At 69.0% G+C, this 106996-nt stretch carries 99 protein-coding genes and 2 pseudogenes (1 of these 101 cut by a window edge); 51 read left to right on the top strand and 50 right to left on the bottom strand.

What is annotated here, in order from left to right:
* The coding region (locus NA3_RS17135) for an NUDIX hydrolase (protein ID WP_157126568.1) at nucleotides 1-334 on the bottom strand (334 nt) is incomplete at its 3' end.
* Between the two features lie 63 nt (nucleotides 335-397).
* Nucleotides 398-1342 (bottom strand): NmrA family NAD(P)-binding protein, encoded by a 945-nt coding sequence (locus NA3_RS17130; RefSeq protein WP_062964578.1) that lies wholly within the window; start codon nucleotides 1340-1342, stop codon nucleotides 398-400.
* Between the two features lie 92 nt (nucleotides 1343-1434).
* On the opposite strand from NA3_RS17130, the gene NA3_RS17125 reads away from it, so the two are divergent.
* Complete coding sequence (locus NA3_RS17125; protein WP_062964577.1) at nucleotides 1435-2040, top strand: TetR/AcrR family transcriptional regulator; 606 nt, start codon at nucleotides 1435-1437, stop codon at nucleotides 2038-2040.
* On the top strand, nucleotides 2037-2936 hold the full coding sequence (locus tag NA3_RS17120) for a LysR family transcriptional regulator (RefSeq protein ID WP_062964576.1): 900 nt from the start codon (nucleotides 2037-2039) through the stop codon (nucleotides 2934-2936). Before NA3_RS17125 ends, NA3_RS17120 begins: the two co-directional genes overlap by 4 nt.
* A 3-nt stretch (nucleotides 2937-2939) precedes the next feature.
* On the opposite strand, the gene NA3_RS17115 is transcribed toward NA3_RS17120, so the two are convergent.
* Nucleotides 2940-3710 carry an oxidoreductase gene (locus tag NA3_RS17115; RefSeq protein ID WP_062964575.1) on the bottom strand — a complete coding sequence of 257 codons (771 nt, stop codon included), beginning with the start codon at nucleotides 3708-3710 and terminating at the stop codon, nucleotides 2940-2942.
* 392 nt (nucleotides 3711-4102) lie between these two features.
* Here NA3_RS17115 and NA3_RS17110 point away from each other — a divergent pair, with 392 nt between their 5' ends.
* Nucleotides 4103-4375: a hypothetical protein gene (locus NA3_RS17110; RefSeq protein WP_062964661.1), complete on the top strand. Its 273-nt coding sequence runs from the start codon at nucleotides 4103-4105 to the stop codon at nucleotides 4373-4375.
* A gap of 15 nt (nucleotides 4376-4390) precedes the next feature.
* On the opposite strand, the pseudogene NA3_RS39480 reads toward NA3_RS17110, so the two are convergent.
* Together NA3_RS39480 and NA3_RS17105 are read right to left on the bottom strand one after the other, a co-directional pair.
* A pseudogene (locus NA3_RS39480) lies at nucleotides 4391-4537 on the bottom strand (ferredoxin); the annotation flags it as partial.
* The gene (locus tag NA3_RS17105) at nucleotides 4538-4813 is read right to left on the bottom strand and encodes a hypothetical protein (protein ID WP_128145290.1); all 276 of its coding nucleotides are present in this window, start codon (nucleotides 4811-4813) and stop codon (nucleotides 4538-4540) included.
* Nucleotides 4814-5060: 247 nt separating this feature from the next.
* On the opposite strand from NA3_RS17105, the gene NA3_RS17100 reads away from it, so the two are divergent.
* Complete coding sequence (locus NA3_RS17100) at nucleotides 5061-5801, top strand: PP2C family protein-serine/threonine phosphatase (protein ID WP_062964573.1); 741 nt, start codon at nucleotides 5061-5063, stop codon at nucleotides 5799-5801.
* Here the strand turns inward: NA3_RS17100 and NA3_RS17095 are convergent.
* On the bottom strand, nucleotides 5792-6886 hold the full coding sequence (locus tag NA3_RS17095) for a lycopene cyclase family protein (RefSeq protein ID WP_062964572.1): 1095 nt from the start codon (nucleotides 6884-6886) through the stop codon (nucleotides 5792-5794). The genes NA3_RS17100 and NA3_RS17095 overlap by 10 nt on opposite strands.
* A 149-nt stretch (nucleotides 6887-7035) precedes the next feature.
* On the opposite strand from NA3_RS17095, the gene NA3_RS17090 reads away from it, so the two are divergent.
* Nucleotides 7036-7896 carry a hypothetical protein gene (locus tag NA3_RS17090; RefSeq protein WP_128145289.1) on the top strand — a complete coding sequence of 287 codons (861 nt, stop codon included), beginning with the start codon at nucleotides 7036-7038 and terminating at the stop codon, nucleotides 7894-7896.
* Between the two features lie 21 nt (nucleotides 7897-7917).
* On the opposite strand, the gene NA3_RS17085 is transcribed toward NA3_RS17090, so the two are convergent.
* The 3 genes from NA3_RS17085 to NA3_RS17075 all read right to left on the bottom strand — a co-directional run bounded on the left by NA3_RS17085 (nucleotide 7918) and on the right by NA3_RS17075 (nucleotide 11121).
* A complete protein-coding gene (locus tag NA3_RS17085; RefSeq protein WP_062964570.1) occupies nucleotides 7918-8682 on the bottom strand; it encodes an SDR family oxidoreductase in 765 nt (254 codons plus the stop codon).
* A gap of 11 nt (nucleotides 8683-8693) precedes the next feature.
* A complete protein-coding gene (locus NA3_RS17080) occupies nucleotides 8694-10124 on the bottom strand; it encodes a DUF1003 domain-containing protein (RefSeq protein ID WP_062964569.1) in 1431 nt (476 codons plus the stop codon).
* A gap of 103 nt (nucleotides 10125-10227) precedes the next feature.
* Nucleotides 10228-11121 (bottom strand): alpha/beta fold hydrolase, encoded by an 894-nt coding sequence (locus tag NA3_RS17075; RefSeq protein WP_062964568.1) that lies wholly within the window; start codon nucleotides 11119-11121, stop codon nucleotides 10228-10230.
* A gap of 69 nt (nucleotides 11122-11190) precedes the next feature.
* Between NA3_RS17075 and NA3_RS17070 the strand changes: the two genes are divergently transcribed.
* From NA3_RS17070 to NA3_RS17040, 7 genes are all read left to right on the top strand, one after another.
* Nucleotides 11191-13116, top strand: coding sequence for an AfsR/SARP family transcriptional regulator (locus NA3_RS17070; protein WP_063917557.1), 1926 nt, complete (start codon nucleotides 11191-11193; stop codon nucleotides 13114-13116).
* 30 nt (nucleotides 13117-13146) lie between these two features.
* Nucleotides 13147-13374 (top strand): hypothetical protein, encoded by a 228-nt coding sequence (locus NA3_RS17065; RefSeq protein WP_062964566.1) that lies wholly within the window; start codon nucleotides 13147-13149, stop codon nucleotides 13372-13374.
* A gap of 302 nt (nucleotides 13375-13676) precedes the next feature.
* On the top strand, nucleotides 13677-14579 hold the full coding sequence (locus NA3_RS17060; protein WP_062964660.1) for an SDR family NAD(P)-dependent oxidoreductase: 903 nt from the start codon (nucleotides 13677-13679) through the stop codon (nucleotides 14577-14579).
* 1 nt (nucleotide 14580) lies between these two features.
* Nucleotides 14581-15501, top strand: a complete 921-nt coding sequence (locus tag NA3_RS17055) for a ferritin family protein (protein ID WP_062964565.1) — start codon at nucleotides 14581-14583, stop codon at nucleotides 15499-15501.
* A complete protein-coding gene (locus NA3_RS17050) occupies nucleotides 15498-17024 on the top strand; it encodes a flavin-containing monooxygenase (RefSeq protein ID WP_062964564.1) in 1527 nt (508 codons plus the stop codon). Before NA3_RS17055 ends, NA3_RS17050 begins: the two co-directional genes overlap by 4 nt.
* A gap of 96 nt (nucleotides 17025-17120) precedes the next feature.
* Nucleotides 17121-17879 (top strand): MerR family transcriptional regulator, encoded by a 759-nt coding sequence (locus NA3_RS17045; RefSeq protein WP_062964659.1) that lies wholly within the window; start codon nucleotides 17121-17123, stop codon nucleotides 17877-17879.
* A 180-nt stretch (nucleotides 17880-18059) separates the two neighbouring features.
* Nucleotides 18060-18716: a TetR/AcrR family transcriptional regulator gene (locus tag NA3_RS17040; protein WP_062964563.1), complete on the top strand. Its 657-nt coding sequence runs from the start codon at nucleotides 18060-18062 to the stop codon at nucleotides 18714-18716.
* Here the strand turns inward: NA3_RS17040 and NA3_RS17035 are convergent.
* Nucleotides 18709-20307 carry a GMC oxidoreductase gene (locus tag NA3_RS17035; RefSeq protein ID WP_062964562.1) on the bottom strand — a complete coding sequence of 533 codons (1599 nt, stop codon included), beginning with the start codon at nucleotides 20305-20307 and terminating at the stop codon, nucleotides 18709-18711. The genes NA3_RS17040 and NA3_RS17035 overlap by 8 nt on opposite strands.
* 286 nt (nucleotides 20308-20593) lie before the next feature.
* Between NA3_RS17035 and NA3_RS17030 the strand changes: the two genes are divergently transcribed.
* Entirely contained in the window at nucleotides 20594-21163 is a 570-nt protein-coding gene (locus NA3_RS17030; protein ID WP_062964561.1) for a TetR family transcriptional regulator, read from the top strand.
* 63 nt (nucleotides 21164-21226) lie between these two features.
* Here NA3_RS17030 and NA3_RS17025 read toward each other — a convergent pair whose 3' ends face one another.
* From NA3_RS17025 to NA3_RS17005, 6 genes and pseudogenes are all read right to left on the bottom strand, one after another.
* Complete coding sequence (locus NA3_RS17025) at nucleotides 21227-21667, bottom strand: hypothetical protein (RefSeq protein ID WP_062964560.1); 441 nt, start codon at nucleotides 21665-21667, stop codon at nucleotides 21227-21229.
* A 101-nt stretch (nucleotides 21668-21768) separates the two neighbouring features.
* Nucleotides 21769-21897, bottom strand: a pseudogene (locus NA3_RS39475) (SDR family mycofactocin-dependent oxidoreductase); the annotation flags it as partial.
* 52 nt (nucleotides 21898-21949) lie between these two features.
* The gene (locus NA3_RS17020) at nucleotides 21950-22153 is read right to left on the bottom strand and encodes a hypothetical protein (RefSeq protein ID WP_128145285.1); all 204 of its coding nucleotides are present in this window, start codon (nucleotides 22151-22153) and stop codon (nucleotides 21950-21952) included.
* A gap of 17 nt (nucleotides 22154-22170) precedes the next feature.
* Nucleotides 22171-23184 (bottom strand): TIGR03617 family F420-dependent LLM class oxidoreductase, encoded by a 1014-nt coding sequence (locus tag NA3_RS17015; RefSeq protein WP_062964558.1) that lies wholly within the window; start codon nucleotides 23182-23184, stop codon nucleotides 22171-22173.
* A 49-nt stretch (nucleotides 23185-23233) separates the two neighbouring features.
* On the bottom strand, nucleotides 23234-24154 hold the full coding sequence (locus NA3_RS17010) for an SDR family NAD(P)-dependent oxidoreductase (protein WP_062964557.1): 921 nt from the start codon (nucleotides 24152-24154) through the stop codon (nucleotides 23234-23236).
* 69 nt (nucleotides 24155-24223) lie between these two features.
* Nucleotides 24224-25447 (bottom strand): cytochrome P450 family protein, encoded by a 1224-nt coding sequence (locus NA3_RS17005; RefSeq protein ID WP_233427300.1) that lies wholly within the window; start codon nucleotides 25445-25447, stop codon nucleotides 24224-24226.
* A 281-nt stretch (nucleotides 25448-25728) separates the two neighbouring features.
* Between NA3_RS17005 and NA3_RS36955 the strand changes: the two genes are divergently transcribed.
* Nucleotides 25729-25878 (top strand): hypothetical protein, encoded by a 150-nt coding sequence (locus NA3_RS36955; RefSeq protein WP_157126567.1) that lies wholly within the window; start codon nucleotides 25729-25731, stop codon nucleotides 25876-25878.
* Nucleotide 25879: 1 nt separating this feature from the next.
* Here the strand turns inward: NA3_RS36955 and NA3_RS17000 are convergent, their stop codons facing one another.
* Entirely contained in the window at nucleotides 25880-27682 is a 1803-nt protein-coding gene (locus tag NA3_RS17000; protein ID WP_062964556.1) for a thiamine pyrophosphate-requiring protein, read from the bottom strand.
* A 114-nt stretch (nucleotides 27683-27796) separates the two neighbouring features.
* Entirely contained in the window at nucleotides 27797-28777 is a 981-nt protein-coding gene (locus NA3_RS16995) for an SDR family oxidoreductase (RefSeq protein ID WP_227995173.1), read from the bottom strand.
* Nucleotides 28778-29006: 229 nt separating this feature from the next.
* Here NA3_RS16995 and NA3_RS16990 point away from each other — a divergent pair, with 229 nt between their 5' ends.
* The 6 genes from NA3_RS16990 (at nucleotide 29007) to NA3_RS16965 (ending at nucleotide 37646) form a co-directional block, all read left to right on the top strand.
* Nucleotides 29007-31925, top strand: coding sequence for an FAD-binding and (Fe-S)-binding domain-containing protein (locus NA3_RS16990; RefSeq protein WP_084491632.1), 2919 nt, complete (start codon nucleotides 29007-29009; stop codon nucleotides 31923-31925).
* Nucleotides 31922-33028 (top strand): enolase C-terminal domain-like protein, encoded by a 1107-nt coding sequence (locus NA3_RS16985; RefSeq protein WP_062964554.1) that lies wholly within the window; start codon nucleotides 31922-31924, stop codon nucleotides 33026-33028. Before NA3_RS16990 ends, NA3_RS16985 begins: the two co-directional genes overlap by 4 nt.
* A gap of 54 nt (nucleotides 33029-33082) precedes the next feature.
* Nucleotides 33083-34036, top strand: a complete 954-nt coding sequence (locus NA3_RS16980; RefSeq protein WP_062964553.1) for a TIGR03557 family F420-dependent LLM class oxidoreductase — start codon at nucleotides 33083-33085, stop codon at nucleotides 34034-34036.
* A 41-nt stretch (nucleotides 34037-34077) separates the two neighbouring features.
* Nucleotides 34078-35541, top strand: coding sequence for an aminotransferase class I/II-fold pyridoxal phosphate-dependent enzyme (locus NA3_RS16975; protein WP_062964552.1), 1464 nt, complete (start codon nucleotides 34078-34080; stop codon nucleotides 35539-35541).
* A 90-nt stretch (nucleotides 35542-35631) separates the two neighbouring features.
* A complete protein-coding gene (locus tag NA3_RS16970) occupies nucleotides 35632-37263 on the top strand; it encodes an ABC-F family ATP-binding cassette domain-containing protein (protein ID WP_062964551.1) in 1632 nt (543 codons plus the stop codon).
* Nucleotides 37264-37403: 140 nt separating this feature from the next.
* Nucleotides 37404-37646: a helix-turn-helix domain-containing protein gene (locus tag NA3_RS16965; RefSeq protein ID WP_051042699.1), complete on the top strand. Its 243-nt coding sequence runs from the start codon at nucleotides 37404-37406 to the stop codon at nucleotides 37644-37646.
* A 72-nt stretch (nucleotides 37647-37718) separates the two neighbouring features.
* On the opposite strand, the gene NA3_RS16960 is transcribed toward NA3_RS16965, so the two are convergent.
* Nucleotides 37719-38219 (bottom strand): cupin domain-containing protein, encoded by a 501-nt coding sequence (locus NA3_RS16960; protein WP_062964550.1) that lies wholly within the window; start codon nucleotides 38217-38219, stop codon nucleotides 37719-37721.
* A gap of 69 nt (nucleotides 38220-38288) precedes the next feature.
* On the opposite strand from NA3_RS16960, the gene NA3_RS16955 reads away from it, so the two are divergent.
* The gene (locus NA3_RS16955) at nucleotides 38289-38792 is read left to right on the top strand and encodes a MarR family winged helix-turn-helix transcriptional regulator (RefSeq protein WP_174561082.1); all 504 of its coding nucleotides are present in this window, start codon (nucleotides 38289-38291) and stop codon (nucleotides 38790-38792) included.
* 7 nt (nucleotides 38793-38799) lie between these two features.
* Here the strand turns inward: NA3_RS16955 and NA3_RS16950 are convergent, their stop codons facing one another.
* From NA3_RS16950 to acnA, 6 genes are all read right to left on the bottom strand, one after another.
* The gene (locus NA3_RS16950) at nucleotides 38800-39759 is read right to left on the bottom strand and encodes an MvdC/MvdD family ATP grasp protein (protein ID WP_062964548.1); all 960 of its coding nucleotides are present in this window, start codon (nucleotides 39757-39759) and stop codon (nucleotides 38800-38802) included.
* A gap of 10 nt (nucleotides 39760-39769) precedes the next feature.
* Nucleotides 39770-40243 carry a hypothetical protein gene (locus tag NA3_RS16945; RefSeq protein ID WP_227995175.1) on the bottom strand — a complete coding sequence of 158 codons (474 nt, stop codon included), beginning with the start codon at nucleotides 40241-40243 and terminating at the stop codon, nucleotides 39770-39772.
* Nucleotides 40244-40418: 175 nt separating this feature from the next.
* Nucleotides 40419-40835 carry an acyl-CoA thioesterase gene (locus NA3_RS16940; protein WP_062964547.1) on the bottom strand — a complete coding sequence of 139 codons (417 nt, stop codon included), beginning with the start codon at nucleotides 40833-40835 and terminating at the stop codon, nucleotides 40419-40421.
* A gap of 73 nt (nucleotides 40836-40908) precedes the next feature.
* On the bottom strand, nucleotides 40909-43059 hold the full coding sequence (locus NA3_RS16935) for a prolyl oligopeptidase family serine peptidase (protein ID WP_227995176.1): 2151 nt from the start codon (nucleotides 43057-43059) through the stop codon (nucleotides 40909-40911).
* Nucleotides 43060-43112: 53 nt separating this feature from the next.
* Complete coding sequence (locus NA3_RS16930) at nucleotides 43113-43679, bottom strand: TetR/AcrR family transcriptional regulator (protein WP_062964546.1); 567 nt, start codon at nucleotides 43677-43679, stop codon at nucleotides 43113-43115.
* Between the two features lie 172 nt (nucleotides 43680-43851).
* Entirely contained in the window at nucleotides 43852-46647 is a 2796-nt protein-coding gene (gene acnA / locus NA3_RS16925) for an aconitate hydratase AcnA (protein WP_062964545.1), read from the bottom strand.
* Nucleotides 46648-46921: 274 nt separating this feature from the next.
* Between acnA and NA3_RS16920 the strand changes: the two genes are divergently transcribed.
* The 10 genes from NA3_RS16920 (at nucleotide 46922) to NA3_RS16870 (ending at nucleotide 58326) form a co-directional block, all read left to right on the top strand.
* Complete coding sequence (locus NA3_RS16920; RefSeq protein ID WP_227995177.1) at nucleotides 46922-47548, top strand: Rv1476 family membrane protein; 627 nt, start codon at nucleotides 46922-46924, stop codon at nucleotides 47546-47548.
* A gap of 408 nt (nucleotides 47549-47956) precedes the next feature.
* The gene (locus tag NA3_RS16910; RefSeq protein ID WP_062964544.1) at nucleotides 47957-49375 is read left to right on the top strand and encodes an NlpC/P60 family protein; all 1419 of its coding nucleotides are present in this window, start codon (nucleotides 47957-47959) and stop codon (nucleotides 49373-49375) included.
* A gap of 96 nt (nucleotides 49376-49471) precedes the next feature.
* Nucleotides 49472-50548 carry a phospho-N-acetylmuramoyl-pentapeptide-transferase gene (gene mraY, locus NA3_RS16905; protein WP_062964543.1) on the top strand — a complete coding sequence of 359 codons (1077 nt, stop codon included), beginning with the start codon at nucleotides 49472-49474 and terminating at the stop codon, nucleotides 50546-50548.
* Nucleotides 50549-50738: 190 nt separating this feature from the next.
* The gene (moxR1, locus tag NA3_RS16900) at nucleotides 50739-51908 is read left to right on the top strand and encodes a chaperone MoxR1 (protein WP_372464226.1); all 1170 of its coding nucleotides are present in this window, start codon (nucleotides 50739-50741) and stop codon (nucleotides 51906-51908) included.
* A 26-nt stretch (nucleotides 51909-51934) separates the two neighbouring features.
* Nucleotides 51935-52912 carry a DUF58 domain-containing protein gene (locus NA3_RS16895; RefSeq protein ID WP_062964542.1) on the top strand — a complete coding sequence of 326 codons (978 nt, stop codon included), beginning with the start codon at nucleotides 51935-51937 and terminating at the stop codon, nucleotides 52910-52912.
* On the top strand, nucleotides 52909-53913 hold the full coding sequence (locus NA3_RS16890) for a VWA domain-containing protein (protein ID WP_062964541.1): 1005 nt from the start codon (nucleotides 52909-52911) through the stop codon (nucleotides 53911-53913). The genes NA3_RS16895 and NA3_RS16890 overlap by 4 nt, the downstream gene beginning before the upstream one ends.
* A 56-nt stretch (nucleotides 53914-53969) precedes the next feature.
* Nucleotides 53970-54689 carry a 3-oxoacyl-ACP reductase FabG1 gene (gene fabG1, locus NA3_RS16885; protein ID WP_062964540.1) on the top strand — a complete coding sequence of 240 codons (720 nt, stop codon included), beginning with the start codon at nucleotides 53970-53972 and terminating at the stop codon, nucleotides 54687-54689.
* A gap of 60 nt (nucleotides 54690-54749) precedes the next feature.
* A complete protein-coding gene (gene inhA / locus NA3_RS16880) occupies nucleotides 54750-55586 on the top strand; it encodes an NADH-dependent enoyl-ACP reductase InhA (RefSeq protein ID WP_062964539.1) in 837 nt (278 codons plus the stop codon).
* Between the two features lie 20 nt (nucleotides 55587-55606).
* Nucleotides 55607-56656, top strand: a complete 1050-nt coding sequence (locus tag NA3_RS16875) for a ferrochelatase (protein WP_062964538.1) — start codon at nucleotides 55607-55609, stop codon at nucleotides 56654-56656.
* A gap of 56 nt (nucleotides 56657-56712) precedes the next feature.
* Nucleotides 56713-58326, top strand: a complete 1614-nt coding sequence (locus tag NA3_RS16870) for an FMN-binding glutamate synthase family protein (RefSeq protein ID WP_062964537.1) — start codon at nucleotides 56713-56715, stop codon at nucleotides 58324-58326.
* Here the strand turns inward: NA3_RS16870 and NA3_RS16865 are convergent, their stop codons facing one another.
* The gene (locus NA3_RS16865) at nucleotides 58327-59100 is read right to left on the bottom strand and encodes a S1 family peptidase (protein ID WP_227995179.1); all 774 of its coding nucleotides are present in this window, start codon (nucleotides 59098-59100) and stop codon (nucleotides 58327-58329) included.
* Nucleotides 59101-59127: 27 nt separating this feature from the next.
* Here NA3_RS16865 and NA3_RS16860 point away from each other — a divergent pair, with 27 nt between their 5' ends.
* Nucleotides 59128-59619, top strand: coding sequence for a pyridoxamine 5'-phosphate oxidase family protein (locus NA3_RS16860; protein ID WP_062964536.1), 492 nt, complete (start codon nucleotides 59128-59130; stop codon nucleotides 59617-59619).
* A 74-nt stretch (nucleotides 59620-59693) separates the two neighbouring features.
* Nucleotides 59694-60563, top strand: coding sequence for a hypothetical protein (locus NA3_RS16855; RefSeq protein WP_062964535.1), 870 nt, complete (start codon nucleotides 59694-59696; stop codon nucleotides 60561-60563).
* Here NA3_RS16855 and NA3_RS16850 read toward each other — a convergent pair.
* The 3 genes from NA3_RS16850 to NA3_RS16840 form a co-directional block, all read right to left on the bottom strand.
* On the bottom strand, nucleotides 60560-61369 hold the full coding sequence (locus NA3_RS16850) for an Rv1486c family protein (RefSeq protein WP_062964534.1): 810 nt from the start codon (nucleotides 61367-61369) through the stop codon (nucleotides 60560-60562). The genes NA3_RS16855 and NA3_RS16850 overlap by 4 nt on opposite strands.
* A gap of 83 nt (nucleotides 61370-61452) precedes the next feature.
* The gene (locus tag NA3_RS16845) at nucleotides 61453-63807 is read right to left on the bottom strand and encodes an arylsulfatase (protein ID WP_062964533.1); all 2355 of its coding nucleotides are present in this window, start codon (nucleotides 63805-63807) and stop codon (nucleotides 61453-61455) included.
* 307 nt (nucleotides 63808-64114) lie between these two features.
* Nucleotides 64115-65332 (bottom strand): pyridoxal phosphate-dependent aminotransferase, encoded by a 1218-nt coding sequence (locus NA3_RS16840; protein ID WP_372464227.1) that lies wholly within the window; start codon nucleotides 65330-65332, stop codon nucleotides 64115-64117.
* A gap of 86 nt (nucleotides 65333-65418) precedes the next feature.
* Between NA3_RS16840 and NA3_RS16835 the strand changes: the two genes are divergently transcribed.
* The gene (locus NA3_RS16835; protein WP_062964532.1) at nucleotides 65419-66021 is read left to right on the top strand and encodes a winged helix-turn-helix transcriptional regulator; all 603 of its coding nucleotides are present in this window, start codon (nucleotides 65419-65421) and stop codon (nucleotides 66019-66021) included.
* 14 nt (nucleotides 66022-66035) lie between these two features.
* Here the strand turns inward: NA3_RS16835 and fadD8 are convergent, their stop codons facing one another.
* Both fadD8 and NA3_RS16825 read right to left on the bottom strand, forming a co-directional pair.
* Nucleotides 66036-67655: a fatty-acid--CoA ligase FadD8 gene (gene fadD8, locus NA3_RS16830; RefSeq protein ID WP_062964531.1), complete on the bottom strand. Its 1620-nt coding sequence runs from the start codon at nucleotides 67653-67655 to the stop codon at nucleotides 66036-66038.
* Between the two features lie 32 nt (nucleotides 67656-67687).
* On the bottom strand, nucleotides 67688-68428 hold the full coding sequence (locus NA3_RS16825) for a glucose 1-dehydrogenase (protein ID WP_062964530.1): 741 nt from the start codon (nucleotides 68426-68428) through the stop codon (nucleotides 67688-67690).
* A 206-nt stretch (nucleotides 68429-68634) separates the two neighbouring features.
* Between NA3_RS16825 and NA3_RS16820 the strand changes: the two genes are divergently transcribed.
* Together NA3_RS16820 and NA3_RS16815 are read left to right on the top strand one after the other, a co-directional pair.
* On the top strand, nucleotides 68635-69705 hold the full coding sequence (locus NA3_RS16820) for an NAD(P)H-dependent amine dehydrogenase family protein (protein WP_062964529.1): 1071 nt from the start codon (nucleotides 68635-68637) through the stop codon (nucleotides 69703-69705).
* Nucleotides 69702-70769, top strand: coding sequence for an NAD-dependent epimerase/dehydratase family protein (locus tag NA3_RS16815; protein ID WP_062964528.1), 1068 nt, complete (start codon nucleotides 69702-69704; stop codon nucleotides 70767-70769). The genes NA3_RS16820 and NA3_RS16815 overlap by 4 nt, the downstream gene beginning before the upstream one ends.
* 70 nt (nucleotides 70770-70839) lie before the next feature.
* Here NA3_RS16815 and NA3_RS16810 read toward each other — a convergent pair whose 3' ends face one another.
* The gene (locus tag NA3_RS16810; RefSeq protein WP_062964527.1) at nucleotides 70840-71070 is read right to left on the bottom strand and encodes a hypothetical protein; all 231 of its coding nucleotides are present in this window, start codon (nucleotides 71068-71070) and stop codon (nucleotides 70840-70842) included.
* A 161-nt stretch (nucleotides 71071-71231) separates the two neighbouring features.
* Between NA3_RS16810 and NA3_RS16805 the strand changes: the two genes are divergently transcribed.
* Nucleotides 71232-71513, top strand: a complete 282-nt coding sequence (locus NA3_RS16805; RefSeq protein WP_062964526.1) for a DUF3263 domain-containing protein — start codon at nucleotides 71232-71234, stop codon at nucleotides 71511-71513.
* 14 nt (nucleotides 71514-71527) lie between these two features.
* On the opposite strand, the gene NA3_RS16800 is transcribed toward NA3_RS16805, so the two are convergent.
* The 4 genes from NA3_RS16800 to NA3_RS16785 form a co-directional block, all read right to left on the bottom strand.
* Nucleotides 71528-71956: a hypothetical protein gene (locus NA3_RS16800; protein WP_174561081.1), complete on the bottom strand. Its 429-nt coding sequence runs from the start codon at nucleotides 71954-71956 to the stop codon at nucleotides 71528-71530.
* A gap of 122 nt (nucleotides 71957-72078) precedes the next feature.
* Nucleotides 72079-73476, bottom strand: a complete 1398-nt coding sequence (locus NA3_RS16795; protein WP_062964524.1) for a glycoside hydrolase family 27 protein — start codon at nucleotides 73474-73476, stop codon at nucleotides 72079-72081.
* A complete protein-coding gene (locus NA3_RS16790) occupies nucleotides 73473-74375 on the bottom strand; it encodes a dienelactone hydrolase family protein (RefSeq protein WP_062964523.1) in 903 nt (300 codons plus the stop codon). The genes NA3_RS16795 and NA3_RS16790 overlap by 4 nt, the downstream gene beginning before the upstream one ends.
* Nucleotides 74376-74433: 58 nt before the next feature.
* Nucleotides 74434-75255, bottom strand: a complete 822-nt coding sequence (locus tag NA3_RS16785; RefSeq protein ID WP_062964522.1) for a DUF3097 domain-containing protein — start codon at nucleotides 75253-75255, stop codon at nucleotides 74434-74436.
* A gap of 177 nt (nucleotides 75256-75432) precedes the next feature.
* Between NA3_RS16785 and NA3_RS16780 the strand changes: the two genes are divergently transcribed.
* From NA3_RS16780 to NA3_RS16755, 6 genes are all read left to right on the top strand, one after another.
* Nucleotides 75433-75864 carry an NfeD family protein gene (locus NA3_RS16780; RefSeq protein WP_036502267.1) on the top strand — a complete coding sequence of 144 codons (432 nt, stop codon included), beginning with the start codon at nucleotides 75433-75435 and terminating at the stop codon, nucleotides 75862-75864.
* Nucleotides 75864-77108 carry an SPFH domain-containing protein gene (locus NA3_RS16775; RefSeq protein WP_062964521.1) on the top strand — a complete coding sequence of 415 codons (1245 nt, stop codon included), beginning with the start codon at nucleotides 75864-75866 and terminating at the stop codon, nucleotides 77106-77108. The genes NA3_RS16780 and NA3_RS16775 overlap by 1 nt, the downstream gene beginning before the upstream one ends.
* A 100-nt stretch (nucleotides 77109-77208) precedes the next feature.
* Entirely contained in the window at nucleotides 77209-78504 is a 1296-nt protein-coding gene (locus NA3_RS16770) for an ABC transporter substrate-binding protein (protein ID WP_062964650.1), read from the top strand.
* On the top strand, nucleotides 78501-80435 hold the full coding sequence (locus tag NA3_RS16765) for a hypothetical protein (RefSeq protein WP_062964520.1): 1935 nt from the start codon (nucleotides 78501-78503) through the stop codon (nucleotides 80433-80435). Before NA3_RS16770 ends, NA3_RS16765 begins: the two co-directional genes overlap by 4 nt.
* Nucleotides 80432-82150, top strand: coding sequence for a hypothetical protein (locus NA3_RS16760; RefSeq protein ID WP_062964519.1), 1719 nt, complete (start codon nucleotides 80432-80434; stop codon nucleotides 82148-82150). Before NA3_RS16765 ends, NA3_RS16760 begins: the two co-directional genes overlap by 4 nt.
* A 397-nt stretch (nucleotides 82151-82547) precedes the next feature.
* The gene (locus NA3_RS16755; RefSeq protein WP_030514506.1) at nucleotides 82548-82883 is read left to right on the top strand and encodes a transglycosylase family protein; all 336 of its coding nucleotides are present in this window, start codon (nucleotides 82548-82550) and stop codon (nucleotides 82881-82883) included.
* Between the two features lie 96 nt (nucleotides 82884-82979).
* On the opposite strand, the gene NA3_RS16750 is transcribed toward NA3_RS16755, so the two are convergent.
* The 6 genes from NA3_RS16750 to NA3_RS16725 form a co-directional block, all read right to left on the bottom strand.
* Nucleotides 82980-84323 (bottom strand): LLM class flavin-dependent oxidoreductase, encoded by a 1344-nt coding sequence (locus NA3_RS16750; RefSeq protein WP_062964518.1) that lies wholly within the window; start codon nucleotides 84321-84323, stop codon nucleotides 82980-82982.
* Nucleotides 84324-84353: 30 nt separating this feature from the next.
* On the bottom strand, nucleotides 84354-85250 hold the full coding sequence (locus tag NA3_RS16745; protein ID WP_062964517.1) for an ABC transporter permease: 897 nt from the start codon (nucleotides 85248-85250) through the stop codon (nucleotides 84354-84356).
* A 4-nt stretch (nucleotides 85251-85254) separates the two neighbouring features.
* The gene (locus tag NA3_RS16740; protein WP_062964516.1) at nucleotides 85255-86088 is read right to left on the bottom strand and encodes an ABC transporter ATP-binding protein; all 834 of its coding nucleotides are present in this window, start codon (nucleotides 86086-86088) and stop codon (nucleotides 85255-85257) included.
* On the bottom strand, nucleotides 86085-87164 hold the full coding sequence (locus NA3_RS16735) for an ABC transporter substrate-binding protein (protein ID WP_128145282.1): 1080 nt from the start codon (nucleotides 87162-87164) through the stop codon (nucleotides 86085-86087). Before NA3_RS16735 ends, NA3_RS16740 begins: the two co-directional genes overlap by 4 nt.
* 356 nt (nucleotides 87165-87520) lie before the next feature.
* Nucleotides 87521-88282 carry an IclR family transcriptional regulator gene (locus NA3_RS16730; protein ID WP_062964514.1) on the bottom strand — a complete coding sequence of 254 codons (762 nt, stop codon included), beginning with the start codon at nucleotides 88280-88282 and terminating at the stop codon, nucleotides 87521-87523.
* A gap of 121 nt (nucleotides 88283-88403) precedes the next feature.
* On the bottom strand, nucleotides 88404-89060 hold the full coding sequence (locus NA3_RS16725; protein ID WP_062964649.1) for a TVP38/TMEM64 family protein: 657 nt from the start codon (nucleotides 89058-89060) through the stop codon (nucleotides 88404-88406).
* Between the two features lie 299 nt (nucleotides 89061-89359).
* Here NA3_RS16725 and NA3_RS16720 point away from each other — a divergent pair, with 299 nt between their 5' ends.
* Genes NA3_RS16720 through meaB form a run of 3 tightly spaced genes read left to right on the top strand, consistent with a single transcriptional unit; the run spans nucleotide 89360 to nucleotide 94622 of the window.
* The gene (locus NA3_RS16720; protein ID WP_062964513.1) at nucleotides 89360-91219 is read left to right on the top strand and encodes a methylmalonyl-CoA mutase family protein; all 1860 of its coding nucleotides are present in this window, start codon (nucleotides 89360-89362) and stop codon (nucleotides 91217-91219) included.
* Nucleotides 91219-93480 carry a methylmalonyl-CoA mutase gene (scpA, locus tag NA3_RS16715; RefSeq protein WP_062964512.1) on the top strand — a complete coding sequence of 754 codons (2262 nt, stop codon included), beginning with the start codon at nucleotides 91219-91221 and terminating at the stop codon, nucleotides 93478-93480. Before NA3_RS16720 ends, scpA begins: the two co-directional genes overlap by 1 nt.
* On the top strand, nucleotides 93477-94622 hold the full coding sequence (gene meaB, locus NA3_RS16710) for a methylmalonyl Co-A mutase-associated GTPase MeaB (protein ID WP_084491605.1): 1146 nt from the start codon (nucleotides 93477-93479) through the stop codon (nucleotides 94620-94622). The genes scpA and meaB overlap by 4 nt, the downstream gene beginning before the upstream one ends.
* A gap of 39 nt (nucleotides 94623-94661) precedes the next feature.
* Here the strand turns inward: meaB and NA3_RS16705 are convergent, their stop codons facing one another.
* Nucleotides 94662-95498 carry an amidohydrolase family protein gene (locus tag NA3_RS16705; RefSeq protein ID WP_062964646.1) on the bottom strand — a complete coding sequence of 279 codons (837 nt, stop codon included), beginning with the start codon at nucleotides 95496-95498 and terminating at the stop codon, nucleotides 94662-94664.
* 47 nt (nucleotides 95499-95545) lie between these two features.
* A complete protein-coding gene (locus NA3_RS16700; RefSeq protein WP_062964647.1) occupies nucleotides 95546-96583 on the bottom strand; it encodes a nucleoside hydrolase in 1038 nt (345 codons plus the stop codon).
* A 160-nt stretch (nucleotides 96584-96743) separates the two neighbouring features.
* Here NA3_RS16700 and NA3_RS16695 point away from each other — a divergent pair, with 160 nt between their 5' ends.
* Entirely contained in the window at nucleotides 96744-97154 is a 411-nt protein-coding gene (locus NA3_RS16695; RefSeq protein ID WP_062964511.1) for a type I phosphoribosyltransferase, read from the top strand.
* Nucleotides 97155-97161: 7 nt separating this feature from the next.
* On the opposite strand, the gene NA3_RS16690 is transcribed toward NA3_RS16695, so the two are convergent.
* On the bottom strand, nucleotides 97162-98406 hold the full coding sequence (locus tag NA3_RS16690) for an FAD-dependent monooxygenase (protein WP_062964510.1): 1245 nt from the start codon (nucleotides 98404-98406) through the stop codon (nucleotides 97162-97164).
* Between the two features lie 102 nt (nucleotides 98407-98508).
* Here NA3_RS16690 and NA3_RS16685 point away from each other — a divergent pair, with 102 nt between their 5' ends.
* Nucleotides 98509-99081 (top strand): TetR/AcrR family transcriptional regulator, encoded by a 573-nt coding sequence (locus NA3_RS16685; protein ID WP_062964509.1) that lies wholly within the window; start codon nucleotides 98509-98511, stop codon nucleotides 99079-99081.
* A gap of 14 nt (nucleotides 99082-99095) precedes the next feature.
* On the opposite strand, the gene NA3_RS16680 is transcribed toward NA3_RS16685, so the two are convergent.
* From NA3_RS16680 to NA3_RS16670, 3 genes are all read right to left on the bottom strand, one after another.
* Nucleotides 99096-99473 carry a DUF2784 domain-containing protein gene (locus NA3_RS16680; RefSeq protein ID WP_174561086.1) on the bottom strand — a complete coding sequence of 126 codons (378 nt, stop codon included), beginning with the start codon at nucleotides 99471-99473 and terminating at the stop codon, nucleotides 99096-99098.
* A gap of 479 nt (nucleotides 99474-99952) precedes the next feature.
* The gene (locus tag NA3_RS16675; RefSeq protein ID WP_062964507.1) at nucleotides 99953-101434 is read right to left on the bottom strand and encodes an SDR family NAD(P)-dependent oxidoreductase; all 1482 of its coding nucleotides are present in this window, start codon (nucleotides 101432-101434) and stop codon (nucleotides 99953-99955) included.
* A gap of 82 nt (nucleotides 101435-101516) precedes the next feature.
* Nucleotides 101517-102374, bottom strand: a complete 858-nt coding sequence (locus NA3_RS16670; protein ID WP_062964506.1) for an alpha/beta fold hydrolase — start codon at nucleotides 102372-102374, stop codon at nucleotides 101517-101519.
* 211 nt (nucleotides 102375-102585) lie between these two features.
* Between NA3_RS16670 and NA3_RS16665 the strand changes: the two genes are divergently transcribed.
* From NA3_RS16665 to NA3_RS16655, 3 genes are all read left to right on the top strand, one after another.
* A complete protein-coding gene (locus tag NA3_RS16665; RefSeq protein ID WP_062964505.1) occupies nucleotides 102586-103308 on the top strand; it encodes a TetR/AcrR family transcriptional regulator in 723 nt (240 codons plus the stop codon).
* Nucleotides 103309-103400: 92 nt separating this feature from the next.
* Nucleotides 103401-104546: an acyl-CoA dehydrogenase family protein gene (locus tag NA3_RS16660; RefSeq protein WP_062964504.1), complete on the top strand. Its 1146-nt coding sequence runs from the start codon at nucleotides 103401-103403 to the stop codon at nucleotides 104544-104546.
* On the top strand, nucleotides 104530-105186 hold the full coding sequence (locus NA3_RS16655; RefSeq protein ID WP_062964503.1) for a TetR/AcrR family transcriptional regulator: 657 nt from the start codon (nucleotides 104530-104532) through the stop codon (nucleotides 105184-105186). The genes NA3_RS16660 and NA3_RS16655 overlap by 17 nt, the downstream gene beginning before the upstream one ends.
* Nucleotides 105187-105211: 25 nt before the next feature.
* Here NA3_RS16655 and NA3_RS16650 read toward each other — a convergent pair whose 3' ends face one another.
* Together NA3_RS16650 and NA3_RS16645 are read right to left on the bottom strand one after the other, a co-directional pair.
* Nucleotides 105212-106252, bottom strand: coding sequence for a DNA polymerase domain-containing protein (locus NA3_RS16650; RefSeq protein WP_062964502.1), 1041 nt, complete (start codon nucleotides 106250-106252; stop codon nucleotides 105212-105214).
* Nucleotides 106249-106996, bottom strand: partial view of an ATP-dependent DNA ligase gene (locus NA3_RS16645; RefSeq protein WP_218021834.1) — the 3' portion only. The gene runs 347 nt beyond the window's last position; only the last 748 of its 1095 coding nucleotides appear in the window; its start codon lies beyond the right edge, outside the window; the stop codon is at nucleotides 106249-106251. The genes NA3_RS16650 and NA3_RS16645 overlap by 4 nt, the downstream gene beginning before the upstream one ends.

Genomic DNA, 106996 nt, shown 5'->3' with positions numbered 1-106996 from the left:
GGGTGATCGCGAAGCCGGAGGCCGCCGGGAAGTCGTCGAGCCTGCCGAGGACATCGGTGGGCGAGGCGACCAGGCCGATCTCCTCGTGCAGTTCCCGTAACCCTGCCGCGACAGCGGTCTCGTCGCCGTCGACCCGCCCGCCCGGCAACGCCCACTGCCCCGCGTTGCGGCCGCGATAGGCCCGCTTGATCACGACCACACACGGGTGTCCCTCGTGCTCCAGCACGCACAGCGCGACGCTCGCGCGTCGCATTCCGGGCACGTCCGCGACCGTTCGAAACTCGAACTCGCGCAAGCGCGCCGCGGCGAGTTCCCGGAAATCCTGCACACTCATACCTCGATGGTGTCAGTACCGGCCCCGGCGTGCACCGAGCGCACGGCAACCGATGCCCGCCTGCTACCCGCTCGCCGACGCGGTGTGCAGGTGCGTGCGCGCCCACTGCTCGAAGCTGGTGAGGGAAATGCCGAGGGCTCTGGCGTAGTCGGGGCGACCGGGCTGGCCGGCCACGTTCAGCCATTCGAGCGCGGCGCCCATGGGCGGCATACCGGCAGCCACAGCCTGTGTGACGGTCATGTTCGGAGCCTCCACGGGAACGCCGAGCGCGCGGGACAGGGTGGCTGCGATCTCGATCATCGACAGGTAGTCGCTCGCCAGCTCGAGTTCGACGCGGTCGAATCGTCCGGGGTCGGTGATCGCCGCGGCGGCCGCGCGGCCGATGTCGGCGACCGCGACCAGGGACAGCCGGGTCTGCGGCGCCAGGACGCTCACCAGCCCGCCCTCGACTCCGCGGGGAAACATGTACCGCATGGACGGCAGGAAGTTCTCCATGAAGGTGCCGGGTTTCAACAAGGTCCAGCGCGGGAACCCGGCTGCGCGCAACGCATCCTGGACCGCGGCCTTGGCTGTCAGAGAGTTTTCGACGGCCCACCGGCCGGGAGCCCAGCCGGGAACTTCGGTGTGCTGACCGGCGCCGCTCACCGAGGTGTGCACGAACTGGGAGACCCCCGCGACCCGTGCGCCCTCGATCAGATGGACGCCTTGGGTGACCTCGCCGTCGAAGTCGAAGCCGGCCTCGGTGATGGCGGGCATCTGCACGGAGAACACCGCGCGGGCGCCCTCGGCCGCGCGAATCACCGATTCCCGGTCGCGTAGATCGCCGGTCACCAGTTCGGCTCCGAGTGATTCGATCTCCTTGGCGCGCACGGTGTTTCGGTCGCGCACCAGAGCGCGGACGGGTACGCCCGCCGCGAGCAGTGCGCGGGCGGTGGCGCCGCCCTGCCTTCCGGTGGCGCCGGTGACCAGGACGGGGGCCGAAGCTGTGGACTTCGAAGCTGCGGACATGGTGCACCCTTCGCTAAACGGCGGGGCCCGCCGTTTCTGTTTTCGGCTACGATATGGCGGGGCCCGCCGTTTAGCAACCGGGAGGTGACGCGATGCCCGAGCGCCGACGCGCTGATGCTCGCCGCAACTACGCACGGGTGCTCGCGGTCGCCGAGAAGGAAGTCGCGGCGCACGGAGCCGGGGCATCGCTCGAACAGATCGCGCGCGTGGCGGGAGTCGGTTCGGCGACGGTGCGGCGGCACTTTCCCACCCGCCGCGCGCTGCTGGAAGCGGTGTCGCGCACCAGGATCGACGCGCTGTGCGCCCGCGCGCACGAACTCGCCGACGCCGAGGACAGCCGCGGCGCCTTGCTGGACTGGTTGCGCGATGTCGTCGCCTACTGTGTCGGTGCCCGCGGGCTGGCGGCCGCGTTGTCCTACGACAGCGCCGGATCCGATCCGGTGCACGACAACAGCTGTGCGGCGGCGCTGGAAGAAGCGGGCGAGCCGCTGCTGCGCCGCGCCGCCCGGGAAGGCGTGGTCGCGACCGCGTTCACGGTGGGGGACCTGATCACCCTGATCGTGGGGATCGCCCTGGCGACCGAACACGGCGCCGACCCCGCCGCACAGGCGGACCGGTTGTTCGGGCTGGTCGTCGCGGGCCTGAGCCCGCAGCAGGCGACCGCCGACGTCTTCTCGGTGGAGGCGGACGAACGATGAGCCTGCGGCAATTCGAGTACGCCCTCGCCGTCGCCGAGGAGGGATCGGTCACGGCCGCCGCCGAGCGCCTGCACGTCGCCCAGCCGTCGATGTCGCAGCAGATCCGCGCCCTGGAGCGCGAGCTCGGCGTGACGCTGTTCGACCGCACGCCGACCGGGCTGGTGCCCACGGTGGTCGGCCGCGCCTTCCTGCGGGATGCCGAGCTGGCGGTGAACGCGGCACGGCGGGCGCGAGCAACCGCACGCGCCGGCGGCGATGATCTGGTCGGTGAACTCGTGGTGGCAGCGCAGATGGGGCTGGGCACACGACAGCTGCCGAACGCGCTGGGCGTCCTGCGCCGCCGGTTCCCGCGGATGGCGGTGACCGTGTTCGAGGAGCCGAATCCCGCCGAGCTCGAGCGGCTCGCGCGCCGGGGTGTGCTGGACCTCGCGCTGATGGCAGGGCCGTGCGGTGAGGGCCGGTACATCGGTCACCACCTCGGCGACGAGGGGTTTTTCGTGGTTCTCGCGGAGGGACACCCGCTTCTCACCGCGGATCGGATCGAGTTGCGTGATCTGGAGCGCGAACCGTGGGTGCGGTTCGATCAGGACGGCGCGCTCGACGGTCTGCTCCGAAATGTGTTGCAAGACAACGGTATCACGCCCGCCACCGTCGCCCGGGTATCGCAGACGGCGACCGCGGTGCGCTGGGCCGCCCAGGGGCTCGGGGTCACGCTCGTGCCGGCCTCGGCGGTGCCGCACGACTATTGCCATCTCGCACGCCCGGTGTCGCCGGGCGTCTATCAGCCCGTCGTCGCCGCGGTCCGGCCCGGCGCGGGCCCCGCGGAGACGGCTCTGCTGGAACTGCTGCGCCGCGAGACCTGGTGCCGGACCGCTCATGCCGCGCCGGCGGCGTGACGGTCACCGCTTCGGGAATTCGCCGCCGTCGACGACGAGCCCGGTGCCGGTCAGCCAGCCGGCCCGATCGGATACCAGGAACAATACCGCCTCGGCGATATCGTCCGGCCGGCCGTCGCGCCCCAGCGGAACGGTCGCAGTGGCGCCGTCTGCGCCGGTGCTCAGCTGCGCCCACTGATCGCGCGTCGCCTCGCCGCCGGGAGTCGCGGTCCGGCCGGGAGATACGGTGTTGACCCGGATTCCGAACGGGGCCAGCTCGGCGGCCAGCCCGCGACTGTAATTCTCCAGTGCCGCCTTGGCGGCGGTGTAGTGCAGGAACGGGGCGAACGCGACAGGCACCGCCGCCGACGAGATGTGCACGATGGCGCCCGCGCCGCGTTCCCGCATCCCGGGTGTCAGCAGCGCGTCCAGCCGCACCGCGGCGAGCAGATTCAGCTCCAGCGCGTCCTGCCACTCCTCGTCGGGAATGGCCGAACTACTCGCGAACGGGCGTGCGCCACCGGCGTTGTGCACGACGATGTCGACGCCGCCGAGAGTCTGCTGCGCGGCCCCGGCGAGCGCCTCGGCTCCCGCCCGGGTGCGCACGTCGGCCGGTACGAACCCGGCGCCCTCGGGTGCCGTGCCCGTGGCCGACCTGGCGGTCGTGAGCACCTCGGCACCGGCGGCCAGCAGTCCACGCACGACGGCCGCGCCGATGCCGCGCGTGCCACCGGTCACCAGTGCGCGTTTACCCGCGAGGTCGCTCGTGCGGGATCCGTCCTCGATCGTGGTCATACCACCGATCCTCTCGAATTCGTGATGTGTGGTGCACCGCGAAACACGCTGTGCGACAGGCACTTCGGAAAGTCGCGAGGCGTGTCTCGCCGGGTCGTTTCACGGTAGGCCCGGGGGTCTGCGAGAGGCAAAGACGGAATCCGAGCAGGCGGCATAGGGAACTCCTATACCGTCCCCGGCGTCCGGAAAGCCGCTGCGTACCAGGGATCGCCGCCGGCCGGCCCGGGAACCGTTCCTCGCCGAGCCGGCCCGCCCGGTACGTCGGGCATGGTTTGCCGGATGCGGCGGTGGTCAACACTATGTTTCGGCTCGTCGGACCGGTTCCGGCGGGCCGTCATTGCTGTTTGCCGTCGGAAATCGACCTGCGCCACACCGGCGCAGAAGGAGGATACGTGCGCATCATCACCACCGGTCTCACCGCCGCGGCGTTGACCGTCGCCGCAGTGGCGGGGGCCGGCGTCGCTGCGGCCGATGACGATTCGGGGCTCAACCCGCCCAAGGAGATCATCACCGTGGATATCAACCTCCTCGGATGTTCGATCGGCGCCGGACTCGGCGCGCAGCTCGTTCCCACGCTGAGCGCCGGCGGGTTCGGTGGTCCGGTGGGCATCGACGGGGGATTGGCCTCGCGGTTGCGGAGCGCCGGCTGCCTGCCCTGGCGCTGAGGGCGCGAATTATTCGGTAGCGCTGTCGATTTCGGTGATGGCGTGTACCGGGCAGTCCAGCAGTGCCCGGTACGCGCCGTCGCGATCCGGGGCGGGACGACACCGTCACCCTCCATACGCGCATAGCCCCCAGTCGTCGAGGGAGAAGTACGTCGGCGCGTGTTACGGCGCCCATCTCGGGCTCACCATCAACGTGGTGAGGAATTGCGCGCCGCCGATAATCGCGGTCGTCGTCGGCACCGTCCCGCAGGCCGAGGCGAACTCCTCGAGGTGGGCGCGGCGGTGTTTGGGACCGGTACTCCGCTGGATGCGCGAGATTCGCGCGCTCACCGCGCGGGTGGCGGGCACGGCCGAGAGATGGCCGCGACCGACCGCACGGCGCAGGTCACGGCCGGGCGAAGCGCCGGCGTCGCAGCGGTCACGGACGCGCTCGCCCATCCGATCGAGGGCGGGCAATCGGGGCATTTCGGGCGCTGATCGTGGCCGATGCGCGCCCCGGAGGTGCGCCGGACGGCGGCCTGTAATGAACTCGTGCCCGTTTTCACAGGTTGAGCACGGTCCCGGCTGACATAGTCTGAGCAGGCGAGTTCTGTTCGGGGCAGTTTCGGCGCCGGTCGCGGTCCACGCGATCGCCGGTGAGAACGAACGGAACCGCAGTCGGCAGGGGCAGTCGAGGAGGTCGGCCGTGCACACAGCGGTGACGACGGCAATCACACGGCGTGAGTTGATGCGGCTCACGGGAATCACAGCGCATTCGGTCAGCCGCCGCGGCGGCCGGTCGCTCAATGCCGACGCGGTGTCGGGCTATATCGACTCCGCGGTCGGACGCAGCGCCTTCGCCGTGGCCGACGGCATCGGCGATCATCTGCTGGCCGCGCGGGCGGCGCGCACCGTGGCGCAGGTCGCGGCGCGGGTCGCCGTCGGTGGTAGTGCGGCCGCCGGAATCCTTGCCGCCCAACAGCAATTGCTGCGCGAATTCCCCGAGCCCTCCGCCGACAGCGTGGTGGTCGTGGCCGTATGCCCGACACCGGACCGCATCGACGGACCCTGTGATATCGCCTGGGTCGGCGACTGCCGGGCCTACCACTGGAACGGGCGAGTGCTGCATCAGATCACCAGCGACCACACCGTCGCGGAGATGATGAACGCGCGCGGTGTCGCCGTCGCGCCCCGGATGCACCATATGGTGACCACCTCCGCGCGGACCGTGCGGCCGGACGCGGTGGGTCACGGCATCACCGGCACGGGCACCGGCCGCTGGCTGCTGAGCACGGACGGGGTGCACAAGACCCTGCCGATGACCGAGATCAAGCAGATCCTCGCCGACGCCGACTCCGCGTCGAGCGCCGCGGACGCCCTGGTCGAGGCGGCGATCACGGCGGGCGCCACCGACAACACCACCGCCCTGGTCTTCGATCACGGCTGACCGGCGGGCACCGCCTCGCGCCCGGCGCCCGGCGCAGCGGCCGCGGCAAGAATCCGGCGTAGCGGCCACGGGAGTTCGCGAAACAGCGCGATCATGGCGGCGGTGGTGCCGCGCAGATCGGTGCGGCCGGACAGATAAGCACGCTGCAGGGCCGGAGGCAAGGCGAAGAAGGCGTCGAAGAACACCGGCAACTCGTGCGGCGGCAACGCGAGCAGCGCCCGCAGACCGGCCCTGCGCAGGGCATACACCAGGCGCGCCGAGACCGGCCAGAGGCTCTGCCCGGTGGCGACGGCGTCGGCCGCGGCGAGTGTGGCGCCGACGCTGTATCCCGTCGCCGGATGCAGCAGTCCGCCCGCCGCGCCGAATGCGCCGTCGCGCGCCCGGCCGCCCTCGACCGGGAAGCGCACCCGTTCGACCGGTGCGTCCGTCCCGAATTCGATTCCCCGGCAGCGCAATCGGTGTTCCAGGCGACGCCGCAGCTCGTCGAGGCCGATCGCCGGCCGCCCGGCCAGGCAGGTCTCCTCGAACAGCACCCGGCCACCGCCCAGCGGGATCGTGTACAGAAAGGAGGCCGGTTCGCCGGCGTCGGCGCCGTTGTCCCGGGACCAGTCCATGAAGTAGGCCGGTTCGCGATCACGGTGCAGCACAACGCCATAGGCGGTCTGCTCGGCTCGGCGCACGTCACGGGCCAGGCCGCGGGCGTCGACCACGCGGTGCGCGGGCAGTGTCCGGCCCGAGGTCAGCCGCACCTGCTCGCCTCGCCCGATCTCCAGCACCCGATCGGCGACTACCCGCACCCCGGACAGGTCCAGAGCGTCCTGCAGCGCGGCGGTGCCGAAAACCTGGTAGGCGCGGGCGATCTCGACTTCGCGCGTACCGCGGGCGAGCGGGCGCTCGATCGTCGCGGCCACGACCCGGTCCGGCAGCCAGTCCGGTACTTCGTCGGCCCAGGTGGCGTAGGTCGCGGGCCAGCGGCGCCACGGATGCGGATCGATCGCGGTCACGGCGAGTCCGTGGACGGCCGCGCGATGCGCCAGCGCCCGCCCGGCCGGACCGAGCCCGCAGACGATGAGATCGGCACTCATGCCGCCATTGCAGCAGATCGGCCGGGCGCGGTGTGCCCGCCCGTCGCATCACGGCGGGTGTGTCGGGTCCGGTAGGGTCGACCCACGATGCCCGGGGGGAGACCACGACCGCGGAGGGCGCTGCCCCGGGACGCGGAAGGTGGCAGCAGATGACGTATCCCCCCGGATCCGGGCCGTACGGCTACGGCCCGCAACAACCCCACGACGCGGGGTGGGGGCGCGACCCGAACCAGCCCGGTTCGGGCTGGGACGCGGCACCGGGCGGGTGGGAGACGCCGGCGTGGGATCAGCAGATGCCCGCGCCGAACTGGGGACAGCCCGCTCCCGGCGGCTATCCGACTCCGCCGCCGCCCAAGAACAACAGCGGACTCATCGTCGGCATCGTCTTCGGCGTGATCGCGCTGCTGGTGATCGCGGGCGGCATCGTCGTGGTCGCGACCCGCGATTCCGGCGGTGACGACCGGGCCGCCGGAACCAGTACGCCCGCGCTCGTCCCCGCCACCACCGACGCCCGGACCACCACCGCGGCCCCGACCACCAGCGCGAGTCCCGGCACCTCCGGCCACCTGAGCTATCGGGAATACGGGCACGACTGGAACTTCAAGGCCGGCGATGTGGAATTGCACGCCGACTGGGTCGAGGGCCGCGACCATCCCAGCTGCGCCGATATCGAGGTCGGCGGCAAACTCACGTCGCTGGGCTGCCAGTATGCGGCGGAGATGGTGTACAAGGCCGAGGGCGGTTCCCTGATGCTGACTCAATTCGTCGTCGGCATGTCGAGCAGCCAGAAGGCCGCGGCCGCACCGGACGCGTACACCGACGACGATCTGAAGCTGCGGCCCGGCACCTACATCTCGAACTTCGCGACCGGCAAGTGGAAGGACGACGCCGAGAAGGAGTTCCTGGTCATCACCTTCGCCACCGCCACCAGCTCGGTGGACGAGGGCACCGTGAAGAAGTACCTGAAGTACCGGCACGAGGACATCCTCGGCGCCCTCGCCTTCCGCTGACGGGATGTGCGGTCGCCCGGTTCAGATACCGCCGGTCGCGAGCAGGCCGCCGTCGACCCGCACCACCTCGCCGGTGATCCACGCGGCCTGATCGGAGACCAGGAACCCGACCAGTGCGGCCACGTCCTCGGGCGTGCCCAGGCGCCGCAGCGGATAGGTCGCGGCCACGGCCTCCTCGTTGTCGGTGACCAGCGCGTCGGCGAATTTCGTCTTGACCACGCCCGGTGCGACGGCGTTGACCCGGATCGACGGACCCAGCTGCCAGGCCAGTTCCTCGGTGAGCCGGATGAGGGCCGCCTTGGACGCGCCGTAGGCGGCGATCACACCCGTCGAGCGGATACCGGCCACACTCGCCAGGTTCACCACCGCGCCGCCGTGCTCACCCATCCACGCCCGATAGGCCTGCTGCACATAGCCCAGCGCCGCGACCACGTTGACGTCGAAGATCTTGCGCACCGCCCCGAGATCGGCCTCCATCAGCGACCCGTAGACGGGGTTGATGCCGGTGTTGTTGATCAGGATGTCCAAGGATCCGAATTCGGCGACGGCGGTGTCCACCTGCTCGGCGCGCGCCGCCTCGTCACCCGAATTGCCCGCCAGCGCGACGACGGTGCCCGAATGGCCCAGCGCCCGCAACCGGTCGGCCGCCTCGGCCAGCGGTTCCGGTTTGCGGGCGGTGATCAGCACGTTCGCCCCGCGCCGCAGCAGTTCCGCCGCCACCGCGTATCCGATACCGCGACTCGCCCCGCTGACCAGCGCACCCTTGCCCAACAGATCCTCACTCATGGGTCGCGACCTTACGTCAGGCGGGCGCGGGCACCGCCGCGGACCCGGGGCGGGGTGCTGCGCAGCACCTGGAAGCCGGCGCTGGAGACCATCACCGGGATGCGCCGGGCGGCCTGCAGGTAGCGGATGCGCGCGGACCGGGGCAGGTCCGGCCAGGGCAGCGGTTCGGCGTCGTCGGGATCGGGATGGGCGGCTCCGCCGAGCAGGGCGCGCCGATCGGCGATCCGGCGTTCGTAGTCGAGGCGGGCGAGCAGCCCGATCTCGTCGTCGTCGAAGGTCACCGCGAAGGCCGGATCGAAGGCGGGCACCATGAAGCAGCCGATCGCGGCCAGATCCTCCCCGATACCGCGGGCCTGCTGGCGATAGGCCCGGCGGTCCTGTTCGCTGAGCTCGTTCCAGTGGCGCAGGGCGGCGGCGTCGGCCGGCGCCTCACCGGTGGTCATGACGGTGTGGGCGCGGGCCTGGTGGTCGACCCGTTCGCTGGTTTCGTGCAGCGCCCGCCCGAGCTGTTCGCTGACCCGGTCGGTGACGTAACCGGTGAGGCTGTCGATGACGCGGTCCTGGGCGGTGAGCCGCGCCTTCATCCGCCGGCATTCGTGCAGCACCGCCTGCGCGTCGAGGAAGGTCTGCTCGGAGCGGCGGTCACCGGTGCGCCCGAGCACGTCCTGACCGACCATGATCACGATCATGAACACCAGTTGCGCGAGCGTGGACAGAAACGCCATGAAGGCGAACGGGTAGGGGTCGACGCGCTGAATTCCGGCCTGCGCCAGCACAACCCAGAGAATCTGCGAACCGAGCGCGAGATAGAAGCCCCAGACGCTGCCCAGCCGCTCGGTCAGCCACACCGCGATCCGGTCGTTGGTGCTGACCGCCTGGTCGGCGGCCTGCGGCGGTGACTGCACCCGATGCCGTTCGATCCACGGATGCGGCGTCGACTCGAGCAGGCTCAGGCCCCGGCTGAGCGCGCGGTCGTGGTGGTCCAGATGCGCCTGCAGATCCGCGACCTGGGCGAAGATCGCCTCGGTGTTCTCGTAGGTCTGCACCGACCGGCGGTCGGCGGCGGCACTGAGCACCCGCTGGCCCACCAGGATCACCAGACACAGAATCAGCTGCGCGACGTTGTCGACGAACAGCAGGAACGGAAACGGATACGGGTCCACCGAGCGCAACGGCCCCCAGGTCGCCAGCGCCATCCAGATGCTGAACCCGATCAGCACCAGATACAGCGCGGGCATCGATCCGATCCAGCGGGTGAGGACGGCGGCGACCGCATCGTTGACGCCGAGGCGTTCGTCGGCCATCGTCACCGCACCGGTGTGCGCAGCGAAACCGGCGCCGGGGTCGAAACCGGCGCCGGCGGGCGCATTCGCTCTCGCGCCGTCGTGGGTGTCCGGTTCGGCGCCGCCGTGGATCTCCCCGGCCCGGCTGTCGCTGCTCACTTGCACGGCCCCCTCACCTGCACTCGTCCGACACCGCGCACTGTACGTGCCCGATATGGTCGGCGCGCGTCCGAATCCGGCGCCGGCCGCCGGGCTCTGCGCGTCAGGCCGAGGGGGTCCGGCGCAGCAGGTCGGTGATCACCCCGACCACTTCCTCCGGCGCTTCCTCGGCCATGAAGTGCCCCAGCGCGAGCGTGCGGTGGTCGAGATCGGTGGCCCACTCGCGCCATACCGCGGCCGCGTCGTATCCGAGTTCGGCGCCCCAATCCTGCTGAATCACGGTGACGGGCATGGTGAGTCGCCTGCCGGCGGCGCGGTCGGCCCGATCGTGGTCGAGATCGACGGTGGCCGAGGCGCGGTAGTCGGCGACGATCGAGTCGACCGCGTCGGCGCACGCCCGCAGATACTCCGCGCGGATATCCGCGGGAATCGCCTCGGGGCGCAGGCACCAGGCGTCGAGAAAATGGCCGAAGAAGTCGTCGGCGCTCGCGCGGATCATGCGCTCGGGCAGCCCGGGCGGCTGGGCCATCAGATACAGATGGAACGCGACCGCGGCGGTGTGGCCGTGCAGGACATCCCACATGGCCGCCGTCGGCAGCACGTCCAAAACCGCCACGTGGGAGATGCGATCCGGCCGGTCGAGTCCGGTGCGAATCGCCACCAGCGCGCCGCGGTCGTGGCCGGCCAGCGCGAAGCGATCGAATCCGAAGTGGTCGGCCAGCGCGATCACATCGGAGGCCATGGTGCGTTTGGCATAGGTGCCGGGATCGGCGGCGACCGGTTTGCCGCTGTCGCCGTAGCCGCGCAGGTCCGGGCACAGCACCGTGTGCTCGCGCGCCAGCGCGGGTGCGACGTGCCGCCACATCAGATGTGTCTGCGGGAAGCCGTGCAGCAGCACGATCGGAGTTCCGGAGCCGGCGTGCGCCACGGACAACGCGACATCCTCGGCGACCGGAACGCGGTCGTAGTCGAAACCGAGGACGGTGGGTGCGGACATGCGGTGAGGTTCCCTTCTCTAGGCTGGTTCGGTGCGTGATCAATGCTCGGCGGCGGGAATGAGCAACCGATGAGTGCGCAGCTCACCGGCCCCGATGCGGCACCCTCGGCCGGTGTCCTGGGCCCGGTGCGCGCCGTCGCCGCCGACGGGACGCCGCTGCCGCTGCACGGACCCCGGCACGCCGAGGTGCTGGCCCGCCTGATCGCCGCGGGAGGACGGGTGGTGCCGGTGCCGACCTTGGGGGCCGACCTGTGGGAGGACCCGCCGCCGGGCGCGGTCGCCGCCGTGCGCACCTTCGTCGCCGCATTGCGGCGTGCGCTGGAACCCGGCCGCGCGCCGCGCACCCGTTCCCGGGTGATCGTCACCGAGGGCTCCGGATACCGGCTGGTGCTGCCCCGCGACCACGTCGACGCCTGGTACTTCGACGATCTGATCCGCGCGGCGGCGAATCAGGCCGGGCCGCAGCGGATCGAGACGCTGGAAACGGCCCTCGCGCTCTGGCGCGGAGACGCCTACGACGACTACCGGTGGGCGAACGGCGAGATCGCGAAGCTCGGTGAACTGCGTTCGGCGGCAGTGGAAATGCTCGCGGAGGCGCGGATCCGGCAGGGGCGGCCGGAACAGGCCGTCGCCGAACTCGAACCGTATCTGCACGAGCATCCCGCACGCGAACGCGCCTGGCTGCTGCAGGCGCGCGGACTGTGGCAGGCCGGGCGGCGGGAGGATGCGTTGGCGGCACTGCGGCGCGCCCGCACCCGGCTCGGCTCGGAAGCCGGATTGGATCCCAGCGCCGAACTGATCGCCCTCGAACGCGAAATCCTCACCGGCGAACAAGAATTCGGCGAGCACCGATTGTGGCGGGAGACCGTCGCCGCCTACGGCGCCACCGGCCCCCGCAGCCGCATCACCTCCTCCGCCGATCTGCTGCGCGGCCTGGCGCTCACCGATGCGACCGGCCTGACTTCCGCCCAGGACCGCCGGGCGCACGCGATCGACGACCTGCTCGCGATCGACGATCCCGAACTCACGGCCACCGCGCTGACCCGCATGGAGGTACCCGGGGTCTGGTCGGTGCTCGATGATCCGGCCCGGTCGGCGCGCGTGGCCGAGGCCGCGCGCGTCACCCTCGAACGCTTGGACACCGAGGCCGCGCCCGCGCTCCGCGCCCGGTTGCTCGCGCTGTTCGCCATCGAAACCCGGGGCCGCCGTGGCGGTTCCGGCGCCGAGGCCGCGCGGGCGGCCGAACTCATGGCCCGCGACCTGGGTGACCCGGCCGTGCTCGTGCTCGCTCTCGATGCCCGATTCCTGCAGTCCTTCCACACCCCGGGCCGGTGGCCGCTGCGGGCACGGCTCGCGGGGGAGCTGATCACGGTGTCGCGCCGGCACGACCTGTCGACCTACCTGATCCTGGGGCATCTGATCGCGCTGCAGGCGGCGGCCGCGGTGGGCGATGTGGCCGCCGCCGACGAGCATGCCGCCGCGGCCGACCGGCTCGCGGTGCGCTACGAGCGCGACCTGGTCGGGGTCTTCACGACCTGGTATCGCGCGCTGCGCACCGTCCTCACCGACCGGCCGGAGCCGGAAGTGGCAGACGCCTACGAACGCGCACTCGCCACCCTGCCGGGCTGCGGAATGCCCGGTGTCGCAGCCGGTCTCGCGCCGCTGACCCGCTTGTGCCTCGCGCTGCGGGAAGGCCGGGACCCGGCCGACTTCGCCAACGACGACTTCGGGCCGAACGCCCCCTACGTCGCCGCCCTGCTCCGGCCCGAGCGCGCCCACGAGCTGCTGCACGCGGCGCCGGCACCGCCGCCGGACCACCTGGCCGAATTACGTTGGGCGCTAGTGGGAATCGCCGCCGACCGATGCGCGGACCGGAGTACCGCGAGTCAGGTGCGTCGCGTCCTGTCTCCGGCGCGCGGCGAAGTGCTCGGCGCCGGAACCGGCATGCTGAGTCTCGGTCCGGCCGCCGCGTTCCTCGATCGTTCGGCGCCGTAACGAAACATCCGGCGTTGCGATCCCTCGGATGTGAGTATCAACGGCCTCTCGGCCGCCCAGCAGCGCGCCGCGTTGCGCCGCCTGGTGGTGGCCTTCGGTGAACTGAACACCATCGTCGAACTCGCCGCGGGCGAGGCCTCTCCGGACTTGCGTGAACATGCCGAAATCGCGCGGGACATGCTCGGCGCCCTGGTCACGGAGGTGGCGCAGCCCTCCCGGGACCGTCGATGCTATCTGCCATTGACAAATGGCACATAGGTAGCTGATGCTCGATACATGGAGACGAGAAGGTCAACGGAGACCTCGCCGTCGGCCACCGCACCGGTCCTGTCGTCACCGTCGCCGCGTGCGCGGCCGGCGCTGACCCCGGGGCGGTACGGGGGACGGCCGATCAACTGCCTGCTGCCGGGAACCCCTGTGACACAAGCCTGTTCGCGTTCGCTGCGCGCGGAACGGGTGGACGCGGCCGCCTTCATCTCCCGCGTACTCGCGCTATCCCGTGCGGCACAACCGGTATCGAGTGCCCGAGAGGCGGGATGGTGATGTGGATCGTGGACGCGATGTCGGGGGCCAACGCGGCGCTGCGGTCGGTGATCGGCGGCGACCGCAGCACCTACGACGCGAAGGCCGTCGTCACCGGAGCCGGCAGCGGAATCGGGCGTGCCTTCGCTCTCGAGCTGGCCCGGCGCGGGGGCGAGGTGATCTGTGCGGATATCGACCTCGGTCGCGCCGAGGAGACGGTCGCGCTCATCGATCGGACCCACGGCCGCCGCGCGCACGCCTTTCGTTGCGACGTGGCCCAGCGCGCGGAGATGGAATCGCTGGCGCTGCACAGCGCCTCGATCTTCGGCGGCCCGCCGACTCTGGTGATCAACAACGCCGGTGTCGGCATCGGTGGAAAGCCGGTGGGCGACATCGGATTCGAGGACTGGCAGTGGGCGCTGGGCATCAACCTGTGGGGTGTGGTGCACGGATGCGAACTGTTCGTGCCGCAGCTACGCCGCGCCGGCCGCGGCGGCATCATCAATGTGGCCTCGGCGGCCGGATTCGCCGCCGCACCCGCGATGGCGCCGTACAACGTGTCCAAGGCGGGCGTGGTGTCGCTGTCGGAAACCCTCGCCGCCGAACTGTCGGGCACCGGCGTCACCGTGACGGTGCTGTGCCCGACCTTCGTGCGCACCAACGTCGCCCGCGACGGCCGCATCACCGCCGGCTCGGCCCGGCTGGCCACCGAACTGATGCGCTGGACCGGCTTCTCGCCCGACCACGTCGCGCGCATCACCCTCGACGCCCACGAGCGCGGCCGCCTGCATGTGCTGCCGCAGCTCGACGCTGTGGTCGTCTGGCATCTCAAACGGCACTTCCCGGCCACCTACACCCGCGCCCTCGGCGTGCTGAATCGGTTTCTGCCGCAAGCGGACTCGATTCCGGCATCGGCCGGCGGCGAGAAGACAGGAGTCTGACATGTCCTTCGACTTCGACGATATGCTGGCCAAGATCAAGTCCCGGCAGTGGGCGCTGGCCGATATCGACTGGGACGCACCGGGCGCGGAACTGATCGACTCCGACCTGCATGCCAAGCTGACGCCGTTCATGGCGGATCTGATGTGGATCGAGAACGTCGGCGCACGCGGCTTCGCGGCGATGGCGAAGAAGGCCCCGACGCAGACGCTGCGCGAGATCTACCGGTACTTCCACGCCGAGGAACAACGCCACGCCAATGCCGAACTGGCCCTGATGCGGCGCTGGGGCATGCTCGACGGCGACGAGATCCCCGAACCGAATATCAACGTCAAGCTGGTCATCGACTTCCTCGACAAATACGCCGACGGCATGTCGCTGTCGTTTCTGGGCACGGTGATCCCGATGCTGGAGGTGGCGCTCGACGGCGCGCTGATCAAATTCGTCACCGACGAGATCGCCGATCCGGTCGCCCAGGAGGTGTTCCGCAAGATCAACTCCGACGAGTCCCGGCATCTGGCCACCGATTACGCGGTGATGGAACTGCTCGGGCACTCCACCGTCCGCAAACTCGCGATCGATCTGGTCGGGGGCTGGATGAAGCCGTCGCTGATGATCGGTGTGCTCAGCTATGTGCCGCTGCTGAACAAGATGCGCGACAACATCGTCGCGATGGGCGTCGACGAGGACAAACTGTATGCCGCGATGCGCCGGTTCAAGGCGGTCGGGGAGCGCACGCCCGTGGTGAACCGGGTGCCGATGTACCGGATCGTCAAGATGCACAGCGACTGGGTGGTCAACCGCGACCACCCCTACCACCTGCTGGCCGACGTGCTGGTGAAGGTGACCGCCCGCATCCCCGACCGGGTGCTGCCCCCGCAGCCGACCTGGTCGAAGGAACTGACCTACGAGCCGGTCGCATGAATACGGGCCGATACACCGTGTTGGACGTCGCGATCGTCGGCGCCGGATTCGCCGGCATCGGCGCCGCGATCCGGTTGCGGCAGCGCGGGATCACGAATATCGCGATCTTCGAACGGGACCGGCGAGTGGGCGGCACCTGGCGCGACAACACCTATCCGGGTGCGGCCTGCGATATTCCGTCGCGGCTGTACTCCTACAGTTTCGCGCCGAATCCGGAGTGGTCGCAGACCTATTCCGGCAGTGCGGAAATCCTCGGCTACATCGATGCGATGGTCGAGAAGTTCGCGCTCGGCGCATCGATTCGCTTCGGGCACAACGTATCCGGATTGGCCTACGACGAGGCGGCGGGGGAATGGGAGATCGCCTTCGACGCCGGCCGCACGCCGGTGCGGGCCCGTTCGGTGGTCGTCGCGTCCGGGCCGCTGGCCAATGCGAGCCTGCCGGACATCCCGGGCCGCGACAGCTACGAGGGTCATATGATCCACTCCGCCCGCTGGGATCACGACTACGACTTCACCGGCAAGAAGGTGGCCGTGGTCGGCACCGGCGCCAGTGCGGTGCAGATCGTCCCGGAACTGGTCGAACGCGCGGGATCGGTGAAGGTGTTCCAGCGCACGCCGGGCTGGGTCCTGCCGCGGATCAACCGGCACACCACCGGCCTGACCCGGCAGCTGTACCGGCACCTGCCGCTCACCGAGCAGCTCGCCCGCCAGGCCTGGTTCTGGGGGCACGAATCGGTCGCGCTGGGCGTGGTGTGGAATACGCCGCTGACCCGGATCGTGGAATCCGTGGCGCTGGCCCATCTGCACAGCCAGGTCCGCGACCCGTGGTTGCGGCGGCAGCTGACCCCCGACTTCCGGGCCGGATGCAAGCGGCTGCTGATGAGCAGCGACTACTACCCGGCGCTGCAGCGCGACAACTGCACGCTGGTCACCTGGCCGATCACGGGAATGTCGCCGGCCGGCATCCGCACCGCCGAGGGGATCGAGCACCGCTTCGACTGCATCGTGTTCGCCACCGGATTCGAGGTGTCGAAGGCGCGCGCGCCGATCCCGATCACCGGCCGGGGCGGGCGGGTACTGGATGACGAATGGCGCAGGGGCGCATACGCGTACAAGAGTGTGACGGTCGCCGGCTATCCGAATCTGTTCTTCACCTTCGGACCCAATTCCGGCCCGGGGCACAATTCGGCGCTGGTGTACATGGAGGCCCAGATCGACTATCTCGCCGCGGCGATCGGCATGCTGCTCGAGCGGAATCTGCATTCGCTCGAGGTGCGCCGCGACCGGCAGGACCGCTACAACCACCGGCTGCAGCGGCGGCTGCGGGCGACCACCTGGAACTCCGGGTGCCGTAGCTGGTATCTGACCGAGGACGGATTCAACGCGACCATGTTCCCGGGCTTCGGCAGCCAGTTCACCGGTCAGCTCGCCACCCTCGATCCGCACGACTATGTGCTGATCCCCGGGCGGGGCGGCGGCCGCGCGCCCGTCGCCGATCGGACGGTGACCTCGTTGGGTTAATGTCGACACGATGCGTCGCGCCCGAGCTGGTCACACGGGCCGGGGGGTGTGACGCGGGTCGGCGTCCGGCACGAGGAAAGGGTGGGCGAGAACGGGATGGCGGAGTACCGCATCGATGAACTCGCCCGTGCCGCAGGCACAACCAGCCGCAACGTGCGCGCCTACCAGGAACGCGGTCTGCTGCCGCCGCCGGTGCGCCGGATCGGGCGCGCGCTGATCTACGACGATTCCCATCTGGAGCGCCTGAAAATCATCGACGTCCTGTTGCAGCGGGGGTTCACCACCGCCCATATCGCCGATTTCATCACCGGCTGGGAAACGGGTAAGGACCTCACCGAGATCCTGGGGCTGCAGCATGCGGTCACCGCCGCATGGGGGCAGCAGGACGAGACGTTGCAGGTACCGCGGGAGTTGATCGACACCTTCCTCGGCGAGGAGGCGGCCGATCCGGAGATCCTGAAACATCTCGCCGAACTCGGGCTGGCCCGGATCAGCGCGGAGACAGTCGAATTCACCGATCCGCAGTTGCTGGAGACGTTCGCCGAACTGCACGGCTACGGGTTCCGGCTGGGCCGGCTGGCCGATCTGCAGGCGGCCGTCGCCGGCCGACTCGACGAGATCGCCCACGACATGATGTCGGTCGCCAAACAACATATCGTCGATGCGCACGGCCCCGGCTGGCTGCCCGACACCGACGAGGAAATCACCGAAACCGCCAAGATGCTCACTCACCTACGGGGCCTCGCCGTCACCGCGGTGAACAACACCCTGGCGCGCTCGCTGGATCGGGTGCTGCGGGAGGAGCTGGGCGACTACCTCGCCGAGGCCGTGGACCGGCGCGCCACGGAGCGCTGACCGTTCCGCGAGACTTCACGACGCGTCGCACGACGCTGGGCGATCGCGCCGCGATGCCGAGCGTAGCCGCTTTTCGCGACCGGAGAGAATAGTTTGGGATCTTTCCCGGTCTCGGCGGGACCGTCCGCCGGGCTACGATCGACGATCGGTCCTCGGGCGAAGACCAGGCAGGAGTGAGTGATGGCGTCGAAGGCCGCCGGGCAGCGTCGCCGGCCCACCCAGGAGCGAGCCAAGGCGACCCGGGAGCACATCCTCGACACCGCCGCCCGGCTGTTCGGCGAGCGCGGGATCGCCAACACCTCGACCAACCGGATCGCCGCCGACGCGGGCATGAGTATCGGCACCGTGTACCGCTACTTCTCCGACCGCACCGTCATCGTCGAGGAGCTGCTCGCACGACTGCTCGAGAACATCGAGAAGCGTGCCACCGAAAGCATCTTCGACCGCTCGGACGCCTCGATGCACGAGTTGACCGCGCGCCTGCTGAACTCGATCGCCGAGGAGCTGGTGGCCAACGCGCTGCTGGTCCGCGCGCTGGTCGCCGGGGTGCAGTTCTACAGCAGCGGCATCCCGGAGTTCGAACCGCGGTTGCGGCTGCTGATCAAGGTGCTGCTGATCCAGGTACTCGGGCCCGGTGACGATCACGAATACGACGTGATGACGTTCGTGATGATAAACACCGGCTTCTCCGCGGTGCTGCGGGCGTCGGCCATCGAATTCGACGAGCGGCAGCGTCGCGAGGCCATCGATATGACGGCGCACATGATCGGCGACTGGATCGAGGCCGAGGCCGCGCGGCGCAGCGGCGCCGGGGCGCCGGTGCCTCGCCTCAGATGACCGTGCCGATATCGGTGGCGACGATGCGGTCGAGCGCCCGTTCGGCGACGGCGGCGATGGTCATCGACGGATTGCAGGCCGCGGTACTGCCCGGAATCAGGGCGCCGTCGAGGACGTAGAGACCGCGCGTGCCGTGGACCCGGCCCTCCAGGTCGCAGACCGTGCCCATCGGCGCGCCGCCGAGCGGATGCCACGTGCTCGGGGCCGCGGCGTTGGTGTCGAGCACCGTACTCCCGGGTCCCGCGATGGCGTGGACGCGAGCGGCGATGCGCTGCTGCAGTGCGGCGTCGGCATCCGCGGGCCAGTGCAGTGTCGCGTCGTCGGTGGCCGCGTCGTAGGCGAGATGCCCACGGCCGTCGGTGATTCCGAAACCGACCAGCATGGTCGAATGCGCGTCGACACCGGCCGGCGGGATCGAGGCCTGGATCACGGTGTTGGCGACGGCCGGGTCGTCCCACTCCTTGCTGCCGTAGACCACCGGCCCGCCCTGCGCGGTGCCGAAATCGTCGGTCGCGCTGGTCCAGGTGAAGATCCGGTCGCCGTTGTTGCCCCACTGACCTCCGAGTCCGTCGGGCAGATCCGGGATCTGTCCCTTGGCGCCCGCCCGCAGCAACAGCTTGGTGGTGTTGATGCTGCCCGCGGCCATGATCAGTGCTTGCGATGTGAGGACGAGTTGTTCGACGACCTGTCCGGCGGTGTCGATCCGGTCGACGCTGATCTGCCAGCGACCGTCGCGCGTCCGCGCCACATCGGTGACCTCGTGCTGGGTTCGCACGCCGGCGCGGCCGGTGGCCTCGGCGCGGGCCAGGTAGGTGACATCGACGGAGTGTTTGCCGCCGTTGTTCACCCCGAGAGCGCAGTCGCCGTTGATGTAGGACGGTTTCATCTCGCCGCGCACCTCGCGCAGCGCGAAGCTCCAGTCGATCGGCATCGGGATCTTCGACAGCTCGTAGCCGGCCGCGCCGACGTTGCGCGCGAACGCGCGGGAGGGCAGATAGGTGGGGCTGTCGATCAGTTCGTCGGGCGCGACACCGGCACCCAGCATGCGTGCCACCCGCGGGTAGTGCTCGCGCGCCATCAGCGCGTAGTCGAGTTCGGCGGGGAAGACCGCGGAGAAGGTCGCCTCGGTGGGCTGCAACGTCATGCCCTGGTAGACCAGCGAGCCACCGCCGACGCCCGCGGCGCAGACCGCCGTCATATTCTCTCCGACGACGGCCTCCAGCAGGCCGGTGTAGGGCTCGACCGCCACCGGCACACCCAGCACCTCGGGGGCGGACCGGTACCAGAGCATGCGCTTGTCGGGGCGCGTCGGATGCGGGAAGGTGTCGGCATTCGGACCGGTGGGCCAGCGCATCCCGCGTTCGAGGACCAGGACGTCGACGCCGGCCTCGGCCAGCCGCAGCGCGCTGACGCCACCCCCGAATCCGGACCCGATGATGACGACGCGATGGTCTTCCCTCGTCAGCGGGACGGCCGTGCGCCGTCTCCCCGTGGTCATCCAGGGCTGGGCGCTCGCGGTGGCCGCGGTGGCCAGCGTCAGTCCGGCGGTGGTGGCGCCGAGCAGAAAGGAGCGTCGCTTCATCGGGGGCATGCACTCTCCATCAAGACTTCCAGGCAACATCGGTCGCGAGGTTCGCTCCGGACGCGAAAGCAGGGTGCGTTCCGGACGAGTACGACCGAATCCAACCGGACAATGGTCTCCGGTTGTTAGGGCAGTGTGTACGACCCGGCCGGTGTCGTCAACTGCAACCTGTTTCATTCCGTGTCGCGGGGGCTCCGGCGTCACGAAATCCGTACGCGCCGAACGACGCCGGGCTCGGGCGACGGCGTCGGTCCGTGGTGCCGGGTCGCCGACCGGGTGCGGTAACGTCGCATAGATGACCGCGTCACCCCGGGCGAATCGAGGGCCGAAGGCAGCTGCGGCGAACCGGCGGGCATTGGTTCGCGCGGCGCGGGAGGTGTTCGCCGAGAACGGCTTCGACGCCCCGCTGAACTCGATCGCCCGTGCGGCGGGAGTGGGTCCGGGCGTGATGTACCGGCATTTCCCGACCCGCGAGTCGATGATCCTGGCGGTGTTCGACGACAACGTCGTCGCCATCGAGGAGGTGGCGAACCGGCCGGGGACCACGGCGGTGGATCTGCTGGACTTCATCGTCGACCAGATCGCGGTCTCGGCCGGCTTCATCGCCACCATCGATCCCACCGGCTTCGACGATCCGAGGTTGTTCGAGGTGTCGCGCCGGCTCGTCGACCTGATCGGCGCCAAATTGGCCGATGCCGATTCGCGCGGCGCGCTGCGACCGGAACTCACCGCCGAGGACGTCGTGACGGCGCTGGCCATGCTGGCGGCCGTGCTGATCAAAACCGAACTTCCGGCGCGCCAGGCCACTGCACGACGCGCATGGGGCCTGCTGATGCACGGGCTCAGCGGCGAATCCCGCAGCTGAGCCGCCTCGGTGGTCAGCGCAGGCGTGGCGGCATGCGCTCGCCGGGCTCGCGTGCGCCCGGAGTCAGGCGGCCTGGCCGGAGTGTTCGAAGGGTGCGAAGAACGCGCCCATCCCGCCCGCGGCCAGGACATCGCCCAGCGCGATGAAATCGTAACTGCCACCGGGCTTTCCGGCGACAGCGCGGACCTCGGCGAGAATATCGCCGGTGTCGTGGCGCAACAGCCGATGCCGGGCCCGGGCCAGATCCCGCGCGGGCACCCGCCCTTCGGCGTGCGCCAGCATCAGATGCAGGCACAGCTGCTGGGCCGGGGACGCCGGGCCGGGCGGGCGACCCGAGGACAGGTCGGCGTCGAGTTGATCGAAGGTCTGGGCCAGGTAGAACAGGAATACCGGGCGCGGGCTGTGCAGCAGGACGGCACGCACCTCGTCACCGAGCAGTTGCGCCGCGGTACACAGCGCCGCGGTGAGCCGCGGAGTAGGTCCGGTGCTGTCGAAGTCGCTCATCTGTCTCTCCCAACCACTTCAGTACTGGGTGCTGCCCCGATCGGCGACGTCGCGGAACGACTGCGCGTTGATCGCATCCCACGGCTCCGGGACCGCGATCCTGGCATGGCCCCCGCGATGTCGACGGCGGATGATGTCGGCGCCCTCGCGCGCCATCCGCACGGCGGGCGCGCGGCCCTGCTCACGCGCGCCGCCGGTGAATGCGACCGGCCGGTGAGCCTGCCGGTCACGTGCCCTCCTGTGGCCCGATGCGAAACAGTCACGGCGAGAACGGGTTTCGATTCAGTCGGCGATACCTCCGGTACTCGGCCGCTTGTAGCAACCCAGCAACAGCAGCGCCGGGACGAACGCCGCGGCGAACTTCGGAGAAGATGTTCGCAGAGGCGCGCCGTCCGGAGGCTGTGCCGGCGGACCGGTGTTCAGTTTACGTTCCTCGACGTGTCCGGGAGCGTCGATGCGCAGAATCAGCGGGTTGGCCGACATCACCGCCGGGGTTCCGATCCTTACCGCGAGGACTGCACACGGCTCACGAATTCGGCCACGTCGTCGGCCGCGGGGTCGTAACCCGGGAAGTAGCAGCAGATGTCGCGGGCGTAGTCGCCGAAGCGGGCGTGCGCCTGTGCCGCACAGTCGGCCGGGGAGCCGACCAGCGCGATGGTGCGGACCATCGGCTCGGTGATCAGCGCTCGCATCTCGGCGTAGCGGCCCTGCTTGGACAGGGCGTTGAGTTCGGGCTGCAAGTCGCCCCAGCCCTCGGCGTCGAGGACCGGGCGGTAGGCCGGGGTGGAGGCGTAGAAGGCGATGAGCCGCGCGACCGCGTCGACGGCGGAGGCCACCTCGGGCGCGGTGCGGCCGAGCGCGACCATGGCCTGGGCGACCACCTCGAACTCGTCGAGCGTGCGCCCGGACGCGGCCAGCCCGCGCCGCAGCGCCGGCACCGTGCGCCCGGTGAAATGCCTGGCACTGTTGAACGGCATGACCAGCAGTCCGTCGGCCACCTCGGCGGCGGTGCGGGTCATCACCGGTCCGAGCGCGCCCATCAGCACCGGCGGCGGGCCGAACGGATTGGGGCCGGGATCGAACGTCGGCGGCATCAGCGTATGGGTGAAGAATTCGCCCCGGAAATCCAAGGGCGCGTGGCCCTCCCACGCCGCGAGGATGGCCTTCACGGCCGCCACCGATTCGCCGGTGCGCCGGGCCGGGCGTTCCCACCGGCTGCCGTAGCGCTTCTCGATGTGCACCCGGATCTGCGACCCCAGTCCCAGCCGGAACCGTCCCCCGCTGAGGGCCTGCAGATCGTAGGCGGTGTGCGCCAGGTGCAGCGGACTGCGCGGGCCGGCGATGGCGACATTGGTCATCAGGCGCAGATCGGTTTCCGTGGCGGCGAGAACCAGTGGCACGAAGACGTCGTGCGGCCCCTCGAAGGAGAAGATGCCGTCGGCGCCGAGCGCGGCGATCGCGCGGGCGCTCTCGCGGGCACGCAGCGGCGAACCCTCCACCTGCAGATGCACTTTCACCGGTGATCCTTCCGTTCGGTGGCATCACGCTAGCGGAAGGCGCGGGGGCTCAGGCCTGATGCGCGGCGGTGAGACGTTCGGCGCACTCCCACATGTCGCGTTCGCGAGCCGGATCGTAGGACTCGGGTGAGGATTCGGTGACCCGGTAGCGATCGATGTAACTGCCGGACTCGGCCCGGACCGATCCGGTGACCACCTCGGCGAGGCGCCGGCCCGCGGTCTTCGGCGTGCTCGCCAGCGGGGTCCAGGTGAGCGCGGGTGCGATGCGGCGGGCGGCGAAGCGCTCCAGTCGCCCGGCGTTGCGGGTCAAGGCGGTGCCGGGGACGAAACCCGGGTTGTAGGAAAGGATGTCGACTCCGGCCGGAAGCCGGCGCGCGTATTCGTGCACCAGATAGATCATGGCGAGTTTGCTGGTCGAGTACGCGGTGCGGCCCGCCGCGGTAGTCGACGGACCGTCGAAGGCGCCGGGGTGGGCCAGCACATCGGGGGAGTGCCACACCGGGCCGGGCACCATGCCCAGGTTGTGGCGCAGATCGCCGAAATGGGTGTCGCTGACGGTGATCACGATCCGCGACGGCACGACGAACCGGTCGCCGAGCAGGCGCAGCAGCAGATGGTTGGCCAGGACGTTGACGGCGAAGGTGGCCTCGAGTCCGTCCTCGGTCGCGATGGTCGCCTCGGTGTACTGGATGCCGGCATTGCCGACGAATCCGGCCAGCGGCGGCACCTCTCCGCGATCGAGCATGTCGTGAATACGCCGCGCCGCGGAACGGATACCGGCCAGCGATGCCAGATCGGCCTCCACATGCGAGGCCGCATACCCCGCACCGGACAGTTCCGCGCACACCTGTGGTCCGGACGCGCCGCGCGCCAGCACGAGCAGGCGGGTATCGGGGGCGATGCGCAGGATCTCCCGGGCGGCGATCCGCCCGATTCCCCGCGTCGCGCCGGTCATCACGAGGGTCTGCATGCCACGACGGTAACCCGCGCGTGGCCCGTGCGCCCGGCGGCGGCTCGTCGCACCGCCGTCGCCGGCCCGCTAGCCGAGCGCGCCGTGCAGGGGCGGGGAGGGCGGGAAGGTGACCGGTAGTGCGGTCAGGGCACGATGGAAAGGCCCTGGGCGCCAGCGGAGTTCGTTCACCGGCACGGCCAGCTCGATATCCGGCAGCGCGTCCAGGAGCTGGTCGACGGCGTCCTGGGCGACCAGATAGCCGATCTGCCGGGCCGGGCAGGCGTGCGGCCCGGCGCCCCAGGACAGATGGGAGCGGTTGCCGTTGCGGTCGCCCTCGCGGACCTGCGGATCGTTGTTGCAGGCGGCGATACCGATCAGCACCGGCTGATGGGCGGGCAGCCACACGTCCTCGATGAGCATCGGCTGCCGCGGATAACTCGCGCAGTAGTTGACCAGCGGGGGATTGTTGAACAACACCCAGTCCAGCGCATCGCGGGTGGTCAGGGCGCCGCCGAGCAGGCTTCCGGAGAACCGATCGTCGGTCATCATCAGCAGCAGGGCGTTGGCGACCAGATGCACCTGCGGTTCGATACCGGCGCCGAACAGGCTGACCAGCTGGTTGATGACCTCCTCGTCGTCGAGGCCGCTGTCGTGGGCGATCAGTCGCGAGGTGATGTCGTCACCGGGGTAGGCGCGCTTGCGATCGGTATGTTCCTGCAGCGCGGCGGCCAGCATCCGGTTGCCCGCGGCCGCGTCGCCGGTCGCGTCGAAGATGGCGGCCATCCCGGCCGCCACCCGCTCGGCGATATCCGGTTCGATGCCCAGCATCGTGTTCAGATTCGCCGAGACCAGCGGATGGATGTACTGGGTCAGCAGATCGGCATGGCCGTCGGCGCTGAACGAGTTGATCAGCGGCACCGCGATCCGCTCGACGGCGGTGTGCACCGTATGCAGATCGACGCCGTCGATGGCCGCGATGTTGGCGGCACGGAAACGCGCATGCACGGGACCCGTGTTGCGCAACGCATTCGGGCGCCACTCGAGCATCGGCAGAATCGGGCTGTCGGCCGGTACGGTGCGCTGCCAGGCCCGCGGGTCGGCCGGAAAATGCTCGGGATCGTTGAGAATGCCGAGGGCGGCCTGGTAGCCGATCACCAGTGTCGCCGGCACTCCGGGGGCGAGCTCGACCGGAGCGAAGGAGCGGTGGTGGCCACGCATCCGGTCGTATCCGCCGCGCGGGTCGGCGGCGAATTCCTCGGTGTAGAGGGGAACACGCGGTCCGTCCGGGGCGATCGGTGAATCGTGTGCCACGGGGCACCTGTTCGACGACGATTCCAGCGAATGCGGCGTGGTCACAGAAGACAACTCCAAACGGTCGTGGTGGACGACGACGGCGGCGGCCGTCGCCAGTCGTGAAGCCAAAAGCGTTGGGCCGAACCATAATCTGTGGTACGGGGGCCGATGATACCTACCGGCGTGCCGGTTGCGCAGCGGAAGCCGGGCATCGGCCGCGTGGCCGATGCCCGGCTTCCGGGCCAGTGATGTGACAGTGGCTCTGTCGCTTCGTGGCCGGCCGTCGCAGACTGACCGCTATGACAACTCTGCTGATCATCGCGGTCGTGGCGGCGGTGGCGGCCGGCCTGTTCGACACCGTGGCACCCCGTGGTGACCGCGAGCAGTTCCGGCGTGCGCTACGGCAAGCCAGGCATTCGCTGACCGATTGGGATGCCGCCCGCGAGTGACCTATTCGTCGTCCGGGCGGCGCCCCGGCAGGAACTCCTGTGCCTTGGTCTTCATGCCCTGCGTGACCAGATGCCAGGCGTTCGGGTCGCCGCGCAGGACGGCCTCCGCCGTCGCCTTCATCTGATCCCAGGTGGCGTGCGGCGGGATCGGCGGCACCTCGGGATCACAGCGCACGTCCAGCACGGTCGGGCGATCGGCGGACAGGGCCCGCTCCCAGGCCCCGGCCAGTTGCTCCGGGTCGTCGACCTCGATCGCCGCGAGTCCGAAACAGCGCGCCGCGTCGGCATACGAAATGTCCGGAAGCGATTGGGAATCCTCGAATTTCGGCGATCCGCCCATGGAGCGCAGTTCCCAGGTCACCTGGTTGAGGTCGTTGTTGTGGAACACGCACACCACCAGCCGCTTGTCGCTCCACTGCTCGGTGTAGCGGGCGATGGTGATCAGTTCGGCCAGCCCGTTCATCTGCATCGCGCCGTCACCGACGAGTGCGATGACCGGCCGGTCCGGGTGGGCGAACTTGGCGCCGATCGCGTACGGCACACCGGGGCCCATGGTTGCCAGCGTCCCAGACAACGACCCCCGCATCGTGCCGCGGAACTTGAGGCAGCGCGCATACCAGTTGGTGGACGATCCGGAATCGGCCGTGACGATGGCGTTGTCCGGAATCTGTTGCGACAGTTCCCAGACCACCCGCATCGGGTTGACCGGCTTCGCGGCCAGCGTCGACTGCCGTTCGACGGTCTCCCACCAGCGCGCCACATTCGACTCGACGGTCTCGCGCCAGGAGCGGTCACTCACCGGCTTCAGCAGCGGAACGAGTTCGGCCAGTGTGGCTTTCGCATCACCGACGAGATTCACCTCCGTCGGATACCGCATGCCGATCATGGTGCCGTCGATATCGATCTGCACCGCCCGGGCCTGGTCCAGCTCGGGCAGGAACTGGCTGTAGGGGAAGTTGGAACCGACGATCACCAGGGTGTCGCAGTCGCGCATCAGCTCGTAGCTGGGACGCGTGCCGAGCAAGCCGATCGGACCGGTGACGAACGGCAGATCGTCGGGCAGCACGTCCTTGCCGAGCAGCGCCTTGGCGACACCGGCGCCGGTGATCTCCGCGAGTTCGGTCACCTCGCGCGCGGCCGAGCGGGCGCCCTGGCCGACCAGGATCGCCACCTTGGAACCGGCGCTGATCACCTCCGCGGCGCGCTCGATCTCCGCCCGCGCGGGCACGACCACCGAATGCATCTCGGCCGGCGGGCTCGAGGGCACCTGCTTGAATTCGTGCTGCGGCGGTTCGTAGGTCTCCTCCTGCAGATCCGCCGGGATGATCACCGCCGTGGGCGCGCGCCGGGTCCACGCCGTGCGGAACGCGCGATCGAGGGCGTTCGGCAGCTGTTCGGCGACATTGACCTCGACGAGATATTCGGAGGCCACGTCCTTGTACAGGCTCTGCAGATCGACCTCCTGCTGATAGCTGCCGCCCATCGCGCTGCGCGCGGTCTGGCCGATGATCGCCACCACCGGCACATGGTCGAGTTTGGCGTCGTAGAGGCCGTTGAGCAGATGGATCGCGCCCGGGCCGGACGTCGCCATGCACACACCGACGTGCCCGCTGAACTTGGCGTAGCCGGTGGCCGAGAACGCCGCCATCTCCTCGTGCCGGGCCTGGACGAAGGTCGGGCGGTCGTCGGTACGCCCGAAAGCGGCGACGAGACCGTTGATTCCGTCGCCGGGATAGGCGAAGACCTCTTTCACGCCCCACTCGTTGAGCCGGGCCACGACGTAGTCAGCAACCTGTTGCGCCATATCTGTCCTGTCCTCTCCGTGTCGAGCCCGCGGGGATGCGCTGCGCGCCCCTGGTCCCCGGGCGGGTACCCGCGGGGGTTCGGCTAAACCGCGGCCGGCGGGTAGATCCGGCGGTCAGTGCCGGGCCATCCGGGCGACGGAACCGGCCACCGATTCGACACAGCGCGACATCCACGCCTGTGGGCTGTGCCGATGGGCCCGGCCGTCGAAATCACCGTGGGCGCCGTAGTCGTGGCCGTGTTCGTCGTCGAGCGGGCGCCACAGATTGTCCGGGCGCGCGGTCTCGTCCGCGTCGGTCTGCTGCGAGTCGTAGCCGGTGCGCGCCAGATAGCGATCCAGCACCGCCGGCGCGAGTCGCTGCGCGACGACGGTGCCGACCGTGCTCGCGCCGACCCAATATTGCTTGCGCTCCGGATGCTCGGCCGCGAAGGCGATGGTGTCGGCCACCACCTCGGGCTGGTAGATCGGCGGCACCGGCTGCGGCTTCTTCGGCAAACGCGAACGCACCCACGCGAATTGGGGAGTGTTGACCGCAGGCGCCTGCACGATCGTCACGTGCACGCCACTGTGCTCGTGCATCAGCTCCACCCGCACCGCCTCGAGAAATCCGTTGACCGCGTGCTTGGCGCCGCAGTAGGCCGATTGCAGCGGGATCGCCCGCTCGCCGAGCGCCGATCCGACCTGCACGATGGTGCCGCGGTTACGCGGGCGCATCCGGGCCAGCGCCACCATCACTCCGTGCACCGATCCGAGATAGGTGACCTCGGTGACGCGCCGATACTCCGTCGGCTCGATCTCGGTGAAGGGGGCGAAGACCGAGGTGAACGCCGAATTCACCCACACGTCGATCGGACCCCACTGCTGTTCGACGCGCTCGGCGGCGGCCTCGACGGCGTCGTAGTCGGCGACGTCGGCCGGGATCGGCAGTGCCTCGCCACCGGCCCGCTCGACGTCCTTCGCCGCGGCCTCCAGCCCGGCGCGTCCGCGGGCGAGCAGGGCGACGCGGGCACCGTCGGCGGCGAAGCGCCGCGCGGCGGCGCGCCCGATTCCGGCACTGGCTCCGGTGACGACCACTACGGGTGATTGCGCGCTCACTCGGTCTCCTCTCCTCGCGGGTTGCCGCCCGCTGCCGGAGGCGGTACGGCGGGGCGTCGCATCTGCGGCGTACCCGCGCCACGGGCTGTTATTCGAGCCGGGATCGCCTGCCATGGTGTCCGATTCGGCGGGTGTGACCTGCGGCCGACCGGGTATCCGCGCGATGTCCGGCCGCTCGCGCCGAGGTGCGGCCGCATCACATCCGGCCGATCACGACAGGGGTTCACGAATGGCGATTGCGGATCGCGCGGCCCGCCCGCACCGCGGCTCGCTTCGAGACCGATGGCCGCTGCAGGCACTCGAGACCGCCCTGAAGGAGGCGGTCGACGGGGAGGTGCGTTTCGATTCGGGAACTCGCGCCGCCTATTCCACCGACGCGTCGAACTATCGCGCACTGCCGCTGGGCGTGGTCGTTCCGCGCACACCGGAAGCCGCCGCGACCGCGGTGGGAATCTGCCGCGACCACGACGTCCCGTTGCTCTCCCGTGGCGGCGGCACCAGCCTCGCCGGGCAGAGCTGCAATACCGCGGTCGTGATCGACTGGACCAAATACTGTCACCGGCTGCTCGGCGTGGACGCCGAAACCCGCACGGCGGTGGTCGAACCGGGCATCGCGCTCGATCCGCTCGATGAGCAGTTGAAGTCGTCCGGGCTGATGGTCGGCCCCAAGCCGTCGACCCATGTCAGCTGCACGATCGGCGGAATGATCGGCAACAATTCGTGCGGTGCCACGGCACAGGCCTACGGCAAGATGGTCGACTCCGTGCGCCGGCTCGAGATCCTCACCTACGACGGACTGCGCGCCTGGGTGGGTGCCGAAGATCCGATCCCGGGCACGAATCCGGAGGCCGACGAACTGGTCCGCCGGCTCCGCGAGATCCGGGACCGCTACGCCGACGACATCCGCGCCGCGTATCCGGACATTCCCCGCAGAGTGTCCGGGTACAACCTCGACGCGCTGCTGCCGGAGCGAGGATTCGATATCGCGAAGTTCCTCGTCGGCAGCGAAAGCACCCTGGTGACCGTGTTGCGCGCCGAGATCGAGCTGGTGCGGGTTCCGGCCGCGAAGGCGATGGCCGTCCTCGGCTTCCCCGATGTCTATCACGCCGCCGATGCGGTCTCTCGCATCCTGCCGCACGACCCGGCCGCCCTCGAAGGCCTCGACCATCGACTGGTCCAACTGGAGCACAGCCGGCATCTGGCGGCGAAGGCCATCTCGCAGTTGCCCGACGGCAAGGCCTGGCTGATGGTGCAATTCGACGGCGACGATCAGAGGCAGGCCGACGCGCGGGCGAAGACGATGATCGCCGATCTCGAACGTGCCACCGGCGCGAGTTCCACCATCCTGGACGATCCCGACCGCGAGGCCGAGGTGTGGGCGGCTCGTGAGGCCGGACTGGGCGCCACCGCCTATCCGCCCGACGGCCCGGAAACACACGAGGGATGGGAGGATGCCGCGGTCCCACCCGAGCGGCTGGGCGACTACCTGCGCGACTTCGACGCGCTGCTGGAGGAGTTCGGCTACGAATCCAGTTCGCTCTACGGGCATTTCGGTCACGGCTGTGTGCACACCCGCATTCCGTTCGACCTGCGTACCGCCGACGGGATCGCGCACTACCGGCGCTTCGTCGAACGGGCCGCGCGCCTGGTGAGCAGCTACGGTGGGTCACTGTCGGGTGAGCACGGCGACGGTCAGTCGCGCGCCGAACTGTTGCCGATCATGTTCGGCGACACCGTGGTTCGTGCGTTCGGTGAGGTGAAGGCACTGTTCGACCCCCGCGATCGGATGAATCCCGGCAAGGTCGTGCAGCCGCACCGATTGGATTCGGATCTGCGTCAGGGCAGCGACTACCGGCCGTGGGAACCGGTGACACACTTCGCCTTTCCCGACGACGGCCACCGGTTCAGCGAGGCGGCCGGCCGCTGCGTGGGCGTCGGCAAATGCCGCGGCGAGAGCAGCGGGGTGATGTGCCCGAGCTACCGCGCCACGCGGGAAGAGGAGCACTCCACCCGCGGGCGCGCCCGGCTGCTGTTCGAAATGCTGCAGGGCGAGGAGATCACCGACGGCTGGCGCTCCAGCGAGGTCCGCGACGCGCTCGATCTGTGCCTGGCGTGCAAGGGATGTCGCAGCGATTGCCCGGTCGATGTCGACATGGCCACCTACAAGGCCGAATTCCTGTCCCACCACTACGCACACCGGATCCGGCCGATGGCCCACTATTCGATGGGCTGGATTCCGCTGTGGGCCCGGCTCGGCACCTCGATGGCTCCGCTCGCCAACGCCGTGACGCACACCCCGGGCCTGCGGCGGCTGGTCTCGGCCGCGGGCGGCATCGCCCGGCAGCGGGACATGCCCCGCTTCGCCCGCAGCCGCTTCACCCGGACGTTCCGCGACCACACCAGCTCCACCACCGGCGAGCGCGGCACCGTGCTGCTGTGGCCCGACACCTTCACCAACAATTTCGAACCGGGAATCGCCGAAGCCGCGGTGACCGTGCTGGAGGCCGCGGGCTTCTCCGTGGTCGTGCCCGAGCGCACCGTCTGCTGCGGCCTGACCTGGATCTCCACCGGTCAGCTGCCCACCGCGAAACGCGTGCTGCGCCGCACGCTGCGGGTGCTGGCGCCGCACCTGCGCGACAGCACACCGATCGTCGTCCTCGAACCCAGCTGCGCGGCCGTGTTCCGGGCCGACCTGCCCGATCTGCTCTACAGCGACCAGGATGCCCACCGGCTGTCGAAACAGACCTACACACTCGCCGAACTGCTGGCCGAGCGCGCGCCGGACTGGAACCCGCCGCACGTCGACACCGCGGCCATGGTGCAGCCGCACTGCCACCACCACGCGATCATGCATTACGACACCGACCGCGAACTGCTGTCCTCGACCGGCGCCGACGTGGAGGTTCTCGATGCCGGATGTTGCGGTCTGGCAGGCAATTTCGGCTTCGAACGCGGCCACTACGACGTCTCGGTGGCCTGCGCGGAGGACACGCTGATGCCGGCGGTGCGCGAGCGCGATCCGGGCACCGTGGTGCTCGCCGACGGATTCAGCTGCCGGACCCAGATCCGGCAGCTGCAACCGGACGCCGATCCGCGCCACGCCGTCGAACTGCTCGCGGCGGCGCTGGCCGCGAAGGATCAGAAGTGAGCGCGGCGACGATCGACGAGGCGCTCCGGGTCGGGGTCTACCGGTTCGCGACGCCGGAGCCGGAAGCCGACGGCACCCTCGAATGGGAGGCGACGACGGCGGTGACCGTCGAACTCGGCGCGGGCGGGCAGACCGGGCTGGGCTGGACCTACAGCGGCGGCGTCACCGCGGCGATCGTGCGTGAGGTGCTCGCCCCGGTGCTGGCCGGGCGTTCGCCGTTCGATATCGGCGACTGCCGGATCCGGATGCAGCGCGCCTGCCGCAATCTGGGCACCGCCGCGGTCGTCGCACATGCGCTCAGCGCCGTCGACATCGCGCTGTGGGACCTGAAGGCGCGCCTGCTCGACGTGCCGCTGAGCCGGCTGTTCGGCGCCGTGCGACCGGCGACACCGGTCTACGGCTCGGGCGGATTCACCACGCTCACCGACGACGAACTCGGCGAGCAGATCGACGGCTGGCTCTCGGCCGGGTGCCGATGCGTCAAGATCAAGATCGGGGAGGATCGTGGCGAGCGGACCGATCGGGACCTCGCGCGGGTGTCGTTCGCGAACCGGCTGCTCGGCGACCGCGCCCGGTTGATGGTCGACGCGAACGGCGCCTACTCCGCCGCGCTGGCCCGCCGGGTGGGCGCCGACCTCGACCGGCACGGTGTGATCTGGTTCGAAGAGCCCGTCACCAGCGACGATCCGCCCGGGCTGGCGCTGCTGCGGGCGGCGCTGCGCTGCGATGTGGCCGCCGGCGAATACGTCTACCGCCACTACGACGCGGCCGCGCTGATCGGCTCGGTGGACTGCCTGCAACTCGATGTGACCCGATGCGGCGGCTACAGCGGCTTCGTGGAATGCGCGGCACTCGCCGCCGCGCACGGTCTGGACATCTCCGCCCACTGCGCGCCCGCGTTGCACGCGCCGATCGTGTCCTCGTTCGCCCATCTGCGTCACGTGGAGTGGTTCATCGACCACACCCGCCTGGAACCACTGCTGGTCGACGGCGTGCCCGACGTCCGCGACGGGGCGCTTGTGACCGGCCGGGGCGCCGGGCACGGTATGCGGCTCGCGGACTCGGCCGGAAAATATTCGGTCGGCGATGACGGCCGGCGGTGACCTGGTGCGCCCGGGTGGTCGAATACCGGCGCGGCTGCTGGGTAACCGCCGGACATGGCAGCCATCGGATATTTTCTCGCCAGCGAACAGTTCGGACCGAAAGAACTCGTCGAGCAGGCCCAGCGCGCGGAACAAGCGGGGTTCGAGCGGCTGTGGATCTCCGACCACTTCCATCCGTGGAACGACGCCCAGGGGCACAGTCCCTTCGTCTGGGGCACCATCGGCGCGTTGTCCCAGGCCACGTCGCTACCGATCACCACGGCCGTGACCTGTCCGACCGTGCGCATCCATCCCGCGATCATCGCCCAGGCCGCGGCCACCGCGGCCGTGCAGCTCGACGGCCGTTTCGTGCTCGGCGTCGGCAGCGGCGAAGCGCTCAACGAGCACATCTTCGGCGATCCGTGGCCTCCGCCGGGGGAGCGGCTGCAGATGCTGGCCGAAGCCGTCGACCTGATCCGCCGCCTGCACCGCGGCGACATGGTGACCTATCGCGGCGAGCACTACGACGTGCAGGAGGCGCGGATCTACACGCTGCCGGAACAGCCGGTGCCGATCTATGTGTCCGGATTCGGCCCGCAGGCAACGGAATTGGCCGCGCGCATCGGCGACGGCTACTGCACGGCCAGTCCCGACGCCGAGCTGGTCGGGCTGTTCCGCGACAGCGGCGGCGGCGCCAAACCGGTGCAGATGGGCACCAAGGTGAGCTGGTCGGCCGACGAGGAGTCCGGCGTCGATGCCGCCCACCGGCTCTGGGCCAACGAACTGCTGCCCGGCCAGTTGGGCCAGACCCTGCCGCGCCCCGCCGATTTCGAGGACGCGATGTCGTTGCTCGACCGCGAGGCGTCGCGGCAGCACTTCGCCGCCGGGCCGGACCCGCAACGCCACATCGACCAGGTGCGCACGTGTGTGGAAGCGGGCGCCGACGAGGTCTACGTCGGCCAGATCGGACCGGACCTGGAGGGCTTCTTCACCGCATACGAGAAGGAAGTACTGCCGGCCCTGCGCTGAGCGGTACGCGATCACCGTTGGTACCGAGGAGAGGCGAACCGATGGATCACTCACGGGCCCCCGTACTGGACGCATTGGCCGAATACCGGCAACTCGGCCGCTACGGCTTCACGCCGCCCGGGCATCGGCAGGGCGCGGGCGCCGACCCGCGTGTGCGCGAGGTGCTCGGCGGCGCGCTGGCCTCCGACATCCTCGCCGCGCCCGGTCTCGACGACCGGCTCTCGCGCGGCGGCTATCTGAGCGAGGCCGAGGACTTGATGGCCGACGCGGTGGGCGCCGACGCGGCGTTCTTCTCCACCTGCGGGAGCTCGCTGTCGGTGAAGGCGGCGATGCTCGCCGTCGCCGGCGGCGCCGACGGCGGCCTCATCCTGGGCCGCGACAGCCACAAATCCATCGTCGCGGGTCTGGTGTTCTCCGGCGTGCTGCCCCGGTGGGTCCCGCCGCGCTGGGATGCGCAGCGTCACCTGTCGCATCCGCCGTCCCCGGAACAGGTCGAGCAGGCCTGGCAGAAGTATCCCGACGCGGCCGGCGCGCTGATCGTGAGCCCGAGCCCGTACGGCACCTGCGCCGACATCTGCGCCATCGCGGAGGTCTGCCATCGCCGCGGCAAGCCGCTGATCATCGACGAGGCGTGGGGCGCGCATCTGCCGTTCCACCCCGATCTGCCCACCTGGGCGATGGATGCCGGCGCCGATGTCTGCGTGGTCAGCGTGCACAAGATGGGCGCCGGATTCGAACAGGGCTCGGTCTTCCACGTCCAGGGCGATCTGGTCGACGTCGACAAATTGAAGCTGTGTGCCGAACTGCTCACCACGACGAGCCCCAATGTGCTGCTCTACGCGGCCATCGACGGCTGGCGGCGGCAGATGGTCGAGCATGGTGAGAAGCTGCTCACCGACGCGCTGCACACGGCCGAACGAGCCCGGACCGGACTCGACCGCATTCCCGGCATCTCGGTGATGGAGGACGAACTGCTCGGCACCGAGGCCTCCCACGACCTCGATCGCATGCAGGTGCTGATGGATGTATCGGGAACCGGCGCAACGGGTTTCGAGGTCGCCGACTGGCTGCGCGAACATCGCCGCATCGACATGGGGCACAGTGACCATCGCCGGATCCTCGCCACGCTGTCGATGGCCGACGACACCGACACCGTCGACGCGCTGATCGACGCCATGACCGCGTGGCGGGTGCAGTACCGAGGTGCCGGCCCGAGCCCCGCCGACATCCATGTGCCCGCACCGCGCGAACTGCAGCTGGAATCGGTGATGAATCCGCGTGACGCCTTCTTCGGGCCGCAGGAGACGGTGCCGTTCGAGAACGCGATCGGCCGCATCGCCGCCGAACAGGTCACCCCGTATCCACCGGGAATCCCGGTGATCGTGCCCGGGGAGCTGGTCGACGCCGCGGTGGTGGACTACCTGCGGTCCGGAGTGGAGAACGGGATGAACGTGCCCGACCCGGCCGATCCGACGTTGCGCACGCTGCGGGTGGTGGCCGGGTGACCGTCGAGAGCCGGTAAAATGGGTGGTTCTGGTGTGTCCGAGGGATGCACAATCGAACCGTTTGCCCCCTTACCGTGCTAGGAGACTGTTGTGATCACCGCGACCGACCTGGAGGTCCGGGCCGGAATCCGCACCCTGCTCACCGCGCCGGGTTCGGCGCTGCGGGTGCAGGCCGGTGATCGGATCGGTCTCGTCGGCCGCAACGGCGCGGGCAAGACCACCACCCTGCGCATCCTGGCCGGCGAGGGAGAACCCTACGCCGGCAAAGTGATTCGTTCGGGTGAAATCGGCTATCTGCCCCAGGATCCGCGCGAGGGAAATCTCGACGTCCTGGCCCGCGACCGCGTGCTCTCGGCGCGGGGACTCGACAAGCTGATCCGCGATATGGAGAAGCAGCAGGCCCTGATGGCCGAGGTCGTCGACGACGCCGAACGTGAGAAGGCGGTGCGCAAGTACGGCCGGCTCGAGGAACGATTCTCGGCGCTGGGCGGCTATGTCGCCGAGAGCGAGGCCGCCCGGATCTGCCACAGCCTCGGTTTGCCGGACCGGGTGCTGGGCCAGGCCCTGCGCACGTTGTCGGGCGGTCAGCGCCGGCGCATCGAGCTGGCGCGCATCCTGTTCTCCGCGTCCGACGGCTCGGGCGGCAAATCCGATACGACGCTGCTGCTCGACGAGCCCACCAACCACCTCGACGCCGACTCCATCACCTGGCTGCGGGGTTTCCTGCAGAACCACGACGGTGGCCTGATCGTCATTTCCCACGACGTCGACCTGCTCGCCGACGTGGTGAACAAGGTGTGGTTCCTCGACGCCGTGCGCGGTGAGGCCGACATCTACAACATGGGCTGGAAGAAGTATCTCGACGCCCGTGCCACCGACGAACAGCGCCGTGTCCGCGAGCGCGCCAACGCGGAGAAGAAGGCCTCCGCGCTCAAGCAGCAGGCCGCCAAACTCGGCGCGAAGGCGACGAAAGCCGCTGCGGCACATCAGATGGTCAAGCGTGCCGAGCGGATGCTCTCCGAACTCGACGACGTGCGCGTGGCCGACAAGGTGGCCCGCATCAAGTTCCCCGAACCCGCTCCCTGCGGCAAGACGCCGCTGATGGCCACCAACCTCACCAAGCTCTACGGATCGCTGGAGATCTTCACCGGCGTGAACCTGGCCATCGACAAGGGCAGCCGGGTCGTGATCCTGGGCCTCAACGGCGCGGGCAAGACGACCATGCTGCGTCTGCTCGCGGGAGTGGAGCCGCTGACCGCCGGGCAGATCGATCCGGGCCGCGGCCTGCGCATCGGCTATTTCGCGCAGGAGCACGACACCCTCGACGACAACGCCACCGTCTGGGAGAACATCCGCCACGCCGCACCCGATGCGGGGGAGCAGGACCTGCGCGGGCTGCTGGGCGCGTTCATGTTCACCGGCCCGCAGCTCGACCAGCCGGCCGGCACGTTGTCCGGAGGTGAGAAGACCCGGCTCGCGCTGGCCGGCCTGGTGTCCTCGGCGGCCAACGTGCTGCTGCTCGACGAGCCGACCAACAACCTCGATCCGGTCTCGCGTGAACAGGTCCTCGACGCGCTGCGCAGCTACGCGGGTGCCGTCGTGCTGGTCACCCACGACCCGGGCGCGGCCGAGGCGCTGAACCCGGAACGGGTCATCATGCTGCCCGACGGCACCGAGGACCATTGGTCGCAGGAGTACCTGGAGCTGATTCAGCTGGCCTGAGCGTGGCGAATGCTTCCGGCGACGCGCCGAGACACGCCGAAAGATCCTCGGAATCGGTGAGTTTCATCACAGTGAGGCGTTGATCACTGCGGATCGAGTGTCTAGCCTGGAATGAGGCTGCACGGCGACCGGAGGAAGCCATGAGTGACAGGCCCGCACAGGGGAAGTCGATGTTGGGTAAGGGCACGCGCGTCACGGGCAAGTCGCGCGACCGGCTGCAAACCCAGCTCAAGAAGCAATACGAGGCGGGCGCCAGCATTCGTTCGCTGGCGCGGGAGACCGGCCGCTCGTACGGATTCATTCACAACGTGCTCGTGGAGTCGCATGTGCAACTCCGCAGCCGTGGTGGCGCCAACCGGCGCAAAGCGGTCAGCAAGGCCTGACCCGCCCACTCGCCCGAAGCGGCCGATCGGCTTCCGCGGTCGTCGGCGCTTGCTGCCGATGCGCGCGGAGTTTCACGCCCGGTGGGCGTTGCGTTCGGCCCACCAGTGCGGGGCGTCGACGAAATGGTTGTCGTATTCGTCCTGGGTGGCGGCGAGTTCGGCGAGGGTGGCCTCGCCGGAAGCGACCCGCTCGAGCAGCCGGAAGTAGCCGAAACGCTGCACGGCGAGGGTCAGTGCGATCAGGATTCGCGCCGGCGAACCCGGGGCGGCGCCGAAGGCGTGCGGCATGAACCGCGGCACGGTGATCGCGCCGCCGGCCCCGACGGTCGTGATCTGCTCGCCCGCGAGCACCTGCAATTCGCCCTCGGCGACATAGAACAACTCGTCGGACAGCGTGTGGTAGTGCGGGGTCGCCCCGTCGGCGCCGGGGGCCATCGTGACTTCGAGCGTGCTGACGCTACCGCCGGTGCGGTCGGAATCCAGCAGCAGGCGCATGGTGACGGCGTCGGTCGCGCGTACCTCGGCCTCGGCGGGCTGGACGACGGCGGCGGGGATGCGAGGTGCGGTGGTCATCTGATCTCCAAGTAGTTCGCTATCGGATAGTTCGCTACCGAACTATATCCCGTCGAATAGTATGTGTCCATGGCTGGACGACAGACCGATGCGGTGGATGCGATCGTGGCGCAGTGGGAGCGGGAACGCCCCGACCTGGATCTCACGGCGATGGCGGTGCTCGGTCGGCTCGGCCGCCTGTACGTCCTCGCCGAGCGCGAGATCGACGCGGTGTTCACCGCGCACGGGCTGCAGCGCGGCGAGTTCGATGTGCTTGCGGCACTTCGACGTTCGGGTGAGCCGTTCGAACTGACCCCGTCGGTCCTGGCCGACACCCTGATGTTGTCGCGCGCCGGCATGACCGGGCGGTTGGACCGCCTGGAATCGGCCGGACTGGTGCGACGTATCGCCGATCCCGCCGACCGCCGCGCGGTCCGGGTCGCCCTGACCGAGGCCGGTCGCGCCCGCGTCGACGAGGTCGTGACGGCACACACCGAGAACGAGACGCGCCTGCTGTCCGGGTTGTCGATGCGCGACCGCACCGAACTGGACCGGATCGCGCGGCTGCTGCTGGCCGAGCTGGACCGGCCGTGACACCGGCTCAGCCGGCGACCATCGCCTCACCGTGGACGAGGAACTGGGCGAGACTGGCGAAGATCGGCAGCCCCGTCTTGATCTCCAGATAGGCGAACTGCCCCTGCGGATTCACCTCGAGGAAGTAGTACTCGCCGTCGAGCCCGAGCCTGATGTCGAGGACGCCGAAGACCAGTCCGAGCGCACCCATCAGCGTGGTGAGCGACTTGCTCACCGAGGCGGGCAGCCGCGCGGGGGTGAAGGCCACCGAGGTGTCCAGGCGCGAATCCACCCATCCCACACCGGATTGCGAGTCGATCCGCACCGCCCATTCGACGCCGTCGATCCACACCACCCGCAGATCGCATTCGGCTTCGACGTAGTCCTGGAAGGTCGTCGGCGCCGAGCGGATGGTGTCGAACCGGCCGAGATCCTCGCTGCTCACGATGCGGGTTTCGGAGAATTCCGCGCGGCCGGTGCCGGTTCGCTTGTAGATCACCGACCCGCCGCGGGAATCGACGAAGCTGCGAGCCTCGTCGGGATCGTTGGTGATCAACGTTTCCGGGATCGCGAAGCCGCTGCGCCGGGCGGTGTCGAGTTGCACGATCTTGCGAGTGGCGGTGCGGTCGGCGCCGGGATCGTTGACCCAGAGCGCCGGTATCGACCAGAGCATGCCCTGCAGGAACCCGTCGCATTCGGCCTGCCGGAAATCGTCGTCGGCGTCCAGGAAACCGCCGGGCACCCGGCAGGGCAGGGGACGGCGCCACCACACGGCGGTCACGTCGTCGAGACCGGTGATATGCGACATCGAGCGGGCGGCCCCGGCGCGATCGAGCCGGAAACTGCCGCATTCGCGCGGAAAATCGCGCATATCCAGGCGAATCGGGTTGAGTCCGTACATATTCCGCAGTATCGAGGCCATCGCGTCGGCGTGCAGGTCGCCGGTCTCGGCGACGATCAGCACGGCACCCGCCGACCCGGCACTCATCGACCGGCCCTCAGTCCAGGCTGTCGCAGGCGGTGCCGTCGTCGCTGCCACCGCCGCTGCGAGTCTGGCTGTAGCTCACCGTCGCGCCGGCGGCCCCCGGGGCGGGCGCGAGGTCGAGCCGCCGGGCCCACTGGTCGGTCAGGCGGGCCAGCACATCCTCACCGACGGCGGGGCTGGGACGCGGCGGTAGCGTGAGCGGGCGTTCGGTGAGCTGAATGCGGCGCCGCTGTGTGAAATCCGCTGTGGCGCCGGGCCGTATCCAGACGAGCACGGGGCGTTCCGCGGCGCCGACGTCGGTCTCCGGGGATCCGTCGCGCAGCTGCAGGACGTCGTCACGGTCGAGAGTCCAGATTCCCTCGGCGACGCGGACGCTGATGGTGTCGCGGGATTCGGCGACCAGGCGGCCGGCCAGTGGCGGTGCCGGGTGACGGAGTTGCGGGCGCGGCCGGGTGCGTTCGGGTACCTGGCGGCGGGCATCGTTCATGGGCTGGACTCCGATCTGCTCGCAAGTTGCCCCGGAAGTCGAGCGTGATCTGGATCATAGCCCGCCACGGTGCCCGGCCGGTTCGCAACGAAATATTTCCGGTGCGAACCCCGTGCCCGGCGCCGGACGCGGAAACCGCTATCGCCGAAAGCTATTCGGTTGAGCTGTCAACGGCTCACAGGCCGAGCACGCCGGGGGATTCGGCGAGCTCGAGGAGGCGTTTACCCGGATTCGACACGAGTTTGCGCGCGTCCAGATCCATCAGCCCCAGCACGACGGCGAATTCCGCGGAGACGGTCCCGTCCAATTTGCGAATCTGCTGGTCCATCCAGAACGCCTTGCCCTCTCCCCAGCGGCATGCGCAGGTCACGGTGATCTCGTCGCCCAGATGCAGTTCCCGCCGATACTTGACGGTGGATTCCAGGACCACCGGGCCGAGCCCGGACAGCCGCATCTTGTCCGGGACCAGTCCGGCCGCGCGCAGCACCTCCCACCGGGCGTGCTCGGCGTATTGGTGGTACACGGCCTGGTTGAGATGGCCGTTGACGTCGAGTTCGTAACCGCGGACGGTGACGGGCACGGAGAAGGTCATATCCGAGGCGAACGGGTGCGATGTTCCCGGTATTTCCGGACCGGGCGTGGGATCGGTCACCGTCCGGCGGCGGCTACATGAGCCGCCGCATCAGATACGTGTACTCGAGCGCGCTGGTGCGGGCCTGCTCCTCACGATCGGCGCCCGCGCCGTGACCGCCCTCGCCCGCCTCGTAGAACAGATACGGGTCGCCGAACTCGGCCAGCCGCACGGCGAATTTCCGGGCGTGCTGCGGGCCCACCCGGTCGTCCTTGGTCGTGGTCCAGACGAACGGTTCCGGATAATGCGCGCCGCGTCGCACGTTCCCGTACGGGGAGATGGATTCGAGAAATGCCCGCTGGGTGGGATCGTCGACGCTGCCGTACTCGTCCACCCAGGAGGCGCCGGCGGCGATCTTCTCGTAGCGCATCATGTCCAGCAGCGGTACCTGGATGTCGACGGCGTTCCACATCTCCGGATGCTGGACGAATTCGACACCCATGAGCAGCCCGCCGTTGGAGCCGCCCTGGATGCCGAGCCGCCGTGCGCTGGTCACGCCGCGGGCCACCAGATCCTTGCCGACGGCGGCGAAATCGTCGAACGCCCGCTGCCGGCCGGTGGTGCGCGCGGCCTCGTGCCAGGCGGGACCGAATTCGCCGCCGCCGCGGATGTTCGCCAGAACGTAGACGCCGCCGTGATCGAGCCAGAGCCGGCCGAGCAAGCCCTGATACGACGGTGTCTGCGACATTCCGAAACCGCCGTAGGCGTACATCAGGGTGGGGTTCGAGCCGTCGAACGCCATATCGGCGGCGTGGACCACGAAATACGGCACGGCCGTGCCGTCGGCCGAGATCGCCTTCCGCTGTTCGACCACGTAGCGGGACGAATCGAACTGCGGCGGTGTGCTTTTCACCTGCCGGGCCGTGCCCGCGGCGGTGTCCACACTCCACAGTGTGGTCGGAACGAGGAACGAGGTCACCGACAGATAGGCGCGATCGCCCGCCGGATCGGCGGTGACGGTGTCGACGGTCGCGTTGTCCGGCAACGGCACCGGAGTCGGCGACCAGGTCCCGTCCGGGCGCGGCGTGTAGACGGTGGCGCGACCGCGCACGTCGTTCAGTGAGGTGACCACCGCGTGGTCGCGAGTGGTCTGCACACCACTCAGGCTCTCCGACGGCCCCGGAACATAGACCGGTGTCACCTGCGGATGGGCCGGATCGGTGATCAGCTGGTCGGCATCCACCGATACCAGCGCGCCCGGCCGATAGGTCGTCGCGCCGACCGCCCAGTCCTGTTGCAGCGACACCAGGATGTGATTGCCGATGAAACCCGCGAGGTCCGACTTCGCCGGGAGCGTGGTCGGTACCGGACCGGTCGCGGTGAGCAGTTCGATGTCGTGTTCGAAGAAGGTCCGGCCGCGTACGACGAAATCGAGCCGCCGGCCGGCGCCGTTGTCCAGGACGACCGGTGTGGTCGACAGCTGATCGGTCCGGTCACCACGCGCGATTTCGGTTGCGGCGTCGAGGGGTTGGCCGCGGCGCCACTGCCGGACGATATACGGGTATCCGGAGGCCGTCGTCTCGCCCGGCCGCCATTCCCGCGCGATCAGCACCGTATTCTCGTCGCTGAACGTGAGATCCACCTTGCCGCGCGGTACCGCGAAGCCGTCCGGCACGAACTGCCGTGTGTCCCGGTCGAATTCGCGGACCGAGACGGCGTCCTCGCCGCCGTCGGACAAACTGATCAGGCATCGGCGATGGGTGACCGGATCACAGTCGGCGCCGCGCCAGACCCAGTTCTTCCCCTCGGCCCGCGATAGCTCGTCGAGGTCGAGCAGTGTGGTCCACGCCGGTTGCGGTGCTTCGTACTCGGCGGTCGTCGTCTCGCGCCAGATGCCGCGTTTGTGGTCGCCGTCCTGCCAGAAGTTCTCGACGGTGCCGTCCTCGAAACGTGGCATCGGGATGCGATCGGGCGTCTTCGCCAGTGCCGTCGCCTGCGCGAGATTGTCGGCGTAGCGCGGATCGTGTTCGAGCACGTCGAGGGTCCGGCGATTCTGTTCGCCGACCCACGCCTGCACGCGCGGGCTGTCGAGTTCCTCGAGCCAGAGATACGGATCCTGGGGTGCGGCGCCGCCGCCGCACGCCGCGACGAGCACGGCGATCGACAGCACCGCCGCCGCGTGCCGCGATGAGGTGCGCCTCGCACCGCTGAGCACTCCGTACCATCGTCCCCGCCCCATGATCATCAGCACATGGTACGACGAAGCCGGCGCGGGCACGGGCGGATGTCGCGGCCGGTTCAGTCCCGGCGGCGGACCGACGCCTCCACGAGATCGAGTACGGCCGTGAGGTTTTCGTTGACGTGGCCGGAGGCAATGCGGGCGATGAGGCCGTCGAGGACGAGATCGAGATAGCCCAGCAGCACGTCGGTGGGGACGTCGTCGCGCAGCGCGCCGGCCGCCTTGCGGCGTTCCAGGCGGGCCAGTGTGGCCGCGGTCAGCTCGGCCGAACGCTGGGTCCAGCCGGCGGCGAATTCGGGATCGGTGCGCAGGCGCCGGGCGATCTCGAGGCGGGTGCCCAGCCAGTTGTACTGCGCGGGATTGTCGAGCATCTCCCGCATGACCTGCACGATGCCCTCGTTGGCCGCGACCTCGGCCATCCGTTCGGCATCCTCCTGGGCCAAGGCGAGAAACAGGGCGTCCTTGTCCCGGAAATGATGGAAGATCGCGCCACGGGACAGCCCGATCGCCTCTTCCAGGCGGCGGACGGTCGCACCCTCGTACCCGAATTCGGCGAAACACCGCCGCGCCCCGTCCAGAATCTGGCTGCGCCGGGCGGCGAGGTGATCGTCACTGACCTTGGGCATGGGCTCCTCCAGCGGGGAATGCGCGGACCCCCGCGCCGGGACGATCCGGCGCGGGGGTTCTCACAGTACGAGCATGGACGCGTAGATCCTGCGGCGGCGCAACGATATTCGTGCCGGCCCGGCGAGCCGAACGGACGCCGGGCGCGGCACGACGCGCCGCGGGTGCGGGATATCAGCCGCGAATCATGTTGCGCAGCACGAACTGCAGGATGCCGCCGTTGCGGTAGTAGTCGGCCTCACCGGGGGTGTCGATGCGCACGACCGCGTCGAAGGTGACCTTCTCGCCGTTCTCCTTGGTCGCGGTGACCTTCAGGGTCTTCGGCGTGACGCCCTCGTTGAGCTTGGTGATGCCCTCGATGTCGAACACCTCGGTGCCGTCCAGGCCCAGCGACGCGGCCGACTCGCCCGCGGGGAACTGCAGCGGGATCACGCCCATGCCGATCAGGTTCGACCGGTGGATGCGCTCGAACGACTCGGTGATGACGGCCTTGACGCCCAGCAGGCGCGTGCCCTTGGCCGCCCAGTCGCGCGAGGAACCGGAGCCGTACTCCTTACCGCCCAGCACGACCAGCGGAATGCCGGCCTTCTGGTAGTTCTGCGAGGCGTCGTAGATGAACGCCTGCGGGCCGCCCTCCTGGGTGAAGTCGCGGGTGTAGCCACCCGAGACGTCGTCGAGCAGCTGGTTGCGCAGCCGGATGTTGGCGAAGGTACCGCGGATCATGACCTCGTGGTTGCCGCGGCGCGAGCCCAGGGAGTTGTAGTCCTTGCGCTCGACGCCGTGCGCGTCGAGGTACTGCGCGGCCGGGGTGCCCGGCTTGATCGGACCGGCCGGGGAGATGTGGTCGGTGGTGACCGAATCACCCAGCAGGGCCAGCACGCGGGCGCCCTTGATGTCCTCGACCGGGGCCGGCTCGAGTTCCATCCCGTCGAAGTACGGCGCCTTGCGGACGTAGGTGGAGTTCTCGTCCCAGGCGAAGGTGTCACCGGACGGGGTCTCGAGGTTCTGCCAGCGCTCGTCACCCTTGAACACGTCGGCGTAGGACTTGCGGAACATGTCCTGGCTGATCGCCGACTTGATGGTGTCGTCGATCTCCTGGGCCGAGGGCCAGATGTCGCGCAGGAACACGTCGTTGCCCGCGGTGTCCTGACCCAGCGCGTCCTTCTCGAAGTCGAAGTCCATCGTGCCCGCGAGCGCGTAGGCGATGACCAGCGGCGGCGAGGCCAGGTAGTTCATCTTCACGTCGGGGGAGATGCGGCCCTCGAAGTTGCGGTTACCGGACAGCACCGCGGTCACCGACAGATCGTTGTCGTTGACGGCCTTGGAGATCTCCTCCGGCAGCGGGCCGGTGTTGCCGATGCAGGTGGTGCAGCCGTAACCACCCAGGTAGAAGCCCAGCTTCTCCAGGTAGGGCCACAGACCGGCCTTCTCGTAGTAGTCGGAGACGACCTGCGAACCCGGAGCCATGTTGGTCTTGACCCACGGCTTGCTGGACAGGCCCTTCTCCACCGCGTTGCGAGCCAGCAGCGCAGCGCCGATCATGACCGACGGGTTGGAGGTGTTGGTGCAGGAGGTGATACCCGCGACCACGACCGCGCCGTGATCGAGGATGAACTCGCCGCGATCCTCGGAGACCACCTTGACCGGCTTGGACGGCCGGCCCTTCGCGCCGTTGGCCGCCGAATGGGCGGGTGCGTAGCTCTCGTTGGCGGCGCCGGCCGAGACCGAGACCGGGTCCGAGGCGGGGAAGGTCTCCTCGACGCCCTCGTCGAGCCCGTTGTAGTCACCGGTGACGTAATCGGTGATGTCGGAGCGGAACGCCGCCTTCGACTCGCTGAGCAGGATGCGGTCCTGCGGGCGCTTCGGACCGGCGATCGAGGGGACCACGGTGCTCAGGTCGAGCTCGAGGTACTCCGAGTAGGCGGGCTCGTGCGCGGCGTCGTGCCACATGCCCTGTTCCTTGGCGTAGGCCTCGACCAGGGCCAGCTGCTCGTCCGAGCGGCCGGTCAGACGCAGGTAGTTGATGGTCTCCTCGTCGATCGGGAAGATCGCCGCGGTGGAGCCGAATTCGGGGCTCATGTTGCCCAGGGTGGCGCGGTTGGCCAGCGGCACCTCGGCCACACCGGCGCCGTAGAACTCGACGAACTTGCCGACCACACCGTGCTTGCGCAGCATGTCGGTGACCGTGAGCACGACGTCGGTGGCGGTGACGCCGGGCTGGATCTCACCGGTGAGCTTGAAGCCGACGACCCGCGGGATGAGCATGGAGACCGGCTGGCCGAGCATCGCGGCCTCGGCCTCGATACCGCCGACGCCCCAGCCCAGCACGCCCAGGCCGTTGACCATCGTGGTGTGCGAGTCGGTGCCGACGCAGGTGTCCGGGTAGGCCTGGCCGTTGCGGACCATGACTGTCGGGGCCAGGTACTCGATGTTGACCTGGTGCACGATGCCGGTGCCCGGGGGGACGACCTTGAAGTCGTCGAACGCGCCCTGGCCCCAGCGCAGGAACTGGTAGCGCTCACCGTTGCGCTGGTATTCGAGGTCGACGTTGCGCTCGAGGGCGTCGGCGCGGCCGAAGACGTCGAGGATCACCGAGTGGTCGATGACCATGTCGGCGGGGGAGAGCGGGTTGACCTTGTTCGGGTCGCCGCCCAAGGCGCTGACGGCCTCACGCATGGTGGCCAGGTCGACCACACACGGCACGCCGGTGAAGTCCTGCATGATCACGCGGGCGGGGGTGAACTGGATCTCGATACTCGGCTCCGCCGACGGATCCCAGTTGGCGATGGCGCGGATGTGGTCGGCGGTGATGTTGGCGCCGTCCTCGGTGCGGAGCAGGTTCTCCGCCAGGACCTTCAGGGCGTAGGGCAGCTTCTCGGTGCCGGGCACGGCCGAGAGGCGGAAGATCTCGTAGGAGTTGCTTCCGACCTCGAGGGTGCCCTTGGCGCCGAATGTATCGATACTTGTCATACGTTCAGCTCCACTCGTCGGTGTTCCGATCGGGGCGCGTGCGGGCCCCGTGGGGTGGCCACCGGCGGGGCTGCGCCGGCGGCTGTCGTCGAGGACGCGTTTCGGGCTGCGCGCCTCGTACTTCCGAACTCTAACAGTACGCTTGTCCTATGAAGCGTGCGGGGCACATACGGCGCGGCGTGCCGCCATCCATGATGCCCCCGTCGCGTACTGTGCTCGAAGGCCCCGCCGGAGTCGTCGCCTCCGGTGTGCCGGCCAGGTGTGTGTTGATCACGTGAATGTGTTGGACGCCCGTCGCTGGAGTCGGCGGCTCGACAAGACCGGATGGAAGATGACCGTCTCGTATGCCTCGGTTTTCACCCCCATGGCCGCGGAGCTACCGCCGGATACCGACGTCGACGCCATCGTGCTGGATCTGGCCGACAACCACGTAGCCGCGCCCGCGTCCAAGGATCAGGACAAGCTCGCCGAGATCGCGGATCAGGCCCGCGCCCACGGCATCGAGCTGAACATCGTGGTCGTGAAGGGGAATCCGGGCCGCGATTCGGATCTGCGTGACCTGGCGACCACCCTCGGCAAGACCGAGCACGGCACGGTCGTGGTGTTCAGCGACGACTGGATCGGCACCTACAGCGATTCCATCAACCGCGCGCGGCTGGAGTGGGCCGAGGACAAGGCCAAGTACCAGGGCGGGCACACCGCCACGGCGGCGCAGATCTTCGTCGACCGGCTCGAGACGCCGGAAAAGGTGTCGTGGACGGCGATCACGGGGGTCGTGCTGGCGGGCACCGTGCTGACCATCGGCGGGCTGTACTACCTGAAGTCCCGGCGTGCGGCGCGTGAGCGGGCCGCGGTGGCGGCCGATGATGCGGCGCCGAACCCCCCGGTTGCGTCCCGGTAGGCGCCTCCGGAGGCCGTGCGCGGCGTGTCGCGGGCGAGCCGGGGCGGTCGCCGGAAGCTAGCTGCCACCTCGGCGGGATGCCCGATTCGAGGGATACGTCTCGATTCGCGGGACGATACTGAACGACCGGTTCGATTTCCCCCCGAAACCCCTATTTACAGTTAGCAAATTTTTAGCAAACCAGAAATTACTCCTCTGTGATTTGTCGTCCGATGTTTCCTCTGTGAAGGAAGTGTCGTACGGTTTCGAGGTGACACTCTTGGGGAAGAAGTGTCACATGGGCCTCCAGCGTCCCTCGAGGGCAGATGGACCGTTGGTGCTCGTGCGGCGACGCCTCGATCGGTCGCCCAGCGCAGTCCTGGCGAATCTGGTGCTCGCCGGGAGCCGCAGCGGGATCAGGGAGGTGTGATGCGAATATCGCCGAGGCGGTCCGGGGGTGCCGCGAAGGTCGCTGTGGGATTGCTCTTATGTGGGATCGCGCTGACGGTGACGGCTCCGCTGGTGGCCGCGGTGCCCCCGCCCCCTCCGAATCCGAGTGACGGCGATATCGCCGCGGCGGGCGCGCAGGTCGATGCGGGGGTCAATCAGGTCAGCGGATTGATCAATCAGGTCGCCACCGCCGACCAGCAGCTCGCCCAGCTCGACACCGAGGTCGCCGGCAAGCGGGAAGCCGTGAACAAGGCGCTGGTCGATCTGCAGAACGCCCGCGACGCCGCCGACGCGGCCGCGGCCACGGTCGCCGTCACCCAGCGCGATCTGCAGACCGCCGGAACCCAGCTCGACCAGGCGCAGGGAAGATTCGACGAATTCGCGGTCGACGCCTACACCCACCCGGGCTCGACGTCGATGGTGAATTATCTCGCCGGCTCCGATCCGGCCGCCGCGCTCGACCGCGCCGATCTGCTCGGCATGGCGTCGAAGAATCAGCAGGCCGCCATCGACGGCCTGCGCCGCGCGCAGGTCGAGCAGGCCAACAAGGATTCCGCCGCCCGTCAGGCCAAGAAGGCCGCCGACACGGCCGCGGCGGAGGCCGATCGGAAACGACAGCAGGCGCAGGCCGCGGTCGCCGCCGCCAAGGCCGCTCTCGACGAACAGGCGCAGAAGCGCGACGCCCTGATGGCCCAGCGCGATTCGGCCCAGCAGCAGCTCGACCAGGCCCGGGCCACCGTGACCGGCCTGCAGGGCCAGCGCGAGGCCTACCTGGCCTGGGATCGTCAGCGCCGGGCCGAAGTCGCCGCCGCCCAAGCCGCCGCGACCGCCGCCGCCGCACGCTCCGCGGCCGATCAGGCCGCGCGGGACCGCGCCGCCGAGCTCGGCGCGGGCAAGCGGCCGCATACCCAGCTGGACAACGCACCGCCGCCACGCCGGTCGATGTCGACCCCCAGCCGGCCCAGCGGCGGCCGCTCCGAACTGATCGAGACGGTCGTCGACCGCGCGATGTCGCAACTGGGCGTCACCTACGCCTGGGGCGGCGGCGACGAGGACGGCCCCACCAAGGGCATCCACGACGGCGGTGTGGCCGATTCCTACGGCGACTACAACAAGGTGGGATTCGACTGCTCGGGTCTGATGATCTACGCCTTCGCAGGTGTCGGCATCTCCCTGCCGCACTACAGCGGTTACCAGTACACGATGGGCACCCGGGTCAAGGTCGCTCAGCGCGAGCGCGGGGACATGCTGTTCTGGGGAGCCAACGGCAGTGAGCACGTCGCGCTGTACCTGGGCGACGGGAAAATGATCGAGGCGCCCGAATCCGGTGACGTGGTGAAGATTTCGCCGGTGCGTGAGGGCGGCATCATGCCGTACGCCGTTCGCCTGATCACCTGACGCACCTCCGAATGATCTTGGCTACCATGCGAATCGGCACATATCGTGCCGGTCCGTTCGGCACGAGCCGAGAGTTCGGCAGTAGTTGGGGTATTGATGAGGCAGATCCTGTTCTCGGCGGCGATCGCACTCGCGGTCTCGATCACCGTGACGCCGTTGCTGATCAGGTTGTTCGCACGCCGGAATCTCGGCCAGCAGATCCGCGTCGAGGGACCGCAGAGTCACCAGGCCAAACGGGGCACTCCCACCATGGGGGGCATCGCCATCGTGGCCGGGCTGTGGGCCGGTTATCTGGGCTCGCATCTGATCGGCCTGCGCTACGACGCCGACGGGCCCTCGGCCTCCGGGCTGCTGGTGCTCGGCCTGGCCACCGCGCTCGGGTTCGTGGGGTTCCTCGACGATTTCATCAAGATCCGCAAGCACCGCAATCTGGGCCTGACCGCGACGGGCAAGTACATCGGCCAGATCGGCTCCGCCGTGGTGTTCGGAATCCTCGCGCTGCGCTTTCCCGGCGGTACCGGGCTCACCCCGGCCAGCCGGCAGGTGTCGTACGTGCGCGACTGGCCCACGGTGGCCTTCCCGCTGGTGATCTTCCTGCTGGCGGTGTGCTTCGTGGTCGTCGCCTGGTCCAACGCGGTGAACATCACCGACGGGCTCGACGGGCTGGCCGCGGGATCGATGGGTTTCGCACTCGGCGCCTACATCATCGTCACCTTCTGGCAGTACACCAATTCCTGTGCCGCCCATGCCCTTCCGGGCTGTTACAGCGTGCGTGACCCGCTGGATCTGGCCGTGGTGTGCGCGGCCGGTGGCGCCGCCTGTATCGGTTTCCTGTGGTGGAATGCCAATCCGGCCAAGATCTTCATGGGCGATACCGGGTCGCTGGCCCTGGGCGGGCTACTGGCCGGAATCTCGATCACCACCCGCACCGAATTGCTGATGGTCGTCGTGGGCGCGTTGTTCTTCGCCGAAATTCTGTCCGTGGCGTTGCAGATCGCGGTTTTCCGCACCACCCGCAACCGGTTGTTCAAGATGGCGCCGTTCCATCACCATTTCGAACTCGGCGGCTGGCCCGAAACCACGGTGATCATCCGATTCTGGCTGCTCGCGGGCATGGCGGCCGCGATCGGGCTGGCCCTGTTCTACGCCGAATACCTGGCCGCGGTGGGCTGATCGCGTCACGGCGACCGGCTGCGACACGGCAATTCGGAATCGGTGCATTCCGGACACCGTCGAGTGCCTTCCGATCCGCCCGGGAGGCCTGGCCCGCGACATTGTGCGAGCCCAGTTGCGGCAATCTTGCCCGATACCTGGAATAGTTGGGGCGGCACGCATGGAGACCGAAGCGAAAGCGGGGAGTTTGGTGACTTCGACGGACGATGTGAGCGCTGGGAGTGCGGTGAAGCAGGCGGAGGCCGCCTCGGGCACTTTGGAGCGTGACGTCGCGACCCTGGAGAAGGCGATCTACGAAGTCAAACGGGTCATCGTCGGTCAGGACCGGTTGGTCGAGCGGCTGCTCGTCGGCGTTCTGGCTCGCGGGCACGTGCTGCTCGAGGGTGTGCCCGGTATCGCCAAGACGCTGGCGGTGGAGACCTTCGCGAAGGTGGTCGGCGGCAGCTTCTCGCGCGTGCAGTTCACCCCCGACCTGGTGCCCACCGATCTCATCGGTACCCGCATCTACCGGCAGGGCCGCGAGGAGTTCGATACCGAACTCGGTCCGGTGGTCGCCAACTTCGTCCTCGCCGACGAGATCAACCGCGCGCCCGCGAAGGTGCAGTCGGCGCTGCTCGAGGTCATGGCCGAGCGGCACGTGTCGATCGGCGGCAAGACCTACCCCATGCCCGATCCGTTCCTGGTCATGGCGACCCAGAACCCGATCGAGAGCGAGGGTGTGTACCCGCTGCCCGAGGCGCAGCGCGACCGCTTCCTGTTCAAGGTCGTCGTCGACTATCCGACGGTCGAGGAGGAGCGCGAGATCATCTACCGGATGGGTGTGACCCCGCCGGAACCCAAGCAGATCCTGGAGCCTGCCGAACTGATCCGGCTGCAGAAGCTGGCCGCCAACACCTTCGTCCACCACGCCCTGGTCGACTACGTCGTGCGCGTCATCGCCGCGACCCGCAAGCCGGCCGAATTCGGGCTCGAGGACGTCGCGGGCTGGATCGCCTACGGCGCCTCGCCACGTGCCAGCCTCGGCATCATCGCCGCCGCCCGCGCGGTCGCGCTGATCCGCGGCCGCGATTACGTGGTGCCGCAGGACGTGGTCGAGGTGGTTCCGGATGTGCTGCGCCACCGCCTCGTGCTGTCCTACGACGCGCTGGCCGACGAGGTGAGCCCCGACGACGTGATCCGCCGGGTCCTGCAGACCGTCGGGCTGCCGCAGGTCGCCACCCAGGCCAACGCACCCGCCCCCGGCGGTCCGGCGCCGATGCCGGCCCCGGGCCCGCAGGCTGCCGCGCCGCAGCCCATCGCCCCGCATCCGGCCGGTCAGCCGCAGAACGGTCAGGGCGCCGGGCAGCCGCAGCGCCAGTGAGCGGGGCATCGGATTCGGTTGCGCCAGTGACGAACTCAGCTCACCTCCCCGCCCATCACGACAGTGCGCCGCCGTCGTTCCGGTCCGGAGATCTGCGTGATCCGCGATTGTCGGCGGCGCTGAAAACCCTCGAGCTGACGGTGCGCCGCCGCCTCGACGGCGTCCTGCACGGCGATCATCTCGGGCTGATCCCCGGCCCCGGCTCCGAGCCCGGGGACGCGCGGATGTATCAGCCGGGCGACGATGTGCGCCAGATGGATTGGTCGGTCACCGCGCGTACGACCCATCCGCACGTGCGGCAGATGATCGCCGACCGGGAGCTCGAGACCTGGCTCGTGGTCGACCTGTCGGCCAGTCTGGACTTCGGCACCGCGCTGTGCCAGAAGCGCGATCTGGTGGTCGCGGCTGCCGCCGCGGTGACGCATCTGACCAGTGGCGGCGGTAACCGGATCGGCGCGGTCGTCGCCAACGGCGAACGGCTGTATCGCATTCCGGCCCGCACCGGACGGGTGCACGCCCAGTCGCTGCTGCGCAGCATCGCCACCACCCCCCATGCGAGCGACGGCGTGCGCGGCGATCTGCGCGGCGCCATCGAGTCGTTGCGCCGGCCGCAGCGCAAACGCGGTCTGGCCGTTGTTATTTCGGACTTCCTCGGCGAGATCGACTGGCAGCGTTCGCTGCGCGCGATCTCCGGCCGTCACGATCTGCTCGGTGTGGAGATCCTCGATCCGCTGGATCTGGATCTGCCCGACGTCGGCGACGTGGTGCTCCACGATCCCGAAACCGGCCGCACCCGCGAATTCACCGTCACTCCCACCCTGCGCGCCGACTTCGGCCGTGCTGCCCAGCAGCATCGCGAACAGGTCGAGGCGGCGCTGCGCAGTTGCGGCGCGCCGGTGATGACGCTGCGGACCGATCGTGACTGGATCGCCGACGTGGTCCGTTTCGTGTCCACTCGGCGCCACACCTTCGGCGCCCCGACCGGGCGGGTGCCCCGACAGTGAGTATTTCGCATTTCACGTCCGCGATCTGGCTGATATTCCTCATCGTCGTCGCCGCGATCGCGCTGCTCTACGTGCTGGTCCAGCGGCGGCGCAAACGGCACATGCTGCGGTTCTCCAACATGGAGACCCTCGAGAAGGTGGCGCCCAAGCGTCCCAGCAACTGGCGGCACGCGCCGGTGGCACTGATGCTGGTGGGCCTGGCCCTGCTGACGGTCGCCGCGGCGGGTCCCCAGGCGGCCAAGAAGGTGCCGCGCAACCGGGCCACGGTCATGCTGGTGATCGACGTGTCGTTGTCGATGGAGGCCACCGATGTGCCGCCGTCCCGGATCCAGGTCGCGAAGAAGGCGGCGACGGATTTCGTGGACGGTCTCACCCCGGGCATCAACCTGGGCTTGGTGACCTTCGCCGGTACCGCGTCGGTGCAGGTCTCGCCGACGACCAACCGGGAGGCGATGAAGGCGGCGATCAACAATATGAAGCTCGCCGAACGCACCGCCACCGGTGAGGGCATCTTCAGCGCCCTGCAGGCCATCGACACGCTCGCCTCGGTGCTGGGCGGGGCGCAGACGCCGCCCCCCGCGCGGATCGTGCTGATGTCCGACGGCAAGCAGACCGTGCCCGACGACAAGGACGTCGACAACCCTCGCCACGGCTTCGTCGCGGCACGGGTCGCCAAGCAGAAGGGCGTCCCGGTGTCGACCATCTCCTTCGGCACCACCTGGGGGTCGGTCGAGATCCCGGATCAGGACGGCAAGGGCTCCCAGCGCGTCCGGGTACCGGTCGACGACGACTCCTTGCGCGAGATCGCCAAGATCTCCGGCGGCGACTTCTACACCGCCTCCACGCTGGAAGAACTCAGCGCCGTCTACGACACCCTGGACAAGCAGATCGGCTACGAGATGCAGATGGGTGACGCCTCCCGGCCGTGGCTGCTGCTGGGCCTGCTGCTGACCGCTGCGGGTGTCGTGGGCGGTTTGGTCTATCGTCAACGCCTGCCATAACGGGTACCGCGCAACCCGGCCACGACAGTCGAACTCGAACAGATAGGTTGACATTCATGTCGAACTTCACTTCCCGATCGGTCCTGGTGACCGGTGGCAACCGCGGTATCGGTCTCGCGGTGGCCCAGCGGCTGGCCGCCGACGGGCACAAGGTTGCCGTCACCCATCGTGGATCGGGCGCGCCGGAAGGTCTTCTGGGCGTGAAATGCGATGTGACGGACTCGGATTCGATCGATTCGGCCTTCAGTGAGGTCGAGGCCAAGCAGGGCGCGGTCGAGGTGCTGGTGGCCAACGCCGGCATCGTGGACAACACCCTGCTCATGCGGATGAGCGAGGAGCAGTTCACCCGGGTCATCGACGCCAACCTGACCGGTGCGTGGCGCTGCGCCAAGCGCGCGAACCGGGCGATGCTGCGGGCCCGCTTCGGGCGCATCATCTTCCTGGGTTCGGTCGTGGGCCAGACGGGTGTTCCCGGTCAGGTGAACTACGCCGCCGCCAAGGCCGGCCTGGTCGGCATGGCGCGCGCGATCACCCGCGAGATCGGCTCACGCAACATCACCGCCAACGTGGTGGCGCCCGGCCTGATCGACACCGACATGACCCGTCAGGACATGACGGAAGACATGCGCGAGATGGCGCTGAAGGCGATCCCCGCGGGCCGCATCGGCCTGCCCGAGGAGGTCGCCGCGGCGATCAGCTTCCTGGCCTCCGACGACGCCTCCTACATCAGTGGTGCGATCCTGCCGGTCGACGGCGGCATGGGCATGGGCCACTGAGCCGGCGGCCCGAGCCCGTCGACTTCCCATCCGAGTTTCCCCGAGGAGAATTCACCACCCATGAGCGGAATCCTGGACGGTAAAACCGTCCTGATCACCGGCATCATCACCGATTCGTCGATCGCCTTCCACGCGGCCAAGGTGGCCCAGGAGCAGGGCGCGAAGGTGATCATCACCGGTATCCCCGAGCGGCTGCGCCTGATCGACCGCATCGCCAAGCGCCTGCCCCAGGAAATCGCGCCCGCGATCGGCCTCGACGTCACGAGCGAGGAGGATCTCGCCGGTCTCGCCGACAAGGTGCGCGAACTCGCGCCCGAGGGCATCGACGGCGTTCTGCACTCCATCGCCTTCGCCCCGCGCACTCTGATGGGCCCCGACGCGCTGCCGTTCCTCGACGGCCCGGGCGCCGACGCCGCCAAGGCCTTCGAGATCTCCGCGTGGAGCTACGCCTCGCTGGCGCGCGCGGTGCTGCCCGCGATGAACGAGGGTGGCTCGATCGTGGGTATGGACTTCGACCCGCGCACGGCGATGCCGTACTACAACTGGATGGGTGTGGCCAAGGCCGCGCTGGAGTCGGTGAACCGCTATGTGGCACGAGAGGTGGGCGAGGCCAAGCGCGTTCGGTCCAACCTGATCGCCGCGGGTCCGATCAAGACCCTCGCCGCGAAGGCGATCGCCGGCACGGCCACCGATGACGCCAAGCAGCTGAACATGCTCAACACCTACTGGGACGGCGCCTCGCCGATCGGCTGGGACGTCGACGACCCGACCGTGGTCGCCAAGTCGATCGTCACGCTGCTCTCGGATTGGCTGCCCGGCACCACCGGTTCGATCATCTACGTCGACGGCGGCGCCAGCCACAACACCTGGTTCCCGGAAAACTGGACGGCCAACTGAGAGCCTGGAGGTAATCAGCCGTGACCGGGACCGTCGACGCACTGCTCCTGCTGTCCTTCGGCGGTCCCGAACGCCCCGAGGACGTGATGCCGTTCCTGGAGAACGTCACCCGCGGCCGGGGCGTACCGCGGGAACGCCTCGACGAGGTGGCCCAGCACTACCTGCACTTCGGTGGTGTCTCGCCGATCAACGCGCTCAACCGCGAGCTGATCGCCGCGATCGAGGCCGAATTCGCCGCGCGCGCGGTGGATCTGCCGGTGTACTTCGGCAATCGCAACTGGCATCCGATGGTCGAGGAGACCGTCGCGACCATGCGCGCCGACGGCATCGGCCACGCGCTGGTGTTCCCGACCTCGGCGTGGGGCGGCTACTCGGGGTGCCGCCAGTACGACGAGGACATCGAGCGTGCTCGTGCGGCCGTCGACGGGGCGCCGGAATTGACCAAGATCCGGCAGTACTTCGATCATCCGCTGCTGATCGACTCCTTCGCCGACGCCGTGCGCGCGGCGGTGGGCCGGCTTCCGGCCGAATCGCGTGACCGGGCCCGGCTGGTGTTCACCGCCCATTCGATTCCGGTCGCCGCCGACATCGCGGCCGGACCGCCCGCCGACGGCGGCCACCTCTACAGCCGGCAGGTCGCCGAGGCGGCCCGATTGTGCGCGGCGGCAACGGGTTTCGACGACTTCGACGTGGTGTGGCAGTCGCGCTCCGGACCGCCGCAGGTGCCGTGGCTGGAACCCGACATCGTCGACCATCTGGAAGCGCTGTCCGGCAAGGGGGTCGATGCCGTCGTGGTCTGCCCGGTGGGATTCGTCTCCGATCACCTCGAGGTCGTCTGGGACCTGGACAACGAGGCCGCCGAGAAGGCCGCCGAACTCGGTATGGCCTTCGCCCGCGCCGCCACCCCCGGCCCGGATCCGCGCTTCGCCCGCATGGTCGCCGAACTGGTCGGCGAACATCTCGACGGGACCGACCCTCGGCGCCTGGGCGCGGTGCCCGGGTTCGGCTGCACCCGCAACGGGGCGATCTGCGCACCCGGGTGCTGTGAACCCGTGCGCCGCCGAAAATAACTGCCGCCGAGCGGGTATGCCCTCGGTATGAACGTGCGAAAGGTGGCGGTGGAGCGATGACGCGGTTCTTCCTCTTCGGTCTGCTCACGGTGATGGTGATCGTTCTGGGCGTGGTCGCGGCGATCGGCTCGTGGGCGTGGTGGATCCTCGTCGCCGGAGCGGGTTTGCTCGTTCTCGTCGGCGCCTACGACCTGGTGCAGCGCCGGCATTCGATTTTGCGCAACTATCCCTTGCTGGGGCATATGCGCTATCTGCTGGAAAGTATCCGGCCGGAACTGCAGCAGTATTTCATCGAGCGGAATTTCGACGGCCGCCCCTTCGACCGCGACGTGCGGACGATGATCTACGAGCGCTCCAAGGGAATTCACGGCGAACTGTCCTACGGCACCGAGCGCGATATCGAAGCGGTCGGCTACGAATTCCTCGTCCATTCGGTCGCCGCGCTGCCCGAGCCGGAGCAGCCGCCGCGCGTGCTGATCGGTGGGCCGGACTGCCGGCAACCCTATGCCATGTCGCTGTTGAACATCTCGGCGATGAGTTTCGGCGCGCTGTCGGGGAATGCGCTGCGCGCGTTGAACATCGGCGCCGCCCGCGGCGGTTTCGCACACGACACCGGTGAGGGCGGGCTGACCCCGTTCCATCTGGAGGGCGGCGCGGATCTGGTGTGGGAGATCGGATCGGCGTACTTCGGCACCCGCACCCGCGACGGCCGCTTCGATCCGGAGCAGTTCGCCGAGAAGGCCGGCTACGACCAGGTGAAGGCGATCTCGGTGAAATTGAGTCAGGGCGCGAAACCCGGACTCGGCGGGGTTCTGCCGGCCGCGAAGGTGAGCGAGGAGATCGCTCGCTATCGCGGGGTGCCGGCACACGAGAAATGTGTCAGCCCGCCGTCGCATTCGGAATTCCACACCCCGCGCGAATTGATTCGCTTCATCGTCCGCCTGCGCGAACTGTCCGGCGGCAAACCCATCGGGTTCAAGCTGTGTGTCGGTTCGCGCACCGATGTCCTGGCGATCTGCAAGGCGATGATCGCCGAGGGGACCGCACCCGATTTCATCGTCGTCGACGGCGCCGAGGGCGGTACCGCGGCCGCGCCGCTGGAATACGAGGACCACGTCGGCCTGCCGCTGACCGACGGGCTCATGACCGTGCACAACGCACTGGTCGGAACGGGCCTGCGCGACCGGATTCGGCTGGGAGCCAGCGGCAAGGTGGCCACCGGCACGGATATCGTGAAGCGATTGGTGCAGGGCGCGGACTTCGCCAATGCCGCGCGGGCGATGATGATGGCCGTCGGATGTATCCAGTCCCAGCGCTGCCACACCAATCAGTGCCCGGTCGGCGTCGCCACCCAGGATCCGCGGCGTGCCCGCGCCCTCGACGTCGCCGACAAGGCCGAGCGGGTGCAGCGCTATCACGAGGCCACGGTGCGCCAGGCGATGCAGATGATGGCCTCGATGGGCGTGCACGACCCCGCCGAGCTGGACACCCACATGCTGCGGAAGAAGGTGGCGCCCAACGAGATCCGGTCGTACGCCGAACTCTACGAATGGCTGGCGCCGGGGGAGCTGCTCGTCCATCCACCGGCGAGCTGGCGCGCCGATTGGGAGGCCGCCGATCCGGATTCGTTCCGCCCGGTCGCGCCCGCCCAGCCGGTCCGTGTGCGGTGATCAGAAGTCGAGTGCCGGCACCCGCGCGTACACGCCGGGAAATCCGGGTTCGGCCGAACCCTTACCCCACGAGGTGATCCCGGCGACCTTGCCGTCGACCAACAGCGGTCCGCCGCTGTCGAATTCACCGGTGTCGGCGGCGGGAGAGCCCGCGCACAGCGCCTCGCCCGGATCGAATTCGGCGCCGTAGGCGACCGCGCAGGCCGCATCGGGCACCAGCGGCACCGTCGCCGCCCGCAGCACGCTGTTGGACTGGTCGTCCTCGGAGGTGGCGCCCCAGCCGACCACCCTCGCCGTATCTCCCTGTGGCGCCGCCACGGCCACGGTCGGCAGGGCGACCGGCGCACTGAGCACCAGGACGGCGACATTGTGGTGATAGCTCAGATCCGTGCCGAACACCGACACCCGGAAACCGGGGTCGATCCGGACATCGGCGATGCCGACGGTGACCCCGCCGTGCCCGGCCACATCGTTGCGGCCGAAGGTCACCGTCGTCCCCGGCAGCGTGCGAGCGAGGGCGCCGCAGTGCGCGGCGGTGAGCACCCGGTCCGGGGCGATCAGGGCACCGGCGCAGAACTGACCGCCGGGCCTCGTCGCATAGGCGGGGGTGCCGATGGCCGCGAGCCACGGATAGTCGGCGGCGCTGACCGGGACCCCGCCGACCACGGCCTGCGCCGCGGTCGTCGGCACCAGAGCGCAGGCGAGCGCGGCGGCGACGGCGCCGGCGGCCCGGCGCGGGGAAATCTTCATGACGACCTCGATGCTGTATGACATGTCCGCCGAAAGTTCTACCGTACGACCATGACGAGGTGGAGCGAATTCGCCGGTGCCGCCCCGCGCATCGCGGGAATCTTCGTGCGCCGCCACGCGGCGGCCGGCAATCTGTGCCTGCTGGCGACGACTCGCCGCGACGGGTACCCACGGATCAGCCCGCTGGAACCACGCCTGTTCGAGGGACAGTTGTGGCTGGTGGGCATGCCGGGCACCCGCAAATTCGCCGATCTGCGCCGTGACCCGCGCTTCTGCCTGCACACCGCCACGGTCGACCCGCAGGTCGGCGACGGGGACGCCAAGCTGTGGGGCGTGGTGCGCGAGGTGCCCGATGCGGAGCTGCAGCGCCGCTGGGCCGAATCGCTCTACGCCGATACGGGTTTCGATCGGCGCGGGCAGCGCCTGGATCCGTTCTTCGCCGCCGATATCACCGGCGCCTCGGCGGTCGAGGTGGGCGGCGGGCATATGGATGTGGTGATCTGGAAACCGGGCGAGGGGGAGACGGTACTGCGCAAGCACTGAGCGCGTCGGCCGGTCGGCGACGTTTCGTGCGGTAACTGGCCTGCGATCAGCTAATTCACCGCTATTGTGCGGAGGTGGACATCGCGCTGGAGTGGGACCAGCATCCGGGAACGGGTTTGCGGCTGGCGGCCGAGCTGGCGGGCCGCACCGGGTTGCCCCTGCTCGAAGATATGTCCGTCGCCGACGGCACCGCCGATCTGCTGGGTGTGATCGCGGCCCGCGGTGGCGGTGAGCTGCTGGGCTGGGCGGAATTGCGCGATGCCGGCCTGGGTGAGGCGTGGGTGCAGGCGGTGTCCGCGCAACGCCTCGTGCATTCGCTGTATCTGGGCCGCGCCGACGAGTCCGAACCGCAGGCGGACGAAACCGAGATGGTCTGCCGCTTGACCGCCGAGGCGGTGCGCCGGGCCACTGCCGCCGGGTACCGGGTGTTGCGCTGGCAGGGCACCGATATCGGCCCCTCGGGGCGTGCGGCGGTCGAACTGGGTGCGCGGCGGGTCGACGAATACGCGCGGTTGTGGGAGCTCGACCTCACCCGGCCTCCCGCCCCGGACACCACCGCGCCACTGCGGCGGCTGGTGCACACCCTCGCCGAATCGGCCGACCCGCCCGGACGGGTACTGCTCACCACCGTGCTCTCGGCCCACTCGGCGACCGAACCGATCACCACCATCACGACCTTCGCCGGTGGCGCCGAGGCCTACATCAGCGCTGAGGAGGGTTTCGCCCACCGCGAGGCCGACGCCGATCTGCTGGCCGCGGCCTTCGGTGCGGTCGTCGCCGAATTGCGCGCCGTGATGCCCGATATCACCGTGCTGCGGGTGTTCGAATTCGACGACGAGGCGCTGCGCGCGGCCCTGGCCCGGATCGGCATGCGCGTGTGCGGGCGCTACAACGACTACGAACTGAACCTGCCCGGGCCGAACACCGGCGCGGCAGCGCCCTAACGCGGGCCCGCCGCCGCGTTCACCGCGGCCAGACGGGCGGCGCGCAGGGCGTTCCACAGCGGACGCAGCAGCGTCTCCTGGGCCTGCACGGCGCTGGCCGAGCTGGGGGAGGAGGGGGCCGTCTGCTGGGCCACGGTGAGGATCGCGGCCACGTGGTCGGCCGAATCGAGGATGCGGCGGGCCCGCAGCGGCGCCGAGTCGGGGTAGATGTGGCGTGAGCAGGCGGCCAATTCGGCCTCGATCAATTCGCGCGGATCGTCGTCACCGCCGATCGCGGTGGTATGTAATCGCATCAGGGCTTCCGCGGCCTCCCGCACCGCTTCCCGCATCGCGAATTCGGCCTCGCCGAGCGCCATATCCGGCGCCGGGACCGGAATGGGTGTGTGGAAGACCGTCCACTGCAGCGATTCCTCGTCGGTCCACTGCGGTACCAGCGCCACACCCTCGCCGCCCGGTACGCCGGCGATCACGCCCTCTTCGGCATCCATTGCCGCCGTAGCGAATTCGGTGCCGACCGGCAATCCGCGCGCATCGCCGGGCACGGGCAGTACCAGCCGCATCTGCGCCCCAGGCGCGGCCATCGCCTCGCGAATGACCTTGAGCAGGACCATGATTCCGGTGCCGGCCTCCAACGGCTCGGCCGAGGGCCACGGCAGTCCCGTCCGTCCGCCGGTCAGCGGGTCACCGGCGGCGACACTGTGCTGCGGCGACCAGGCGCGCAACGCGTCCAGCACGTCGTCGGGCGCGCTGCGGCCCGCCAGCCACGAGCCCGCCCACACCGTCAGCGTGGCACTGGGAGAACACATGGTTCGAGGATAGTGGTGCCGCGGCGATCCCGTGGGCACTGGTGCAGCTGACGTGCGCGCCGGGGTTGCCGCGGCCGACGGCCTCAATCCCTCGAAAAGGCAGCGGCGGCAGCCATTTCGAGGTCGAGGTACGGTTTACCGCTCACATCCTCGACGACCTGGTGCATGATTCCGCCGGTGAACGGGAAGGGCGCGTGGTAGCGCGGGGTGACCGACTGGCCGCTGTCGCGACCGACCCGGACCCCCTCGCCGACGCCGGAGAACACGGTCGGCTGGGTGCGCATATCGTCGAGCGACGCCACCGGGTCCTCGTCGATGTAGAGGACCGCCTCTCCGGTCGGGGTGAAATTGTCCGGCCGGGTGCCCTTCCGTTCATAGCGCATGCCCAGGATGTGGTCACCGAGCGGTACCGGGCGGTCGGAGACCATCACCTGTTCCTCCTCGCCGAGGAAGTTGTAGACGTAATAAAGATGTCCGTCCCGCAGGAACAGGGTGTGCCCGCCGAGGCGCCCGCCGTGGGCGAAGAGCACACCCTCGGCGCCGGGACTGGTGATGGTCGTCTCGGCGAGCAAGGCGAAGGATCGGCCGCGAATCTCCAGCGCGGCCCCCGGCCCCACCTCGGCGATGCCGGGATAGTAGACAGCGGTGTCGCGGGCCGCGGCGTACGTCGGCCGGTCGCGCAGCATCACCGACACGATGTCGAGGTCGTAGAGCGGCAGACCGTTGTACTTCTCGGCTTCGGAGAACCACAGCGCCTTCAATTCCTCCAGCTTCTCGGGATGAGTGCCGGCCAGGTCGTGCATCTGGCTGCGGTCGTGTTCGATATGGAACAGCTCCCACCGGTCGCTGTCGAAATGCCCCCAGCCCGACGGGCACGCCGCGTGCACCGTGTCGGCGAACCAGCCCCGGTGCCAGATGCCGCGGGTGCCCAGCATCGAATAGAACTGCGTGTGCTTGCCGGGATCGGCGTTCGGGTCGTCGAGCAGGGCCCGGAAACTGACCCCTTCCAGTGGGCGCTGCGCGACGTTCTTCACCGTGTCCGGCGGAGTGATGCCGAGCAGGTCGTAGACCGTCGGGGTGATGTCGCAGACGTTGAGATAGTGGTGGCGCAGTTCGCCGCGGGCGGCGATTCCGGCCGGCCACGAGAGCAGACACGGGTCGGCGATGCCGCCTTCGTGGGAGGCGTAGCGCTTGTACAGCTTGTACGGGGTGTTGAAGGCCATCGCCCACCCGATGCTGTAGTGGTTGTAGGTGGTCGGCGAGCCGAGCTCGTCGATTTTGGCCAGGCTGTCCTCGATCGTGTCGACGTAGCCGTTGAAGAATTTCATCTCGTTGGCCGACCCGTTCGGACCGCCCTCACCACTGGCGCCGTTGTCGGAGAAGGCGACGATGATCGTATTGTCGAGCTGCCCGCTCTCCTCGAGATAATCGAGAAGCCGTCCGATCTGCGCATCGGTATAGGACAGGAATCCGGCGAAGACCTCCGCCTGGCGACGGAACAGCCGTTTCTCGTCCTCCGACAGCGAATCCCATGCGCGCACCGTGTCCTGCAGCGGCCAGGGCTCGCCGTTGCTTCCGGTGGCGTCGGCGTAGGGATTCATCGGCGACAGTTCGGTGTCCTCCGGGATCAGCCCCATCCGCTTCTGGTTCTCCAGCACGATCTCGCGGTACTTCTCGTATCCCATATCGAATGTGCCGCGGTACTTGTCCGCCCATTCGCGCGGGACATGATGCGGCGCGTGACCGCATCCGGGGCACAGATACATGAACCACGGTTTGTCCGGAGCGATGACCTTGGCGTCACGAACGAACTCGATCGACTTGTCGGCCAGATCTTTCGACAGGTGGTATCCGTCCTCCGGTGAGTACGGCGCGGTGACCGGGTGATTGTCGTAGACCAGGTTGGGATACCACTGGTCGGCTTCGCCGCCGAGGAATCCGTAGAACCGCTCGAATCCGCGTCCCAGCGGCCAATGGCGCTTCGAGGCCGCGAGGTTGTTCTCCTCGAGCGGTGTCATATGCCATTTGCCGACGGCGTAGGTATTCCATCCGCGCTCGGCGAGAACCTCCGAACACAGGGCGGTGTCGTCGGGAATCCTGCCGCTCATACTCGGGAAGCCGTCGGTGAACTCCTCGATGGTCGCCATACCGACGGATGTCGGATTCCTTCCGGTGAGCAGCGACGCGCGAGTCGGGGAACACAGCGCGGTGGTGTGGAACTGGGTGAATTGGATTCCGTGATCGGCGATTCGCTTCATATTCGGCATCTCGACCAGCCCGCCGTAGCAGTCCCAGGTGGCGATTCCGATGTCGTCCCACACCAGATACAGCACATTCGGTGCGCCGCGGGGTGCGGTCGGTTCCGCGAACGGCTTCCAGTCGGCGACGGAATCACGAATATCGAGCGCGATATGTCCTTCGAATTTCTCGGCCACCATCCACCTCCGGACGGAGAGTCATCGGATCGCCGTCGATCCGATCCGGGGCCGCCCACCCGCACGTGTCCATCCGTGGTCGTCGGGGCGCGGCCTCGATGCCTGCTGGATTCTCTCGGGCTCGCACGAACGGCCGAGAGTCGATAGGGACTGCCGTGCGACGGCCACTCGTCCGGTTCGCGAAACGGCATCCGGATATGGCTGGTCACACCCTGTGCGCCCATAGATCGTACCGGGCGCGCGGGGTGCGGCGGTGGGTAAGTGAAGAAAGAGGCGGCACGGACCCGGGCGCACCGATCAGGCGACGCGGCTATTGGCGGTAGGTGGACAGGAAGCGGCCGATGCGCTCGATGATGGCCTCCAATTCGTCGGCATGCGGCAGGGTGGTGATCCGGAAATGGTCGGGGGTCGACCAGTTGAAACCGGTGCCCTGCACGATGTGCAGCTTTTCCTGCAGGAGCAGATCGAGCACGAACTGTTCGTCGTCGTGAATGGCGTAGACACGCGGATCGATGCGCGGGAACGCGTACAGGGCGCCCTTGGGTTTCACGCAGGTGATGCCCGGGATCGCGGTGAGCGCCTCCCAGGCGCGGTCGCGCTGTTCGCGCAGGCGTCCGCCCGGCAGCGTCAGGTCGTAGATGCTCTGGTGCCCGCCGAGTGCGGCCTGAATCGCTTGCTGCGCAGGGACATTCGCGCACAGCCGCAATCCCGCGAGCATGGTGAGGCCCTCGAGGTAGTTCTCCGCGTGGCCGGTGGGCCCGGAGACGACCAGCCAGCCGCCGCGCAGGCCCGCGCAGCGATAGGCCTTGGACAGGCCTGAGAAGGTCAGGCACAGCAGGTCGGGCGCCAGCGCGGCGATCGAGGTGTGGGTGAGGCCGTCGTAGTAGATCTTGTCGTAGATCTCGTCGGCGAAGACCACCAGGTTGTGGCGGCGGGCGAGGTCGAGGATTTCCCGCAGCACCTCGGGCGGGTAGACGGCGCCGGTGGGATTGTTCGGGTTGATGAGCACCAGGGCGCGGGTGCGGTCGGTGATCTTGGCCGAGATGTCGGCCGTATCCGGATACCAGTCGGCGCCCTCGTCGCAGATGTAGTGCACCGGCCGCCCGCCGTTGAGCGTGGTCGCCGCCGTCCACAGCGGGAAATCCGGTGCGGGAACGAGGACTTCGTCGCCGTTCTCGAGCAGCGCGGTGAGCGCCATCATGATCAGCTCGGAGACACCGTTGCCGAGAAAGACCTGCTCGACGCCGACGTCGGGGAGGCCGAGGGTCTGGTAGTACTGCACCACGGCGCGCCGCGCCGGCAACAGGCCCTTCGAGGACGAGTAGCCGGTCGAGGCCGGCAATGTGCGGACGATGTCCTGCAGGATCTCCGCGGGCGCCTCGAAGCCGAACGGCAATGGGTTGCCGGTGTTGAGTTTGACGACGTGATGGCCTTCGGCTTCCAGCCGCGCGGCCTGCTCGGCAACCGGGCCGCGAATCTCGTACGAGACTCCCATGAGTTTGCTGGACTGGTTGACCTGCATGAACATCCCCTTCCGGCGTGTAGGCCGCCTACTGTACTTGGTTATTCCAAGTTTATGCTTGGATTTTCCAAGTGCTGGGATAGGCTGGGGATGTGCCACGCCGAACCTATGACCACTACTGCCCGGTCAGCCGCGCGCTCGAAGTCGTCGGTGATCGCTGGAATCTGCTGGTGGTTCGCGAATTGTGCTCGGGCCCAAGGCGTTACAGCGATCTGTTCGCCGATCTCCCGGGCATCAGCACCGATATTCTGGCGGCCCGGCTGAAGGATCTGGAACGCGACGGCATACTCACCCATCGCAAGGTCGGGTCGCGATCGGCGGCCGCCGTCTACGAGCTCACCCCCGCCGGCGCGGCGCTACGGCCTGTGCTGCAAGCGCTCTCGGAATGGGGGGCGCCGTTGCTGGGGGAGCGTCGCGCCACCGACGCGGTGCGCGCACACTGGTTCGCGCTGCCGCTGGGACGCGCGGTCGCCGATGTCGTGCCCGCCGGCACGGTCACGGTCCACATCGGCGACGCGGCACTGCACTACGTCATCGGCCCCGCCGGCATCAGCCATCACGAGGGCCCCGCGCCGGCCGCCGACCACGAATTCCGGCTCGATATGGCGGTGGCGACCGAGATCGCCACCGGCGCACGACGTCTCGCCGACGTCGTGGGTGAGCCGGGGCGCGGAGGGCGCGGGGCGCGCTCGTAAGGCCGGGTGACGACCTACCGCTCGAGTTCGGCGGTGACGAGGGCTTGAACGGCCTTCTTGTCGACCTTGCCCAGCCCCGTCAACGGCAGCGCGTCGACCACGACGATGTGCTTGGGAGCTTGCACGGAACCCTTGCGGCGCTTGACATCCTGCTGGATGTCGTCGATCGCCGCGGCCACCGCGTCGGAATCGGCCGCGGTGGCAGGGTCGAAGACGACCGCGGCCGTCACCGCCTCGCCCCAGCGGGGGTCGGAGACGCCCACCACGGCGACGCCCTGGACGCGGGCGTCGGCGGCGATGACATCCTCCACCTCTCTGGGAAAGACGTTGAAGCCGCCGGTGACGATCATGTCCTTGCTGCGTCCGACGATATGCCAGAAGCCGTCCGGATCCTCGCGAGCCAGATCCCCGGTGTGCAGCCAGCCGTCGCGGAAGGTCTCCGCGGTGACGTCCGGCAGATTCAGGTAACCACCGGCCAGCAGTGGCCCGGATACACAGATCTCGCCGACCTCGCCCGGCGCCACACGCTTGCCATCGGTGCCGATCAGCCCGGTGCGCAACGCCGCCGACGGGCGGCCGCAGGAGGTGAGCCGAGCCTCGTCGTGCTCGTCCTTGGCCAGATAGCTGATCACCATCGGCGCTTCGGACTGGCCGTAGTACTGGGCGAAGATGGGACCGAACCGCGCGATGGCCTGCGTAAGGCGTTTCGGATCGATGGACGAGGCGCCGTAGTAGATCGTCTCCAGCGACGACAGATCGCGCGAGTCGATATCGGGATGGTCGAGCAGCGCGTACAGCATCGACGGCACCAGCATGGTCGCGGAGATGCGATGTTCCTCGATGGCGCGCAGCACCTCGCCGGCGTCGAATCGCGGAAGTACCACGCATTGCCCGCCCTGCAGCACCACCGGCAGGAAGAACGCGGCGCCCGCGTGCGACAGCGGCGTGCAGATCAGGAATCGCGGGCGCTGCGGCCATTCCCATTCCGAGAGCTGGATCTGGGTCATGGTCGCCATGGTGCCGGCGGTGCCGATGACACCCTTGGGCTTGCCGGTGGTGCCGCCGGTGTAGCTGATCGAGACGACGAAATCCGGTGGGATATCGACGGCTTCGATCGGTTCCGGCGTGTATTGGGCTGCGGCGGCGATCAAGTCGACGCCGATGTCGGCCAGTTCCTCCGGGACCGGGCCGAGGACGAGGATCCGCTTCAGTTCGGGAACCCGGTCGGCCAGTTCGCGCGCGCGCCGCACGAACGCCGGCTGCGGATCGATGACGAGATTCGTGATACCGGCATCGGTCAGCACGTGCACGTGGTCGTCGAGCCCGCCCATCGGATGCAGTGCGGTGCGCCGATGTCCGGCGATCTGGCCGGCGCCGAGGATGAACAGCACCTCGGGACGGTTGAGGGCGAGCAGCGCGCTCGGGGTGCCGAGCCCGACCTCGTGGGCGGCGAACGCGGCGATGTATCGGCTGATGGCGTCGATGACGTCGGCGCCGGTGAGGACGGTGTCGCCGAGTGTCATCACCGGGTCGCGCCGATGGCGCCGCAGTCCGGCGAGCAGGGCGTGCCCGTTGTGGGTCGGCAGCCGCAGCAGAGTCGCGGGATCGATTGTGCTGGTTTCTGTTTGGGGCATATCTGTGCTCCTGGAGGGGATGTCGTCCGGGGTCAGGAGGTCTTGTGCGGTACCGCGGTCACCAGTCCGCCGTCCACGACGAACTCCGAGCCCGTCGCATACGAGGATTCGTCGCTCGCCAGGAACAGCACGAAGGTCGCCACCTCTTCGGGCTGTGCCGGACGGCCCAGCGGAATCGTCACCAGATCGTCGGGGATGGCGGCGGTCATGGGTGTGCGGATCAGCCCGGGGTGCAGCGAATTCACGCGAATGTTGTGCGGCGCCAGCTCGAGTGCGGCCGACTTCGCCAGGCCGCGCACACCCCACTTGGAGGCGACATAGCCGTGTGCCCACGGCGCGCCGCGCAATCCTTCGATCGAGGAGACGTTGACGATGGATCCGCCGCCGGCGGCGATCATCGGCTCGACCGCGGCCTGCATGCCGAGAAACGTTCCGGTCAGGTTCACATCGAGGATGCGGCGCCACTGTTCGAGTTCGAACTTGCGCAGCGAATTGCCGTTGACGATGCCCGCGTTGTTGACCAGCACGTCGAGTTTGCCGAATTCGCCGACGGCCGTGGACACCGCCGCCGCCCAGTCCGCGGGCTCGGTCACGTCCAGGTGCACGAAACGCGCGGCATCCCCGAGTTCGCCGGCCAGAGCCGCACCTTCGTCGTCGAGAATGTCACCGATCACGACCTTCGCGCCTTCGGCGACGAGCAGTCGCGCATGGGCCGCACCCATACCTCGCGAGCCCCCGCTGATGAGTGCAATCTTGCCGTCTACACGTCCCATGCCGGTGACGCTACCATGCAAACTGGAACATGTTCTAGACACTGTTCCAGAGGTCCGACCGCTGTTCGCGCGGGTGATCTGTTGTCGGCCGGCGCGGGATCGTAGTACTGTCCAGACACTTGTCCGACTGCGGCCCGTATGATCACCCGCCGGTACGGCAGCGACGCCGGCCGCCTGCGGTGCCGCAGCGATCCGAGGAGAGACGAATGCCCATCCGCGTCGTGCACATCGGCACCGGCAATGTCGGCCGGCTCGCACTGGCCGGCCTGATCGAGGACCCGCGCTTCGAACTGGTCGGCGTGTGCGTTTCAACGAAGGAGAAGGTCGGCAAGGACGCCGGCGAACTGGCCGGCCTCGACGTCGCCACCGGCATCCGCGCGACCGGCGAGCTGGCGGAGGTGCTCGCCCTGCGCCCGGACTGCGCGGTCTACTGCGCGATGGGCGATACCCGGTTGCTGGAAGCGCTGGAGGACTGCCGCCGCATCCTGGCCGCCGGCGTCGACATCGTCGGATCGGCTCCGGGACTGCTGCAGTATCCGTGGAAGGTGTTGCCGGACAAGTTCTTCGCCGCCATCGAGGCGGCTGCGCGCGAGGGTGATGCCAGCATCTTCATCACCGGCATCGATCCCGGTTTCGCCAACGATCTGATCCCGCTCGCCTTCGCCGGCACCTGCCGCGACATCGAACAGGTGCGGTGTTCGGAGATCGCCGACTACGCCACCTACGACGGCGCGACGGTCATGTTCGACGTCATGGGATTCGGCAAACCCCTCGACGAGGTGCCGATGCTGCTGCAGCCCGGGGTGCTGGGCATGGCCTGGGGCACGACGATCCGGCAACTCGAGGCGGGGCTGGGCATCACCGTCGACGAGATCACCGAATCCTACGAGCGGGAACCGGCGCCGGAGAGCTTCGACATCGCCGCCGGGCACGTGCCCGAAGGGTCGGTCGCGGCAATACATTTCGAGATCCGCGGGCTGGTGAAGGGCCGCCCGGTCATCGTCATCGAGCACACCACCCGGCTGCGGGGCGACCTGCGACCCGATTGGCCGCAGCCGGCCCAGCCCGGCGGGTCCTATCGGGTCGAGATCGTCGGCGAACCCTCCTATACCGTCGACATCTGTCCCACCAGCCGCCACGGCGACCACAATCACGCGGCGATCGTGGCCGCCGCGGGCCGGATCGTCAACGCCATCCCCGCGGTGGTCGGCGCCCCCGCCGGAATCCGCACCGCCCTCGACCTGCCGCTGATCGCCGGAAGCGTTGTGGCCGAATGACTTCGGGGCCGGTACTCGTCACCGGTGCGTTCGGGCTGGTCGGCACCGCGCTGGTGCGCACCCTCGCCACAGGCGGGTCCCGCGTCATCGCCACCGACCTCGACATCCCGGCCAACCGCCGCGCGGCGCGAAGGTTCACCGGTGCCGGCGTGGAGGTGCGATGGGCGGATCTGACCGTGCCGCAGCAGGTTCGTGAGCTGCTGCGCTCGGTGCGTCCGAGCGCGATCGTCCATCTTGCCGCGATCATCCCGCCGGTCTGTTACCAGCGCCGCGGCCTCGCCCGCGCCGTCAATGTGGAGGCCACCGCCACACTGCTCGACGCCGCGGCCGAACTCACCGCGCCGCCGCGGTTCGTGCTCGCGTCGAGTATCGCGGTATACGGCGCCCGCAATCCGCATCGGTCCGGCGGACTGCTCACGCCGGACACTCCGGTGCGGCCGGCGGATCTGTACGGCGCGCACAAGGCGGAGGCCGAACGGCTGGTGCGGGCGTCGCGACCGGAGTGGGTGATTCTGCGGCTCGGCGGCGTACTCACCGTCGAGCCGATGCGTGGCCTGGACGGTGACGTGCTCACCTTCGAGGCGGCGCTGCCGGCCGACGGGCGAATCACCACGGTCGACGTGCGCGATGTGGCCGCCGCGTTCACGGCCGCGATCGGCACGCCGTGCGTGCGCGAGGTTTTCCTGATCGGCGGCGACGCTTCACATCGGCTGCGACAGTGCGATATCGGCGCCTCGATCGCCGCGGCCTCCGGGTTGCCCGGGGCCATCCCGCGCGGACTGGACGGGGACCCGGACAGCGATGCGGACTGGTTCGCCACCGACTGGATGGATACTGCACGCTCCCAGGACGTGCTGCGCTTCCAGCATCACTCCTTCCCGGATATGCTCGCCGAAATCCGTTCCAGGACAGGCATAGTGCGGTTTCTCGCCCGCCCGTCCACGCCGGTGGTCCGTTGGTATCTCGGACGGCTGTCGCCGTACCGCGACGGCTCACGCGCGTTTGCCGACCCGTGGGGTGCGATCCGTGCTCGATTCGGCGATCCGGAGCCGGATCGTCACTGATCAGCCACGGGCCCGCACGAGGTTCACGCCCGGCCCGTGTTCGTCGAGCGCTCGAGGCCCAGGGGGGACATCATCGATAGATGATCCTGGTCGCGACATGTTCCACCGAGCAGGCGCCGCTGTGCAGTGAGTAACCCATGCTCGCGGTGAGCACTGTCCCTAGATAGATCGCTTCGAGTGCCTTCATGCGGTCCGGGTCGGGGTCGGAGCCGGCCGCCGCGCGAATGCGACGCCGGATTTCCGGCGCGATCAGGCTTCGAGTACTCGCGACGTCGAACGGGCTGTGCGGTGTTGTCGCCATGGCGTGTCGCTTCTTCCCCTCCGGTGTGGAGGAAGTGGCCTGCGGTCGTGGGCGCCACAGATATGGACACCTGTCTGGACAATATTACACTTCGACGGGTACCGCAAAGTCCGACCGCCCCGGCGCCGTGCGGCGGGGCCCGCGAATCTCGTGAGTGAACGATGACCGACGAAGAACAGGCAATCATCGATTTCGCCATGCTGTGGCTGCCCTACGGCGGGCCGCCGGACGAGGAGATCCTCGTACGTTTCGGCATGAGCGAACAGCGTTTCCGCACCCGGCTCGCAGCCATCGTCGCCGATCGCGGCACGCGTGTCGATCGCGCGTGGCGACAGCGAGCCGCGGTGCTGCTGCGGTCGTATCTCGGCGGCGAGCCGCAACTCGGCCTCTCCCGCATCCGCCCTCGGCCGTGGGACGGCGGATACCCTGCCGGGTGGATGTGAAGGAAATGCGCGAATCAGCCGGGAGCGCCGCCGATCTCGGCGGCGGAGGTACGCGCGAAATCGATGCGACGGCGCGCATTGGACAGAGTGCTGATCACGCTGGTGCCGACAGGACCCGTGCGGTCGTAGAGGGTGGCGACGCCGACGGCGATACCGCCCGAGGCGATGGAATTGTCGGCACGCACCCCCAGTTCGTGTCCGCGGGGCAGGCGGGAAAGGTTCACCGTCACATCGGCATTGATGTAACCGGCCCCTTCCGAGCCCCAGTGGCAGACGTGGTTGGTGCCGTCGCCGAGGATCGCGGCGCGCTGGAACGGAGTGATCGCCTCGCCCGCCACCAGCGGCGGCAGACTGTGCCAGGCGATCTTACGGTCGGCATTCTGGTTCGCGGCCAGCCGCTGGGCCACGAGCCGGCCACCGTCCTCACGAAAGAAACTCACCATCGATATCCGATTCCCCTACGGTCCGTTCGCTGGAAAGCCCAGGCGTGGAACACGTTACAGTCGCCGGGCATGGGAGGGCAGGATGTTTCGGAGATCCTCCGTGTCCGGTCGGCCCTGAAACCTCACGCTCCGGGAGTGATCCTCAGCAGCGCCACGCCGTGGGCGGGAATGTCCGGCGCGACGATGCGGCCGTCGGTCACCGTCGTCGTCGCGGCCCAGATGTCGTGCACGGTGTACGACCGTGCCTGTGCGAGACCGACTTCGGTGGCGCCGGTCGCGAGGGTGAGCGGCTGCTCGCCGGGGTTGAGCAGTGCCACCGCGACCGAACCGTCGGCCAGAGGTTTGGTGAGGATCCGGTGATCGCGGGGGAGCGGGACTGCGGGGGCCACCCGGGTGTCCTGATCGATGGCGATCACCCCGGCATGGGTGAGCAGCTCGCGCGTGGGCTCGTCCATCGTGCGGACATCGTTTCCCGCGATGAGCGGGGCGGACAGCATCGCCCACAGCGACAGATGGGCCTGTTCCTCGGCGGGCGAGAGGGTGTGCGGATTGCGCAGCATCGCCAGCGTGTCCGGCGATATCCCCAACCGGCGGGCCAGGTAGGCGGTCTCGTCGGCGGTGAGTGCCGACCGGCGCACGGCGGTTCCGGGCAGGCCGTCCAGATGGGCTCCCAGGAATTGCGACATCGACAGCCCGACGACGAGCATGTCGGGGTCGGGCCAGTATCCCGGCCGGCTGGGCCGGGCGTGGAGGGCGGCGTCGGCCTCATCGGCGACACCGCGGACCGACGTGGTGTCGAATCCGCCGATATCGGGCTCGGGAAAGGTGTTGCGCCACATCGGAATCAGATCGGCGGTGCTGCGGGCCGAGTTCGCGACGGCGGACCAGTCGTAGTCGACGCCGGCGCGGGCGTCGGCGGAGCTGTTGGGATTGATGCTGTAGACGATGCTGCGACCGGTCGATCGCAGCGCGTCGCGCATCCGGGCGAAATCACGAACCTGCTCATCGTGATTCGCATCGGTCCGGCACCAGTCGTATTTGAGCAGGTCGACACCCCACTGGGCGAATCGCCGCGCATCCTGCAGCTCGTGGCCGCGGCTCGCGGTCGCTGGGGTCTGCCCGCAGATCTCGTTGAAGGGACTGGAATACAGGCCCAGAAACATACCGTGTTGGTGGGCGTAGGTGGCCACCGCCGCCATGCCGTGCGGGAACCGGACCGGATCCGCCGTGAGATCGCCCGACGAATCCCGTTGCGGCGCAGCCCAGCCCGCGTCCAGATCGACATAGCGATAACCGGCGTCGCGCAGACCGTCCGACACCATCGCGTCGATCGTTTCGCGCACCGACTGCTCGCTCGGCGACATCCCGGAATCCCAGGAATTCCACCCCATCGGAGGAGTCGCCCGCACGACCGGCGGCTGCGTCACCGGCTGACGTACCGCACTGCCCGCCATCGCGGCACCCACTGCGACGACACCGGCCGCGAAGACCGCGAGCCTTGTCGCACCGGCGCGTCTCACCCGAGATACTGCGCGTACCAGTCGGTGACGCGCTGCCAGGCGGCGGCGGCCGCGGCGGGCTGGTAATTCGGGCCGGTGTCGTTGAAGAACGCGTGATTGGCGTCGTCGGCGACGAAGATCTCGTGCGGCACCCCGGCTCGGTTCAGCGCCGCCTCGGCCGCGGGACGCGTCGCGTCGACACGCTTGTCGAGTGCGCCGTACACGGCGAGAACCGCCGTCGCGGTGGTGATGTCGTCGTCACCGGGATACGGGCCGTAGAAGGGGGTGGCCGCGGCCAGCTCCCGGGTGCCATGGGTGAGCAGCAGCCAGGTGAGACCGCCACCGAAACAGAAACCCGTGGCGCCCAGCTTCTTTCCCGGCACCCGGCGGCCCAGTTCCGCCACACCGGCCTGCAGATCGGCGATGAAACGATCCTGCGGTGCCTTGCCCAGCGCCGCGGTGGCCGCGGCCTGGTCGGTGAAGGTGGCGGTGCCGCCCTCTTCGGAGAGCAGATCCACCGCGAGCGCGGAATACCCGATTCCGGCGAAACGCCCGGCGACGGAACGGATGTGGTCGGTGAGGCCCTTGTTCTCGTGGATCACCAGGACGCCGCCCCGAGGTTGTGCCGCGGCGGCCCAAGCGGCCTGCAGGGCGCGGCCGTCGGGGCCGGCGAACGTGATCGCGGTGGGCTGGACCGCGGTCGCGGTTCCCGGCGGTGGTACTGAGCTCGACGGTGCGGTCGGCTTCGTGCTCCCCGCCGAAGTGCCGGACCGCTGCGCGCAGGCGGCCAGCAACGCCACCGCCGCCGGGGTGCCGAGCCCGAGCAGGCTCAGCCGCCGCAGCGCCTCCCGGCGGCTGAGCAGGCCCTCGGCATGGTCGGTACCGATCTCCTCCGCGATGTAACGCTGCAGCGGCGTCATACCGGCCAGCGTAACCACGGTCCCTGTGAATCGGCACGCGTACGGCGGACCGGCGGCCTCACTCCGGTTCGGTGACGAAGTCGATGAGCTGTTCCACCGCGCCCAGCAGCGGCGCCTCCAGATCGCGGAAGCTGTCGACGGCGTTGTAGACCCGCCGCCAGCCCTCCGACGGGGTACCCCAGCCGAGGCGGCGGCAGACGCCGGTCTTCCAGTCCTCACCGCGCGGCACCCGCGGCCAGGCTTCGATACCGACGGCCTGCGGCCGCACCGCCTGCCAGATATCGATGTAGGGATGGCCGGTGACCAGGACGTGGGGGCCGAGGCCGGTGGTCAGATTCGTCTCCTTGGACCCGGTGACCAGGTGGTCCACCAGCACCCCGACCCGGCGGCCGGACTCCGGCCGGAAGTCGGTCAGGCGCTCGGCGAGGTGGTCGAGTCCTTCCAGATGCTCCACGACCACGCCCTCCACCCGCAGGTCGTGCCCCCACACGCGTTCCACCAGCGCCGCGTCGTGCACGCCCTCGACCCAGATCCGGCTGGCCCGCGCCACGCGGGCGCGCAGTCCCTCCACCCGCGTGGAGCCCGAGGCGGAGCGCGTGGGTGCGGCCGGCGCGGTCGCCTTCGGCCGGACCAGCGTCACCGGCTGCCCGTCGATCAGGAACGCCGCCTCACGCAAGGCGAACAGCCGGACCCGGCCGCCGCGGTCCTCGAGTTTCACGAAGTCGCCGTCGTAGGTGCGCTCGAAACCGACGACGGCGCCGCAGAATCCGCTGGCCGCGTCCTCGGCGACGAGATCGCGTTCGGCGACGACCTGCGGTACCGCGCGCTTGCGGGTTCGAGCGTGTCCGGAATAGATGTCACCGTAATCGCGCGCACTCACCCGGCCGAAACTACCTGTTTCCCTTGCCGTTCGGCGGGAGGCGAGGCCACGACCGGCGATGCGGTCCGGCCGGCGAAGGCTGGCGCCCACCGGATCCGGACCGGTGACCGGCGTGTTTCCGCTCGACTCGTCCGCTTAAAGGCGCGGAAAAACGGACAGGCACGGTACGGTTGACTCGTGGCCGCAATCGTATGGCTGGTCGCGGGAATTCTGCTCGCCGCAGCCGAGATGCTCACCGGTGACTTCACGCTGCTCATGTTGGGCGGGGCGGCGTTGATCACCGCGGGGGTTGCCGGGATCGCGCAGACGTCGGTGGTGATCGACGCCGTGGTGTTCGCGATCTCCGCCATCGGGCTGCTGTTCGTCGTTCGCCCGATGTTGTTGCGCCGCTTCGCGACTCCACCGCCCACGCCGACCAATGTCGACGCGTTGCCGGGGAAGACGGCGAAGGTGCTGGAGGCGGTGAACGAGAACAGCGGTCAGGTGAAGATCGGTGGCGAAGTGTGGAGCGCACGCCCGTTCGACCCGGCCGATGAATATGCCGAGGGTGAGACCGTCTACGTCATGAAGATCGACGGCGCGCACGCCGTCGTCTGGAAGGGGCCGTAATGGCTGTACTGATCGTCGCGATCGTCATCGTGGTGCTGGTCGCGGTGGTGGTCTTCAAGTCGATCGCGCTGGTACCGCAGGCCGAGGCCGCGGTGATCGAGCGGCTGGGCAGATATTCGCGCACCGTATCGGGCCAGCTGACATTCCTGGTCCCGTTCGCCGACCGGATCCGCGCGAAGGTCGACCTGCGCGAACGGGTCGTGTCGTTCCCGCCGCAGCCGGTGATCACCCAGGACAACCTCACCGTGCAGATCGATTCGGTGGTGTATTTCCAGGTCACCAGCCCGCAGGCCGCGGTCTACGAGATCAGCAACTACATCGCCGCGGTCGAGCAGCTGACCATCACCACCCTGCGCAACGTGGTCGGCGGCATGACCCTGGAGGAGACGCTGACCTCCCGCGACCAGATCAACTCCCAGCTGCGCGGCGTCCTCGACGAGGCGACCGGCCGCTGGGGCCTGCGGGTGGCACGAGTGGAATTGAAGGCCATCGATCCGCCGCCGTCGATCCAGGAATCGATGGAGAAGCAGATGAAGGCCGACCGTGAGAAGCGCGCGATGATTCTCACCGCGGAAGGTAACCGCGAGGCGCAGATCAAGACGGCCGAGGGTGCCAAGCAGTCCCAGATCCTCGCGGCCGAAGGTTCCAAGCAGTCGGCCATCCTGTCCGCCGAAGGTGAGCGGCAGAGCCGGATCCTGCGCGCCCAGGGTGAACGCGCGGCCGCCTACCTGCAGGCGCAGGGCCAGGCGAAGGCGATCGAAAAGGTCTTCGCCGCAATCAAATCCGGCAAACCGACCCCGGAGCTGCTCGCCTACCAGTACATGCAGACACTGCCGCTGGTGGCGAAGGGCGATGCGAACAAGGTCTGGATGGTGCCGAGCGACTTCGGCAAGGCACTGGAAGGGTTCGCCCGCAACTTCGGAACCCAGGGGGAGGACGGCGTCTTCCGCTACGAGCCCAGTGACGACGGCGCCGCGAGCGCACCCGACGACGACGCCGACGAAGTGGCCGACTGGTTCGACATCAAGACCGACCCGGCCGCCGAGCGCGCGGTGCGGGCCGCCGAGGCCGCCGCGGCCACACCGGTCGATTCGCCGCTGGTCGCGCCCAATCAGCCCCGCCATCTGCCGCCGCAGAGCGCGCCCATCCCACCGTCGCCGCCGGCGCAGCAGCAGCAACCGGCGCCGCGCCCCGGCGATGCCGGCGGCCGGCCGTGGCAGCCGCCGGAATATCCGGGACGTTAACGGGGTAACCGGATTTCAGCGACAATTCGAATGCCGGTCCGCACATCATGCGGACCGGCATTCGAACGTCGGTGCACGGCACGCGGACTCGGGGGTGGCGATGGCGACACGGCGGGCGGTGCTGCGTGCCGCGGCGTTGGCGCCGATGCTGACCGCGTGCGCACCCGGAGTGCTGTTCGGCCACCCCGCCTCGGTGCGTATCGCGGTGCCCTGGAGCGGATCCGAGCTGGCCGCGTTCCGCCGCGTACTGGACGACGCGGGGCTGGGGGCGACGGTCGGTGTGCTGCCACTCGGCGACGACATCGATACCGCCCTGCAGGCTCGCGGTCGCTCGGCACCCGATCTGGTGATGTTGCCCGAGGTCGGCCGGATCACTGAGCTGGCGGGCGGGGTGCTGCGGGCGCTGCCGCCCACGCTGTGGCACGACGCGGCGGGCCCGCGCTATCCGGAACAGTGGCGCTCGCTGCTGTGGAAAGACGGTGCGCTCTACGGCATTCCGTTCAAGGCGGCCGCCAAATCGCTGGTGTGGTACGACCGTTATGCCTTCGGCGGCGACCGGCCGCGCGACGACCCGCGCGACTGGACCGTTTCCCAGTGGCCGCAGCGCATCACGGCGGCGACCACCCGCCGTCCACTCGCGCTGGGTGGTGCCGACGGCTGGGTGCTGGCCGACCTGTTCGGCAACATCCTCTACGGCGAATCCGCATGGGATTACCAGGATTTGGTGGCCGCCGGCGAGCCGGACCGGCCGCGGGAATGGGATCGCGACGCGGTGCGGGCGACCCTGTATCGCCTGGGCACGCTGTGGGCGCCGCGCGGCACCTTCCCCGGCGGTATCGCCGCGACCCTGACCCGGCAGTTCCCGGAATCGGTGCGTGAGGTGTTCGAACGCCGCACCGCGGCGATGGTGGTGGCGCCCGATTTCGCGGAACCCATCGTGCGCAGCTGTCTGCGCCGGGCGGGCCGGCCCGCCGACGCGGTCGGCGTGATGCCCTTTCCGGCCGTGGCGCCCGGTGGCCCGCGCCCGGCCATCGGCGGCGGTGACGTGATCGTCGCGACCGCGGCCGGCGCACACGATGCGCTGCCGGTGCTCGGCGCACTGACCGCACCGGCCGCGGTCTCGGCCTGGATCGGCGATTACGGCGGCTTCCTGGCGCCCAGCCCGCGTACGGTCCCGGATCACCCGCCGATGCTGGAAGCGGTTGCGGGCGAGCTGCATTCGTGGACCGCCTTCGATTTCGCCGACCTCATCGGCGCCGCCGGCCGCCGCGACGGCCTGTGGCGGGTATTGACCGATCTGCTCATCACCGTCGGCGACGGCCACGCCGAGCGACTGGACGCGGCGGTCGATCACGCCGTGCGCGCACTCGACGAGTTCGAACGGAGAGCGCGATGACGGCCGGGCATATCCACGCGCACGGGCTGGATCTGGAGCCGGCGCTCACGCGGATCGCCGGTCCGGTGATCCCGGGCCGCCACCCCCGGCGATGGTCGATGTGGCCGGCGCAGCTGCCCGCACTGCTGCTGATCCTGCTGCTGCTGGTGGGGCCGGCCGCCACCACGGTCTGGACGGCGGTCCGTGCCCAGTGGGAGATGGTCGGCTGGTGTGCGCTGCTGGTGGTCGCGGTCGCGGCGAGCACCGTGCTGTGGCGCCGGGACGACGCGGTGCGCGCGGTGGCGGCGGCGGCCGTGCGTGGTCGCTGGACACTACTGCGAAATCGATTGTGGCCGAGCGTTTTCCGCCGCCAGGCGCCCGAAGGCGCCGGCATCGTCGCACGCGTACGGTGGCGTTCCCTGTGGTGGCCCGTTCTGGTGGTCGCGATCGTGGTCACGATCCGCGGAATCGGCGTCGAGCTCGGGCCGGGTGGGCGCGGCGCCTACACCCGGACCCTGGTGTGGGTGCTGTGCGGGCTGGGGGTGCTGGTCCTCGCCCTGGAACTGGCCTGGCGTGGCCGCCGCGGCTGGTGGCCGTGGCAGCCGCTGATCCTGCCGTTCGGCGTGTCCGCGTTCGTGGCCGGACTGGCCCTGCGCCTGCTGGCCGAGAACCCCGACTACCGGATGCCGGTCCCGGGGGTGGCCGGGCAGCGCGTCTGGTTGATGTCCATGCTGATCGCGGCCTTCGTCTGGTGCTGGCTGGGTGCGCTGTTCGCGCTGTTTCGCGCCGCGATCGCCGCCGTCGAAGCCGATCCGGTGCGGCGCGGCTATCTCGAGGACGCGCGCGGCGCGGCGCGAACCCGGGCCCGGCTGTTCGAACTGATGCGGCCGGTGTTGCTGATTCTGGGCCTCGTGGTGGCCATCGCCGCGGCGCGGATCTTCGACATCATCCTGATCGCGGTACCGGGATCGCTGCAGTATTCGCTGGACTCGGCGACGGTGCACTGGTGGCGGCTGGTGTCGGATCCCGATGCCGATCCGGGTGTGGCCGCGGCCTATTCGCTGCCGCTGGCGGTGTTGATCGGTTCGGCGGCGTGGATTCTGCAGACCGACGTACGCCGCCACCGCGTCGGCTGGATGCGCCGCCCGGCCGTCGACCCGGTCCGTACCAGGCGCACCGCGCGTGGCGTCGCGCGGGTCGTGGCGGTCTCGCTGCTCTCGCTGGGGCCGCTGCTGGCGTTGGCGGTCTTCAGCTGGGTGGGCGCCGACGGGCCCGCGTTCGCCGGCACCGGATCGGTCTGGCAGCACCGAGAGTTGTTGCACGCCATGGCCGATACCGGCTGGGTCGCGGTCTGGGCGACCGTCCTGGTGATCGGGGCGGCCTTCCCGGTCGCCCATCAACTCGCGGCGCTGCCCGCCGACGCGCTGCGTTCGCGGATCGCCGTGGTGGTGCTGGTGGTGTTCACCGTCCTGCCCGCGCAGCTCTACGTCGGGCCGATCCGGCGCGTGATCGAGCGGATGGGATTGACCGGGACGTCGTTCTCCTCGCTGATCGTGGTGCACGCCGCGATCGGCCTGCCCATAGCGATCCTCATTCTGCGCGGGGCGCTGCTCGCGCCCTCGGACGGTCCGGCCGCCGACGCCCTGCACGGTCTGGCCAAACCGTGGGCCGTCCTGGGTCGCGTGGTGTCCACCGCATGGCCCGCCGTCGGCGCGGTCGCGGTGCTCGAACTGATTCAGGTGTGGAACGACTTCTTCATCGGGCTCATGGTCAGCGGCGCCGACGTCAGCCCGTGGTCGCTGCTGCTGTGGGGCGAGGCACGACAATTCCGGGAGAACGCCGCCCATCTCGCGGCCGGGGCCCTGCTGTCGACGATCCCGCCGGTGCTGCTGTTGCTGATGACGTGGCGGCGGTTCCTGGTTCCGGGATTGACGGGCGGGATCGTGCGATGAGCGGCGGCCACTCGCACCGGCCCGAGCACGACATCGCGTCGCAGCTCATCGCCACCCCGAAATCCTCGATCTGGCAAGGGTTTCTGGGGGCGGCCTGGGTGATGTCGTCGTCGCTGCTGCTCGAGGTGGTGGCGAAACTGCTGGAGGGTTCGGTCGGGCAGAGCCGGGTGCTGAACTCGCTGGCCGGAGTGCTGCGCTGGGTGGCGGTCGCGGTGGTGGCGGCCGCGGCGCTCTACGTGCTGTGGCGCAAGACGATGGATATGCGCGAGGGCGCGCGTATCCGCCGGGAACTGGATCTCACCGCGGACCTGGTCCAGCCGCCGCCCGTGGTCGAGCGGACCGTCGCGGCGCTGCCCGCGTCCACCCCGGCCCGGGCGCAACCGCTGGATGCGGCCGATTCGGCCGTCGCCGCCGTCTTGCGGGCGCTGCCGTTCGCCGGCTACGAGGCCGCCGCGCTCTACGACACGGTGACCGCGATGCTCGACAGCGCGACGGTTCTGCCGGGGGAGCAGGCGGTGGTCCGGCGTTCCACCGGCGAGGTTCTGATCCGGCTCGCCGCCCACGGCGTGATCGTCCACGACGGACACGACCGATTCGCGGTGGACCGGACCACGATCTCGCCCGACCTCGCCGTCGTCCGCCGCACACCGCAGTGGCGCGCCGCCTGGCCGGCGCTGATCCGGCACTACTGCGACCGGGCGACGCGCTGGGCGGTGGCCCTGGATTCGGATCGGCTCGGCGCCGGCGCGCATCGGTGGTTCACCGGATCGGCGGACCGGCTGGCCGAGCTGGTGCGCGAATGCGCCGACTGCGACCACGGCATCGAGCTCGACATCCCCGCCCTGGCCCGCATCGCCGACGCACTCGACCTCTGGTACGCGCGGATCGGGGAGCCGTCCGACGGGCCCGCGGCCCGGGCGATGGTGGCGCTGAGTGCGGCGGCGCACCCGCAGATCAACGAACTGGCCTCGATCCGCTGCGGGCTGCCGTCCGACACCGCGACACGCCGACGATGGCCGCGCCCGCGCCGGAGGCCGCGACGCGGCCGCCCGCGCCGGAGCACGGGCCTGCACGCTCGCCGGGCGCACGCGGAGGCGATGTGGGAGTTCGATCGCTTGCCCGGCGGGGAGTACCCACTACCCGAGGTCGTGGCCGGATTCGAGCGCGCGTGGTGGCTGCTGCCGCGTCGCGATATCGCCGGGGAGGTCTGCGCCCTCAACGACCTCGCCATCGCACATCTGTACGAAGGCCGCCTGGACGCCGCGCGCGACCGTCTCGAGCTGGCCGAAACGCTCACCCGCGGCGGGCGCAATCCGTCCGGTCGCGCGCACACCTTCGAAACGCTGGGGCTGCTGTGGTGGATGCGCGGTGAGCCCCGGCGTGCGATGCGCTGGTGGCTGCTGGCGCTCACCCGCTACCGCGATCTGGGTCACGAACTGGGAATCGGCCGCTGCCTGCAGCATCTGGGCAGTGCGGTGGCGGTCGCGCCCGACTACGGCGGTCTGCTGCTGGGAGGGCCGCTGAACACCGGCGAGATCCTGCGGCAGGCCTCGGGCTGGCTGGCCTACGCCGAGCGGTGCCGGCCCGGTGGCGTCGGCCGGGCTCCCGCTCTGGCTTCCCACTACCGTCGGCGTGTCGCGGAAGCGCTGGAGAACGCGCAGCTCACGGCGCTGGAGACGGTGGACCGGTGGCCCGTCACCGTGTCCGAGCATTAGGCCCCTGACCGGCCCGTATCGTCGGCCGCGGGGGATTCGAGCCCGCGAAACCGCCTATTTCGGGCATCGTCATGCGACGGCCGTCACTATTTCTCAGTGATCTCGACCACATAACGTTTATATAACTACAGTTATGTAACGCGCGTTTATCGCACCATGCGCTGCGTAAACGTGAATATCCTCCACGTTGGGTTGAGACAGTTCCGTTGTTATCGCAACGTGATGTATCGAGATTTCTCCGTTACCGTCGTCTGCAGCTCGGAATTCCGGGCTGACGCTCGAATCGCTGAACACCGGCAACCCTGTCCCGCGGTTCGAGTTCGACCCCAACATCCCTGGGGGCAGGGACCCGAGATCGTCACCATCGGGCCGGCTGGGCGCAGGCAGGAAAAACCACATGTCTCGTAACCGTAAGTTCAGCACTCGCGCACTCGGCTTCGCCGCCGTCGCCGGCGCCATCGTCGCCGTCCCCTTCGGCCTGACCGCTACCGCGTCTGCCGACGGCGGACACGACTGGGATGCCGTGGCACAGTGCGAGGCCAGCGGCAACTGGGGCGCCGACACCGGAAACGGTTTCTACGGCGGCCTGCAGTTCACCCAGAGCACCTGGAACGCCAACGGCGGCAGTGGCAATCCGGCCAACGCCAGCCGCGCCGAGCAGATCCGCGTCGCGGAGAACGTGCTCGCCAGCCAGGGCCCCGGCGCCTGGCCGGTGTGTGGCGCCAACCTGTAAGGTTCGCCTCCGCCCGCGGTTCGTCCGCATACACAGCGTGCAGACAGGCCCCTCCCGGATCTACCCGGAAGGGGCCTGTCGCGTTGTATCCGCCGGTCAGGCGCTGATCGCGGCTCCCGTCGTGAAACGGCTCTCCACCGGCGCGAGTCCGTAGTGCCCGCGCAAGGTATCGGCGGTGTACTCGGTGCGGAACAGGCCGCGTTCCTGCAGGATCGGCACCACCCGGTCGACGAAGTCGGTGAGTCCGCCGGGCAGGTACGGCGGCATGATGTTGAATCCGTCCGCCGCGCCGGCCTCGAACCAGGTCTGCAGTTCGTCGGCGATCTGCTCCGGTGTGCCGGCGAAGCTGCGATGCCCGCGCCCGCCGCCGAGTTTGCCGATCAGCTGCCGCACGGTCAGCTGCTCTTGCGTGGCCAACTCCTTGACCAGCGTGAACCGGGACTTGTTGCCTTCGATCTCGCTCTCCACCGGCAGCGGCGGCAACGGCGCGTCGAGCGGATGGCCGGTCAGATCGATGCCCAGCTGCGTGGACAGCTGGCGCACCGCGTAGTCGGGGGAGATGAGATCGGTGAACTCCTGCTCCAGCGCCACCGCCTCGGCGGGCGTATCGGCGATGTAGGGCACCAGGCCGGGTAGCACCTTCAGCTCGTCGGCGCCGCGGCCGTACTTCGGCAGCCGTGATTTCAGGTCGCGATAGAAGCGCTGCCCGTCCCCGAGGCTGCGCTGTGCGGTGAACACCGCCTCGGCGTAGCGGGCGGCGAATTCCTTTCCGCTCTCGGAAGATCCGGCCTGTACCAGCAGTGGCCGGCCCTGCGGACCGCGCGGGGAGTTCAGCGGACCGCGCACCCGGAACCGGTCGCTGTCGTAGTCGATGGTGTGGACCTTGTCCGGGTCGGCGAAGACCCCGGCCTCGGGGTCGAGCACGATGGCCGAGGACTCCCAGCTGTCCCACAACTGCAACGCGACATCGACGAATTCGGTGGCGCGCTCATATCGGCGGGCATGGTCGGGAATGGCGTCGTAGCCGAAATTGTAGGCCTCGTCGGCCGTGCCGGAGGTGACGATGTTCCATCCGGCCCGGCCGCCGCTGATGTGGTCGAGCGAGGCGAATTTCCGGGCCAGATTGAACGGTTCGTTATAGGTGGTCGAGGCCGTCGCGATGAGACCGATATGTTCGGTCGCAGCGGCGATGGCCGACAGCAGTGTCACCGGTTCGAACACCGCGAGCGTATTGCGCTGAATGCGCGGACCCACCGCCAGACCGTCGGCGAAGAAGACCGAATCCAGTTTGCCGCGCTCGGCGATGCGGCCCAATTCCTGGAAATGCTTCACGTCCAGTACGCGCCGTGCCTCCGTGCGCGGATGGCGCCAGGCGGCTTCGTGGTGGCCGACGCCCATCAGAAAGGCGTTGAGATGAAAGGTTTTCGGTGATGGCGACATCGAGCGTCGTCGTCCCTTCGGTGTTGTGCTTCAGCGATCGGATTGCGGGCGCCAGCGGGTGAGGCGACGTTCGATCGCGACGAGTACGGCGTTGTAGACCAGGCCGACGATCGCGATGGCGACGATGCCGACGTACATGTCGGGGATCTGGAAATTCTGCTGTGCGGCGGTGATGAGATAGCCGAGACCCGCTCGCGCACCGGCCATTTCGGTGGCGATCAGGACCAGGATGGAGGCCGAGGCCGCCATCCGGATGCCGGTGAAGATGGTCGGCACCGCGGCGGGCAGAATCACCTTCTGAAACAGTCGTATCGGCGAGAAGCCCAGGGATACAGCCGATTTGATCAGCAACGGATCCACCGACCGGACACCGCTGATGGTGTTGAGCAGAATCGGGAAGAAGCCCGCGTACACCACGATCGCGACCTTGGAGGTCTCGCCGATCCCGAGGATCAGGATGAACACCGGCAGCAGCGCCAGCGCCGCGGTATTGCGGAACAGCTCCAGCAGCGGGTTCACGAAGTCGGCCACCGGCTTGTACCACGCGATGGCGACGCCGGCCGGAACGGCGCACGCCACCGCGATCGCGAACCCGACCAGGGACCGGCCCAGGCTGGCCGAGGTGTTGTCCCAGAGCTGGCCGTTGCGGATCAGTTCGTCCCCGCGCTGCACCACGGTGGAGAACGGCGGCAGGAAGATCTGATCGACCAGGCCGAAGCGGGGCGCGAGCTCCCAGAAGGCCAGGAACAGGCCGATGACCAGGACGGGCTTGAACAGCCGCCAGCCCCAGCGACCGGCCAGGGCGGCCAGCTGCCGCCCCGAGCCGGAGGTGGAGCCAGCGGGGGCCTCGGCCGCACTCGCGGCCGAGGGGGAGGGCTTCTTCGGCACCCGGACGGCTTCGGCGGTGACGGGCAGTGTGGTGGACATGGTGTTACCTCCTGTCGGTGGCCGCGAGGTCGGCCTGCTCGAGACCCTGCGCGCGGGCCACCTCGTCGTGCAGCAGCGACCAGATCCGGTGACGGACTTCGCTGAAGTGTTCGCTGGAGCGGATGTCGGCGTCCGGGTCGGTGTCGCGGTCGAGGTCGATATCGACCACCGCCTTGACCCGTCCCGGCCTGGAGGTGAGCACGGCCACCCGTTGCCCCAGATAGACGGCTTCGTTGATGTCGTGGGTGATGAACAGGATGGTCTTGCCGGTGGTGCGCCAGATGCGCAGCAGCTCGTCCTGCAGCGATTCGCGGGTCTGCGCGTCGAGCGCGGCGAACGGCTCGTCCATCAGCAGCACCTCGGGATCGAAGGCGAGGCTGCGCGCGATGGCTACGCGCTGCTTCATGCCGCCGGACAATTCGTGCGGGTACCGGTCGCCGAAGCCGGTGAGGCCGACCAATGCCAGATAGTCGTCCGCGATCCGGCGGCGCTCGCGCCGGCGAATGCGCTTGGCCTCCAAGCCGAACTCGATATTGCCGCGCGCGGTGCGCCACGGCAGCAGCGCGTACTGCTGGAAGACGATGCCCCGATCGAGCCCGGGGCCGGTGACCGGCCGGCCGTCGAGCAGGATCGTCCCGTGAGTCGGCCGGGTCAGCCCGCCCAGCAGATCCAGCAGGGTCGACTTACCCGAGCCGCTGGGGCCGACCAGCACGAGGAATTCACCGTCGCGCACGTCCACGGTGATGTTCTCCAGGGCCGTGAAGGGGGTTCCGGCGCCCCGCGCGGGAAATTCCTTCCGCACCGCGTCGAGCGCGAGTTTGATTGCCGTGTCGCTCATTTGGCGGCCACCACCTCTCCGGTCGGCCCGCTCTCGGCGGGGTAGGTACCGTTGGCGTAGGGGTTGAACTTGTTGGTGTAGAGATCCTTGGCCGCGAATTTCCCGGCCGGCAGTTCACCGTTGCGGACCAGCCAGTCGATCCAGATCTGCAGTTCTCGCTCCTGGATCACCGCGCCGGGCACCGGAATTCCGGACGATTTGTAGGAGTCGAGCAGCTTGGTGTTCTCGTTGCGGCCGCGCTTGTGGATGATGTCGGCCAGGCGGGCCACCGCCTGATCGTGCGGCGTGATCTGCAGCCACCGCGTCGCGCGGGCCGTGCCCTGCACGAAATCGGCCACCGCGTCCTGATGGCCGGCGATGTAGTCGTTGCGGAAGACGTATGTGCCGTAGTCGAATTCGCCGAACAGTCCCTTGTCGGTGTAGAGCGCGTGGATGCCCCCGTGCGCCAGCGCGATGTCCTGTAGCGGGCCGCCCAGTGCCGCCGCGTCGATCTGCCCCTTGCGCAGCGCGTCCTCGGTGTTGACCGGCGGCAGCACGACGAGTTGCACCTGTTTGATCTCGTCGTCGGTGAGCCCTTGATCGTGCAGCCACTGCCGGGTGATGAATTCGTGATGGGCGCCGAGAGTGTTGACGCCGACCTTCTTCCCGATCAGATCCCGGGCGGTCGTGATACCCGAATCGTCACGGACGTAGTAGCCGGTGAAGCTCTGCCCGTCGGCGCCGTAGGAACTGAGCACCGAGGTCACCGGTGCCCCGCCGGCGATGAGCTTGACGACCGCGCCGTTGAACGCGCTGCCGAATTCGATCTGCTTGGTGGTGGCGGCCTGGATATTGGCCGGACCACTGGTGGTGTCGCCTTCCCACTTCAGCTCGACCTTGGAGAAGTAGCCGAGGTCGGCGGCGAGCTCGTAGGGCGTGACGGTGCCGGCCTGACCCTGGTAACGAAGGATGGTCTTCCCGTCGGAGGTGGTGCCGGCGCCCGAACTCGAGCAGCCGGCGGCGAGCGCGGCGAGTACGGGCAGGGCGAGGACGGCGGCGAACGCGCGCACGACCCGGGGTCGTCTGAACGACAACATGATCGGTTCTTTCACTGAATGCGTCTGCGGCCACGCGCACATCCGCGTGCGGTGACCGGTAGATCGGCGAAACGAAGTGCCTGGCAGGGGCTTTCGGCGACGGCGATGGCGCCCGTTCAGGCGCGACAGATCCCGTGCGGGACGCGCATGAGATCGACCGTGCGCCGGCGCGTCAGTGGTCGGGAGACGTTCATCGGGTGCCTCTTCGGAGAGTGCTCGGACCGGCGATGCGGATCGCCGTCACCTGCGTTGATCACATGGTGCGGTCGTCCGTGCTGGTGAGCAACGGTGGTTTCACAGTGTGGAAATCAGCGTGAGGATAATTCCGCGGCCGAAATGCGGGCCGCGCCATGGGCTTACGCGGCGGTGTCGGGTTCGGCGTGCAACAGTGGGCCGATGCGGTTCGCGATATGACGCATCGGGGGCAGGATCGAGCGCATCAGTTCGGTGTCGAGGCGTGCCGACCGAGCCTGCACACAGAGCGCGCCGCGTACCTGCCGGCCGGGTCCGACGATCGGTACCGCGACCGACCGGATCGGATCGTCGCTGTCGATGACCTCGACGGCGAATCCGGCGCGGCGCACTCGGTCGAGATCGGCCGCCGCCGGCGTATCCGATTCGTTCCGGGTGGCGTAGGACTCGATCAGACGGTCGACGGGGGAGAACGCCAGCAGGGCGTGCCCGGCCGCGCTGGACCGCAGCGGGCGCCGTGGCCGCGGTATCTGGTTGGGGCAGAACGAGACCGGCGGCCGCGCCTGGAAGACGGTCAGCGCGTCGCGCGAGTCGGGCACGCTGAGAGTGACCGAGATGCGAATGTTGGCAGCCAGCGCGTAGAGATGCGGCGCCGCCGAATCGAGGCCGAGCCGGGTCAGCGCGGGCCGCGCCAGCGACGCGAGCCCGTGCCCGATGCGGTAGCGGTCGTTGGCGCGGTCCTGTTCCAGCAGCCGCCCGCGGACGAGCGCCTGCAGCAGCCGGTGGGTCGTGCTGACGGGCAGGCCGGTCTGCTGTGCCAGTTCGCTGACCGACAACTCGGGGTCGTCGCCGTCGAAGCAATTGAGCACCGCGATCGCACGATCGACAGCGCGTGCGCCCGAACGCGGTTCATCGGTGGCGGCCATACATCCTCCTGCCGGGACCGAAAGTGATACAGGCACTCTGGTCCCGCCAGGGACGCGGGGCAATGATTGTGCGCAGCGCGAGCCGATCACTTTCGGCCCGTCCTATCACGCGGTCTTCGTGTCAGTGCGGTGCCGGTTCCTCGGCCGCGTCGGTGGGCAGTGCCGCGAACTGGTCGGCGCCCCAGCGAGCGTCGACGATCAGACCGATCACGCCGATGGTGATGCAGACGCCCGAGAGCACCAGCAGGCCCGGATTCGTGCGGCCGGTCAGCGCGTCCCCGAGGACGACGACGCCGATGGTGCCGGGGATGATGCCCACGAAGGTGGCCAGCAGATACGGCATCATCCGCACCGAGGACAATCCGGCGCAGTAGTTGATCACCGAGAACGGCACCGGTGCGATCAGCCGCAGCGATCCGACCGCGAGCCAGCCGCGCCGGGCCAGCCGCCGATCCACCGCCTGTACCGCTGGATGGTTCAGCCGCGCGGCGACCTGCTCCCGATCCAGGGCTCGCACGAGCAGCAACGCCAGCACCGCGCTGACCGTCGTCGCGGCCACCGCGAGGGCGATGCCGAGAATCGGCCCGAACAACAGCCCGGCGCTGAGCGTGAAGACCGTGCGTGGAAACGGCGCCACCGTCACGAGCGCGTGGACGAGAAAGAACAGCAGCGGGAACATCGGGCCGACCGAATCGGCCCATTCCCGGATCTGCTGCGGGGCCGGATGCGGTGCCAGTACGGCGACCGCGACCAGCGCGGCCGCGAGGATCGCGAGCATCACGACCCGTCTGTTGCGCAGGAGTCGCAAGGCCACATTCGTCGTCCTCGGCACCGCGACAGGTTACCGGTCGGTATGGCGAGGCTGTGCGAAGAGTATGCGAACACCGGGCTAGCATCGAATGAAGGTTGATGAATGATCGTTAACCGAACTGGTCGTCGACCTGCCGATATCGCACGCCCGTCGCACTGTGAAGGGGTCACACAGGCGGTTGCGAAGGCGCTGCGAAGTGTTGGGTCCCAGCGTAGGTATCCGGTACGAGTGAAGTATCGGAGTCGAGTGGAAGAGGTACAGCAGCGATGCCGATTGGTTCAGATCCGGGTGCGGACACCGTGCCCGGATACGCCGCATGGCGCAAGGGTGTGGCCGGAGTGCTGGCCAAGTCCCGCAAGGTCGAGGCGTCCGAACTCGGTGACGAGCCGGAGCGCCTGCTCGAGGTCACCAATTACGACGGAGTGACCGTCGCGCCGCTGTACACCCGTCGCGACGAACTGCCCGAACAGCCGCTGCCGGGACAGTTCCCGTTCGTGCGCGGGAACGAGGCCACCCGGGACGTGCACCGGGGCTGGCATGTCAGCGCCCGCTTCGGCGGAACGGATCCGGCCGTCGTCAACGAGGAGATTCTCGCCGCTTTGGAGAACGGCGTCAGCTCCGTCTGGCTCGGGGTCGGCGAGAACGGCATCCCGGTGGCCGGGCTGGCGGACACGCTGCGCGGCCTGCTGTTCGAGTTGGCTCCCCTGAGCCTGCGGGCGGGCGCGGACACCCCGGCCGCCGCCGCGCAGGTGCTGAGCCTGCTCGACGGCTACGAGGTGGCCGACCGCTCCGACATCCACATCTTCCTCGGCGCGGCGCCGCTGACCAGCCGCTTCGCCGGAGTGACCGACATCGACCTCGACGCCGCGGTCGAGCTGGCGCGCACCGCCACCGGCCGCACCGAGACCGTCCGCGCGATCACGGTGGACGGCACGGTCTTCCACAACGCCGGCGCGTCCGACGCCCAGGAGATCGGCGCGGCCGTCGCCGCGGGCCTGGACTACCTGCGCGCGCTCACCGACGCCGGCCTCGATGTCGCCGATGCGCTGGATCAGGTGAGTTTCCGGCTGGCGGCGACCGACGACCAGTTCGAGACGATCGCCAAATTCCGGGCCGCCCGGCGGCTGTGGGCCCGCGTCGCCCACGAGTCGGGAGCGCCCGACTTCGGCAACGCGCCGCAGCACGCGGTCACCTCGGAAGCGATGCTGAGCCGGCGCGATCCGTGGGTGAACATGCTGCGCACCACCCTGGCCGCGTTCGGCGCCGGTGTGGGCGGCGCGGACCTGGTCACCGTGCTGCCGTTCGACGCTGCCCTGCCGCCCGGGGAACTCGGTGTGTCGCAAGCGTTCTCGGAGCGCATGGCACGCAACACGCAACTGCTGCTGCTCGAGGAGTCGCATCTCGGACATGTGCAGGACCCGGGCGCGGGTTCCTGGCACGTGGAGAGCCTCACCGCGGATGTGGCCGGTGCGGCGTGGTCGTTCATGCAGGAGCTCGAACGCGCCGGCGGATACCGCGCCGCGTTGGAGTCCGGCGTGCTGGCCGAGCGTATCGCCGATACCCGGACCCGCCGCGAATCCGATATCGCCCACCGCCGCACCGCGGTCACCGGCGTCAACGAATTCCCGAACCTCGCCGAGGAACCGCTGTCCGAGGCCGCGCGCCACACGAACGGGGTAGCCCGCTACGGCGCGGCCTTCGAGACGCTGCGCAACCGTTCCGACGCCTACCTGGCCGCCCACGGCCGCCGGCCGCGTGCGCTGCTGGTACCGCTGGGCCCGGTTGCCGAACACAACGTGCGCGTGACCTTCGCCGCGAACGTGCTGGCCTCCGGCGGCATCGAAACGGTGAACCCGGGAGCGCTGGAGACCTCCGCGATCGGCTCGGCCGCAACGGATTCCGGAGCGACGATGGCGGTGCTGTGCGGCAGCGACGCCCGTTACGGCACCGAGGCCGCGCCCGCCGTGCAGCAGCTGCGCGACGCCGGCGTGACGACGGTACTGCTGGCCGGACCGGAGAAGGCGGTGGCCGAGGTGAGCGGCACACAGCGGCCGGACGGATTCCTCACGGCCCGCATGGACGCGGTGGCGACCCTGTCCGGCCTGCTGGAGAAGCTGGGAGCGTAATGACTACTCGAGATGTGAACCACGTGATCGGCAGCTTCGCCGAGGTGCCGCTGGGCGAACCGGCGGTCGGGCGGACCGGTGGCGGCGACGTCGAGGCGTTCGTCGCCGAATCGGCCGCCGCCAACGGCTACGCGCCCGAACAACTGGTCTGGGCCACCCCCGAAGGTATCGACGTCGCGCCGGTGTACACCAAGGCCGACCGCGATGCCGTTGTGGCCGAAGGCTATCCGCTCGACAGCGTGCCCGGTGTGGCGCCGTTCGTGCGCGGCCCGTACCCGACCATGTACGTGAATCAGCCGTGGACCATCCGCCAGTACGCGGGTTTCTCCACCGCCGCCGATTCCAACGCCTTCTACCGCCGCAACCTGGCCGCGGGCCAGAAGGGTCTGTCGGTCGCCTTCGACCTGGCCACCCATCGCGGCTACGACTCCGATCACCCGCGCGTCACCGGTGACGTCGGTATGGCCGGCGTCGCCATCGACTCGATCCTGGACATGCGGGAACTGTTCGATCAGATTCCGCTGGATCAGGTGTCGGTGTCGATGACCATGAACGGCGCGGTGCTGCCGATCCTGGCGCTGTACGTCGTCGCCGCCGAGGAACAGGGCGTCAAGCCCGAACAGCTGGCCGGAACCATTCAGAACGACATTCTGAAGGAGTTCATGGTCCGCAACACCTACATTTATCCGCCCAAGCCCTCGATGCGGATCATCTCCGACATCTTCGCCTACACCTCCGCGAAGATGCCGAAGTTCAACTCGATCTCCATCTCCGGCTACCACATCCAGGAAGCCGGAGCCACGGCCGATCTGGAGCTGGCCTACACCCTGGCCGACGGCGTCGAATACATCCGTGCCGGCCTGGACGCGGGCATGGAGATCGACCAGTTCGCGCCGCGGCTGTCGTTCTTCTGGGCCATCGGCATGAACTTCTTCATGGAGGTCGCGAAGCTGCGCGCGGGCCGGCTGCTGTGGAGCGAGCTGGTGTCGAAGTTCGAACCCAAGAGCCAGAAGTCGCTGTCACTGCGCACTCACTCGCAGACCTCGGGCTGGTCGCTGACCGCGCAGGACGTGTTCAACAACGTGGCGCGCACCTGCGTCGAGGCGATGGCCGCGACCCAGGGCCACACCCAGTCGCTGCACACCAACGCTCTCGACGAGGCGCTGGCGCTGCCCACCGACTTCTCCGCCCGCATCGCCCGCAACACCCAATTGCTGCTGCAGCAGGAGTCGGGCACCACGCGCCCGATCGACCCGTGGGGCGGCTCCTACTACGTGGAGTGGCTGACCCACCAGCTCGCCGAGCGGGCGCGGGCCCACATCGCTGAGGTCGAGGCGCACGGCGGTATGGCGCAGGCGATTTCGGAGGGCATCCCGAAGCTGCGCATCGAGGAGGCCGCGGCCCGCACCCAGGCGCGCATCGACACCGGCGCGCAGCCGGTGATCGGTGTCAACAAGTACCAGGTGACCGAGGACCAGGAGATCGAGGTCCTCAAGGTCGAGAACTCGCGCGTGCGCGCCGAGCAGAACGAGAAGCTGCGCCGCCTGCGCGCCGAGCGCGACAACGCCGAGGTCGAGCGGACGCTGGCCGAATTGGCCAGGGCCGCAGCGTCTTCCGAAGGGGGGATGGCCAACAACCTGCTCGCCCTGGCCATCGATGCCGCGCGCGCCAAGGCCACCGTCGGCGAGATCTCCGACGCGCTGGAGAAGGTGTACGGTCGCCATCAGGCCGAGATCCGCACACTGTCGGGCGTCTACCGAGAGGAGGCCGGCAAGGTGACCAATATCAGCAGGGCCATCGAGCTGGTCGAGGAATTCGCCGAGGCCGAGGGCCGCCGGCCGCGCATCCTCGTCGCCAAGATGGGCCAGGACGGCCACGACCGGGGCCAGAAGGTGATCGCGACCGCCTTCGCCGACCTGGGCATGGACGTCGATGTGGGCCCGCTGTTCCAGACCCCGGAAGAGGTGGCCCAGCAGGCGGCCGACAACGACGTGCACATCGTCGGTGTCTCCTCGCTGGCGGCCGGTCACCTCACGCTGGTGCCCGCCCTGCGGCAGGCACTGGCCGATGTCGGTCGCCCCGACATCATGGTCATCGTCGGCGGGGTGATTCCGCCCGGTGACTTCGACGAGCTGTATGCCGCCGGCGCCGCGGCGATCTTCCCGCCGGGCACCGTGATCGCCGACGCCGCGATCGGCCTGCTGCAAAAACTGGCGGCCGAACTCGGCCACGAGATCGGCGGACAAGCCGAGGCGGAATGAGCGACGTCGACCGGACCCCGGCGGGCGATGCGCCCGCCGGGGCGGAGTTGCCCGCGAAGGCGGAGTTGCCCGGAAGCCAGGCCCTGTCCACGGCCCGCGGCCTGCCCCCGGCGCTGCGCGTGGACGGACCGCGGTCGCAGGGCGGCGGGCGACGCCGGACCATCGATGTGGCGGAGCTGGCAGCGGCGATCCGCGACAATCAGCGCGCCGCGCTCGCCCGCGCGATCACGCTGGTCGAATCGACCCGTGCCGATCACCGCGAGGCGGCGCAGCGGCTGCTGCTCGAGCTGACGGCCGAAGGCGGCGCCGCCGAGTCCAATCGGGTCGGTATCACCGGCGTTCCGGGCGTGGGCAAGTCGACGTTCATCGACGCGCTCGGGATGTATCTGATCGGCCAGGGGCATCGGGTCGCGGTGCTGGCGGTGGATCCGTCCTCGACTCGTACCGGTGGCTCGATTCTCGGCGACAAGACCCGCATGGCACGGCTGTCGGTGGAACGCGACGCGTTCATCCGCCCGTCGCCGACCGCGGGCACACTGGGTGGTGTCGCCAAGGCGACCCGGGAAACCATCGTGCTGCTCGAGGCCGCCGGTTACGACGTGATCCTGGTCGAGACGGTGGGCGTCGGCCAGTCGGAGGTGACCGTCGCCAATATGGTCGACGCGTTCTGCTTCCTCACCCTGGCCCGTACCGGAGATCAGTTGCAGGGCATCAAGAAGGGTGTGCTGGAGCTGGCCGACCTGGTCGCGGTCAACAAGGCCGACGGCCGCCACGAAGTGGAGGCGCGGGCGGCCGCACGCGAGCTGCAGGGCGCGATGCGGCTGATCCATCCGCGCGATTCCCTCTGGCGCCCACCGGTTCTCACCATGAGCGGGCTGAACGGTACCGGTCTGGACACCTTCTGGGATACGGTCCTCGAACACCGGCGTGTTCTCACCGAGGCGGGGGAGTTCGCCGAGAAGCGCCGCCGCCAGCAGGTCGACTGGACCTGGACGATGGTGCACGACCAGTTGCTGCGCCGGCTGGCCGACAGTCCCGGCGTGAAAGCGATTCGCGCGCAGGTGGAAAAGCAGATCCGCGACGGCTCGCTGACCCCGGCCCTGGCGGCCGAGGAACTGCTGCGCGCCTTCGACGAGAAGTAGCGGGGCTGTCCGGGCGAGCAGAATACGCGCCCGGACACCTCAGCTCATCCGGAACAGCCGCGCCGCATTGCCGTAGCACACCGCGCGCACCCAGTCGGTGCCCACGCCGAGTCGTTCCAGCGCTTCCAGCGCGTGGGCATACGAGTACGGGATGTTCGGGAAGTCGCTGCCGAACAGGATCCGCTCGCCCAGCTCGGACAGGCGCGCATATTCGTTGCGCGGGAACGGGTTTCGTTCCTCGATGAAGTCCGTGAACGACATCGTGGTGTCGAGGTGCACGTTGTCGTAGCGCTCGGCGAGGTCGAGAAATTCGGAGTACTCGGGCACGCCCATATGGGCGATGATCAGCGTCAGGCGCGGAAACCGCTGCAGCAGAGCCGCGATCGGTTCCGGACCGGTGAATTCCCCCGGCGCCGGGCCCGAGCCACAATGGATCAGCACCGGAATCCCGGCCTCGGACAACAGCCCCCACACCTCGGTCAGCAACGGATCGCCCGGATGGTAGTCACCGACCTGGATATGTGATTTGAAGATACGTGCGCCGGATTCGATCGCCGCGCTCACATAACTTCCGGCGCCGTGCTCGGGATAGAAGGTCGCGGTGTGCAGGCAGCCCGGGGTGCGTGCCGCGAAGTCGGCCGCCCACTCGTTCAGCCACGCCGCCATATCGGGTTTGTGCGGGTACACCAGGGAGGTGAACGCGCGCACTCCGAAACCACGCAGCGTATCCAGGCGCTGCTGCTCGTCGTCGCGATAGGCGATCGGCCACGGCCGTCCGATCAGCGGACCCGCGGAATCGAAATACGCCCACACCTTGCGCAGCACCCGATCGGGCATGAAATGGGTGTGCACATCGATGATTCCGGGAAGCCCCATCCGGTCCCGGAACTGCGCCACCGCCGCCTGGTCACCCTCGTCGACCGTCACCGGACCTCCTGTGCCACCGGCGGATACAGCGCCGCCGCGAAATCACCGATACGCGCGATCATGCGGTCGAAGAAGGCCGCCGGGTCGGTACCGACCGCGATATCGGCATTGGGCGCGCGGCCCCACATCCCCGCCCAATCGGCGACCGTGGTGCCGCGGGTGATCGTCCCGGCCAGCTCGACATCCACCGTGGCCGGGCGCAGCACCGCCAGGGTCGGTTCGAGCGCGACCGCCGCGGCGAACGGATCGTGCATGTGCGCCAGGTATCCCTGGTCGTAGTGCTGGTGGAACTCGAAGTAGAACCGCACCGCGTCGATCAGGAACCGCACGACCGGATTGGCCGCCTCGGACCGGAGGCCGGGCGGATCCCCGGGGGCCGGCATCGCGACGCCGGCGCAGTGCGCTCGCTCGGCGATCCGCCGCAGATGGTCGGGGAACATCTCGATCGATTCGGTGATATCGAGCGCGCAGACGATCGGCCGCCGATCCTGCGGGGCGGCGGAGAACGCGTCGAAGACCACTTTGGCGGCCTCCGGGTCGACGTGCACGTTCCACTCGTTGGTCGGGGTGGTGTTCCCCGGATGCCGGAACGCGCCGCCCATGACCACCAGCCGCCGAAGCAATTGCGGCAGTTGGGGTTCCAGTTCCAGGGCCAGGGCCAGATTGGTCAACGGCCCGGTGCACAGGCCCAGTACCGCACCCGGACGCGCACGCACCGTATCGACCCACAATTGCGCCGCCGATCGATCCGACAGCGGGCGCGGAGAGGTCGGCAGTTCGGCATAACCGATCCCGTGCGGACCGTGGGTGTCCTCGGTGGTGCGCAGCGGGATCGCCAGCGGTTGCGCCGCACCCAGTGCCACCTCGATGGCCGGCGCCCGGCACAGATCCAGCAGGGCCAGATTGTTCGCCGCGACCTGTGCGGTGGGGACATTGCCTCCGGTCGAGGCGATTCCGGCGATCTCGAGCTGCGGATCCGCCAGCAGATACAGCAGCGCCAGCGCATCGTCGATTCCGGTGTCTACGTCCACCATGATCGTCTGCCGCACGGTGCGAGACTAGCGGCCCGCCACCGGCCCGCCCCGTCCGGCCCGTCGGCGGGCGAAACGATGCGGGCGAGGGTAGTTTCGATATGTCAATTCTCGTGTTGTGGCCCGTGCGCGTTCCTCGCAGCGGCCTGGGGGTGTTTCGCCGGTGAGATTCGCGGACCGTTTCAACGAGGTCGTCTCGCAGTGGGAGCAGGCGCACGGTACCCGGATGACCAATCGCGCCTTGGCCTTTCGCGTGACCCAGGCCGGGCATCCGGTCTCGGCGACCTATCTGTCCCAGCTGCGATCGGGCAACCGCGACAATCCGTCTCGAGCTCTGGTCGAAACCGTGGCCAGGGTGCTGGCGGTGGAACTGACCCGGTTCAACGACGGGGGACCGGGTGATCCGGTGCCCGGTGACGACCTGGTGTCGTCGGCGGTGGACGATCCGGCGCTGCGGCGGCTGCTCACCACCGCTGCCGGACTGTCCGCGTCCTCGATCGAGCTGCTGTCGGATCTGGCCGCCAAGCTGCGGCTCGCCGAAGGGTTGGCGCCGGGCACGACGGCCCAGCTGTGATCCGCGCCTACCGGCCGGTCGTGGCGGCGGGGGTCTCGTACGTGGGCAGCTCGTAGTCGTCGGTCTTGCCGAAGAACAGCTTCATCATCACCGGCCGCATGGGTTTCGACATCATGATCCGGTTGGCGGTTCGCCGCATGGATGTGCCGAACGCACTGGGGGACAGCATCATATCGATACCGCCGCCGGGGAGTTCCTTGGCCTTGTCGAGGAACGGCGTGACCTTCTCCTCGTAACGGCGCAGCGCCGCCGCGACATCGCCCGGATCGGCCGCGAGCTCCCCCGCGAGGATGTAGGCGCCGACGAGCGCCATCGCGGTGCCCATCCCGGTCATCGGTGAGCCGCAGTAGCCGGCGTCGCCGACCAGGGTCACCCGCCCGGCCGCCAGAGTGGGCATATCGATGCGCGCGAGTTCGTCGAAGTAGAAGTCGTCGGCCTCGGTCATGGCCGCCAAAATGGTGGGAGCGTGCCAGTGCGGCTGGGAGCCGATCTTCTCGCGGATCAACCGCTGCTGCGCGGCGGTATCGCGGCGCAGCGCCGGATCGGGATCGGCGAGCAGGGTGAGAATCGCCTTGGCGGTCGCGGGATCGCGGTCGGGCCGCAGGCCGACCGCGGCGGAGGGAACGAGCTGCATGGCGAACCAGCCGGGCGTCAGCCCCGCCGGCGTGGGCATCGTGAAGAACGAGGCGTAGCCGCCCAGGAAGGTGCTGAACTGCTCCTCCGGGCCGAAAGCCAGCCGCCGGGTCGCCGAATGCACACCGTCGGCGCCGACGACGAGATCGAAGTGCCCGGTGCGCCCCGAGGCGAATTCCACCGTGACGCCGGTGTCGTCCTGGGTCAGCGCTTCGATCCACTCGCCGTAGCGGTAGTCCAGCTCGCCGCCGGCCGCGGCCACGGCGTCGAGCAGGACCTGGTTGAGGTCACCACGGGTGATCTCGATGTCGGCGACCGGGCCCTTGCCGTCGAAGTGTTCCATCGCCATGTTCGCGTAGGTGCGGCCCCTGTGGTCGATGTAGGACATGCCGAGTTCTTCGAGCTGGTACTCGGCGATGCCGGGCATGAGGCCCATGCGCTCGGCCACCTCGCGGCTGGGGCCGCGCAGATCGACCGCCTGCCCGCCCGGGCGGGGAGCGGTGGCACGCTCGACGACAGTGACCGCGACGCCTGCTCGAAGCAGTTGCAGCGCAACGGCATTACCGGCGATACCGCCACCGGAGACCAGGATGTGCAGGGGACGGGAGGCGGTGTTCATGGGGGCGATTCCTATCGTTTGGTCCGAACGTCTTAGACAAATGTGCCATATCGTTGGCACATCTGTCTAGTACAAATGTCTAAGACGTTGTAACCTGGGCATATGGGTAATCGAGAGGATCTGTTGGCAGGGGCGAGGAAGGCGATTCTGGAGCGAGGTCTCGCCAAGGTGACCGCACGCGATATCGCTGGTGCGGCGGGGGTCAGCCTGGCCGCGATCGGCTATCACTTCGGCACGAAGGATCGACTGGTCGCCGAGGCCATCGCGGAGGTGACCGGTGACGAGATCGGCCGCGGGATGGAAGAGGCCATCCGCGACGCGGGGGAGGGGCGCACCCTGGCGCAATCGCTGGAGGCGACCTGGAACGCCATGATGGACGTCATCCAGAGCCACCCGGACGAGTTGATTCTCAGCTTCGAGAACGGGGTGCGGGTGGCTCGGTCACCCGAATCCCAGGAGTACTTCTCCACCGCGACCGAGGAGGTCTACACCGGGCTCGTCGAGCCGCTGCGTGAGGTTCATCCCGACCTGTCGGCCGGGGATGCTCGCGCGGTCGCCAAACTGTATTTCGCTCTGTTCCAGGGGATGGCGCTGCAGTGGCTCATCGCCCCGGCCGGTGATCAGCTGACCGGGGACGACGTCGTCCGTGCGGTGCGGGCGATGAGCCGGGAGTAGCCCGCGCGCATGCGTTACTCGGCGATCGCGTGATGCGATCGGTACCGCCGCCCGAGCCGGACGTAGCCGATCCACGAAATCGCCACCAGCACCACGACCAGCACGCGCACCAGATCGAGCGCGCTGCGCGGATAGAGCACCCCGGTGATGTAGTGGGCGATGAAGCCGGTCGACGGCAGGCCGGCTTCGCCCCCACGTTCACGGGCCCACGTCTCCAGGTAGGTCAGGGGGCAGTCGATGGCGAACAGGATCGTGCTGAAACCCCACGCCACCGCGGCGACATGGGTCCAGATCGTCCGGCGCCACCGCCACGCGACGAAGCCGCCGACGACGAGGTAGGCGATGAACAGGAAATGCACACCCGCGGTGGCATCTGCCAGCAGCCGGTACATCACGTAATCCAGACTAAGGCGCTCGCGCCCGTTGTGCGCGGGATTCTGCCGTCGAGCCCCGGCGTCATCGGGTGAACGACTTTGTCTCCCACGGCCTTCCGGTCGCGGCCGATGGAGCGGCACAAAAGATACCGGTACGCACATATGCGCATTAAACGATTAGTCGGTCCGGCGTGGCTCACCGCCGGAGGCAGGGGAGTGGCCATACCGGCAAGGCCGCGACGGCGGAGACGTACCTCCGGCATTCCGGGAGAGAAGTGAAGCCGGCGTGTGTGGGGAGAGGCGGAAGCGCTCATAATGCGCCATGTAGCAAGGAAATTCGAATGTGTGCCGTCAGCGTTGGGCGGCATCACATGCACAGAGGAAGCTTAACAATACCGATACGGTGATATGCGCATCTACACATGTCTCTCCATCCCGCGCGCCGCCCACATATCGATAACTCACGTCTAAAGATCAGCCACGAAACGGCCCGGCAGTCACCAGTTGGACGGCTCGTAGTCCTTGAGGAAGCAGCCGAAGAGGTCGACGCCGTCTTCGCCACGCACGATCGGGTCGTAGACGCGGGCGGCGCCGTCGACGAGGTCGAGGGGAGCGTGGAAGCCCTCCTCGGCGAGGCGGACCTTGGTGTAGTGCGGGCGCTCGTCGGTGATCCAGCCGGTGTCGACGGCGGTCATGAGGATGCGGTCGGTCTCGAACATCTCGCGGGCGCTGGTGCGAGTGAGCATGTTGAGGGCGGCCTTGGCCATATTGGTGTGCGGGTGGCCGGGCCCCTTGTAGCCGCGGCTGAAGACGCCTTCCATGGCGGAGACGTTGACGACGTATTTGCGGCGGGCCGGTGATGCCGCGAGGGCGGGCCGCAGCCGGGAGATCAGCAGGAACGGCGCGGTCGAGTTGCACAGCTGCACTTCGAGCAGTTCGGTGGCGTCGACCTCGGCGACGGTCTGCACCCAGCTGTTGGTGTGGGCCAGATCGGGTACCAGGCCACCGGCATCGATCGCCACGCCGCGCGAAATGCGTTCGGGGGTGGCCGATCCCGCGACCAGGGCGAGATCGGTGACCTCGGCGGCGGACAGGGTGGCCGGTGCCGGCACGGAGTGCAGAGACGCGGTGAGTGCGTTCGGATGGGCCTGGGTGGTGTGGCCGAACGTGATGGTGTCGGGCAGTTCGCCGGCGGGGAGCGGAGCGGATTCGGCCTCGATGAGCGCGGCGTAGGCACCGGCCGAGCGCCGGACGGTCTGCGCGGCGTTGTTGATGATGATGTCCAGCGGACCCTGCGCCGCGACATCGTCGGCCAGGGCGACGACCTGAGCCGGATCTCGCAGGTCGATACCGACGATCCGCAGCCGGTGCAGCCATTCCGCGCTGTCGGGCTGAGCGGTGAAGCGGCGGATCGCGTCGTTGGGGAAGCGGGTGGTGATGGTGGTGTGGGCGCCGTCGCGCAGCAGTCGCAGGGCGATGTACATGCCGATCTTGGCGCGGCCGCCGGTGAGCAGCGCGCGACGGCCGGACAGGTCGGTGCGGGCGTCGCGTTTGGCGTGGTTGCGGGCGGCGCAGTCGGGGCAGAGCTGGTGGTAGAACCGGTCGACGCGGGTGTAGCGCTGCTTGCAGATGTAGCAGGGCCGCGCGCGCTGCAGCGTTCCGGCGGCGTCTCCGTCGACGGACGTGGTGAGCGGGATGCCGGCGGTCTCGTCGTCGATGCGGTGCGGGGAGCCGGTGGCGGTGGCGGCGACCACCGCCCGGTCCGCTGCGGCGACGGCGTCGCGGGCCTGATTGCGGCGGCGTCGCTTGAGCTTTTTGAACATATGCCCGACCGCACGCTGCACCGCGAGGGAGTCGGGGTGGTCGTCATCGAGCAGTGCGGCCAGGTCGAGGACCCGCAGGCAGATCGCGAGCTCCTCGGGATCGATGGGGTCCGGCAGGGACGTGGTGGGCGCGTTCGTCGTGGTGTGCTCAGCCATCGTGCTGCCGGATGATCCTTCGTCTGCGGGGATGTGCGACGCCTATTGTCGCATCGCGGCTGTTGGGGGCTGCCGGGGCTCCTCAGCGGGGGGTGTAGTGGATGGGCCGGTGGTCGGTGTGCTGATCGTCGATGAAGTTGGCGATGGCTTCGACGACCAGCAGGGGTTCGGTCAGAGGTAGCCAGGGATCGGCGGGCAGTTCGCGCAGCCAGAGGCGGTCGACGTCGCGGCGGATGTGGGCGCGCAGGCTGGGCAGCGCGGCGGTGTCGGCGCGGTCGAGGATGAGCTGGACCGGCACGGCGGTATGTTGCGGTCGCGGGTGGCGCAGGTGGTGAGCGAGGTTGGCGAGGACGATGCGGGCGCCCGCGAGCAGGTCACCGGGCCAGGTGGTGGCCTGGGGCAGGATGCGGGCGCGCAGGCGAGGCCAGTGCAGGAGGCGGCGGCCCAGGACCAGCCAGCTCAGGCGCGGGAGCCGCCACCAGGGGCTGCGGGGGCAGCGGAGATCGCGTAGTGCGAGGGCGAGGTGGTCGAGGTGGGGCGCCGACAGCGCGGTGGCGGAGGCGATGCGGGTGTTGGCGCGCGGGTCGCCGAGGGCGTACCAGAGTTGGATCGCGCCCCAGCCGTGGCCGGCGAGGTGGACGGGTGTGCGGGGGCTGACGGCGTCGAGGACGGCGAAGAGGTCGTCGGCGAGGTGAGGCAGGCGGTAGCGGTGGGTGCGGGTGGGTGCGCTGGAGCGGCCGTGGCCGCGGACATCGTAGGTGACCACGTGGAAGCTGTCGGCGAGTCCGGTGGCGACGCGGTTCCAGATGCGGTGGGTGTCGGTGATGCCGGGGATGAGCACGATGGTGTCGGCCTGGGGATGGCCGTATTCGTAGACGGCGAGGTCGCCGCCGGGGGCGGTGACGGTGCGGTGGCGGGCGGGGATGCGGGCTGGGTTCATCGGTCTACCTCGTGAGCGCGGGTCGGAGCCGCTCGTACTGCCGGTACGGTCAACGGTACCGACAGTACGCGATAGGCATTCCGTCGGCTGGCCTCGGTGGGTTAACTCCCTATCCGGCCGCGTTTCGGCTGGGTGGTTGGGCGGTTGCCCATTTCGTACCGGCGGTACGTGTAGCCTGGGTGGAACTGTTCGCTCGGCTGGGGAGGTGCCCATGGTGTCTCGGGTCGGCCGGCGAGCCGGCGCGCCTCGGGTGACGCGGGAGGAGATCGTCGATGCGGCGATCCGGGTGATCGACCGGGACGGCCCGCAGCCGAGTATGGACGACATCGCGCGGGCGGCGGGGATGACGAAGCCGCGGTTGTATCGGCAGTTCGCGGACAAGGCGGATTTGTACACCGAGATCGCCGATCGGATGTCGCGCGAGGCGTTCGCCGCGGCGGGGGAGGATATGACGTTGCTGTTGCAGCCGCCGCGGCCGGCGCTGCGGCGGGTGTTCACCTCGTATGTCGCGGGAATCCTGGCTCATCCCAACGTCTTTCGCTTCTTGATGCAGGCGCCGGTGGTGCAGACGGCGCAGGCGAGCCGGTCGGGGGGTGATGCGGTGGGGGCGGTGCTGCAGTTCGATCTGGGGCGCGATGCGGCGCGGCGGTTCGCGAAGCTCGCGCGGTCGATCGCGGAGGCGGTGCCGATCGAGACGGCGGGCCTGGATTATCTGGCGCGGGCGGTCGTCGGGGTGGTGGTGGCGACGACGGATCTGTGGCTCGAGGGTGCGGAGGCGCCGCGGCGCAGCAGTGCGGATTTCGTCGCGGAGCTCACGGAGCTGGTGTGGTCGCTGATCGACGGGTTTCTGCGGCGCCAGCACATCGTGGCGGATCCGGAGGTGCCGATTTTCAGCACGCTGGCGGAGGTGAATATCGCTCGGGAGGCACACTGAACCCGCGTTGTTGACATGCCGCCAATAGTGCGCCAGGCTGGTGCGCGGGGCCGGTGCGGTCCGGTTCCGGGTACGAGACGAAGGAAGTAACGATGGCGCGCGCCGCGTGGAGCGACGATGAGGTCGAGGCCGTCCGGGATCTGGCGAAGACCTTCTTCGAGAAGGAAGTCCTGCCGAACGAGGAGAAGTTCGTCGCGCAGGGGCATCCGGACCGCGAACTGTACAACCGGGCGGGCGAGCTGGGCCTGCTGTGCGCCGCGATTCCGTCCGAATACGGCGGTGGCGGTGGCACTTTCGCGCACGAGGCGGCGTTGATCGAGGCGCAGTCCTCTGCCGGGGACGGCTCACTGGGTATGGCGGTGCATTCGTCGATCATCGCGCCCTACATCCATCATTTCGGGACCGAGGACCTCAAGCGGCGGGTGCTGCCGAAGGCGGCCAGCGGTGAGATGGTGCTGTCGATCGGTATGACCGAGCCGGGGACGGGGTCGGATCTTCAGAACATCAAGACCCGCGCGGTGCGCGAAGGTGACGAGTACGTGATCACCGGGTCGAAGATCTTCATCTCCAACGGCTGGCTGTGCGACGGCATCATCATCGCGGCCAAGACCGACCCGACGAAGGGTGCGGCGGGTGTGTCGCTGATCTTCGCCGAGGTGAGCGACGAGACCCCGGGTTTCCGGCGGGGCCGGATCCTGAACAAGATCGGCGGCAAGGCGCAGGACACCGCGGAACTGTTCTTCGACGGCCTGCGGGTGCCGGTGTCGAATCTGCTGGGTGATGCCGAGGGGCAGGGCTTCTACCAGATGATGCAGCTACTGGCGCAGGAGCGGCTGGTGACCGCGATCATGGCGGTGTCGATGATGGAGCGGGCGGTGGAGTTGACCGTCGAATACACCAAGGGGCGTGAGGCTTTCGGCAAGCCGCTGTTCGCGATGCAGAACACGAAGTTCGAGCTGGCCGAGTGCGCGACGATCGCGCGGGTGAGCCGGACGTTCCTCGACGATGCGATCGGCAAGCATCTGCGCGGTGAGCTGGACATTCCCACCGCTGCGATGTCGAAGTACTGGCTTACCGACCAGTTGGGTATTGTGGTGGACCGCTGTTTGCAACTGTTCGGTGGTTATGGATACATGACGGAGTACCCGATTTCCCAGCTGTACACCGGTGCGCGTGTGCTGCGCATCCTCGCCGGTTCCAACGAGGTGATGAAGGATCTCATTGCCCGCTCACTCTGACACCACGACCCAGCCGGTGCCGGCCGATGCCGATTCGGCTCGGCGGCGCCGGCTGGAGCCGGACGAACGGCGCGCCCAGATTCTGGCGTGCGCGATCGAGATGTTCGGTGAACGCCCCTATGCGGCGGTGTCGACCGCTGAACTCGCGCAGCGCGCCGGCGTGGCGCGCGGGCTGATCAATCACTATTTCGGCAACAAGCGCGATCTGTATCTGGCGGTGGTGCGGCGGATGGTGACGTTGCCGCGGCCGGATCACATGGTGATGCCGACGGGCACGCCGCGGGAGCGGGTGGATGCGAGTGTGTCGTGGTTGCTGGACACCATCAGCGGTTTGGGCAGTACCTGGGTGAAGGTGACCGGGCACGAGGGTATCGGTGACGATCCGGAGGTGCAGCGCATCCTGGACGAGGCCGACGACGCCGCGGCCGACCGGCTGCTGCAGATGGTGGGCCTGGCCGGGTCGGCGCGTGACGACGAGTTGCGGGCCCTGGTCCGCGCCTACAGTGGTCTGGTGAAAACCGCTGGGCGGGAATGGATTACGCGCCGCAGCTTGAATCGGGAGCAGGTGCATCATCTGCTGGCGGATGTGTTGATGGCGTTGGTGGAGACCACGTTCCCGCGGATCGAACAGGCTCGCTGATCGCGCATCCGGCGTGGTGTTCTGCTCAGCCGGGGGCGCGGGCGCGGCTGGGCTGGACGCGCGGTGGTTCGTTGGGCATCTTCGGGTAGTTCGGTGGCCAGGGGGCGTCGAGGAGGCCGGAATCGAAGTCGCGGCGCGACATTTCGAGCAGCGGCTGGATCGATTGCGGGGTGCGGTCGGCCCAGGGGTCGCCGGATGCGGCGAGCCGCTCGGGGACCGTGGCGATGGTCAGTTCGTCGGGGACGATCGCATCGAGTGCGTCCCAGGCGATGGGGGTCGAGACCTGGGCGCCGACCTTGGGGCGCACGCACCAGGCGCCGAAGACGGTCTTGTGCGGCGCGTTCTGGTTGTAGTCGATGAAGACGCGTTGTCCGCGTTCTTCTTTCCACCAGTTGGCGGTGATCAGGTCGGGGTGGCGGCGTTCGAGTTCGCGGGCCAGGGCGACCGCGGCGGCGCGGACCTGGTAGCCGTCCCAGACGGGTTCGAGGACGGCGTAGATGTGCAGGCCGCGGGAGCCGGAGGTTTTGACGCGGGCGTCGATGCCGAGTTCGGCGAGCAGTTCGCGGGTGAGGACGGCGACGTGGCGCAGGTCGTCGAAGCCGATGCCGGGGGAGGGGTCGAGGTCGATGCGCAGTTCGTCGCTGATGTCGAGGTCGCCGATCTCACCTTCGGTGCGGGCCGGGACGCCGCCGGCGGGAACGTGATTGGGCCAGACGTGGAAGCCGAGGCAGCCGAGGTTGACCGCCCAGAGGATGTGGGCGAGGTCGGCGGCGACCAGGGCGTCGCTGGCGGTGCCGTTGGGGGTGGAGACCTGCACGGTCTGCAGCCAGTCGGGGACCGATTTCGGGACGCGTTTCTGGAACCAGGATTTGCCGCCGGCGCCGTCTGGATAGCGTTCGAGCAGTACGGGCCGGTTGCCGATGGTGCGCAGCAGGGGTTCGGCGACGGCCTGGTAGTAGCGCACGAGGTCGAGTTTGGTTTCGCCGCGTTTGCTGAAGTAGATCTTGCCGGGGTTGCTGATGCGGACGGTGACGCCGTCGGTGTCGATGTCGATGGCTTCGCTCACGGCTGGGCCTGCGCTTTCGCGGCGGTGAAGACGTCGGCGAGTTCGGCGGGCGCGACCTCTTCGAGTTGGGCGTAGGTGCACGATTGCGGGGTGCGGTCGTCGCGGAAGCGGACCAGGCGCCCGCCGTGGCGTAATCGCCCGGCCATGAGATGTTCGTAGCGGACCTCGGCGACCAGTTCGGGTCGCAGGGGTTCCCAGGACAGGTCCTTGCCACCGGTCCAGCGGCTGATGCCGCCGGGCATCTTGCCTTCGGCCTTGGCTTGTGCGGCGGCGTCGGCCCAGTTGCGCCAGGGATGGTTGTCGAGCGCGCCCTCGCGCAGTGGCGCCAGTTCGTCGACGAGTTGTGTGCGGCGGGCCGCGGTGAAGCTGCTGGCGACGCCGACGTGGTGCAGGTGGCCGTCCTCGTCGTAGAGGCCCAGCAGGAGTGATCCGACGCCCTGTCCGTCCTTGTGCCAGCGGAATCCGGCCACGACGCAGTCGGCGGTGCGCTCGTGTTTGACCTTGACCATGACGCGTTTGTCCTGCATGTAGGGCAGGTCGCGGGATTTGACCATCACGCCGTCGAACCCGGCGCCCTCGAATCGGGTGAACCAGTCCTGGGCGGTGTCGGGGTCGGAGGTGACGGGGGTGAGGTGGATGCCCTCGCGCGGCGTGTCGAGGATCGATTCCAGCAGGTGCCGGCGTTCGTGGAAGGGCCGGGTGGTCAGATCGTCGTCGCCGAGGGCGAGCAGGTCGAAGGCGACG

Origin of the sequence: Nocardia africana NBRC 100379, from assembly GCF_001612635.1 — a bacterium.
GTDB classification, from domain to species: domain Bacteria; phylum Actinomycetota; class Actinomycetes; order Mycobacteriales; family Mycobacteriaceae; genus Nocardia; species Nocardia africana.
Note: the sequence above shows the minus strand (reverse complement) of the source record. Positions and strands in the feature narration are given on the sequence as shown.

Coding starts and splice junctions, on each gene's coding strand:
- NA3_RS17075 (WP_062964568.1), bottom strand. CDS start 11,121: ATGTCCGCACCCACCGTCCTCGGTTTCGACTACGACCGCGTTCCGGTC.
- NA3_RS16960 (WP_062964550.1), bottom strand. CDS start 38,219: ATGACCACCGCACCTCGCATCCCCGCCGCCGTCGTCCAGCCCGCCGAG.
- NA3_RS36955 (WP_157126567.1), top strand. CDS start 25,729: ATGACAACTCTGCTGATCATCGCGGTCGTGGCGGCGGTGGCGGCCGGC.
- NA3_RS16820 (WP_062964529.1), top strand. CDS start 68,635: ATGCCCATCCGCGTCGTGCACATCGGCACCGGCAATGTCGGCCGGCTC.
- NA3_RS16685 (WP_062964509.1), top strand. CDS start 98,509: ATGGGTAATCGAGAGGATCTGTTGGCAGGGGCGAGGAAGGCGATTCTG.
- inhA (WP_062964539.1), top strand. CDS start 54,750: ATGAGCGGAATCCTGGACGGTAAAACCGTCCTGATCACCGGCATCATC.
- NA3_RS16790 (WP_062964523.1), bottom strand. CDS start 74,375: ATGACGCCGCTGCAGCGTTACATCGCGGAGGAGATCGGTACCGACCAT.
- NA3_RS16975 (WP_062964552.1), top strand. CDS start 34,078: ATGGATCACTCACGGGCCCCCGTACTGGACGCATTGGCCGAATACCGG.
- NA3_RS16735 (WP_128145282.1), bottom strand. CDS start 87,164: ATGTTGTCGTTCAGACGACCCCGGGTCGTGCGCGCGTTCGCCGCCGTC.
- NA3_RS16950 (WP_062964548.1), bottom strand. CDS start 39,759: ATGAGTGCCGGGTCGGCGGGTGCCGTGCTGATCGTCGCCGAGACCGGC.
- NA3_RS16690 (WP_062964510.1), bottom strand. CDS start 98,406: ATGAACACCGCCTCCCGTCCCCTGCACATCCTGGTCTCCGGTGGCGGT.
- acnA (WP_062964545.1), bottom strand. CDS start 46,647: ATGACAAGTATCGATACATTCGGCGCCAAGGGCACCCTCGAGGTCGGA.
- NA3_RS16750 (WP_062964518.1), bottom strand. CDS start 84,323: ATGTCGCCATCACCGAAAACCTTTCATCTCAACGCCTTTCTGATGGGC.
- meaB (WP_084491605.1), top strand. CDS start 93,477: ATGAGCGACGTCGACCGGACCCCGGCGGGCGATGCGCCCGCCGGGGCG.
- NA3_RS16930 (WP_062964546.1), bottom strand. CDS start 43,679: ATGCCCAAGGTCAGTGACGATCACCTCGCCGCCCGGCGCAGCCAGATT.
- fadD8 (WP_062964531.1), bottom strand. CDS start 67,655: ATGCCCCAAACAGAAACCAGCACAATCGATCCCGCGACTCTGCTGCGG.
- NA3_RS17115 (WP_062964575.1), bottom strand. CDS start 3,710: ATGACCACGATCGAGGACGGATCCCGCACGAGCGACCTCGCGGGTAAA.
- NA3_RS16825 (WP_062964530.1), bottom strand. CDS start 68,428: ATGGGACGTGTAGACGGCAAGATTGCACTCATCAGCGGGGGCTCGCGA.
- NA3_RS16810 (WP_062964527.1), bottom strand. CDS start 71,070: ATGGCGACAACACCGCACAGCCCGTTCGACGTCGCGAGTACTCGAAGC.
- NA3_RS16955 (WP_174561082.1), top strand. CDS start 38,289: ATGGCTGGACGACAGACCGATGCGGTGGATGCGATCGTGGCGCAGTGG.
- NA3_RS16660 (WP_062964504.1), top strand. CDS start 103,401: ATGGCGCGCGCCGCGTGGAGCGACGATGAGGTCGAGGCCGTCCGGGAT.
- NA3_RS16675 (WP_062964507.1), bottom strand. CDS start 101,434: ATGGCTGAGCACACCACGACGAACGCGCCCACCACGTCCCTGCCGGAC.
- NA3_RS17120 (WP_062964576.1), top strand. CDS start 2,037: ATGAGCCTGCGGCAATTCGAGTACGCCCTCGCCGTCGCCGAGGAGGGA.
- NA3_RS16840 (WP_372464227.1), bottom strand. CDS start 65,332: ATGTTCATGCAGGTCAACCAGTCCAGCAAACTCATGGGAGTCTCGTAC.
- NA3_RS16945 (WP_227995175.1), bottom strand. CDS start 40,243: ATGAACGATGCCCGCCGCCAGGTACCCGAACGCACCCGGCCGCGCCCG.
- NA3_RS16775 (WP_062964521.1), top strand. CDS start 75,864: ATGGCTGTACTGATCGTCGCGATCGTCATCGTGGTGCTGGTCGCGGTG.
- NA3_RS16730 (WP_062964514.1), bottom strand. CDS start 88,282: ATGGCCGCCACCGATGAACCGCGTTCGGGCGCACGCGCTGTCGATCGT.
- NA3_RS17010 (WP_062964557.1), bottom strand. CDS start 24,154: ATGCAGACCCTCGTGATGACCGGCGCGACGCGGGGAATCGGGCGGATC.
- NA3_RS17040 (WP_062964563.1), top strand. CDS start 18,060: ATGGCGTCGAAGGCCGCCGGGCAGCGTCGCCGGCCCACCCAGGAGCGA.
- NA3_RS16725 (WP_062964649.1), bottom strand. CDS start 89,060: ATGCTCGCGATCCTCGCGGCCGCGCTGGTCGCGGTCGCCGTACTGGCA.
- NA3_RS16870 (WP_062964537.1), top strand. CDS start 56,713: ATGACGCGGTTCTTCCTCTTCGGTCTGCTCACGGTGATGGTGATCGTT.
- mraY (WP_062964543.1), top strand. CDS start 49,472: ATGAGGCAGATCCTGTTCTCGGCGGCGATCGCACTCGCGGTCTCGATC.
- scpA (WP_062964512.1), top strand. CDS start 91,219: ATGACTACTCGAGATGTGAACCACGTGATCGGCAGCTTCGCCGAGGTG.
- NA3_RS17095 (WP_062964572.1), bottom strand. CDS start 6,886: ATGAGTGCCGATCTCATCGTCTGCGGGCTCGGTCCGGCCGGGCGGGCG.
- NA3_RS16680 (WP_174561086.1), bottom strand. CDS start 99,473: ATGTACCGGCTGCTGGCAGATGCCACCGCGGGTGTGCATTTCCTGTTC.
- NA3_RS16845 (WP_062964533.1), bottom strand. CDS start 63,807: ATGGTGGCCGAGAAATTCGAAGGACATATCGCGCTCGATATTCGTGAT.
- NA3_RS16705 (WP_062964646.1), bottom strand. CDS start 95,498: ATGGGGCTTCCCGGAATCATCGATGTGCACACCCATTTCATGCCCGAT.
- NA3_RS16740 (WP_062964516.1), bottom strand. CDS start 86,088: ATGAGCGACACGGCAATCAAACTCGCGCTCGACGCGGTGCGGAAGGAA.
- NA3_RS16700 (WP_062964647.1), bottom strand. CDS start 96,583: ATGGTGGACGTAGACACCGGAATCGACGATGCGCTGGCGCTGCTGTAT.
- NA3_RS16800 (WP_174561081.1), bottom strand. CDS start 71,956: ATGGTGAGTTTCTTTCGTGAGGACGGTGGCCGGCTCGTGGCCCAGCGG.
- NA3_RS16760 (WP_062964519.1), top strand. CDS start 80,432: ATGAGCGGCGGCCACTCGCACCGGCCCGAGCACGACATCGCGTCGCAG.
- NA3_RS16805 (WP_062964526.1), top strand. CDS start 71,232: ATGACCGACGAAGAACAGGCAATCATCGATTTCGCCATGCTGTGGCTG.
- NA3_RS16910 (WP_062964544.1), top strand. CDS start 47,957: ATGCGAATATCGCCGAGGCGGTCCGGGGGTGCCGCGAAGGTCGCTGTG.
- NA3_RS17090 (WP_128145289.1), top strand. CDS start 7,036: ATGACGTATCCCCCCGGATCCGGGCCGTACGGCTACGGCCCGCAACAA.
- NA3_RS16815 (WP_062964528.1), top strand. CDS start 69,702: ATGACTTCGGGGCCGGTACTCGTCACCGGTGCGTTCGGGCTGGTCGGC.
- NA3_RS16850 (WP_062964534.1), bottom strand. CDS start 61,369: ATGTGTTCTCCCAGTGCCACGCTGACGGTGTGGGCGGGCTCGTGGCTG.
- NA3_RS17030 (WP_062964561.1), top strand. CDS start 20,594: ATGACCGCGTCACCCCGGGCGAATCGAGGGCCGAAGGCAGCTGCGGCG.
- NA3_RS17000 (WP_062964556.1), bottom strand. CDS start 27,682: ATGGCGCAACAGGTTGCTGACTACGTCGTGGCCCGGCTCAACGAGTGG.
- NA3_RS17125 (WP_062964577.1), top strand. CDS start 1,435: ATGCCCGAGCGCCGACGCGCTGATGCTCGCCGCAACTACGCACGGGTG.
- NA3_RS16765 (WP_062964520.1), top strand. CDS start 78,501: ATGACGGCCGGGCATATCCACGCGCACGGGCTGGATCTGGAGCCGGCG.
- NA3_RS16670 (WP_062964506.1), bottom strand. CDS start 102,374: ATGAACCCAGCCCGCATCCCCGCCCGCCACCGCACCGTCACCGCCCCC.
- fabG1 (WP_062964540.1), top strand. CDS start 53,970: ATGTCGAACTTCACTTCCCGATCGGTCCTGGTGACCGGTGGCAACCGC.
- NA3_RS16965 (WP_051042699.1), top strand. CDS start 37,404: ATGAGTGACAGGCCCGCACAGGGGAAGTCGATGTTGGGTAAGGGCACG.
- NA3_RS17060 (WP_062964660.1), top strand. CDS start 13,677: ATGTCGGGGGCCAACGCGGCGCTGCGGTCGGTGATCGGCGGCGACCGC.
- NA3_RS17045 (WP_062964659.1), top strand. CDS start 17,121: ATGGCGGAGTACCGCATCGATGAACTCGCCCGTGCCGCAGGCACAACC.
- NA3_RS16980 (WP_062964553.1), top strand. CDS start 33,083: ATGGCAGCCATCGGATATTTTCTCGCCAGCGAACAGTTCGGACCGAAA.
- NA3_RS16755 (WP_030514506.1), top strand. CDS start 82,548: ATGTCTCGTAACCGTAAGTTCAGCACTCGCGCACTCGGCTTCGCCGCC.
- NA3_RS16865 (WP_227995179.1), bottom strand. CDS start 59,100: ATGTCATACAGCATCGAGGTCGTCATGAAGATTTCCCCGCGCCGGGCC.
- NA3_RS17025 (WP_062964560.1), bottom strand. CDS start 21,667: ATGAGCGACTTCGACAGCACCGGACCTACTCCGCGGCTCACCGCGGCG.
- NA3_RS17035 (WP_062964562.1), bottom strand. CDS start 20,307: ATGCCCCCGATGAAGCGACGCTCCTTTCTGCTCGGCGCCACCACCGCC.
- NA3_RS16860 (WP_062964536.1), top strand. CDS start 59,128: ATGACGAGGTGGAGCGAATTCGCCGGTGCCGCCCCGCGCATCGCGGGA.
- NA3_RS16745 (WP_062964517.1), bottom strand. CDS start 85,250: ATGTCCACCACACTGCCCGTCACCGCCGAAGCCGTCCGGGTGCCGAAG.
- NA3_RS17050 (WP_062964564.1), top strand. CDS start 15,498: ATGAATACGGGCCGATACACCGTGTTGGACGTCGCGATCGTCGGCGCC.
- NA3_RS16935 (WP_227995176.1), bottom strand. CDS start 43,059: ATGATCATGGGGCGGGGACGATGGTACGGAGTGCTCAGCGGTGCGAGG.
- NA3_RS16940 (WP_062964547.1), bottom strand. CDS start 40,835: ATGACCTTCTCCGTGCCCGTCACCGTCCGCGGTTACGAACTCGACGTC.
- NA3_RS16720 (WP_062964513.1), top strand. CDS start 89,360: ATGCCGATTGGTTCAGATCCGGGTGCGGACACCGTGCCCGGATACGCC.
- NA3_RS17070 (WP_063917557.1), top strand. CDS start 11,191: ATGAGTGCGCAGCTCACCGGCCCCGATGCGGCACCCTCGGCCGGTGTC.
- NA3_RS17055 (WP_062964565.1), top strand. CDS start 14,581: ATGTCCTTCGACTTCGACGATATGCTGGCCAAGATCAAGTCCCGGCAG.
- NA3_RS16665 (WP_062964505.1), top strand. CDS start 102,586: ATGGTGTCTCGGGTCGGCCGGCGAGCCGGCGCGCCTCGGGTGACGCGG.
- NA3_RS17105 (WP_128145290.1), bottom strand. CDS start 4,813: ATGGGCGAGCGCGTCCGTGACCGCTGCGACGCCGGCGCTTCGCCCGGC.
- NA3_RS17085 (WP_062964570.1), bottom strand. CDS start 8,682: ATGAGTGAGGATCTGTTGGGCAAGGGTGCGCTGGTCAGCGGGGCGAGT.
- NA3_RS16990 (WP_084491632.1), top strand. CDS start 29,007: ATGGCGATTGCGGATCGCGCGGCCCGCCCGCACCGCGGCTCGCTTCGA.
- NA3_RS17130 (WP_062964578.1), bottom strand. CDS start 1,342: ATGTCCGCAGCTTCGAAGTCCACAGCTTCGGCCCCCGTCCTGGTCACC.
- NA3_RS16770 (WP_062964650.1), top strand. CDS start 77,209: ATGGCGACACGGCGGGCGGTGCTGCGTGCCGCGGCGTTGGCGCCGATG.